This window comes from Mucilaginibacter inviolabilis (assembly GCF_011089895.1).
Lineage (GTDB): Bacteria > Bacteroidota > Bacteroidia > Sphingobacteriales > Sphingobacteriaceae > Mucilaginibacter > Mucilaginibacter inviolabilis.
In genome coordinates this window covers 747,961-861,521 of record NZ_JAANAT010000002.1, presented here as the reverse complement: position 1 = coordinate 861,521, position 113,561 = coordinate 747,961, and the positions used below count along the sequence as shown (strand labels likewise).

94 protein-coding genes (1 of these 94 running past the window's edge) are annotated in these 113,561 nt (G+C 41.4%); 35 read left to right on the top strand and 59 right to left on the bottom strand.

What is annotated here, in order from left to right; translation table 11 throughout:
• Nucleotides 1-1,086: 1,086 nt before the first annotated feature.
• The 9 genes from G7092_RS20010 (at nt 1,087) to G7092_RS19970 (ending at nt 11,542) form a co-directional block, all read left to right on the top strand.
• Nucleotides 1,087-2,019 carry an outer membrane protein assembly factor BamD gene (locus G7092_RS20010; RefSeq protein ID WP_166091667.1) on the top strand — a complete coding sequence of 311 codons (933 nt, stop codon included), beginning with the start codon at nt 1,087-1,089 and terminating at the stop codon, nt 2,017-2,019.
• Nucleotides 2,020-2,031: 12 nt separating this feature from the next.
• Nucleotides 2,032-2,364: a DNA-directed RNA polymerase subunit omega gene (locus G7092_RS20005; RefSeq protein WP_076379032.1), complete on the top strand. Its 333-nt coding sequence runs from the start codon at nt 2,032-2,034 to the stop codon at nt 2,362-2,364.
• A gap of 147 nt (nt 2,365-2,511) precedes the next feature.
• Nucleotides 2,512-3,714, top strand: a complete 1,203-nt coding sequence (gene coaBC, locus G7092_RS20000) for a bifunctional phosphopantothenoylcysteine decarboxylase/phosphopantothenate--cysteine ligase CoaBC (RefSeq protein WP_166091665.1) — start codon at nt 2,512-2,514, stop codon at nt 3,712-3,714.
• Nucleotides 3,711-4,622: a type IX secretion system protein PorD gene (gene porD, locus G7092_RS19995; protein WP_166091664.1), complete on the top strand. Its 912-nt coding sequence runs from the start codon at nt 3,711-3,713 to the stop codon at nt 4,620-4,622. The genes coaBC and porD overlap by 4 nt, the downstream gene beginning before the upstream one ends.
• Nucleotides 4,623-5,076: 454 nt before the next feature.
• Entirely contained in the window at nt 5,077-5,454 is a 378-nt protein-coding gene (locus tag G7092_RS19990; RefSeq protein WP_166091663.1) for a BlaI/MecI/CopY family transcriptional regulator, read from the top strand.
• 6 nt (nt 5,455-5,460) lie between these two features.
• Entirely contained in the window at nt 5,461-7,437 is a 1,977-nt protein-coding gene (locus G7092_RS19985; RefSeq protein ID WP_166091662.1) for a M56 family metallopeptidase, read from the top strand.
• A gap of 69 nt (nt 7,438-7,506) precedes the next feature.
• A complete protein-coding gene (recN, locus tag G7092_RS19980) occupies nt 7,507-9,201 on the top strand; it encodes a DNA repair protein RecN (RefSeq protein WP_166091660.1) in 1,695 nt (564 codons plus the stop codon).
• A gap of 170 nt (nt 9,202-9,371) precedes the next feature.
• The gene (locus G7092_RS19975) at nt 9,372-10,184 is read left to right on the top strand and encodes an enoyl-ACP reductase FabI (protein WP_166091659.1); all 813 of its coding nucleotides are present in this window, start codon (nt 9,372-9,374) and stop codon (nt 10,182-10,184) included.
• A gap of 338 nt (nt 10,185-10,522) precedes the next feature.
• Nucleotides 10,523-11,542 (top strand): hypothetical protein, encoded by a 1,020-nt coding sequence (locus tag G7092_RS19970; protein WP_166091658.1) that lies wholly within the window; start codon nt 10,523-10,525, stop codon nt 11,540-11,542.
• A 105-nt stretch (nt 11,543-11,647) separates the two neighbouring features.
• Here the strand turns inward: G7092_RS19970 and G7092_RS19965 are convergent, their stop codons facing one another.
• Complete coding sequence (locus tag G7092_RS19965; RefSeq protein ID WP_166091657.1) at nt 11,648-12,082, bottom strand: hypothetical protein; 435 nt, start codon at nt 12,080-12,082, stop codon at nt 11,648-11,650.
• Nucleotides 12,083-12,243: 161 nt separating this feature from the next.
• On the opposite strand from G7092_RS19965, the gene G7092_RS19960 reads away from it, so the two are divergent.
• Entirely contained in the window at nt 12,244-13,359 is a 1,116-nt protein-coding gene (locus G7092_RS19960) for a carboxypeptidase-like regulatory domain-containing protein (protein ID WP_166091655.1), read from the top strand.
• Nucleotides 13,360-13,574: 215 nt separating this feature from the next.
• Here G7092_RS19960 and G7092_RS19955 read toward each other — a convergent pair whose 3' ends face one another.
• Nucleotides 13,575-16,109, bottom strand: a complete 2,535-nt coding sequence (locus G7092_RS19955; RefSeq protein WP_166091654.1) for an ATP-dependent Clp protease ATP-binding subunit — start codon at nt 16,107-16,109, stop codon at nt 13,575-13,577.
• 566 nt (nt 16,110-16,675) lie between these two features.
• Here G7092_RS19955 and G7092_RS19950 point away from each other — a divergent pair.
• A complete protein-coding gene (locus G7092_RS19950; protein ID WP_166091653.1) occupies nt 16,676-17,761 on the top strand; it encodes a sensor histidine kinase in 1,086 nt (361 codons plus the stop codon).
• Nucleotides 17,758-18,525: a LytR/AlgR family response regulator transcription factor gene (locus tag G7092_RS19945; protein ID WP_166091652.1), complete on the top strand. Its 768-nt coding sequence runs from the start codon at nt 17,758-17,760 to the stop codon at nt 18,523-18,525. The genes G7092_RS19950 and G7092_RS19945 overlap by 4 nt, the downstream gene beginning before the upstream one ends.
• A gap of 287 nt (nt 18,526-18,812) precedes the next feature.
• Here the strand turns inward: G7092_RS19945 and G7092_RS19940 are convergent, their stop codons facing one another.
• The gene (locus tag G7092_RS19940) at nt 18,813-19,592 is read right to left on the bottom strand and encodes a hypothetical protein (RefSeq protein ID WP_166091651.1); all 780 of its coding nucleotides are present in this window, start codon (nt 19,590-19,592) and stop codon (nt 18,813-18,815) included.
• Nucleotides 19,593-19,864: 272 nt separating this feature from the next.
• On the opposite strand from G7092_RS19940, the gene ettA reads away from it, so the two are divergent.
• The 4 genes from ettA to G7092_RS19920 all read left to right on the top strand — a co-directional run bounded on the left by ettA (nt 19,865) and on the right by G7092_RS19920 (nt 24,530).
• On the top strand, nt 19,865-21,547 hold the full coding sequence (gene ettA, locus G7092_RS19935; protein WP_166091650.1) for an energy-dependent translational throttle protein EttA: 1,683 nt from the start codon (nt 19,865-19,867) through the stop codon (nt 21,545-21,547).
• A gap of 112 nt (nt 21,548-21,659) precedes the next feature.
• A complete protein-coding gene (locus G7092_RS19930; protein ID WP_166091649.1) occupies nt 21,660-22,427 on the top strand; it encodes a hypothetical protein in 768 nt (255 codons plus the stop codon).
• Nucleotides 22,428-22,658: 231 nt separating this feature from the next.
• Nucleotides 22,659-23,198: a hypothetical protein gene (locus tag G7092_RS19925; protein WP_166091648.1), complete on the top strand. Its 540-nt coding sequence runs from the start codon at nt 22,659-22,661 to the stop codon at nt 23,196-23,198.
• Nucleotides 23,199-23,462: 264 nt separating this feature from the next.
• Complete coding sequence (locus G7092_RS19920) at nt 23,463-24,530, top strand: branched-chain amino acid aminotransferase (RefSeq protein WP_166091646.1); 1,068 nt, start codon at nt 23,463-23,465, stop codon at nt 24,528-24,530.
• A 165-nt stretch (nt 24,531-24,695) separates the two neighbouring features.
• Here the strand turns inward: G7092_RS19920 and G7092_RS19915 are convergent, their stop codons facing one another.
• Nucleotides 24,696-25,256, bottom strand: a complete 561-nt coding sequence (locus tag G7092_RS19915) for a histidine phosphatase family protein (RefSeq protein WP_202985364.1) — start codon at nt 25,254-25,256, stop codon at nt 24,696-24,698.
• 113 nt (nt 25,257-25,369) lie between these two features.
• Complete coding sequence (locus G7092_RS19910) at nt 25,370-25,651, bottom strand: ATP-dependent Clp protease adaptor ClpS (RefSeq protein WP_166091644.1); 282 nt, start codon at nt 25,649-25,651, stop codon at nt 25,370-25,372.
• A 115-nt stretch (nt 25,652-25,766) separates the two neighbouring features.
• Here G7092_RS19910 and G7092_RS30540 point away from each other — a divergent pair, with 115 nt between their 5' ends.
• On the top strand, nt 25,767-26,642 hold the full coding sequence (locus tag G7092_RS30540) for a hypothetical protein (RefSeq protein ID WP_202985363.1): 876 nt from the start codon (nt 25,767-25,769) through the stop codon (nt 26,640-26,642).
• Between the two features lie 124 nt (nt 26,643-26,766).
• On the opposite strand, the gene G7092_RS19900 is transcribed toward G7092_RS30540, so the two are convergent.
• Both G7092_RS19900 and dcd read right to left on the bottom strand, forming a co-directional pair.
• On the bottom strand, nt 26,767-29,490 hold the full coding sequence (locus G7092_RS19900) for a carboxypeptidase-like regulatory domain-containing protein (RefSeq protein ID WP_166091643.1): 2,724 nt from the start codon (nt 29,488-29,490) through the stop codon (nt 26,767-26,769).
• Nucleotides 29,491-29,659: 169 nt separating this feature from the next.
• Entirely contained in the window at nt 29,660-30,196 is a 537-nt protein-coding gene (dcd, locus tag G7092_RS19895) for a dCTP deaminase (protein WP_166091642.1), read from the bottom strand.
• 186 nt (nt 30,197-30,382) lie between these two features.
• On the opposite strand from dcd, the gene G7092_RS19890 reads away from it, so the two are divergent.
• The 3 genes from G7092_RS19890 (at nt 30,383) to G7092_RS19880 (ending at nt 32,495) form a co-directional block, all read left to right on the top strand.
• A complete protein-coding gene (locus tag G7092_RS19890) occupies nt 30,383-31,021 on the top strand; it encodes a 4'-phosphopantetheinyl transferase family protein (protein ID WP_166091641.1) in 639 nt (212 codons plus the stop codon).
• A gap of 5 nt (nt 31,022-31,026) precedes the next feature.
• On the top strand, nt 31,027-31,782 hold the full coding sequence (lipB, locus tag G7092_RS19885) for a lipoyl(octanoyl) transferase LipB (protein WP_166091640.1): 756 nt from the start codon (nt 31,027-31,029) through the stop codon (nt 31,780-31,782).
• Nucleotides 31,783-31,847: 65 nt separating this feature from the next.
• On the top strand, nt 31,848-32,495 hold the full coding sequence (locus G7092_RS19880) for an SGNH/GDSL hydrolase family protein (RefSeq protein WP_235953899.1): 648 nt from the start codon (nt 31,848-31,850) through the stop codon (nt 32,493-32,495).
• Nucleotides 32,496-32,580: 85 nt separating this feature from the next.
• On the opposite strand, the gene G7092_RS19875 is transcribed toward G7092_RS19880, so the two are convergent.
• The 6 genes from G7092_RS19875 to G7092_RS19850 form a co-directional block, all read right to left on the bottom strand.
• A complete protein-coding gene (locus tag G7092_RS19875) occupies nt 32,581-33,927 on the bottom strand; it encodes a DUF58 domain-containing protein (RefSeq protein WP_166091639.1) in 1,347 nt (448 codons plus the stop codon).
• A gap of 107 nt (nt 33,928-34,034) precedes the next feature.
• On the bottom strand, nt 34,035-35,012 hold the full coding sequence (locus tag G7092_RS19870) for an AAA family ATPase (protein WP_166091638.1): 978 nt from the start codon (nt 35,010-35,012) through the stop codon (nt 34,035-34,037).
• On the bottom strand, nt 35,002-36,186 hold the full coding sequence (locus tag G7092_RS19865; RefSeq protein WP_166091637.1) for a DUF4350 domain-containing protein: 1,185 nt from the start codon (nt 36,184-36,186) through the stop codon (nt 35,002-35,004). Before G7092_RS19865 ends, G7092_RS19870 begins: the two co-directional genes overlap by 11 nt.
• Nucleotides 36,183-36,935, bottom strand: a complete 753-nt coding sequence (locus G7092_RS19860) for a DUF4129 domain-containing protein (RefSeq protein WP_166091636.1) — start codon at nt 36,933-36,935, stop codon at nt 36,183-36,185. The genes G7092_RS19865 and G7092_RS19860 overlap by 4 nt, the downstream gene beginning before the upstream one ends.
• A 2-nt stretch (nt 36,936-36,937) precedes the next feature.
• Complete coding sequence (locus tag G7092_RS19855; RefSeq protein ID WP_166091635.1) at nt 36,938-37,840, bottom strand: hypothetical protein; 903 nt, start codon at nt 37,838-37,840, stop codon at nt 36,938-36,940.
• Nucleotides 37,824-38,789 (bottom strand): stage II sporulation protein M, encoded by a 966-nt coding sequence (locus G7092_RS19850; protein ID WP_166091634.1) that lies wholly within the window; start codon nt 38,787-38,789, stop codon nt 37,824-37,826. Before G7092_RS19850 ends, G7092_RS19855 begins: the two co-directional genes overlap by 17 nt.
• Before the next feature lie 93 nt (nt 38,790-38,882).
• Between G7092_RS19850 and G7092_RS19845 the strand changes: the two genes are divergently transcribed.
• A complete protein-coding gene (locus G7092_RS19845; protein WP_166091632.1) occupies nt 38,883-39,635 on the top strand; it encodes an RDD family protein in 753 nt (250 codons plus the stop codon).
• Here G7092_RS19845 and G7092_RS19840 read toward each other — a convergent pair.
• Together G7092_RS19840 and G7092_RS19835 are read right to left on the bottom strand one after the other, a co-directional pair.
• Entirely contained in the window at nt 39,617-39,982 is a 366-nt protein-coding gene (locus tag G7092_RS19840) for a DUF2752 domain-containing protein (protein WP_166091631.1), read from the bottom strand. The genes G7092_RS19845 and G7092_RS19840 overlap by 19 nt on opposite strands.
• Nucleotides 39,982-40,446: a DUF5684 domain-containing protein gene (locus tag G7092_RS19835; protein ID WP_166091630.1), complete on the bottom strand. Its 465-nt coding sequence runs from the start codon at nt 40,444-40,446 to the stop codon at nt 39,982-39,984. Before G7092_RS19835 ends, G7092_RS19840 begins: the two co-directional genes overlap by 1 nt.
• Nucleotides 40,447-40,576: 130 nt before the next feature.
• On the opposite strand from G7092_RS19835, the gene G7092_RS19830 reads away from it, so the two are divergent.
• Nucleotides 40,577-42,004 (top strand): L-serine ammonia-lyase, encoded by a 1,428-nt coding sequence (locus tag G7092_RS19830; protein ID WP_166091629.1) that lies wholly within the window; start codon nt 40,577-40,579, stop codon nt 42,002-42,004.
• A 172-nt stretch (nt 42,005-42,176) separates the two neighbouring features.
• Here G7092_RS19830 and G7092_RS19825 read toward each other — a convergent pair whose 3' ends face one another.
• From G7092_RS19825 to miaB, 10 genes are all read right to left on the bottom strand, one after another.
• Complete coding sequence (locus tag G7092_RS19825; RefSeq protein WP_166091628.1) at nt 42,177-42,974, bottom strand: mechanosensitive ion channel family protein; 798 nt, start codon at nt 42,972-42,974, stop codon at nt 42,177-42,179.
• Between the two features lie 365 nt (nt 42,975-43,339).
• A complete protein-coding gene (gene groL, locus G7092_RS19820; RefSeq protein WP_166091626.1) occupies nt 43,340-44,974 on the bottom strand; it encodes a chaperonin GroEL in 1,635 nt (544 codons plus the stop codon).
• 151 nt (nt 44,975-45,125) lie between these two features.
• Complete coding sequence (gene groES / locus G7092_RS19815; RefSeq protein ID WP_076375713.1) at nt 45,126-45,401, bottom strand: co-chaperone GroES; 276 nt, start codon at nt 45,399-45,401, stop codon at nt 45,126-45,128.
• A gap of 215 nt (nt 45,402-45,616) precedes the next feature.
• Nucleotides 45,617-46,234, bottom strand: coding sequence for a hypothetical protein (locus G7092_RS19810; RefSeq protein WP_166091625.1), 618 nt, complete (start codon nt 46,232-46,234; stop codon nt 45,617-45,619).
• A 159-nt stretch (nt 46,235-46,393) separates the two neighbouring features.
• On the bottom strand, nt 46,394-46,756 hold the full coding sequence (secG, locus tag G7092_RS19805) for a preprotein translocase subunit SecG (RefSeq protein ID WP_166091624.1): 363 nt from the start codon (nt 46,754-46,756) through the stop codon (nt 46,394-46,396).
• Between the two features lie 9 nt (nt 46,757-46,765).
• Nucleotides 46,766-48,208 carry a hypothetical protein gene (locus tag G7092_RS19800; protein ID WP_166091622.1) on the bottom strand — a complete coding sequence of 481 codons (1,443 nt, stop codon included), beginning with the start codon at nt 48,206-48,208 and terminating at the stop codon, nt 46,766-46,768.
• A gap of 21 nt (nt 48,209-48,229) precedes the next feature.
• Nucleotides 48,230-48,754: an LptE family protein gene (locus G7092_RS19795; protein ID WP_166091621.1), complete on the bottom strand. Its 525-nt coding sequence runs from the start codon at nt 48,752-48,754 to the stop codon at nt 48,230-48,232.
• A 5-nt stretch (nt 48,755-48,759) separates the two neighbouring features.
• Complete coding sequence (locus tag G7092_RS19790; protein WP_166091620.1) at nt 48,760-50,013, bottom strand: sigma-54 interaction domain-containing protein; 1,254 nt, start codon at nt 50,011-50,013, stop codon at nt 48,760-48,762.
• A gap of 191 nt (nt 50,014-50,204) precedes the next feature.
• A complete protein-coding gene (locus tag G7092_RS19785; RefSeq protein WP_262494189.1) occupies nt 50,205-50,570 on the bottom strand; it encodes a four helix bundle protein in 366 nt (121 codons plus the stop codon).
• 48 nt (nt 50,571-50,618) lie between these two features.
• Nucleotides 50,619-52,088: a tRNA (N6-isopentenyl adenosine(37)-C2)-methylthiotransferase MiaB gene (gene miaB / locus G7092_RS19780; protein WP_166091619.1), complete on the bottom strand. Its 1,470-nt coding sequence runs from the start codon at nt 52,086-52,088 to the stop codon at nt 50,619-50,621.
• Between the two features lie 165 nt (nt 52,089-52,253).
• On the opposite strand from miaB, the gene G7092_RS19775 reads away from it, so the two are divergent.
• Nucleotides 52,254-54,119, top strand: coding sequence for a hypothetical protein (locus tag G7092_RS19775; RefSeq protein ID WP_166091618.1), 1,866 nt, complete (start codon nt 52,254-52,256; stop codon nt 54,117-54,119).
• 18 nt (nt 54,120-54,137) lie between these two features.
• A complete protein-coding gene (locus tag G7092_RS19770) occupies nt 54,138-55,940 on the top strand; it encodes an AsmA family protein (protein WP_166091616.1) in 1,803 nt (600 codons plus the stop codon).
• Nucleotides 55,941-56,187: 247 nt separating this feature from the next.
• Here G7092_RS19770 and G7092_RS19765 read toward each other — a convergent pair whose 3' ends face one another.
• Nucleotides 56,188-56,538, bottom strand: coding sequence for a winged helix-turn-helix transcriptional regulator (locus G7092_RS19765; protein ID WP_166091615.1), 351 nt, complete (start codon nt 56,536-56,538; stop codon nt 56,188-56,190).
• 99 nt (nt 56,539-56,637) lie between these two features.
• Between G7092_RS19765 and G7092_RS19760 the strand changes: the two genes are divergently transcribed.
• A complete protein-coding gene (locus G7092_RS19760) occupies nt 56,638-57,159 on the top strand; it encodes a YceI family protein (RefSeq protein ID WP_166091614.1) in 522 nt (173 codons plus the stop codon).
• 445 nt (nt 57,160-57,604) lie between these two features.
• Here the strand turns inward: G7092_RS19760 and sov are convergent, their stop codons facing one another.
• The 14 genes from sov to G7092_RS19690 all read right to left on the bottom strand — a co-directional run bounded on the left by sov (nt 57,605) and on the right by G7092_RS19690 (nt 78,891).
• On the bottom strand, nt 57,605-64,630 hold the full coding sequence (gene sov, locus G7092_RS19755; protein ID WP_166091613.1) for a T9SS outer membrane translocon Sov/SprA: 7,026 nt from the start codon (nt 64,628-64,630) through the stop codon (nt 57,605-57,607).
• A gap of 25 nt (nt 64,631-64,655) precedes the next feature.
• Nucleotides 64,656-65,240 (bottom strand): Holliday junction branch migration protein RuvA, encoded by a 585-nt coding sequence (gene ruvA, locus G7092_RS19750; RefSeq protein WP_166091612.1) that lies wholly within the window; start codon nt 65,238-65,240, stop codon nt 64,656-64,658.
• A 136-nt stretch (nt 65,241-65,376) separates the two neighbouring features.
• Nucleotides 65,377-67,668 carry an NADP-dependent malic enzyme gene (locus G7092_RS19745; protein ID WP_166091610.1) on the bottom strand — a complete coding sequence of 764 codons (2,292 nt, stop codon included), beginning with the start codon at nt 67,666-67,668 and terminating at the stop codon, nt 65,377-65,379.
• 173 nt (nt 67,669-67,841) lie between these two features.
• On the bottom strand, nt 67,842-69,071 hold the full coding sequence (locus G7092_RS19740) for a lytic transglycosylase domain-containing protein (protein WP_166091609.1): 1,230 nt from the start codon (nt 69,069-69,071) through the stop codon (nt 67,842-67,844).
• Nucleotides 69,072-69,139: 68 nt separating this feature from the next.
• On the bottom strand, nt 69,140-70,564 hold the full coding sequence (gene gatA / locus G7092_RS19735; RefSeq protein WP_166091607.1) for an Asp-tRNA(Asn)/Glu-tRNA(Gln) amidotransferase subunit GatA: 1,425 nt from the start codon (nt 70,562-70,564) through the stop codon (nt 69,140-69,142).
• Nucleotides 70,565-70,737: 173 nt separating this feature from the next.
• A complete protein-coding gene (locus G7092_RS19730) occupies nt 70,738-70,914 on the bottom strand; it encodes a Sec-independent protein translocase subunit TatA/TatB (RefSeq protein ID WP_166091606.1) in 177 nt (58 codons plus the stop codon).
• Between the two features lie 43 nt (nt 70,915-70,957).
• Entirely contained in the window at nt 70,958-71,407 is a 450-nt protein-coding gene (locus G7092_RS19725) for a Sec-independent protein translocase subunit TatA/TatB (RefSeq protein WP_166091605.1), read from the bottom strand.
• Between the two features lie 88 nt (nt 71,408-71,495).
• Nucleotides 71,496-72,785 carry a murein hydrolase activator EnvC family protein gene (locus tag G7092_RS19720; RefSeq protein ID WP_166091604.1) on the bottom strand — a complete coding sequence of 430 codons (1,290 nt, stop codon included), beginning with the start codon at nt 72,783-72,785 and terminating at the stop codon, nt 71,496-71,498.
• 17 nt (nt 72,786-72,802) lie between these two features.
• On the bottom strand, nt 72,803-73,594 hold the full coding sequence (lolB1, locus tag G7092_RS19715; RefSeq protein WP_166091603.1) for a lipoprotein insertase outer membrane protein LolB1: 792 nt from the start codon (nt 73,592-73,594) through the stop codon (nt 72,803-72,805).
• Complete coding sequence (locus G7092_RS19710; protein ID WP_166091602.1) at nt 73,572-75,344, bottom strand: tetratricopeptide repeat protein; 1,773 nt, start codon at nt 75,342-75,344, stop codon at nt 73,572-73,574. Before G7092_RS19710 ends, lolB1 begins: the two co-directional genes overlap by 23 nt.
• Nucleotides 75,345-75,397: 53 nt before the next feature.
• Nucleotides 75,398-75,832 (bottom strand): dUTP diphosphatase, encoded by a 435-nt coding sequence (gene dut / locus G7092_RS19705; RefSeq protein ID WP_166091601.1) that lies wholly within the window; start codon nt 75,830-75,832, stop codon nt 75,398-75,400.
• Nucleotides 75,829-77,316, bottom strand: a complete 1,488-nt coding sequence (locus G7092_RS19700) for an oligosaccharide flippase family protein (protein ID WP_166091600.1) — start codon at nt 77,314-77,316, stop codon at nt 75,829-75,831. Before G7092_RS19700 ends, dut begins: the two co-directional genes overlap by 4 nt.
• Nucleotides 77,317-77,359: 43 nt before the next feature.
• Complete coding sequence (locus G7092_RS19695; RefSeq protein WP_202985361.1) at nt 77,360-77,641, bottom strand: acylphosphatase; 282 nt, start codon at nt 77,639-77,641, stop codon at nt 77,360-77,362.
• Nucleotides 77,642-77,724: 83 nt separating this feature from the next.
• A complete protein-coding gene (locus G7092_RS19690) occupies nt 77,725-78,891 on the bottom strand; it encodes an amidohydrolase family protein (protein WP_166091599.1) in 1,167 nt (388 codons plus the stop codon).
• A gap of 154 nt (nt 78,892-79,045) precedes the next feature.
• On the opposite strand from G7092_RS19690, the gene rlmN reads away from it, so the two are divergent.
• The 3 genes from rlmN to G7092_RS19675 all read left to right on the top strand — a co-directional run bounded on the left by rlmN (nt 79,046) and on the right by G7092_RS19675 (nt 82,081).
• On the top strand, nt 79,046-80,113 hold the full coding sequence (gene rlmN / locus G7092_RS19685; protein WP_166091598.1) for a dual-specificity RNA methyltransferase RlmN: 1,068 nt from the start codon (nt 79,046-79,048) through the stop codon (nt 80,111-80,113).
• Nucleotides 80,114-80,136: 23 nt separating this feature from the next.
• Nucleotides 80,137-80,835: a ComF family protein gene (locus G7092_RS19680; RefSeq protein WP_166091596.1), complete on the top strand. Its 699-nt coding sequence runs from the start codon at nt 80,137-80,139 to the stop codon at nt 80,833-80,835.
• A gap of 67 nt (nt 80,836-80,902) precedes the next feature.
• Nucleotides 80,903-82,081, top strand: coding sequence for a glycosyltransferase family 87 protein (locus G7092_RS19675; protein ID WP_166091594.1), 1,179 nt, complete (start codon nt 80,903-80,905; stop codon nt 82,079-82,081).
• A gap of 6 nt (nt 82,082-82,087) precedes the next feature.
• Here G7092_RS19675 and G7092_RS19670 read toward each other — a convergent pair whose 3' ends face one another.
• The 3 genes from G7092_RS19670 to G7092_RS19660 all read right to left on the bottom strand — a co-directional run bounded on the left by G7092_RS19670 (nt 82,088) and on the right by G7092_RS19660 (nt 87,419).
• Nucleotides 82,088-85,213 (bottom strand): PAS domain S-box protein, encoded by a 3,126-nt coding sequence (locus tag G7092_RS19670; protein WP_166091593.1) that lies wholly within the window; start codon nt 85,211-85,213, stop codon nt 82,088-82,090.
• 3 nt (nt 85,214-85,216) lie between these two features.
• Nucleotides 85,217-86,503, bottom strand: a complete 1,287-nt coding sequence (gene glyA, locus G7092_RS19665; RefSeq protein WP_166091591.1) for a serine hydroxymethyltransferase — start codon at nt 86,501-86,503, stop codon at nt 85,217-85,219.
• 169 nt (nt 86,504-86,672) lie between these two features.
• A complete protein-coding gene (locus G7092_RS19660; RefSeq protein WP_166091590.1) occupies nt 86,673-87,419 on the bottom strand; it encodes a segregation and condensation protein A in 747 nt (248 codons plus the stop codon).
• Between the two features lie 221 nt (nt 87,420-87,640).
• Between G7092_RS19660 and dxs the strand changes: the two genes are divergently transcribed.
• Nucleotides 87,641-89,572, top strand: coding sequence for a 1-deoxy-D-xylulose-5-phosphate synthase (dxs, locus tag G7092_RS19655; RefSeq protein ID WP_166091707.1), 1,932 nt, complete (start codon nt 87,641-87,643; stop codon nt 89,570-89,572).
• 80 nt (nt 89,573-89,652) lie between these two features.
• On the opposite strand, the gene G7092_RS19650 is transcribed toward dxs, so the two are convergent.
• From G7092_RS19650 to upp, 16 genes are all read right to left on the bottom strand, one after another.
• Nucleotides 89,653-91,239, bottom strand: coding sequence for a capsule assembly Wzi family protein (locus G7092_RS19650; RefSeq protein ID WP_166091589.1), 1,587 nt, complete (start codon nt 91,237-91,239; stop codon nt 89,653-89,655).
• Nucleotides 91,240-91,255: 16 nt separating this feature from the next.
• Entirely contained in the window at nt 91,256-92,392 is a 1,137-nt protein-coding gene (gene gmd, locus G7092_RS19645; RefSeq protein ID WP_166091588.1) for a GDP-mannose 4,6-dehydratase, read from the bottom strand.
• 219 nt (nt 92,393-92,611) lie between these two features.
• Nucleotides 92,612-93,175 carry a DUF3109 family protein gene (locus G7092_RS19640; RefSeq protein WP_166091587.1) on the bottom strand — a complete coding sequence of 188 codons (564 nt, stop codon included), beginning with the start codon at nt 93,173-93,175 and terminating at the stop codon, nt 92,612-92,614.
• A gap of 6 nt (nt 93,176-93,181) precedes the next feature.
• A complete protein-coding gene (locus tag G7092_RS19635) occupies nt 93,182-93,961 on the bottom strand; it encodes a DUF3108 domain-containing protein (RefSeq protein ID WP_166091586.1) in 780 nt (259 codons plus the stop codon).
• 202 nt (nt 93,962-94,163) lie between these two features.
• A complete protein-coding gene (locus tag G7092_RS19630) occupies nt 94,164-94,679 on the bottom strand; it encodes a DUF2480 family protein (protein WP_166091705.1) in 516 nt (171 codons plus the stop codon).
• 166 nt (nt 94,680-94,845) lie between these two features.
• Nucleotides 94,846-96,963: a peptidylprolyl isomerase gene (locus G7092_RS19625; protein ID WP_166091585.1), complete on the bottom strand. Its 2,118-nt coding sequence runs from the start codon at nt 96,961-96,963 to the stop codon at nt 94,846-94,848.
• Nucleotides 96,964-97,207: 244 nt separating this feature from the next.
• Complete coding sequence (gene lptC, locus G7092_RS19620; RefSeq protein ID WP_166091583.1) at nt 97,208-97,711, bottom strand: LPS export ABC transporter periplasmic protein LptC; 504 nt, start codon at nt 97,709-97,711, stop codon at nt 97,208-97,210.
• A 194-nt stretch (nt 97,712-97,905) separates the two neighbouring features.
• Entirely contained in the window at nt 97,906-99,246 is a 1,341-nt protein-coding gene (bamG, locus tag G7092_RS19615) for a BamG family beta-barrel-assembly machinery protein (RefSeq protein WP_166091582.1), read from the bottom strand.
• On the bottom strand, nt 99,239-99,982 hold the full coding sequence (locus tag G7092_RS19610; protein WP_166091581.1) for a type III pantothenate kinase: 744 nt from the start codon (nt 99,980-99,982) through the stop codon (nt 99,239-99,241). The genes bamG and G7092_RS19610 overlap by 8 nt, the downstream gene beginning before the upstream one ends.
• The gene (gene purQ / locus G7092_RS19605; RefSeq protein ID WP_166091580.1) at nt 99,982-100,674 is read right to left on the bottom strand and encodes a phosphoribosylformylglycinamidine synthase subunit PurQ; all 693 of its coding nucleotides are present in this window, start codon (nt 100,672-100,674) and stop codon (nt 99,982-99,984) included. Before purQ ends, G7092_RS19610 begins: the two co-directional genes overlap by 1 nt.
• Before the next feature lie 45 nt (nt 100,675-100,719).
• On the bottom strand, nt 100,720-101,706 hold the full coding sequence (locus G7092_RS19600; protein WP_166091579.1) for a DUF6427 family protein: 987 nt from the start codon (nt 101,704-101,706) through the stop codon (nt 100,720-100,722).
• A 160-nt stretch (nt 101,707-101,866) separates the two neighbouring features.
• Nucleotides 101,867-102,853 carry a glycosyltransferase family protein gene (locus G7092_RS19595; protein ID WP_166091578.1) on the bottom strand — a complete coding sequence of 329 codons (987 nt, stop codon included), beginning with the start codon at nt 102,851-102,853 and terminating at the stop codon, nt 101,867-101,869.
• A gap of 200 nt (nt 102,854-103,053) precedes the next feature.
• Nucleotides 103,054-103,908, bottom strand: coding sequence for a UDP-2,3-diacylglucosamine diphosphatase (locus G7092_RS19590; RefSeq protein WP_166091577.1), 855 nt, complete (start codon nt 103,906-103,908; stop codon nt 103,054-103,056).
• A 513-nt stretch (nt 103,909-104,421) separates the two neighbouring features.
• Entirely contained in the window at nt 104,422-104,937 is a 516-nt protein-coding gene (locus G7092_RS19585) for a DinB family protein (RefSeq protein WP_166091575.1), read from the bottom strand.
• Nucleotides 104,934-105,659, bottom strand: a complete 726-nt coding sequence (locus G7092_RS19580) for a YjjG family noncanonical pyrimidine nucleotidase (RefSeq protein ID WP_166091574.1) — start codon at nt 105,657-105,659, stop codon at nt 104,934-104,936. The genes G7092_RS19585 and G7092_RS19580 overlap by 4 nt, the downstream gene beginning before the upstream one ends.
• A 197-nt stretch (nt 105,660-105,856) precedes the next feature.
• On the bottom strand, nt 105,857-106,501 hold the full coding sequence (gene upp, locus G7092_RS19575; protein ID WP_166091573.1) for a uracil phosphoribosyltransferase: 645 nt from the start codon (nt 106,499-106,501) through the stop codon (nt 105,857-105,859).
• A 215-nt stretch (nt 106,502-106,716) separates the two neighbouring features.
• On the opposite strand from upp, the gene G7092_RS19570 reads away from it, so the two are divergent.
• The 6 genes from G7092_RS19570 to G7092_RS19545 form a co-directional block, all read left to right on the top strand.
• Nucleotides 106,717-107,214, top strand: a complete 498-nt coding sequence (locus G7092_RS19570; RefSeq protein WP_166091572.1) for a GNAT family N-acetyltransferase — start codon at nt 106,717-106,719, stop codon at nt 107,212-107,214.
• A gap of 12 nt (nt 107,215-107,226) precedes the next feature.
• Entirely contained in the window at nt 107,227-107,712 is a 486-nt protein-coding gene (locus G7092_RS19565) for a MarR family winged helix-turn-helix transcriptional regulator (RefSeq protein WP_235953898.1), read from the top strand.
• A gap of 633 nt (nt 107,713-108,345) precedes the next feature.
• Nucleotides 108,346-110,370: an excinuclease ABC subunit UvrB gene (gene uvrB, locus G7092_RS19560; RefSeq protein ID WP_166091571.1), complete on the top strand. Its 2,025-nt coding sequence runs from the start codon at nt 108,346-108,348 to the stop codon at nt 110,368-110,370.
• Nucleotides 110,371-110,584: 214 nt separating this feature from the next.
• Nucleotides 110,585-110,833, top strand: coding sequence for a DUF4834 family protein (locus tag G7092_RS19555; RefSeq protein ID WP_166091570.1), 249 nt, complete (start codon nt 110,585-110,587; stop codon nt 110,831-110,833).
• Between the two features lie 5 nt (nt 110,834-110,838).
• Nucleotides 110,839-111,135, top strand: a complete 297-nt coding sequence (locus tag G7092_RS19550) for a hypothetical protein (RefSeq protein WP_166091569.1) — start codon at nt 110,839-110,841, stop codon at nt 111,133-111,135.
• Nucleotides 111,136-111,334: 199 nt separating this feature from the next.
• Nucleotides 111,335-113,561, top strand: the 5' portion of a protein-coding gene (locus G7092_RS19545) for a putative glycosyltransferase family protein (protein WP_166091567.1). 251 nt of this gene lie beyond the right edge of the window; 2,227 of the gene's 2,478 nt are visible here — the first part of the coding sequence; the start codon lies at nt 111,335-111,337; its stop codon lies beyond the right edge, outside the window.

Here is a 113,561-nt window from a genome sequence, read left to right as displayed (position 1 = left end):
CGCTTTCTTATAACGCACCGGAAGGGTTTAGTTTCCGATCGTTACGCTACATGATTTTCTATTTCTTAAAAGAACTTATCGCTTCACCATCCCGGATCCGCTTTATAATCTTGGAGTTCTTATGCTCCTTAACTCTTCATTTTCTGTCCGTCAGAATCGCTCCGACTTCTCTCTTTTTTATCCAGGCCAACTCTCGTTTTCCCTTCTTTTATTTTACTGCCAAATTCGCTTTGGCCTCCCCTTCTTTCTCTCTCAGCGTCTCCGCTTTTTTCCTTCCTTCGTTTCGGGAGTGCAAAGGTAGTAACCTTTTTCTTATTTGCAAAACTTTTTTTTCTTTTCTTTATTCTAAGTTTTGACCGCCTTTTCTCTCTCTTTTCTATCCCTCCTCAGCGGGCTGCAAAGGTATAAACCTTTTTGACTTTTCGAAAATTTATTTGAAGTTTTTTTGGTCTTTATTTTTCTCTTTCAATCTCAATATCTCTCTTCAAAAACCACTTCACTAACCTTTCTAAGAACAACCCCGCTTCCTCATTTGCGGGCTGCAAAGGTATGCATAGAAAACAATTTCGCAAACTGTTTTTAACAAATACTTAACATGTGTGCATAAGGCTTTAATAATCAGCCGAAAAAATTACTCATCAAATGTGTAAACCGGATAATTACCTATAAAATCAACCATAGCGGCTCATCTTTGTTAATAAAGCCGCCATTTCTCCAGCATTTTTGCAATGCAACTCAAGCTCTACCTATATACTATATATACAGCACCCGGATAAACAGTTTTCCAATCAGACAAAGAGACTTTCATTCGTTACCTACATATACTATTATATATAGTAGTAAATACATAGCCAGTAGTCAGGGAAAAACACGATGCTATTTGCTTACTTATATACTATATTATATAGTCCCCCATTTCCTAAGTCCGGGAAGGATTTGAATGAACCTGCCAGACCGGCATAGATGAGCCCAATAGTTAAAAGATGTTAAATAGTTTGTTATATACATAAGGAGCAGGAAACACGTTATATATTCGCTGATAAATAAATAATTGACTGATTTATATTATTCACCTATCTTTGCAAAATGTTTAAAAAGCAACTTACGTTATTAGCCAGTGTTTTAGCTCTGTTAATTATCACACTTGGCAGTTGTAAAAGCAAATACGAAAAGTTAAAAGCAAGTAACGATTACGCCAAAAAATACCAGGAGGCTATCAAGTACTATAATCAAAAAGATTATAACAAAGCTTTGGGCTTATTTGAGGTGTTGGTTGAACGCTATCGGGGACGTGCCGAGGCGGAAGATCTATTTTATTATTATGCCTTCACCAATTATAAGTTGAAGGACTATACATCGGCAAGATATCACTTCAAAACCTTTGCAGACACGTATCCATCAAGCACGAGGGCCGAAGAATGCCGTTTCTTCTCGGCTTACTGTTATTACCTGGATTCGCCTATATACTCGCTTGATCAGGAGAACACCATGAAAGCCATCGAGGCTTTACAGTTGTTTATTAACCTGTACCCTAAAAGCGACCGTGTTACTGAGGCAAGTAAGCTGATACAAAACCTGCGTGATAAGCTGGAAACAAAAGCTTATGCCAATGCTAAATTGTATTTAACCATCAGCGACTATCAATCGGCGGTAATTGCCTTTAATAATGCACTGCGTGATTACCCGGATACCAAATATGCCGAAGAAATGGAATACCTTACGGTTAAGGCGCAATATTTATATGCTAACCACAGTTTAGAATACAAACAAGAGGAGCGTTATAACCTGGCCGAAGTTTACGCCAATCAATTCAACGAAAAATACCCGAACAGTACCTACGGCCACGATGTGAAAACATTGGCTAAAGACAGCGAACGCGGCATACAAAATGCAAAACATATCTTAGCCGAAGCCTTGAGCAACGACAGGGTAGCCAAAAAATTGGCGGAAAAAGGAAAAGATACCTTAAAAACACAGCCGCCATCAGAAAAGAACCAGCAACAAAAAATACCATATTAAAAAAATTTATATATGACAGCAAATAACCCAAACAAACCAGCAGTAGCCAGCAGCACTGTAACCCGCGATTTACGCGAGCTGGATGTAAACACTAACAATATATATGAGTCGCTTGTAATTATGTCAAAAAGAGCGAACCAGATATCAAACAATATTAAAGAAGAGTTACATCAAAAACTTTCTGAGTTTGCATCATCAAATGACAACCTGGAAGAGGTTTTTGAAAACCGCGAGCAAATCGAGATCTCTAAATACTACGAGAAACTGCCAAAACCATCATTGGTAGCCGTTCAGGAATTTTTAGACGACAAAGTTTACTACCGTAACCCTACTAAAGAAGCATAAGCTATTTTAGTTCAAAAGCTAAAAGCCAAAATTCAAAATTGCCGGTATTGCCGCTTTTGAATTTTGGCTTTTGTTTTTTATGTATCTTCACATAACCAAGTCAGGATTCTTTTGAATTTTGACTTTTTAATTTTGACTTTAATTTAAATGTTAGAAGGTAAAAATATAGTTCTAGGTGTTTGCGGTAGTATAGCCGCTTATAAATCGGCCTTATTGGTTAGGCTATTGGTTAAAGCCGGCGCGCACGTAAAAGTGGTGATGACGCCCGATGCCACTCATTTTATTACCCCGCTTACCTTATCCACCCTTTCTAAAAATCCTGCCCAGGTTAATTATTTTAAACCCGACACCGGCGAGTGGAACAATCATGTAGAGTTGGGTTTATGGGCCGATATGCTGATCATAGCTCCTGCTAGTGCAAATACCCTGGCTAAAATGGCCAATGGCATTTGCGATAATTTGTTATTGGCGGTTTATCTATCGGCTAAATGCCCGGTATATTTTGCGCCTGCCATGGATCTGGATATGTGGCTGCATCCGGCTACGCGGCAAAATGTTACCCGATTGCAATCCTTTGGTAATGTATTAATAGCCCCCGGATCAGGTGAGCTGGCCAGTGGTTTGTATGGAGAGGGCCGGATGGCCGAGCCGGATGAGATCGTTACCTTTTTATCATCAGCCATAAAAAAAAAACTCCTTTTAGCCAATCATAATATCGTGGTTACCGCGGGCCCTACTTATGAGGCCATTGATCCGGTACGCTTTATTGGTAATCATTCATCAGGTAAAATGGGCTTTGCCATTGCCGATGAGCTGGCTGCTATGGGTGCCAATGTTATCCTCATCAGCGGTCCATCGGCTGAAGTAAGCCACCAGCAAAACATCAAACGGATAAATGTAACCTCTGCAGCCGAGATGCTTGCTGCCTGCGAGAGGAACTTTAAAACCGCCAAAGCCTGTATCATGAGCGCTGCCGTGGCCGATTATACCCCTGTGCATGTGGCCGATCAAAAGATCAAAAAGCAGGATGGCGGCTTAAATATCGAGCTCAAAAAAACCACCGATATTTTAAAATATCTGGGTGAGCAGAAAACGCAGGACCAGATACTCGTTGGCTTTGCCCTGGAAACTAATGATGAGGAACAAAATGCAATAAGCAAGCTGCAAAGAAAAAATCTTGATTTTATTGTGTTAAATTCGCTTAATGATGCCGGAGCCGGTTTTAAAAAGGATACCAATAAAGTAACCATTATTGACCGCGACCTTCAAAAAACAGTATTTGAACTTAAAAGTAAGGAAGCTGTGGCTCAGGATATTTGCCTTAAAGTTGCCCAACTCATCAACAGATGAAGAAAATATTTTTTTATATCATTTTAACCCTGGCGGGTTTCAGGGTTGCGGCCCAGGACCTTAATGCGCGGGTACAGGTGCTTTCGCCCAAAATACAGGGTAGCAACAAGCGTATTTTTCAAACGCTGGAAACGGCCATGAGGGATTTTTTGAATGGCCGCAAATGGAGCGCCGACCCTATACTACCACAGGAAAGAATAGACTGCAACTTTGTACTGAACATTACCAACTGGGATGGCAGCAGCAATTTTAGCGGTGAGCTCCAGGTACAATCGTCAAGACCGGTTTATAATTCAACCTATAGTTCTACCATTATCAACCTTACCGATAAGGATATTGACTTTATTTACAACGAAGGCCAGACTATTGACTATACCGATCAAAGTTTTCAAAGTAACCTCAGTTCCATCATGGCATTTTATGCCTATGTTATTATTGGTCTTGACTACGATACATTTTCGCCCTACGGAGGGTCATCCTATTTTGCAGCATCGCAAACGGTGATCAATAACGCCCAAACCAGTTCATACCGGGGCTGGAAGGCCTTTGACGGCAACATTAGCCGGTATTGGCTCTGCGAAAACCTGAACAATAAAGCTTATGCACCTTTACGCAGCTTCTTGTACGATTATCATCGTAATGGTTTGGATATGATGGCCGATAATACATCCAAAGGTCTTAAAGCGATAGCCTCTTTCCTGCCTTCACTGCAGCAGGTTGACAGGCTACGCGTGGGCGCTATGCTCCCGCTTATATTTTATACTGCCAAAAGTGATGAACTGGTATCGCTGTTTAGTAAAGCTGAGCCGCAGGATCGTTTGCAGGCCATGAATTTGCTGATACAGGCCGACCCAGCTAATGGTAATAAGTACCAAACATTACAGGGTAGCAATCCCACTACACGCTAAGCAAGGTAGCTCCTGAACAGGTGGGCCGTCTTATAAAAAGTGGGTTTACATGGTTTACACTTTTCATGGTTTACGCCAAGTTATGTATCTGTAAATCAAATAACTACATGAAATAATTTGTCAAAAATTGGGTTTACATGTAAACTATAACTCAAAACCATAAATCCATTACATTCTCCATGCGTCATTGCGAGGTACGAAGCAATCTCTACAAAGGCAGGTCAACTCACTCTGTATAGCTTAGAGATTGCTTCGTACCTCGCAATGACGCGCGCATTAGAAAGCGCAGACCGGGTGAGTCGACTATAAAAGCGATATTTTGCTAAACCTATTTTGCCCTTTTCTCAGAAAATAACTTTGATTTCCCCTACCCCCAAAATTATTTTCACAAAACTCTTGCAAATACGAAAATCATCGTAGATATTTGTACGAAGAAATTCGTATTAAAAATAACATGGATATAAAACCAACAGAAAGCGAGCTGGAAATATTGCAGGTGATCTGGAATAAAGGGCAATGTACCGTACGCGATGTGCACGAGCAATTGGCCAAAACCAAGGATGCCGGTTATACCACTACGCTAAAGCTGATGCAGATTATGCACGACAAAGGTTTGGTTGAACGTGACACTACCTCAAAAACACATTTGTACAAAGCATTATTTACCCAGGAGCAGGCGCAAAGCAACGCTTTGGATAAAATATTGTCTACTGTATTTAAAGGTTCAACGTCCGATCTGGTGATACAGGCCCTCGGTCAGCACCGGGCATCAGCAGACGAAATTGACGCTATTAAAAATTTCCTTAACCAATTTGATCAGGATAAAAAATAAACAATCATGGAAAATCTGTTCTATAACATCAGCCAGGTTTTAGGCATCACCATCATCCACTCTTTATGGCAGGGATTATTGGTATGGTTTGTATTGCATCTGCTATTTACCTGTGCGCCATCCATGTCGTCGGTAAAAAAGCACAACCTGGGCATGGCGGGTATCTTTACCATTTGCTCCTGGTTTATTTATACATTTATTGTACAAATACAACAACATGTATGGGTTGATCTGGCTGCTGTTACTTCACCCGGTTTATTACCGCACTTTGATTTTCCGTTAAATGCGGCCACTCATGCCATTCCTGCGGCTCGCCTAAATTATGTTATTGAAGGATACCTGCCCTATGTTTCGGCATTGTACTTTGCTGGCCTGGTATTCAACCTGCTTAGAATGGGCCTTAATCTGCAAAAACTAAGTCTCATCAAAAACAGCATGATCCCTGCAGATGAAGTACAGATCCTTGTAGATAATCTTTGCGAAAAGCTGCGCATTCATAAATATGTAAGCGCCAATTTCAGCCGCATGGTGGATGTGCCTTGTATGATCGGTTTTTTTAAACCTATTATTCTTTTACCCATCACCCTTACTACTTATTTATCAGCTACCGAGATCGAAGCTATTTTACTGCACGAGCTATCACATATCAAGCGGAACGATTATCTGCTGAATATGATACAGCAACTCATAACCGTATTACTTTTCTTTAATCCCTTTGCCCAATTAATTAACAAACTCATAAACCAGGAACGCGAAAACCACTGCGACGATCTGGTAGTACAAACCACAGCGCAACCCCTGATATATGCCCAGGCTCTTTTAAAACTCGAGCAAACCCGGCATATGGATCTGCGCCTAGCAATGGCTGCTACCAGCAAAAAGTATCCTTTATTAACCAGAATTGAACGTATCATGAAAACAACAAAACCAATGGGCAATATCCGCCACCTGCTTGTGGCCGTTGCCATAATGGCTGCCAGCATAAGTAGCATAGCATGGTTAAATCCAACCATCAAAAACGGAAAACTTTCTATTAAGGCTTTCCCCAAAGTTCTTGCCGATCCTATCGACACTGTCCGTAAATCAACCGTTAAGTCGAAAAAAGTGCTAGCTTATAAAAAAACTAAAGAAAAACAGGCCAATTATGAAAAGCACCTGGCCGAAAGATATGGCCTTAATGATGCCGAACTGAACCGCTTAACCGCAGAGGTAACCAAACATGCCGAAGCCATGAGCCAATATTATAACAGTGCCGACTTTAAAAGGCAATCGGAATTACTTGCTCAAAAAGGACAAGCTATGGCCGACTATTATAATCGCCCGGAAATGAAAGAATTGCAGGAACGCCAGCAAAAAATAGCCGCTGAGTACCAAAAAGAAGTGGGTGATGGTAGTGAAACGAGAGAACTGGGCGAAAAAATGCGTCAGCTTGGCGATAAAATGGGCAAATATTATAGCAGCCCTGAGTTTAAGGAGATGAACGAGCAGCTGGAGAAAAAGTATGGTATACCACACAACCATAATTACATCGACGATAGCAAAGATGAAAATTACCGCAAATACCAGGATGAGCTGCAAAGCAAAATACCTGCGGAGGTAAAACAGCAAACCGATGAATTGAAAAAAATGGGCGAACAAATGCACGCCAAATATGATTCGCCGGAGTTTCGTAAAAAACAAGATGAACTAAGAGCCATGGGCGATAGTATCAGAAAAGCTTATAGTAACCCTCAGATGAAACAACAGCAAGCCGAAATGAAAAAGCTGGGAGAGCAAATGCACTCCTATCAAAACAACCCTCAGTTGAAAAAAGAAAAGGAATTGCTTGATCAGGCTTCTAAAAGATTGCATGAATATACTAACAGTCCTGCTTTTAAGAAAAAGATGGAAGAATATCGTAAACAGGCATATAACTATCAATATGATTACAAGTACGATAACAAATACGATTCTGACGCTAAGGCCGATACTACCAATAGATAGTTTTAATATTATCCCAATACATCGAATTTCGTAATTTAGTGTCCTTAATAAAATAAGGACACTTTTTTTATGCTTCAAAAGCTAACCATTAACAACTACGCTTTAATTGATAACCTGGAGATAGGTTTTGGCAAAGGCTTAAACATCCTTACCGGCGAAACCGGGGCAGGTAAATCCATCATCCTGGGTGCTTTGTCGCTCATTTTAGGGCAGCGGGCCGAGAGTCGTTACTTTTTTAATCAGCAAAAAAAATGCGTTATTGAGGGCCTGTTTAAAATTGACGGCTTTCATCTGAAATCATTTTTTGAAGATAACGACCTGGATTACGAGGCCGAAACCGTTCTGCGCCGTGAAATATCTGCCGATGGCAAGTCGAGAGCATTTGTGAATGACACCCCGGTTAATTTGACCGCCTTGAAACAACTGGGCGAAAAACTGATCGACATTCACTCCCAGCATGCCACACTCGAAATAAATGATCCTGAATTCCAGTTGCTGGTAGTTGATTCGGTTGCCAAACATGATGAACTGCTGAATGATTATCAAACCAAATTCAGGGCTTACCGAAAATCTGTTGCCCGACTTCATGAGCTTATAGCCGAAAGTGAAAAAGCAAAAACCGACCTGGATTATTTCCAGTTTCAATTTGATGAGCTGGAAAAAGCTACCCTGCACCCCGATGAACAGGAATTGCTGGAAAAAGAATTATACGCCTTAAACAATGCCGAGGAAATAAAGCGCAACCTGTTTGGCGCCTATTACCTGATGCAGGAAGGCGAAACATCAGCATTGATACAACTCAAGGAGGCTGGTGTACAATTGGGTAACCTCGAAAAATTTGATACACAAATTGAAGAACTTCACCAAAGGTTAAGCAGCACCATTATCGAGCTCAAAGATATCGCTACCGAAATTGAAACCATTGAACAACGTACCCAGACAAACGAAGCCCGCGTTGATGAGATCAACATCCGTCTGAGCTTGATCTATAATCTGCAGAAAAAGCACCGGGTAAATACCAATGCCAAATTATTGGAGATCCAGGATGATCTGTCTGACAAAATACAGAAAGTACTGTTTAGTGATGAGGCCGTAGAACAGCTGCAAAAACAATTAACTATAGACAGGGCCGAACTGGAAAAACTGGCAGCACAATTAACCGGCAACCGCATAAAGGCTATCCCGGCTATTGAAAAACAGGTACTGTCAACCCTCGCCGAAATGGGCATGGGTAATTCGGCATTGAAAATTGAACATGCCCCCCTGCCCCCTAAAGGAGGAGCTAACGAATCGGCAAATTCCACAACACTGGGAGCAACCGGTGCCGACCAGATCAAATTCCTGTTCTCTGCCAACAAAGGTCATGCACTTTCAGAAATGAGCAAAGTGGCATCGGGTGGTGAACTTTCCAGGTTGATGCTGAGCATTAAATCGCTCATAGCGCAATACACTGCCTTGCCTACTATTATTTTTGATGAGATAGATACGGGAGTATCCGGAGAGGTGGCCAATAAAGTTGGGCAGATCATGGAGCACCTGGCCGATAATTTGCAGGTGATCACTATAACCCACCTGCCGCAAATTGCCAGCAAAGGTCAAAATCATTACTTTGTTTATAAAGATGATTCGGCTGCAACTACCTATACCCGCATCAAACAACTGGATCAGCCGGAGCGAGTACTGGAAATTGCCAAAATGCTGAGCGGTGATAAACCCGGCGAAAGTGCTTTACAAAATGCAAGGGAACTTTTGGGGAGTTTGTAGTAGATAAATGGAGCGAAGTCATGCCGAATTTATTTCGGCATCTCATAATGCGGATCGACAGCATGCCTATGCCGGGCATGTGGGATGCTGAAACAAGTTCAGCATGACTACCCTTTAGTATATAGTAAATCGCCAATTAAATAATAAACCCAATTATAAAAACTTAAAACATGGCTTATAATTTATTAAAAGGTAAAAAGGGGATCATTTTTGGTGCCTTGAACGATCAGTCCATAGCCTGGAAAGTGGCACAGCGTGCTGTACAAGAAGGCGCCGAGATTGTACTCTCTAATGCGCCTATCGCCCTGCGTATGGGCGAACTCAATAAACTGGCCGAAGAATGCAATGCCCCTGTTATTGCCGCCGATGTTACCAATAGCGATGATATTAGCAACCTGCTCACCAAAACGCAGGAACATTTTAATGGTGGTGTTGATTTTATTTTGCACTCTATAGGCATGAGCGTTAACGTACGCAAAAGCATCCATTACACCGAAAACAATTATGATTTTACGCATAAAGGCCTGGATATATCGGCCCTGAGCTTGCACCGCATATTGCAGGCAGCCATGAAAATGGATGTGATTAACGAATGGGGATCGGTAGTAGCCCTAACCTATATTGCCGCTCAGCGCGTATTCCCCGATTATAATGATATGGCCGATAATAAGGCTTACCTGGAAAGTATTGCCCGTAACTTTGGTTATCAGTATGGCATCAAAAAACAGGTGCGTATCAATACGGTATCCCAATCGCCTACCCGCACCACGGCAGGGTCGGGCATTAAAGGTTTTGATGGTTTTGTAAATTATGCCGAAAAGATGAGTCCGCTGGGTAATGCCAGTGCCGATCAGTGTGCTGATTATTGCGTAACCCTTTTCAGCGACCTTACCCGCATGGTAACCATGCAAAACCTTTTCCACGACGGAGGATTTTCTTTCACCGGCGTAACCCAGGCGGTTATTGAACAAATGGAAAAATAAGGATTAGACTTTACAGTATCAAAAAAGGGGGCATGCTGAGCATCGTCGAAGCATGGTGAGCAGGCCTTTGCACCCTGCCCTTCGACGGTGCTCAGGGTGACCCCCACTTTTTTCGCATTTAATTTTCAGACTTACGAAGTTTTAAAAACTTCGTAAGTCTCCATAAAATAAGCATCAGACTTTACCTACCCGTATTAATAATAAGTTATTTTTTTTGTAAATACATATAAATTGTAATTATAGTTTCTAACTTAGATATTAAATATTTACCTAAGCCAATCAATACTAACCGGTTACTTGACTGGCAAAGATTATTTCTTCACATTAAAAACCTATTTATGAAAAACATTTCAACAATCCTAAGCGGCATTGTGGTATTTGCCGTGTTTTTTTCCTTTAGCTGTAAAAAATCAGCTCTTACTCCAATTAATCAACCCTCCGATGCAGCAAAAGAAAGCGGCACGCAGGAAGCCATGGTTATTACACCATTCGGAGCGAGGCCTGCATCACAGGTACATCAAATAGATAGCGGATACACCCTCACCTATCAGGGAAATCACCTGGTAAAAATTCAAAGCCTAACAGGTAAAGTAGCTGAAGACTTTGGCGATCAATTACAGATACAGAAAGATGCAGAGCGATCAAAGAAAATAACGAGCCTGAGTACTTCATCAGCAGTCCCGGGTTTAGGCTCAGGATGGATCACCAATGCACAAAATGATGTAGCGGTATCGGGTTTAACATTATTCACAACCGATTGGATAGTCCCTTCCAATCCTCCTTCAAATAATGGTCAATTATTGTATCTCTTCAATGGGTTACAGGATGGCTTCACTTCTACATCACATATTCTACAACCTGTTTTACAATATGGTAATAATAGCAGGTTTGGAGGTAATTACTGGGTAATCAATAACTGGTATGCATCCTGCCAAACCTGTCCTGCATTTTATGGGACACCTGTAACGGTAACATCTGGTACAGGGTTAGAGGGTGCCATGAATGGAACAGCCAATACCGACGGCACCTATAATTATACCTCCAAATTTTGGGAGATTGACAACCCTACTGCTCCTGGTCCCCACAGGATTCATGAATACCCAGCCAATAACAGCATAACAGTAAATAATGTACCAGAAATGCATTATGTGTATGAGACCATGGAAGCCTACAACATGCAACAATCTTCAAATTATCCAAATGGGTTATGTGCTATGACAAATATTAATGCACGGACAGGAAGTGGTAGAAGTGGCGCACCGATTAATCTGAATTTTATTCCTTACAATGTTGTAACGGATGTTGGACAGCACACAATCGTAGTAAGTAGCCAAGAGGTCGACCTGTATTTTCACTAAAAAATGAATACTTACTATAAATAAATATCAAGCTTTTTGATTAATTAAGTTATAAAAAAAGCTCCCGAGAATTCCTGGGAGCTTTTTTATGGGTCTCTTTTTAGATCATTGAGGTTCTGAGTCAATCAAAACAACCTTTACGTACATATCCTGTGTTGGCAGAACGGCTGCACTTCCTCCCGACGACTGAGAAGTAATCGTTATGGTATTGGTTGAGTGAATAAAGCTAAATGATGCTCCTCCAAAGTTTTCGGGAATAGCTTCATAAGTGTCTCCATTTTTGTCATATGAAATATAGACTAATACGGCTCCATTATGCTGGGTAAAGCTATCCAACTCCGGCAGGTCACCGTTATTTCCACCGAGCGTAGTCTGATAAGCTGGTGAACCTCCGTTGTTAGTTAACACCCAGCCACCAGGATTTGTTCCACCCTTAACAGTAAAAAATATTGTACGGTTTGCCGGGGTAATGTATTTTTTAGTACAAGATGTTGCTGCCAGTAAGATAGTACAGCAAACGAGAGTCAAGATTTTTTTCATAAATGAATGTATTTGTTACTAATATTTAATAAGACGTAAATGTCACTAAAAGGTTTAACGTTTTTTATGTTATTTTATTTTTATAGTATCATGAACTATGTAAATCTGCAGGTAATATAAATTTTACTTCATGAAACTAATATTTTAGTTTAATTTTAAATATGCGGAAATCGTTATTGGTATTGATACTTTTATGTCCATTGTTGTGTTTTGCTCAATTAAAAATTACGGGCAAAGTGATCAACCTCAACGACAAAAAACCGGTACCCGATGCCAGTGTTTTTTTAAATAATGCCAGCGTAGGCAATAAAACTGCTGCCGATGGTTCTTTCATTCTTACCAATGTTCGACCAGGCCAGTATGACCTTATCGTATCTGTGGTAGGTTACCAAACCTATAGTCAAACTATTACCCTGGTCAATAATAACCTGGTACTGTCTGAAGTTGGTTTGTTACCTAAAACCATTGAACTTAATGAGGTAAAAATTAAACCCGACCAAAACTGGGGGAAATATTATGACATGTTCAAACGCCAGTTTCTGGGTACATCGGCCAACGCGGCACAATGTAAAATACTCAACCCCGATTTGCTCGACTTTGAATATGATGCAAAGACACATACGCTTGAGGCTTCATCTTATGATTTCCTGGAGATTGAAAACAAAGCCCTGGGATACAAAATAAAATACAAACTCAATCAATTTACCTATAATAACTATAAGGGCTTTTTGTATTATGATGGCATATCGCTGTTCGAGGATCTTCCCGGCAGTAGCACCAGAGTACGAAAATGGAAAAAGAAAAGACAGACAGCATACCTCGGTTCGCCTATGCACTTTTTACGCAGCATTATTACCAATCAATTATTACAAGCCGGCTTTGAGGTTTTCAAGCTTATTCGTAAGCCCAACCCCGAATATAAGGGCGGCCCTTTTGATGACAAGAACAAATATCTGCAAACCCTCATTAGGCAACCACTTGATGTAAACACCTTTGCCAAACGTACAGATCAGCCGGGTTTGTTCGCGCTTAGCTTTAATGATTGTTTATATGTTATGTATAATAAAAAGGCGAATAGCAACCCTGGCCGTACACCAGATGCATCGGATGTCGCCACATCCATAGCTACACTCGATGAGCACGAAGCTTATGCCTTTTTTGACAATAATGGTATTGTACACAATCCACGCAGCATCATATTTGAAGGCGACTGGACATCGTACCGCTTTGCCGAAATGTTACCGGTAGATTATGAACCGATGGGAGCGGAAAAATAGCTTATCGGATATGACTTCTTAATTTGATTCAGACTTACGAAGTTTTAAAAACTTCGTAAGTCTCTGCCCTCTTCATCTCCACGCATCATTGCGACACGATTTGCACAGTATAGAGATTGCTTTGTGCCTCGCAATGACGCGTTTTCTTATTAATTATTTTAAAAACAAAAAACCCGGCTTGTGGCCGGGTTTTGATTATCTAAAAGAAGATTCAATTATTTTTGTTCTTCCTGTTCTGGCTTTTTGTTTTCGCCTTTTTTATCGATGATCTTGATCTCGCCGGCTTCTTTATCATAGTCAACCGCCATGATATCGCCTTCGCTTAGTTCACCTTTCAGTATTTCTTCGGCAATTGGATCTTCCAGGTATTTCTGGATAGCACGTTTTAACGGACGTGCACCAAATTGCGAATCATAACCTTTATCGGCAATAAACTCTTTGGCAGCATCGGTCAGTTCAATTTTGAAACCTAAACCATTAACACGGCTAAACAGGAATGCCAATTCGATATCGATAATTTTGAAGATCTCGTCTTTACCCAATGAGTTAAACACAATCACATCATCAATACGGTTCAGGAACTCCGGTGCAAAAGCACGTTTCAAAGCATTCTCGATAACACCGCGTGAGTGCATATCGGCTTGCAGGTTTTTAGCATTGGTGCTGAAACCTACACCCTGACCAAAGTCTTTCAACTGGCGGGCACCGATGTTGGATGTCATGATAATGATCGTGTTCCTGAAATCAACCTTGCGACCCAGTGAATCGGTTAGCTGGCCTTCATCCAATACCTGTAACAGGATGTTGAACACATCAGGGTGAGCTTTTTCGATCTCATCCAACAATACAACTGCATAAGGTTTACGACGTACTTTTTCAGTCAGCTGTCCACCTTCTTCATAACCTACGTAGCCCGGAGGCGCTCCTACTAAACGTGATACCGCGAATTTTTCCATGTACTCGCTCATATCAATTTGTATCAGCGCGTCTTCAGTATCAAACATAAAGCGGGCAAGCTCTTTAGCCAACTCGGTTTTACCTACACCTGTTGGGCCTAGGAATATGAATGAACCGATCGGTTTTTTAGGATCTTTCAATCCGGCACGGGTACGTTGAATAGCCCGGGTTAATTTCTTGATGGCATCTTCCTGACCGATGATCTTGCTGCCAACGGTATCAGCCATGTGCAACAATTTCTGGCTATCGGCCTGGCCTACCCTTTGTACAGGTATACCGGTCATCATAGATACAACCTCGGCAACATTATCTTCGGTTACGGTGTAACGTTTTGATTTTGTTTCGGCTTCCCATAATGCTTTAGCCTGATCAAGCTCCACTAACAGATTTTTTTCTGTATCGCGTAACTGAGCGGCTTCTTCGTATTTCTGGCTGCGAACAACCTTGTTCTTTTCGATCTTGATCTGCTCAATCTTTTGCTCAATATCCAGGATGTTTTGTGGCACATGGATATTGGTTAAGTGAACACGCGAACCCGATTCGTCCAAAGCATCAATAGCTTTGTCTGGTAAAAACCTGTCGGTAATATAACGGGTAGTTAAGTTAACACAGGCGTTGATAGCTTCCGGGGTGTAGGTTACACCATGGTGCTCTTCGTATTTTTCTTTGATGCGGTTCAGGATCTCGATAGTTTCAACAGGAGTAGCCGGTTCAACCATTACTTTCTGGAAACGACGATCCAATGCGCCGTCTTTTTCGATGTACTGACGGTACTCATCTAAAGTAGTTGCGCCAATGCATTGTATCTCGCCCCTGGCTAAAGCAGGTTTAAACATGTTGGAGGCATCAAGCGAGCCCGAAGCACCACCAGCACCTACTATAGTATGTATCTCATCAATAAATAAAATAACGTCAGGTGATTTTTCCAGTTCGTTCATAACCGCTTTCATGCGCTCTTCAAACTGGCCACGGTATTTTGTACCGGCAACCAATGAAGCTAGGTCCAGAGTTACCACACGTTTGTTAAACAACACACGTGATACTTTACGCTGCACAATGCGCAGTGCCAGACCTTCGGCAATGGCCGATTTACCAACACCTGGCTCACCTATTAATATAGGGTTATTCTTTTTACGACGTGATAAGATCTGCGACACCCTTTCAATCTCTTTTTCGCGACCAACAATCGGGTCGAGTTTTCCATCCTCAGCGGCACGGGTTAAATCGCGGCCAAAGTTGTCAAGCACCGGTGTTTTTGATTTGATGTCCGATACCTTTTTAGGCTGGCTAAAGGCTTCTTCTTCTTTAAAGTCGTCGTCGCCGCCGGTTGGTGATCCGGGCATTTCGTCAGTTACATCATTTTTGTGCGATTCAACTTCACCTTTAAATACCTCGTAGTTTACATTAAACTGCATCAGTATCTGCGAAGCAATGTTATCTTCATCGCGCAATATGGATAGCAGCAAGTGCTCGGTTCCAATTACGTCGCTTTTAAATATCTTGGCTTCAAGATAAGTTATCTTCAGTACTTTCTCGGCTTGTTTAGTTAATGGGATACTGCCAATATGTACGTTTGTTCCTATAGTTCCTTTTACGGCATCTTCAACGGCGCGGCGCAGTTTGGCGGTATCAACGTTCAAACCTTTCAGCAATTTAATTGCAACACCATCACCGTCCCGGATGAGCCCCAGCAAAAGATGTTCGGTCCCGATATAGTCGTGCCCCAGGCGTAAAGCCTCTTCTCTGCTATATTGAATAACATCTTTAACCCTCGGCGAAAATTTAGCTTCCATATATACCTTTCTATTTATGAACGTCCTAATCTATTAATTTTGTTTTTACAAACCACGACGCTTGACTTAACATTTATCAACAATATTGCCAACATTTAATGGTTTGCAGAAACAGACATTGATATGATACGCAAGCTATTAAAGTTTAGCTTTATTATGCAACTTTTATCAAAAAATTCAACGAATAGCTGAATTATTTTACAATATACAAATCAAACACACCTATTTGATACAAAAAATTCAAAATAGTTTAAACATATTAACATTTTTTATAGGCAAGCCGGGTATAACTGGTAATTTCGTCATCAAGCATGACATTTAGGCATTAGCAACAATTTCCACACTGCTTATATTATATACGTAAAAACAACCCCATCAGTTGCTATATTGTTTATGTTAAACGCAATTATTATTTAACAAGTATAGCCTGTTGCCTGATACTCAACATACACCACAAAAACAGGATATACACTGCCTTTTACGGGGTAATCTGCCAATTTTAACCATATTTGAATTTCTTTTTATTATAACATGGCAGACGAAACTGGCGGGGACAAATATTTAACATGATGAAAAAGTTTAAAGCAAAGAGTGTAGCCCTAATTATATTCACTTTTATAGGCTCCTATGCTACTTTATTTATCATATTTCCTTTTACCTACTGGAAAGATTATGTTCACCTGCCAGCTTTAAGGATATGGGCAGACGTTTTGACCAACCTTGTATTTTGTGCTGTACTTTTTGAACTAAGTTTATATATCGACAGGAAGCTGAACAAAAGGATACCGTGGATGATTCGGCCCATAAAACGCCTGCTAACCCAAACGCTGTTCCAGATCCTTGGCGTTTTGTTTCTTGTTTTTTGTTTGGCAGTCATCTATGTAATCATCTATTTATTATTTAGTGATGCTCTAAATGCGCATTATCCATATGTTGGTTTAAGAGAAACAGTATACGCCTTTCTTTCCATCATATTTTGGGCCTTACTGATCAGCGCCTTAAATACCGGCGATTATTTACTCAGAAACTGGAAAACCGCTACCATGCAGGCAGCAGAGTTTGAAATTAAAGCCGCCCAAAATAAACAGCTGGCAGCCGAAACAGAATTGCAGGCGTTGAAACTTCAACTCGACCCGCATTTTGTTTTTAACAACCTGAGTGTACTTTCAGAGATAATATTGAAAGACCAACAGTTGGGGTATGACTATACCGAGAATTTCGCGAAGGTATACCGTTATTTATTAGTCAATTCCAAAAAGAAATTGATACCTCTGCGCGAAGAACTCAAATTTCTGGATGCTTATCTTTTTTTGATCAATAACCGGATGGGTGGTGGAAGTATTTTCCGTGTTAATATTGCCAGGGCAACGTTAGATCTGTTGATACCGCCGGTTACGCTTCAATTGTTCATAGAAAATGCCATGAAGTATAACCGTACCGAAAAAGAAAGTCCTTTGGTTATCGATATTTTTACTGTTAATGACGACGAATTGGTGGTATCCAACAACCTATTGCCTTTGATAAAAAAGCCTGAATCTACGGGTATAGGTTTAGAAAACATTATTGGTCGTTACGCTTTATTGAGCGATAGAAAACCTTTTATAGAAAAAACAGATACAACTTTTACCATAAAAGTACCCCTTATCAAATGAACGGTGTAAAGAAAATACTGATCCTGGAAGATGAACAACTTAATGCCGACCGGATACAGCGCCTGATGCTTAGCATCAGGCCGAACACGGAGATCCTTGCTGTTTTAACCAGCGTTAAAAAAACGGTAGACTGGCTTGCCATAAACGAGAACCCCGACCTGATCCTCATGGATATTCGCCTGGCCGATGGTGTAAGTTTCGAGATCTTTAACCTGACTGATGTAAAATGTCCTGTAGTTTTCACAACTGCTTATGATGAATACGCAGTGCAGGCCTTTAAATACAATAGCATAGATTACCTGCTGAAGCCTGTTGAAAAAGATGAGCTGGAAGCTGCCATCACCAAATTTGAAAACACTTTACAGCGTTCTTACCAGCAATCTCCCCTGATCGAAGAACTGATCAGGCAAATGCAGCCGAAAGCATACCGGACACGTTTCTTTCTGCCATACCGCGATGGTTATAGAAAAATCAATATGGAGGATATTGCCTTCTTCCATTCGCACCTAAACATTACTTGTGCCAACTTATTTAATGGAGAAAAGATAGTGGTGCCACAAACACTGGAAACACTGGAACAGGAACTGGAGCCTAAAAATTTTTTCAGGGTAAACCGCCAGTATATCCTGCATGCTAATTCCATTGAAAAGGTTCATAATTTTTTCAATGGCAAGTTAAAACTCAAAGTAAAAAACTATTCGGATGAGGATATTATAGTAAGCAGAACAAAAGCCCCCCTATTTAAAACATGGTTGGATTACTGATCAGGAAGTTCAATGCAGTATCGACTCGCCCCGACCGACGTCGTTACGATTACAGTGAAAAAGGGAACTCTCTTTTATTTTTTGTCATCCTGAGGAACGAAGGATCTACTCTGCGATAGAAAAGTCCCATAATAGATGCTTCACTCCGTTCAGCATGACAAAACTCTTTTTCTATCTTCTTTCCTCTGTTGCGGGAAGATTAAAACACCAAAGGGGCTCCTGTATGTCAGAAACCCCAAAGAGTGGTCATATTAATTTCTAATTTTCCAATAAACCAGGTCCACCGGTTATTTTTTGGTGTAGCCTGAGTATTCTGAAGTTGTTTGTACGGTAACTGTTTGTCCCAGAAATTTAGCCAGGATATTGAGGTTTTGATTCATAGCAAAATAACGCTTCGCCTGTCCATTCCAGCTGTATTTTGTAACCACATCAAATTTTTCGGCATTAAGGATTTTAATTTTTACCGGTTTTTCATTGAGCACTTGTACCTGTTCCAGCGCTTTGTTTTTGAGATTGATGGTCATGTATGATCGGCAATCCTTCATAAAGGTAGCATCCCTTGGAATAGAAGCGGCATCAGGCTTATAACTAACCACCAGGTAATCTGACGATTCTTTTTCAACCCTGTAACTTGCGATATCTGCCTGGTTTGATTCTGCCGGCTTACTTTGATTTTTCCGGAAGGAATTAATGTCTGATTTGGAAGGAGATTTTCCATTGACAGCAACTACCGTCCACTGTTCATCCTTAGGACCAGCAGGATCAAATTTAGCCTCTATTACTGTTTCTTTACCTCCGGCTATGGTTGTCTGCCTAAGGTCGTAAGCAAAGTCTTCCGGTTGCTGAAGATAGTTAGGATCAAGTATACCGGCATCAATACCATGTTTGGAAAAGGCATCCAATACAGCCGATTTTTGGGCGGAAACGCTTAGCGTAGATATCACCCAAAGAAAAAGAGCGAATAGTGTTTTCAATATATTCCCCCGTAGTTCAAATCTTTTTCTCTCATCATTAGCAACTGCTCCAAACCCTAAGTCCGTCAATGTCATTGCGCTTGTTTTCTTCATTTTCTATGTTATTTGTTAAACTTTTGATAGCGCAAAACTATCGGCAAAAAAACGCCTTGAGATGACTTTCTGAGCGAAGCAGCAAAAACGACTGCCGAATCGTCAATAGGCGGTATTGAATTGATTTTTGCTTTTGCGAAATATTCAGCTAAAGTTTCCGATACAACACATCCGCTGCCGGATAAGCCTTATAAAAATATTTATATACACTGCCTTTTTTCGGGTAATCCGCCAATTTTAACCATATTTGAATTTCTTTTTTAATCAATTTTATGGCAGACGAAAAGATCATATTTTCAATGGCAGGGGTTAGTAAGATCTACCCTCCGCAAAAAACAGTTTTAAAAAACATTTACCTCTCGTTTTTCTATGGTGCCAAAATTGGCGTTATCGGTTTAAACGGTTCGGGTAAATCGTCCTTATTAAAAATTATAGCAGGCATTGATAAAACCAATATAGGCGAAGTTGTTTTTTCGCCGGGATATACTGTAGGTTACCTGAGCCAGGAACCTGAGCTTGATCCTGAAAAAACCGTACGCGAAGTGGTAGAAGAAGGCGTTGCCGAAACTACTGCCTTATTAAAGGAGTACGAAGAGATTAACGAGAAATTTGGTCTGGAAGAATATTACAGCGACGCCGATAAAATGGATAAGCTGATGGCCCGCCAGGGCGAACTGCAGGATAAGATAGATGCCGTGAACGCCTGGGAACTGGATACCAAACTGGAACGTGCTATGGACGCCCTGCGTTGCCCGGAGCCCGACACCAAAATTTCGGTACTATCCGGTGGTGAACGTCGCCGTGTGGCCCTTTGCCGTCTCTTGCTAAAAGAACCCGATGTTTTATTATTGGATGAGCCTACCAACCACCTGGATGCCGAGTCGATAGATTGGCTGGAGCAGCATTTACAACAATATAAAGGTACCGTGATTGCGGTAACGCACGATCGTTACTTCCTGGATAATGTAGCCGGATGGATCCTGGAGCTTGATCGTGGTGAAGGTATCCCATGGAAAGGCAACTATTCTTCATGGCTCGACCAAAAGGCCAAACGCCTGGCGCAGGAAGAAAAAAGCGAAAGCAAGCGTCAGAAAACTTTGGAACGTGAGCTGGAATGGGTACGCATGGGTCCGAAAGGCCGTCACGCCAAATCAAAAGCCCGTTTAGGCAACTATGAAAAACTGGCATCGGAAGAAACCAAGGAGCGCGAAGAAAAGCTGGAGCTATTCATTCCACCGGGACCTCGTTTGGGTAACGTGGTAATAGAAGCCAATGGTGTAAGTAAATCATATGGCGATAAATTATTGTTTGATAACCTGAGCTTCTCCCTACCGCCGGCAGGCATCGTAGGTATCATCGGGCCAAACGGCGCGGGTAAAACCACGTTGTTCCGTTTGATCACTGGGCAGGATCAGCCAGATGCCGGTACATTCCGCGTGGGTGAAACCGTGGCTTTAGGCTATGTGGACCAGATGCATGACGACCTTGACCCTAACAAATCTGTTTGGGAAAATGTAACCGGCGGCCTGGAAACTATTATGGTTGGCAACAAACCTCTGAACTCGAGAGCCTACGTATCCAAATTCAACTTTAACGGCGCCGATCAGCAAAAGAAAGTTGGCGTGTTATCCGGTGGTGAGCGTAACCGGGTGCACCTTTCCATCACCCTCAAAAAAGGGTCGAACGTATTGCTGCTGGATGAGCCCACCAACGATATCGACGTAAATACCCTACGTGCGTTGGAAGAAGCACTGGAAAACTTTGGCGGCTGCGCCGTAGTGATTAGTCACGACCGCTGGTTCCTGGATCGTATCTGTACCCACATCCTGGCCTTTGAAGGTAACTCTCAGGTTTATTTCTTTGAAGGAAATTACTCCGACTATGAAGAGAACCGCAAAAAACGCCTGGGTGATGTGGCGCCGAAGAGGATCAAGTATAAGAAGTTGACGGTGTAAGAGCCCCGATCTTCTAATAACCCATCGAATCATTGCGATGTAAGACTTACGAAGTTTTGAAAACTTCGTAAGTCTTCTTTCCATTTATCTAGCCCTTATACCCTATAAACTAATGATACCTGAACCTTCAATACCTATTACCCAAACTTCTAAAATTTACAATGAACGCGCCATTTGGGCCGGAACATTTATTGGAGGCCCATTAGCCGGGGGGTATTTAATAGCAGAAAACTTTAAGGCTTTTAATAAAAAAACGGAGGCAAGAAACACCTGGATCTTTGCCATCCTGGCAACTATCGTAATTTTTGGTGGTGTATTTTTAATTCCTAATGCCGAGAAGATCCCCCGCCAGATTATCCCGATAATCTATACAGCAATTGCATACTCATTAGTTAAGCGTTATCAAGGAAGTGATATAAACGCTCATATAAGCACTGGCGGGCCCATATTTAACTGGTGGAGAACTATAGGTGTTTCGCTCGTTGGCTTACTCATAACAATTATTCCGGTTTTCGGAATCGCCTATTTTTCATACAGCTCACCGGGCGCCGGGGCAGACAGCAAAACTTATGGCACTATGAAACATGAGGTTGCGTTTGATAAAAGTAATATCACCGAAAGTGAGGTTGATAAACTGGCAGATGCACTTAGGAAAACGACATTTTTCGACGATGCGGTTACAAAGTATGTTTATGCTAAAAAGGTTGGCAAAAATTATGAACTTTCCATTCCGTGTGATATCGCAGTGACAACTAATCCAACTGCCTTAGCACCATTTATTCAATTAAGAAAAGATATGCAAGACTTGTTTCCAGACAATAAGATAATTTTCAATATAGTGGTGGACAACCTTGATCATGTAGTAAAGCGGCTTGAATAAAATTTGGCAGTAATAAGATTAAACGCCTCCTATAATACCATCGCGTCATTGCTTCGTGCCTTACAATGACGCGCTTTTCTAGCCCCGCTTCGTTCCAAATTGAAAATGAAACAAAATGGAACATTGACTACTTTTGTTATTAGCTAACTTGTCAATCATTACCCGCTCTTTAATAATATAAAGATTCCTCATTACCTTGTAATGCGCATTCATTCATAGACAATAGAAATCATGTCAATTTTTCGGTCTTTAGACATTACTCCTAAAAATACCTTTTTTACATTATTATTCTTTACAGGATTGTATCTGTCAGTTTTAGAAATTAACATATACCGAAAAACCTTTATCCCATTCAGCATCCCTTTATTCATTTGGATACTAACAGGGCTATTTATTACTCCGTTTCTTTTAAAAATGCTACCTGGTTATCTTAAAAGTGACAGAATTATATATCAAATAGCGTTTAATATATTTACATATGGGGGCATTGTGGCCTACCTATTTATGGCCTTAAATTTTTATGGTGCAAAAACATACCATATTTCTGCAACCTTAATGGTTACAGGAACCGGCCATTTAGCCAAGAGCAGGAATAGTTGCGGAGAACCTTATACAGAGGTAAGATATCAGGAGCTCGACAAACAACTTTTTTTCCCTTGCGGTACTGTTATTGAAGGCGCCAACACTGTTACGGTAATTCTAAATAAAGGCTTTTTCGGTTATGACGTAATAGATGATCAAAAACTTTCAAAAGAGAAAGTGAATTTTTAAAAAGTATTGGGGATGTCCTTTCTAACAAATAAACTACTACCGAGTCTTTTTGCCAGGTTAAGCGCTCACGCTTGAACTTTATCGAGGTGAAGCGTAGACGCTTAAATAGGCGCACTTCATTAAAGTACATACTTAACTCCTCCGTTAATTTCCTGTCATAATATGCAACAATCCCCCAAAATTGGCCTAACTATCAATTCCTTATCCCGATTCCATAAAAAAATTCCTAACTTGCCATTTTCTAAATTATAAACACATAAGGCCATGACTGAGACGCTGGACATCAAGATCACCAAAACCGCACATTCCCGTTTAGCTGAAACGGATTTTGACAACTTACCATTCGGAAAAACATTTTCTGACCACATGTTTGTGGCCGATTATGCTGATGGTGAATGGAAGAACCTGCAGGTCATTCCGTACGGCGAAATTGGGGTTAGTCCTGCTATTTCTGCACTGCATTACGGACAGGCATTTTTTGAAGGATTAAAAGCCTACAAACATGCCGATGGAAAAGTAACTATTTTCCGTCCGGACAAAAACGCCATCCGCTTCAACAAATCGGCAGAGCGTTTGTGCATGCCGACACTACCAGAAGAAATATTTTTACAAAGTATGGCCGCTGTGGTTGATATCGACCGCGAGTGGGTTCCTGCTAAAGCTAACCACGCTTTATACATCCGCCCGTTCATGTTCGCTACCGATCCGTTCCTGGGCGTAACACCATCTGCTACCTATAAGTATATGGTAATTGCTGGCCCCGTTGGACCATATTTCTCCAAAACACTACGTGTTAAAATTGAAACACACTATACCCGCGCTGCCGAAGGCGGTATGGGCTATGCAAAGGCAGCCGGCAATTATGGCAGCGCTATGTTACCAGCCCGTAAAGCAGCCGAAGAAGGTTTTGATCAATTGATCTGGACGGATGCTAAAGAGCATAAATACATTGAAGAAATGGGTGCGGCAAACGCCATGTTCCTGTTGGACGGCGTACTGATCACTGCCGAAGCAAAGGATACCATATTAGATGGCGTAACCCGTGATACAGTGATCGCTTTAGCTAAAGAATGGGGCATCCCGGTTGAAACCCGCAAAGTTTCTGTAGCCGAAATTATTGAAGGAGCTAAAAACGGCAAATTGACTGATGCTTTTGGTGCCGGTACTGCAGCTACTATAGCTTCGGTAGGTTCCATAAGTGTTGATGGCGAAGAGTATTTCCTGAGCGATCCAAAAACACGTGAGTTTTCTCAAAAAGTTTTAGCAACGCTTGATGCTATTAAATATGGTAATGCTCCTGATACTTACGGTTGGAATTACCTGGTAGGTTAATCATAGTATCCACCGCATAACAAAAAAGGTGCGCCATAACTGGTGCACCTTTTTTGTTGGAATATTATTTCTGGAATTGTCATGCTGAACCGTCGAAGCATGGAGAGCAGGCCTGTACGCGCGATCCTTCGACAAGTTCAGAATGACTGACAGCCCTCTTTTATTCTAAAAGCTACAGGCAGCTGCCGGTTTTATGCCTTCTTTGTCAACAGTTAAAACTGGTTTATCATTTTTAAAGGTTACTACCCAAATAGTGTCATAATCGTTATCGGGCCATTGCAGGTCTTTAACCTTTACGCCGAGTGCTTTTAGGATGGCTCTGATCTCGTTATGTTCCCAAACTACAAGTAGGGTACCTTTCCGGCTAGCCAGTTCTTCGGCTATATCTTTGGTATCCTCTTCTTCAAAAGTGCTGTTAATGGTTAAATTATATTTAATAGCAAAAGGCGAAATAGTTTGAAACATACGCGCCCTTGGAGTTGATTTACCCAGGTGCAGGGCAGGCACATAAACACGATCCGGCAGGCCGAATTTTGCTTTTAAAACTGTTGGTAATTTTAGCGCCCGGTTCAAACCGGCACATGACAGGTTATCGCCGTCGTCAGGTTTCTCAGCATGCCGAATGAAAACCAATTTAAGGTTTTTGCTTTGCGCGCATGAGCTGCTACTTGCAAAACAAATCATCACCAGAATAAGAGCGGGAAAAATTGATATTTTTTTTATCATAATTATAAGTTGTCTGAATCAGGATTTTCAGAATTAAAGAATGAACAGAATAATAATTCTCTAATCGCGAACATCCAAAATCAAAAAGTTCCCCCTTCAGGGCGCTAGGCGCCTTACTCTACACTTACGGTAAGCCCTTCCTGCTGCAATATTTTGCGGTAGATCTCCATCTCGGTAAATGAGCCTTCCAATACAGCACATTTGCCCTCGTTGTGTACTTTCCAGGCTATCTTTTCGGCTTGTGTTTCGGAGTAATCAAGATATTTCATCATACAATGGATCACGTGATCAAAAGTGTTAAAATCATCATTCCATAATATCAGGCGGTGAACTTCTTTAAGTCCTGCCAGTATCTCTTCGAGAGTAAGTGTTTCTTCCTGTGTTTCGGTTGGCATACGTAACTACAAATTTACTTAAAAACAATAATAAAAGTGTTAAAATTGTGTTTTATGGGCTTAAAAATCATGTTACAATATCGCGCTGATCAAAAATCCTAACCTCCCCGATTTTATGAAAAAAATTGTCCCCTGTTTTATTTTAGCCTGCACCGCTCAGTTGCTAACTGCCGGTATAACGCACGCACAAACTGTAAAAAACGCACAATCGACATTGAAGGCTCCATCCGGCCCTATTACTATTGATGGTAACCTTAAAGACTGGGGCGATAGCTTGCGTTATTTTAACGACGAAAAAAAGATCAGTTATACACTCGCTAATGATCAAACCTTGCTTTATGCTGCTATACGCATCAGCGATCGCATGGACCAGATCCGGACTTTAAACGCAGGTATTACCCTGAGTGTTGATACCAAAGGCAAAAAAAAGGAAAGCTTTTCCCTTACTTTTCCATTGGCCGATCCGGGAACACCACCAACCTTTGGTAAACGCGATAACCCCGGCGGCGATATTACCCAGGAAGATCGTGACGAGTTGATGCGTGAGCGTGTAACCAAACTGCGTAATATAAAAGTGGTTGGCTTTAAAGATATTGAAGGCGATATGATAACCACATCAAATACCTATGGCATTAAAGCAGCTATCGACTATGACGCCGAAGGTAACCTGATCTACGAAGTAGCTGTACCTTTGCAATTTTTTCATGCGGAGGACATCGCCAAAAACGAATGGGCGTTTAATTTTAAAATAAACGGACTGCAACGAGCCAAAGGCGATGGTGCCGAAAACCCAGATCATCAGAGCGGCGGTTTTGGCGGAGGTGGTGGCGGCAGAGGCGGTCGTGGTGGCGGCGGCGGCGGAATGGGTGGTGGCGGTCGTGGCGGCAGAGGCGGTCGCGGCGGTGGAATGGGTGCCGGAGGAGGCGAAAGCGGCCGCAGCGAAATGGCCAAATCAACTGATTTCTGGGAGAAATTTTACCTGGCTAAGTAATTCAAAAGTTAAAAATCAAAAGTCAAAAACCTGGCACGCTGAATCAACTACAATATTTGAACAATTAAAAAGTCAAAACCCTACATGGATTTTGACTTTTTACTTTTGAATTTTGACTTAATATTTACTCCACCTTATACTTGAACACCTGCCTGCCCAGGTTACCTTCGGCATCCATCCCTTCAATAATAATACGATAAGTGCCTTTGCCATCGGCATTAAAAAATGAGAGGGAGGCATTACCATCTTTATCCGTTAGTATCTTAGGGTTCCAATATATGGTTGATCGCAGATCCTGCATTTGTGCATTTGTTTTAGGATCATCATACTGCGGCGAATAAAACTCCCTGGCTTTGTAGTATCCCTTAGGCGAGTAAGTGACCACACCCGGGGCATAACGATTATACACAGCGCCCTCGTCGCCGCGCTTGGTGGTGATTATCAGTAACCCATTGCCTCCTCTGAAGCCATATATAGCGGTATTGCCTACCGAACGTAAAACTTCAATACTGGCAATATCAGATATCACTAAATTGTCCAGATAATCGGCTTCCATATTGATACCGTCAACAACTATCTGCATAGCACCACCACCACGGGTTGAGTAAGGTATACCTCCACGAAAAATAACACCTAAAAGCCTGCCCGCTAAGATATTGGAAAGCTGCCCTCCCCCCATATTTTCCAGATCTTTATAAGTAAGCACCTGATCGGCATTACCGGCTCCGTTTAAATTTGACGAATGTTTTACCGCCGTGGTACGGGTATCTTTTACTACCACTTCTTTTAACACAATGGTATGGTTACCAATCCCATACTTTACCTGCTCATTGAACAGTTTTTTGCTGTTCTGCAAATAAACCGAGCGGCCATCACTTACATTTACCTGTAAATCGGCAGCATTCTTATTTTTCCCTACCACTTGCGGGGCTATGTTATCCAGCTCTATCTCCAGGTTCTTCCGGTCTTTAGCGGTACGGGCCTGCACCACAAATTTGATGCTATCTCTAAACACCAGGTTACTGAACGTGAATTTTCCCTGGGCATCTGCTACGGTGTCTAAAATAAATGTGCCTCCGGCGGTAGTAAATAAAGTTACTTTACCGTTGGATACGGGTTTACCGCCAAAAGTTTTTAAATGCCCGGTTACCTGTAACGATTTTTCGGGCTGATAAACTACGGGAGGTACGGCGTCATTGATCACTTGCTTCCATTCAAACCTACGGTAACCCTGGGTAAGCATCAATACGTCAAGATCGGCTTTTGTTTTCGTGCTTTGATCGGCAAAATAATAGCCCGGTTTTTCGATATAACCCTTCAGATCTGAACTCAGCAATATGTTCGAAAAAATGCTTTCTTCATTGGTTTCATCAACTGGAACCTTTGCCATATCGATAACCGAGGCTGAAAAACTGCCGATAACAGGCTTATCTTCTTTATTTTTCACATTCAGACTAATGGTTACCTTTTCGCGCGATGCGTATTGCTGCTTAGGCGCCGAAACTGATAATTTAAGCTGATCGGGGTTTTGAATAAATACAATACGTTCATTCAGCGGCTCGCCATTGGCAGAAAATAAAGTGAACTGTACAATACCAGATGGGAATTTACTCTTAGGAATAACTGCCCTAAATGTTTTACCATTATCAGAGCTTTTGGCCGCGTAATAAATTTCGCCGCAACTTTGACCTACCAGCAGGAGGCTGCCTGCAGTTGTGGCGTTTTGCGCAATACCCGACCCCGGCAATATTTTTGCCGTCAGATTATCATCCTCCGAATTATCAATGCTTAAAACATATGCGTTGTCAACCGCTTTGGGCAAGTTAAAATCGCCACCAGATCCATCCGCAAATACCACATGAGCCTTATAGGTTTTGCCGCTCATGGGTGTTAAGTTGAATACCCCCATACCCAGGTGGGTACTGTTAAATACAGCTACGGTTTGGTTCTGGTCGTCTACAACAGTGCCTTTGATATCAACACCCAGGCCATCGGCACCAACCGCTTTAAAACCAACCTTGCAACCAGCATCATTCACCAAGGTGCCACTTTCCGGGAAAAATTGTACATCTACTTTGGCCGATACCGCTTTAATAGGTACCACCTTAGTGACAACCTTTTTATCAATCAGTTTGATATTGGCAATAATAATACCTGTTGCTGCCGGGTTTGGAGTGGTATTGAGGAATGAAGCAGCGAGATCGCCTTTATCATTAGTTATGCCCTTACCTTTAAAAACTGTTTTACCATTCAATTCAACACGGTAGTTTACTTCGTTGCCAGCATAAGGTGCCCCGTTTGCATCGGTAAAATTGATCAACGCATTCACCTTTTGCTTACCGTTCTGTTCGCCGTAAGTATAATCTGTTTTGGTAAAAACCGTATTACCGATGCCTTTGGATATAGTGATGGTTTTATCAAAAAAATAGGCGTCGCCGGCATTACGCATCCAGTTGGTATAGGCCCTGATGCGATAGTTCCCATCCTGCATGGTATCGGGCAGGGCAAAATCGCCATAGGCCATTCCGCTGATAAGCGGCAGTTTAATACTGCGCTTTACCGAATCATCTTCGCCAATAAGGTCGACATTTAATATTTCGCTATAAGCGGATAGTTGATGTTTGCTTCCAATAGTTACGTAGGCCTTAAACCAGATATCGTCGCCAACGGCATAATAGGGTTTGTCCAGATGCAGGTAAACTTTTTCCTGTGGATGATCGGCACGCCATTTATAAAGCTGATCAACGAGTTTACCGAGCAGATCATCGCCGGGACCGGTGAAACCGAAAATTACCGTAGCAATCACAGTTATCAATAAGCCTACAGATACTTTTTTGAATGTTATCATGGTAAATAAAGTTTAATCTACACAAAATATCTAATCAGGCGATGAGTTGTGAGGTCTTAGGTTTATATATAAGGTTAAATATACGTGCGTTTAAGCCATATACAAAGCTTAATTTTTCACTTTGACCCACCTCAACAGTAATGGTTTAATCGTTCTGAAAAAAAATCGATCAAAACTTATTCTTCCACATCATACTTTCAACAGGGCGTGTTGTAGGGTTATTATATTTAGCGTTGCTTTTGGTATTATACATGGTTTCAATATCACCTTCAACCACAAAATAAATCAGCTGCCCGATAGGCATACCGGCATAGATACGTACCGGCTGGGCGCATGAAATTTCCAGCGTCCAGGTGTTGCAAAAACCAACATCGCCTTTGCCGGCGGTGGCATGTATATCAATACCTAACCTGCCGGTGCTTGATTTTCCCTCCAGGAAGGGTACATGGTTATGGGTTTCGGTGTATTCCATGGTAACACCCAGGTAAAGCGTATTGGGCTGCAGGATAAATCCTTCTTTAGGTATCTCAAAACCATCAATTTCATTATGCAGTTTGGCATCCAGTACCCGGTCGCGGTAAGTAGCCAGGTGTTTGCCTAAATGTACATCGTAGGAGTTGGTACCCAGGCATTCCCGTTTAAAGGGTTCAATAATAATACTTCCTTTTTCAATTTCTTCAAGAATGCGCTTATCTGATAATATCATGGTAGGGCCTAAATTACTATTTTAGTCTTAAGTAGCTAGTATCAGGTATCAAGATTTTTAACAACGGAATCAAAAACTACCATGTAGATTGTCTTGATAGTTTATACTAGCTACTTGATACCAAAACATTATTTAATTAAAATTATTTGACATAAGTTTGCTACCTATTTTGCAATTTTACTTATTATGGCTATAGCATACAGGCAGCGTATCGACGATGATACCGAATTTGCGCTCTGGAAAATAGAAGAAGAGGCTGACGACCTGTATAAACAACTACAACTTGACGACGAAGAAAAAGCCTTTGTTGAAAAACTGAGCCACAGCAAGCGCTACCTGCACTGGCTGGCCACCCGTGTGCTGCTTCGTAAAATGCTGCATACCGACGAATACATTGACTGTAAGGTTGATGCCCATGGCAAACCTTACCTGGTAAACCTGCCTTACCATATATCATTGAGCCACTCTTTTGATTATGCCGCGGTGATGATCAGCAAAACCCATAAAGTAGGGATTGATATTGAACTGATTAAACAAAAGGTAGAGCGTATTGCCGGTAAATTTTTACGACCCGACGAAAGGGCTTTTATTGAAGATAAGCATAAAATAGAGCACTTGTACGTTTGCTGGTGCGCCAAAGAAGCCATATATAAATGCAACGGCGAAAAAGAGGTATCATTTGCCGACAATATTTTCCTGGATCCTTTTAGTTTTAATATCCGGGGCGAGCTAAGCGCGCGCCTGCATAAAAATAATATCAACCTGGATTATGTAGTGAGCTATATGCAATATGATGGCTACATGGTAGGCTTCGTAAAAGGATAAATGTAATGAAGAACAAAAAAGTATTTTTTCAGGATTGGGGTCTGATTGATTATCAACAAGCCTGGGACAAGCAGGAAGAGTTATTTGCCGCTTCGGTAAAAACCAAACTTAATAATCGCAACAGCGAACTGGCTTATGAAGCTGCGGCCAAAACATCGGTAGCGGCCGGCCCCTTTGAGCCTTTTGAACCCGATGAAACCTTTAATTACCTGGTATTTTGCGAACATCCCCATGTGTATACCCTGGGTAAAAGCGGCAAGCCGGAGCATTTGCTGCTGGACGAAAATGGACTGAAAGAAAAGGAAGCTGTTTATTATGCCATTAATCGCGGCGGCGATATCACCTATCATGGCCCCGGCCAGATCGTGTCGTACCCGATACTGGACCTGGATAATTTTTTCACCGACATACACCTGTACCTGCGCACACTGGAAGAGGCAGTCATATTAACTTTGGACGATTATGGATTAAAGGCAGGTCGCTATCCGGGTTATACCGGTGTTTGGTTTGATGCCGATAATGAGAATGCCCGCAAGATATGCGCCATGGGTGTACGCTGCAGCCGTTGGGTAACTATGCATGGACTCGCTTTTAACATTAATACCAATCTGGACTACTTTAATAACATTGTGCCCTGCGGTATTGACGATAAGGCCGTAACCTCTATGCAAAAAGAGCTTGGTCGCGAGGTTGATATAAATGAAGTAAAAGAAATCCTTAAACATCATATTTCCGTATTGTTTGATATGGAGATATTATGATGAAAGCATTATTTTTAATCTTATTTTCGATAAGCACATTATCGGCCTGTACAAAAACAACATCAATGACACATGTACCACCCACTACAGGATCGCCTGTTCCTGTAATTGATACTTTAAGTTACCTGGCACTTGGCGATTCGTATACCATCGGTCAGTCGGTAGATGAGCATGATGCCTTCCCCTACCAGCTCGCAGGGCAATTACCCGGACATAAAATAACCGGCCCAACCATTATAGCCCGTACCGGCTGGACAACCCAACAATTGATATCAGCCATTGACGGTAGCGACTCCAAAAACAAAACCTACGATATAGTAACACTCCTTGTCGGCGTGAACGACCAGTACGGAGGTGGCAGCCAGGCCGATTATCGTATTAATTTTGTACAAGTTTTAAATACGGCTATCAAATTGGCTAAAGGCAATGTTAATCATGTTTTTGTATTATCCATACCCGATTATGGAGTAACACCTTTTGCCCATGGTGATGATGCACGCATTGGTAAAGAGATTGACCAATTCAATGATATTAACCGGCAGGAAAGCGCCAACGCGGGTGTTAATTATATCGATATTACTCCCATATCCAAACTGGCAGCCAATAATTCATCGCTTATTGCCAACGATGGCTTGCATCCATCTGCCACGATGTACCAGATGTGGGTAGAAAAACTTAAACCGGTTGTTTTAAGCGCACTGGAAAAGAAATAAGCAGAAAATAAACTAAACCAGACCGTCATTGCAAGCAATAGCGTGTTGGATTATGGCCTGTCATCCCTATTTGTAAATTCCTACTCTAAATCTTCTGCTTAGCCTTAATTTCCAGATACCGGTTGATGGTATTGATGGTCAAATTTTGAGGGGCGCTCAAAATAGATTGGATGCCATGTTTGGCCAGCTCTTTTACGATGAGCTTTTTATCGTAGGCAAATTTTTCGGCTATGGTTTTTATATAGATACCCTCTACATCGGCAGCGGGTTGCTCACTTAGTTTTTTCAGTTCGGTGTTTTCAAAAAATACCACCAGCAGCAGGTGATATTTGGCTATTCTTTTTAAAAACGGCAATTGTCTGTGCAGAGCGCTCAGGCTTTCGTAATTAGTAAAAAACACCACCAGGCTGCGCTGTTTGATCACCTTACGTACGGTAGCAAACAACAGTTCCATATTGGTTTCCAGGTAGCGTGTTTTTTCTTTGTATAAGGCTTCCAGTATTTTGTTTAGATGCGCAGGTCGTCTCTCGGCAGGTATTACGGCTCCCAACTTTTCGGATATGGTGATGAGCCCGGCTTTATCCTCTTTTAGCAGGGCTACATTTGATAGTACCAGGCTGGCATTGATGGCATAATCCAGCAGGCTCAACCCCTCAAAAGGCATTTTCATGGCCCTTGATTTATCAATAACACAGTATACATGCTGTGATTTTTCGTCGGTGTAGGAATTCACCATCAGGTTGCCCTGCCGCGCGGTAGCTTTCCAGTTAATGGTGCGGTAATCATCGCCCTGAACATAGTTTTTTACCTGCTCAAACTCCATGCTATGGCCAATGCGTCGTATCTTTTTGATGCCGATGTCTGTTAAGCGGTTTGATATAGCCATCAGCTCATATTTGCGCATCTGCAAAAAAGACGGATATACCGGCAGCATTTCTGCCTGCTCAAAATTATACCGCCGCCTGATAAAGCCTAAAGGCGATTTAACGTATACCCGGATATCGCCAAATTCATATTCACCGCGACGTGTTGGCCTTAACACATAATTAATGAGTTTCTTTTCGCGCGGTTTCAGGTTGGTTTTAAACCAGATATCGCGTTTTTGAAACTGAAAGGGGATCTCGTCAATAATGCCAACGCTTATGGGGAAACTATACCAGTTTTCGATATATACCCCCAGATCGTTATTGTCACTATTGCTCAGTCGTTCGGGTGCATGGCGTTTGGCAAACACCCCGTTTGCTGTGCGATACAGCATCAGTATGTCAATAAAAAATAATACAATCAACACCCAAAATGCCAGTGTTGGGATAATACCCAGCCATGGAAAAAAGAACGACAATAAAAACAAAACCACGCTGCAGGTTAAAGCTGCAAACAGGCGGTTTGTTAAAAACAGGTTTCTATAAAAGAGGCTGATGAATTTTTTCACTATAAGCTGTTGATTCGGTATCAAGTAGCTAGTATCAGGTATCAAGATTTTGTAACGATAAATATCGTGTTTAGGCAGTCATGATACTAGCTACTTGATACTAACTTCTATCTCGGTATTTCCAATTTTTGTATGATTTGTGCTACCACATCATCCGGACTTACGCCTTCCATTTCCTTATCCGGCGTGAGCATAATACGGTGCCTTAACACCGGTGCAGCTACATAGATAATATCATCAGGCGTAATAAAATCGCGGCCCTTAATAGCGGCAACAGCTTTGGCGGCATTGATCATGGCCAGCGATGCACGCGGCGAACCACCCAGGAACAACGATTTATGGTTACGCGTTTCATGAATAATCTTGGCCGTAAATTCCAGCAATTTCGCCTCCACATGAAACGACCGTACTTGTTGGCGTAGTGCAATAATATCATTACCAGATAAAACCGCTGATATGTGGGTCAATTGCTCAGTAGTTTTTTGCTGATGCTGACGGGTAATGATAGCTATTTCTTCTTCCAGTGTTGGGTATTTAATCTCTATTTTAAACAGAAAGCGGTCCAGCTGCGCTTCCGGTAAACGATAGGTGCCTTCCTGTTCCACCGGGTTTTGCGTAGCCAGCACGGTGAAAGGTTCCTGCATTTTGTAGGTATGGCCGTCGATAGTTACCTGCCGTTCTTCCATCACCTCAAACAAAGCCGATTGCGTTTTGGCGGGTGCGCGGTTAATTTCATCTATCAGGATAATATTACCAAAAACAGGACCTTGTTTAAATTCAAATTCCGTGCTTTTAGGATTAAATACCGACGTACCCAATATGTCCGAAGGCATCAGATCGGGAGTGAACTGTATACGCGAATAACGGGCATCAATAGCTTTGGAGATCAGTTTGGCGGTTAGGGTTTTGGCCACGCCGGGTACACCTTCTATCAGGATATGCCCATCGGCCAGAATACCTGCAATCAACAGATCAATAGAATCCTGCTGCCCCACAATGATCTGGGCAAGTGTATATTTAATTTGATTAACCGCAGTACTGAGTTTGCTCAGATCGGTTCTGTTTTCAAAATTCTCATTTTCCATTATATCCGGTTTGGCTGTAAAATTTTTCTATCAATTTATTGAGTTGGATCAATTCCATATCAGTTATTTGCTGATGGGTGCTTGCAAAGTTCACCGCGCTGATCAGTGAGCTGGCAAAACCCTCATCTATACCCGTTTTTTGCGCCAGGATATTGACAAATTCCTGATCGAGTTTACTGGTTTTTAACCGGTATTGCTCCCTGATATGCTCCAGCAGGTAAATCACTTTTTTATGGGCGATGTTGGCGTTGTTACGTTTTTCATAATAAACCTGCCCTACAACCGTCACAAAATCAAGCGTAGAATTTGGCAAGGGCTCAATTACAGGAATCACACGTTGGCGACGTTTCATCTCGTAAAAAACAAAAATGAGTATACTACCCAGGCTCAGGTAATAAGCCCATTGTAAAGCCGGGTTGCCGAAGAACACACGCAATGGCGATATATCCTCGGGAATGTCGCCGTTTTGGTACTGGTCCCAGTAAACATATGGAGCTTTGGGCAAGTACGACAGGGCTTTGGCCACATATTCGGATCCTTGCGGGGTCAGCAGGCTGTAATTGGTAAAAACATCAGGTGTGGCGCACAGGTATAGCGTGCCTTTACCAAATTTGTAGCTTAAAAAGGTGCAATGGTCAGCATAGTTTTTGCCTATCACTGTGGCTTTAGCGGTATCGAGCTCCGAGAAATACTGATTGGCAATGTCGCGCTTAAATACATAATTGCTGGGCGCCTTTAACTGTGGATTGGTAAAGTTGATGGATACATTTTTGGCGGCGTACTCAGCCCTTGTCTCTATTTTTAAAGTATCGGTAATAAAGCCCCGCCATTCAAAGGCCGACATAAATACCGAATTGCCCGCTTTGATGTACTTAACCATCGCCTCAAAGTCAAATTTATTGAGGGTGATACTTTTGGCTATGATGATGTAGTTTCCTTGCTGAAGGCTATCGCCATGAAAAACATTATAGGCCGATTTGTTGGTTCTGGTCAAGCCGGCACCGGGATAGATATCCTTTAACCGGTCGTACAACAAATAGGTGCCAAAAGGGATCTTGTCCTTATAATAAAGGGTTGATTGCCAGTTAACTGGTTTAGGTTTATTATACTGTGCTACCACGTAACCGATGAGTAACAGGCTGGCAATAGTGATATAGATTTTAAAATCTTTCATGCTATACCCTTGTTAAAATCCTGAAATACGGTATTGATGTTTTTGAAAGTTTGCCCGTCAATAGCAAATTCGCCATACCAAACATATTCAAACTGTAAAGTCAATGATTGGAAAAGCTGGCGCTGGTGTGTATTGGTCAATTCATCAATATAGGCGCTGTTGGTTTTATCAATTTGCCATTTAATCAAATGGGCGTCGCTCAGTTGTTTTAGGCATTTTAAATAAAGCATCCTTACGGCCAGGCGGTAATTATGCTGTGAAACGGCCCTTTCAATTTCGTCATCAAAATTGATGTCATGAATATTTTCCAATGATTCGGTAAACGGTAAGTTCGCCGACATAGACTTACGCCGGAAAATACTCAACATGTCAATCCCCATAAGTTTAAGCACCAGGAACACCACAGCCGCCAAGCCCGCTGCCAGGATCAAATATTGTAAAATATATAACAAGACTTTCAAAAAGGGGCTCATGCTATGCTTACCTAATTTTATAGGTTTAAACAAATCCCAGAACCAGCGCCAGAAACGGTCCCACCAGGAAGGCGTTGTATCGATATCGTCTTTGTATTGAAATTCGGGTTGTTTGCTGTGAGCTGCAATAACAGCGTTATCTAAATGGCGTACGTTTACCTTTGCGGTATCCATCTTAAGCACTAAAGGCTGCTTAACAGGCTTAACAGCCGGTGTAGTCCCGTTGCTTACATGAACAAACAATGCAAAAATTATGGTACAGAACAGGCGCAGCATGATCAATATTCTTCGGCCGGTAAATCAGTATCGGGTGTGATGGTACCCAATTTGTTTATTTTGTCCATTAAGCTGGTGCCATCTTTGCTTTCGGTTAAATTATAATAGCAAAGTGCTAATGCGGTTACCGGTAAAATAGCAAATACCTGGCAAAGTTGCTGTAGTGCCGCGCCAATAACAGCCGCGGGGACTGATAGTGCGCCACCTCCTTTTTGAGGAACAGCAAGCAGGCTTATCATGTTAATAATACTTGTTGGTATTGAAACTACCATGATGGCCACATAAAATATTATCCATATGACTACCAACGAACCAAAAGTTACCCACCAGTTATCCTTGATCAGAAAGAAACTGCGGTTAAAGGCATAACTGAAGCTGGCATTCTCCAACACCATAATCGGGAATATGAGCGCGAAAATTGGGGAAAGGTAAATACCTGGTACGAAACAAAGCAACGTAGCCACAGCAAGTAATACATAAAGCAGTAAAGAACTGCCCAGCACCCTCAAGAAGTAATATTTAATATAACCCCACATCTCCTCTGTTGTAGGTACTTGTTTGTCTTTCTCTTTATAAAGCGCTATGTAGCTTAAAAAGGTAACTGTTACGGCAATAAAGCTTAACATTCCAAAAAAGATGAGCAAAAAATACTCCGGACCAAAAAAGCTGAATGCAGATGGCCTGTATTCATTAGTGTTAAAAGCGCCGCTCTTTAAGCCGTTTATAGTTCCGGTCCATTTTAATTGGAACAGCGAAGCGCTGATGACACCGCCGGCTACAAATATGCCGCAAAAAGTAAAAAAATATTTAAGCAGCGGTTTTATATTCTGCCGTACAAATAAAAAGGTATCGCTTATAATTTCGCCAAAATCGCGGACTTTGGCTAACTCAACTTTGGATTGCATGATAGGTTTGGGTTGCTTTATAAATTTTGTTTGGGTATATAATCACATACCATATAATGAACAGTAATGACGATGCTAATATAGTAATACTGAGCCATACTGGCATCTCGGTGTGCCGGGTTACAAAACCTTCAAAAAACGCTGCTACAATTAATATAGGGATGATACCAATGGCTACTTTCATGCCATCTTTGGCGCCTCTTTTTAACGATACCATGCGTTTATAGGTTTTGGGGAACAATAAACTGTTGCCCAGAATAATACCTGCGGCGCCGGCTATAATGATAGCCGAGATTTCCAGAGTACCATGTATCCAGATCACGAGGATAGATTTTACACCCAAACCTTTACTGAAAAAATAATACTGAAATGAACCCAGCATAATGCCGTTACGGAAAAGGTAATAAACAGAGCCAACCGTAAATATGATACCACTTACAAAGGTTATCAGCGAAACATAGATGTTATTTACTGCTATTCCAAAAAACATCAAGGCTTCGTTACCGTTTTTGTACACGCCAAAAGGATCTCCCTTCATGATATTGGCATTGGTCATATCTACATATTGGTCGCCCATAATGAGGCGCACAAAATTTTCATCGTATTTGGCCGATAAGGCTCCTATCAAACAAAAAACCATAAAAAATAAAAAAGCATAAAGCAGTTGCTTTTGATAGGTTTTGAAAAGCAATGGCAGTTCATACTTCCAGAAGGTGAGAAAGCGATTGCTTTTTTCACTTTTGTTTTTGTAAATAGATTGATGCAAGCCGGCGGCAAGACCGTTGAGATAAGCGGTGGTTTTTGATTTGGGATAAAATGTTTTGGCATAAGCCAGATCGTCGGTTATCTGGATAAACCTATCGGCAAGCTCGTCAGGATCATTGGTTGGTTCCTGCTCAAAGCTGGTCCATTTTTGAGAGTTTTGCTTTACAAAAAGAGGTTCCCGCATGAATTACCGTATAAATAATTATTTGGTTAAAATAATTACAAAAGAGCTATATAACAACTAAAAAGACATATTTACCTTTTATATTTGAATCATATGCAAACGATAAGGATAACCACCACACAAAATATAGATATTGATTACGAGGTAGCTGGCTTGGGCGAACGCATTGTAGCCTATATTATTGATATGGCCATGTTTTTTGTTATCCTTATAGGAACACTAATTGCTATAAGCGCAGCCGGTGGATTTGAAAAAGGAGGGAATGGAGGATACGCAGGGCTTGGTATAATGTTAATTATTTATGCGGTATTATTTGTTTTTTATGATCTGATATGCGAGGTAGCCATGAACGGGCAAAGTGTGGGTAAAAAGGTTATGAAAATAAAAGTAATAAGCCTGGATGGTACCCGGCCGCGTTTAGGTCAATACTTGTTGCGCTGGCTTTTCCGGATAGTTGACTTTACCTTAACCAGTGATTTGTGTGCGTTGATCTGTATAGCCGTGTCAGACAAATCGCAACGCGTGGGTGATATGGTGGCTGGTACCACGCTGATCAGGACCGTTCCGCGCACCAAAATGCAAAACATAGCTTTTAAACCCGAGGCGGATACTTATCAGCCTGTTTTTCCGCAGGCGGCCAGTTTAAGCGAGCAGGATGTTGAACTAATAAATGAAGTGATTAACAATTATATCAAAAGCGGTAACAGTATGTTGGTTTACAGTATGGCCCAGCGTATCAAAGATCTGCTGAATGTAATGCCACCCGCCGAAATGAATAATATGTTGTTTTTACAAACTATTATTAAAGATTACAGCCATATTGTAGCTCAGGCCGATGTTTTGTAGTGGTCATATAATCCCCACATTTTAATACCATAACTCACCAGTACCATACTGCCTATGATCATAAATAAGGTTTTCTTGATGGTTGATTTGGGTGTGTCTAACTTAAAATAGCCATCGGCAATGCCGTATGCAAAGAAGAGCAGGAGTGGAATAGTAGGCGGATATAGTGCAAAGCTTTTTTGAAGATCGCCCTGGAAAAGGGCAACTACCGCCCGTTGGAAACCGCAGCCAGGGCAGTCGATCCCGGTTAAGTATTTAAAAGGACAGGGGAGCAAATGATTTTGCAGCCAGTGGATAAAACCAGTCTGGCTGCAAAATATTTGTAAATAGATATGATTAAATAACATTACACCTGCGGTGGAGGCGGGGTATTGCTAAACGGATCTTTATAACCTCTTGAAGGATCAAATGGGTTACCGCCACCAACAAAACCGGCACCGGCAGGGCCTAAATATTGGTAGTTACCAAAGGCTAATATTGGCAAAAATATAAACGATAGAAAAAAGATACCGATGGTAAAGCCAACACCTTGCCCAAAGCTTTTGCTTAAAAGGTTAATGGTCCATGGAATAAAAACAATACCAGTACATGGAATCAGCAGTAGAAATATCCACCATATAGGTTTGCCTATAATTTCTAAAAGTACAATGACACTATAGATAGGGATTATAGATGCCCACCCTGGTTTACCAGCTTTTTCGAATATTTTCCACATACTAATAATGGAAATAATGGAAATAATTAATATAGGGATAATACAGGCCATGAATATTCCGGCTGAGGCTGCTGAAGAAGGATCATAATCTTGCATTTTGATTTGGTTTAAGTAAATGTTTTAATGTTTGTTTATTACCGCAAAATATAAAAATTTTAAATAAAAATTAAATAATCACTTTTTTATTACGAAGTGGGAATGAGATTTTATTTATAATTTTGACCTGATGCAGAGAGAACAAATTTCGGTTTTTGATATGTTCAAGATAGGCATAGGGCCTTCCAGTTCACACACACTGGGACCCTGGCGGGCAGCACAGCAATTTGTGCAGACACTTGAACAGCAAGATGTTTTACCCCTGGTTGAACAGGTGAAAATATTGCTTTACGGTTCATTGGCTAAAACAGGTCGTGGCCATGGAACCGATATTGCCATATTATTAGGATTGAGCGGTGACGATCCGGTAACTTTTGAAGTTGACCGGATAACGTCTAAAATCGGCGATATCACAGCAACCCATAAATTAGAACTCGGAGGCATTCAAACCATTACTTTTTCAGTGGTCGATGACCTGCTTTTTCTGTTTAACGAAAGCTTGCCTTTTCATCCCAACGCTGTAACTTTCCAGGCATTTTTGAGCAATGGCAAAGCCGTTTCAGAAACTTATTATTCTATAGGTGGTGGTTTTGTGGTGAAAGAGGGTGGCTCGAACCAAAGCAAACAGGAAGTTGATCTGCCTTTTCCTATCGATACTGCTGCCGATCTGCTGCATTGGTGCATCAAAACCGGGTTGAAAATATCCGAAGTGGTGATGGAGAATGAGCTTGCCTGGCGCAGCGAGCAGGAGACCCGTAGTGGTGTTTTAAATATTTTCAAAGCGCTGAAAGAGTGCATTTATCGTGGTTGCCATACCACAGGGCAACTACCAGGTGGCTTAAATGTAGCCAGGCGTGCTTTTAAACTCAATAGCAAATTAATAGGCAATCATACTTATACCAATTACGATGAATGGGTTTTAGCCATTCGTAAAACCGGCGAAGGGTTTAAAAATATATTAGACTGGGTAAGTTGTTTTGCCCTGGCCGTAAATGAGGAGAATGCCTCGTTTGGCAGGGTGGTTACCGCGCCTACCAATGGTGCGGCAGGTGTTATCCCGGCTGTACTACAATACTACATTGTTTTTTGCGAAGGGAATACAGAGCAGCGCATCATTCAGTTTTTACTCACTGCTTCAGAAATTGGCAGCATCTTTAAAAAAGGCGCTACCATATCAGCAGCAATGGGTGGCTGCCAGGCCGAAATTGGCGTATCATCAGCCATGGCAGCCGCTGCGCTTACCGAATGTATGGGCGGTACACAAAGACAGGTACTCATGGCTGCCGAAATAGCGATGGAGCACCACCTCGGCCTCACCTGCGATCCGATAGGTGGTTTGGTGCAGATTCCTTGTATCGAACGCAATACGATGGGGGCAATCAAAGCTATTACTGCCTCGCAACTGGCTTTACAAAGTAACCCTGAAAAAGCAAAGGTAAGTTTAGATGCCGTAGTAAAAACCATGTGGCAAACCGCCCTGGACATGAATTCCAAATATAAGGAAACCTCAGATGGTGGATTAGCTATTAATATTCCTATCAGTTTGCCGGAGTGTTAGGCCCACGCCCCCTGAACAGGGAACTGAAAATTTCAACATCAATTGGAAAACGCGTCATTGCTGTAAGGATTATGTAATTCTGTTACCGAATTACTTGACCTTTACAATGACGCGAGAGAAAAAAGGTCTACAATTCCGTAACTTCTTGATTCTCGTGCCTTGCCTCTATAAACTATCCCGCTTTCGGGAAAGTTACACCAGCGGCGCCGAGGTCTTTGATGATTTTTTCCTGTAGAGCCATTTTAGCGGTTAAAAAATTGGCTGGCTGAACCCATACGTTGATCATGTACCTAATGGAGTCGATCTCCAGGCTATTGATACCCACTTTGGATGCCGGTGTTTTCAACAAGCCGGGGCTGGTACTTATCGCATTCTCAATAATGCCCCGCACTTTCTCAACATCATTAGCATAACCTACCTTTACTTCAAAGTCAAGACGGCGTGTGCCTTCGCGGGTTACATTGATAATAACCTCATTAAACAGCTTGCCATTAGGTATAATGACTGTTTTGTTATCAGCAGTAAGTAAAACCGTGTAGAACATTTGTATAGAGGTTACCTTGCCATCCTGTCCCTGGGCCAATATACTATCATTAAGCTCGAATGGTTTTAGTAATAATATCAGCACTCCACCTGCAAAGTTTTGAAATGTGCCAGACAGCGCCAAACCTGCGGCCACACTAAAGGCGCCGATAATGGTGGTGAAGATGGTCATTTCCCAACCAATAATATTCATTACCCAGATCACCAGCAGCACATAAAGCGCGGTAATAGTAAGGCTCAGAAAAAAGGGTTGAAGTGATGAGTGGATACCTCTCCTGATCATCCGGTTGCGCATCCGAGTACGGATAAGCTTTATTACCCAAAGGCCAATAAAAAAAATGATGATCCCGCCAAGATATTTAGGGCCGTGCTCAATAAGCCAAGTGTGGAAATCTTTGTAAAAGTCCTCTACTTTATAAGTATTCATAACTGAAAGCAAAGGTAAAAATTTATTACTTACCGTAAATAGTAACAAACAGCTCAGGGCCCTTGATCAGCACCCAATCAACTATGGTACTGCGCACTAATTTTGATGTTTGAACTATTTTTTTCATAATACTCTGTAATACACAAATCCTATGCCCGGGAATGGAAGTTTCAGATTTGTTACGCAAAAATACACAACGGTAATACAGAAGATACACAAAATTAATCAAATGATTAACTCATGACTATCCCTTTACCTTTTCATGACCCAAAATGCTTCTAAAAACAAAATCCCCGTCTGGAAAACCAGACAGGGATTTGTATTGTGTATATTTTTTAAACACCCCTTTCAGGGTGTTAGGAGGCTTACATCATACCACCCATGCCGCCGCCACCCATTGGTGGACCACCAGCTGGAGCATCTTCAGGATCATCAGCCAATACAACTTCTGTTGTTAACAACATAGCTGCGATTGAAGCTGCGTTCTCTAAAGCTACACGACCTACCTTAGTTGGGTCGATAACACCGGCACCAATCAGGTTTTCGTATTTGTCGGTACGTGCATTGTAACCAAAGTCGGCAGTGCCTTCTTTAACTTTTTGCACAACGATTGAACCTTCGATACCCGCGTTTTCGCAGATCTGACGTAAAGGCTCTTCGATAGCACGACGGATGATCTGGATACCAGTGTTCTCATCTTCGTTATCACCTTTCAGGTCGGCTAAAGCAGCTACCGCACGGATGAAGGCAACGCCACCACCTGCAACAATACCTTCTTCAACAGCCGCACGTGTTGCATGTAATGCATCATCAACACGGTCTTTTTTCTCTTTCATTTCTACTTCTGTAGCAGCACCTACGTACAATACAGCAACACCGCCAGATAATTTGGCTAAGCGCTCTTGTAATTTTTCGCGGTCATAATCAGATGTAGTTGATTCGATCTGAGATTTGATCTGACCTACACGGCCTTTGATCTCATCGGCAGAACCAGCACCGTTAATAACGGTAGTATTATCTTTGTCGATAACGATTTTCTCAGCAGTACCTAAGTAAGAAAGATCAGCGTTTTCTAATTTGTAACCTCTTTCTTCAGAAATCAAAGTACCACCAGTCAGGATAGCGATATCCTCTAACATAGCTTTACGACGATCGCCAAAGCCAGGAGCTTTAACAGCAGCCACTTTCAGTGAACCACGGATCTTGTTAACTACCAGGGTAGCTAAAGCTTCGCCGTCAAGATCTTCGGCAATGATCAACAATGGTTTACCGGTTTGTACTTGTTTTTCCAAAATAGGAAGTAATTCTTTCATCGAAGAGATCTTTTTATCGTAGATCAGGATGTAAGGATTTTCCAATTCAACTTCCATTTTGTCGGCGTTGGTTACAAAGTAAGGAGAAAGGTAACCACGGTCAAACTGCATACCTTCTACAGTTTTAACTTCAGTTTCTGTACCTTTTGCTTCTTCAACAGTGATTACACCGTCTTTACCAACTTTAGCCATAGCTTCAGCGATCAATGAACCGATAACCTCGTCATTGTTAGCAGAAATTGAAGCTACTTGTTTGATTTTGTTGTTGTCTTCGCCAACGGTTTGTGACTGGCTTTGCAGGTTTTTAACAACTTCTGCAACAGCTTTGTCGATACCGCGTTTCAGATCCATTGGGTTAGCGCCGGCTGCAACGTTTTTAATACCTGCAGTAACGATAGCCTGAGCTAAAACGGTAGCAGTAGTAGTACCATCACCGGCAATATCAGCAGTTTTTGAAGCTACTTCTTTCACCATCTGGGCACCCATGTTCTCTAAAGCATCTTTCAGTTCGATTTCTTTAGCCACAGTTACACCATCCTTAGTGATAGCTGGTGAACCGAATTTTTTATCGATAATTACGTTACGACCTTTAGGACCTAATGTTACTTTAACCGCATTGGCTAAAATATCAACACCGCGTTTCAGGGCGTCGCGTGCTTCAACATTGTATTTAACTTGTTTTGCCATGTTTGTTTTAGTTATTGAATTATTGAGTTAGTGAATTAGTGATTTGAGCTTCACTACCTAATAATTAATTTTTGATTTTAATTTAAATTGGGGCTTGTTTTGATGATTGGTAAAAAACATTCACTAAATCACTAATTCACCCATTCACTAATTAAAGTACCGCGTAAATGTCAGATTCGCGCATGATCAGATACTCTTTACCTTCATAAGTAATCTCGGTACCTGCATATTTTCCATATAAAACCTGGTCACCAACTTTTACGGTTAAAGGCTCATCTACTTTACCATCGCCAACTGCAACGATAGTTCCACGCTGAGGTTTTTCTTTAGCGGTATCCGGGATAATAATTCCCGAAGCGGTCTTCTCTTCGGCAGCTGCAGCTTCCACCACAACTCTGTCGCCGATTGGTTTAATGTTTAATGACATAGTTATCTCTGTTTATTTTATTTAAGTTTTCGACTCCAATTCCTCATCAATTATGCCAAGGAAGCACATCGGTCAATATTGACAGGTTAACTGTTGTAATGTCAGCTAAAGGTTATTTTATTTTTGACGCTTAACAATCTTTTAATATCCCCGTGCCATCATGTCAGTTACTTATTTTTGTAAAATAATGGCATTTTACAAGCAATAACTAAATTTTAACTCCCCGGCTGATAGCTTTGTGTCCTGCTGTTTAATAGCAATTGGTTCCCTCTTTTTATTAATGTTATGCCGTAAGCCGAGGTAGCAAACGCGCACCAGGCGCCTACTATTCCGGTAACTTCATACGCAGGAAATCCTTTATTTGTCAGGATAATTCCCAAAATAGCACCCAGGGATATAAAGCCACCCATAAAATAATAAGCCGTGCGTTCCATAATTTTGGCTAATGGGAAAAAATGCAAGCCTACAATAAGCGCGAAGCAGGAAATGAAATAGTTACCATGGCCCGTATTATTCAGCACGTTTACTACCACAAATATCATCACACCCTCCACTATAAAAATAATGTTGAACCATTTGCTTTTAGCCTTATCTTCTATCGAATCAGGAACTGCTTCGTCTTTGGTCTTTTTAGATGCCGAATAAAATCTACTATAGGCGACCAGGAAAAACCCAACCACCAGGGCAAACAATACACCTATACTCCAGTAATCCCGTCCATGTAATGCAACCTCAGCAATTACTGTCCATACTAATGTAAAGGCTGTCATCAGGAACAGCCCACCCAGCACATCATCAAACCCCTTTTTCAAATTGGTTGCAGAACTCGTCATTGTTATGTTATCAAAAATTATTTGGAGAACTAAATTAATAATATCTTTTAGTACCAACAACGCAGCATTGGCTTTCTCTATAAAATCTTTTGGAGTTATGTACACAAAAAAAGGCTTTGGACGTATCCAAAGCCTTTTTTATTCTTTTAACCGCTATGATTATTTAGCCGGTTTTGTTTCTGGTTTAGCAGGTGCAGGTGTTGAAGGTAAGCTCAACGGTGCACTTGCAGGCGCTGTTGGTTTTGAAGCTTTTTCAATTTGCTCCTTCAATGCCGGGTTACTGCCATTTGTTGACGAACCACCTTTTACAGCCACGTTAATAGCCAGCGATAAAACCATTACACTAATGGCCAACACCCAGGTACCTTTTTCTAAGAAATCGCCTGTTTTTTGTACACCCATCAATTGTGATGAGCTGGAGAAATTTGATGATAAACCACCACCTTTAGGGTTTTGGATCAGCACAATAAGGCCTAAAAGGATGCAAACGATAATGGTAATGATAATTAAAACTAAATACATTTCTTTATATTAATTGGTTTTCTTTTCTAACTGTTCAATTTGGGTGGCAAAGTAACGGCTTTTTTCCGGGAATTTCAACATCAATTTTTTATAAGTAGCTATTGCTTTGTGGTAAAGCATTTGGTCGGCATATATTTGTGCAAGTGTTTCGCTTACCAGGTCGTTCCGGTCCTCTGAGCTCTTTTTGGCTTTGTTCTCATTGTCCAGTTTATCCATGGCTGGCGGCCTTATCTGCGGCTCTTCCTGTATAAAGCGTTCAATGATCAAATCTTCTTTCCGTTTTACTTCGGGCCCATCCGGCTGAGGTGTTTTTTCCAACTCTTCCAATGACCGTACATGGAAAATATTTTCAACATACTGTTGTTGCAAGGCATCGGCAGCAGGCTCTTTTGCGCTATCGCTCTGTTGTATGCGGTTAGGCTGCGCGGGAGCAGGCTCAGGGCTGGAGTAAGGCTGATAAGTTGCGGCATACTCTTTACGGGTTTTATCCAACCACCACATAAAGGTATAAGGCATCTTTTCGTCATCGTATTTGGATACATTCTGGCTTTCATTATCTGCCGGGATGTTACCATTTGTATGAGTTGCGGCTACAGATACCTGCGGCGCCGGCTCTTCTTGTTTTATTTCTTCATGATGTCTTTGGTCGGCGGCTGATTTATCAAACATAAAGTAATCGCTGCCTGCTATGCTGCCTATTACCCAATCTTCCGATATCGGTTCTGGCTCGCTTGCCTTTGGTTTTTCATCGGCAACAACCGGCTCCTGCGCCTTTTCATGCTCGTGACCGGGAATATGGATATGTTCAATGCCTAATATTTCGTCATAAACATCATCTTCAATACCGTCATGAGGGTGATTGGCGGCTTTAACCGGTTCATCAATACCTCTTATTTCGTCATATACCTCGTCTTCAATTTCTCCATGAGAATGTGAAACTGAGGCTACGGGTTCATGTGATACGGAAGCCACCGGTTCGGCTGTTGCAGACTGCGCGTGCGCCTGATCATCATCGGTTTCGGCCGGAGTCCTGTTTTTGTTTACAAACTGATCTTCGGCATGAAGATCCGCAACAACGGGTTCATTGATTACTGTATTTTCAGATACCAGACCAATGTTAAAATAGTTTTCACCAGCGTGGGCAACGTTTTCACTGCTTTGGTAACTACCGCTATCTGCAGGGTGATTTACAATTTGTGTTGGTAACACTACGGCCAGGCTGTCGGCTTCGTGTGTAAGTTTGTATAAAAGTTTCGGATCAAAATAAGCAGCAGCTTGCTTAATGTCGTTGGCATTGCCGGCGCGGGCAAGCACGGCGCGCAGTAAACCGCTCTGAGGAAATTCATTAACCAGTTGCTGCAAATTATAGCTATGCTGCTGCCCCGTATTAGCCGGATTAGCCAACAATTCCAATAATATTCCGTTCTGCCTGTTATTCAAGTCTTGATCCACGTGGTTGAAAGTACGAATTGCCTACCAATTAGAAAAGGCTTTGTTAAAAATATCTTCTGTTATCTTATCAGTTATCGTTTTTATCAGGTTTTGCTCCTGCGCGCCTATATCCCCTTTATAATCCTGATAATTGGTAAATGTTTGATCAAAGTTAAGCTTTTTATCGGCAGGAGTCTTTGCGGTATTGTAAACAAATTTAACTCTTACAGTAATTGTTAACCTGTTCGCATCAGCAATAGGCGCTACGTTATTGGCTACCGCCTGGATAGAAACCGGAGCAATGGTATACCCTATAATACTGCCCGACAAGGTAGCATCCGCTTCAGCATTACGGGAAATACTTAGCCGGCTTTGGTTACGTATCCTGGTTTTTAAACCTTCGGTAAAGTTTTGGCTCAGGTTGGCTACAACCAGGGGAGCATTATTTTCAAAAAACTGCACATCAAGCGTTTTCATATCCGCCGGAATAGAAGCATTCCGGAGTGTATAGCAGGATGACAATAACAGGCTTAACGAACAAACAATAACCCCAAAAACTCTTTTCATTTAGCTTATAAATTTAATTCTTTTATTTTCCGGTAAAGTGTACGCTCTGATATGCCTAGTTCATTAGCTGCCAGCTTACGTTTGCCTTTATGTTTCTTCAACGCTTTGCGTATCAGATCTGATTCTTTTTCAATCAGCGATAACGATTCTTCTACCTCTTCGGCATCATGCGTTATATTATAGGCATCAACGTTATTATTATTGCTGCTGTTATTTACCGTATTAACGGGTTGTTGCAAAGTAAATTGCGCTTCGGGGTTTCCGGGCAGTTCAATATCGCGATATAGCTGGTTTATGGTTTGCGAATGGTTGCTGTAGTTAGCTGCCACTCCCCCATGCTCTATAATATCCGCTACCAGCTTTTTCAGTTCTACCATATCGCGTTTCATATCAAACAGCACTTTGTACAGGATATCCCTTTCAGAAAAATCCTCTTTTGGCTGATTGTCCAAACGCATGGGCAAATTGCGGTTGCTGGTTTCGTGTGGGATGTAAGTAAGCAGCGTTTGCGCGGTAATGATCCGGTCGCGCTCCAGTACAGCAAGCTGTTCGGCCATATTTTTAAGCTGCCTCACGTTACCCGGCCATGAGTAATTAACCAGTACCTGCTGGGCCTCATCATCCAGCTGAATAGGTGGCGTGCGATATTTGTCGGTAAAGTCCGATGTGAATTTTCTAAAAAGCAGGTAAATATCTTCCTTCCGGTCGCGCAGTGGTGGTATGCGCAACGGAACAGTGTTTAACCTGTAGTAAAGATCTTCCCTGAACTTGCCATTTTTTACGGCCTCGTACACATCAACATTGGTAGCCGCAATAACGCGCACGTTCGTTTTTTCTACTTTTGACGAACCCACCTTAATATATTGTCCCGATTCCAGCACACGCAACAAGCGGGCTTGTGTCCCCAAGGGCATTTCGGCAATTTCATCCAGAAAGATGGTACCGCCGTTCACCGTTTCAAAATAGCCTTTACGTTCACCAACAGCACCGGTATAGGCACCTTTTTCGTGACCGAATAATTCCGAATCAATAGTACCCTCTGGTATGGCGCCACAGTTCACCGCAATAAACGGCCCGTGTTTACGCGGACTCATCTGGTGTATAATGTGCGAGAATACTTCCTTACCGCTCCCGCTTTCGCCGGTTATCAGTACCGAAATATCTGTAGGCGATACCTGGTTAGCAATATTTATAGCCCGGTTAAGCAATGGCGAATTGCCAATGATACCAAAGCGTTGTTTTATTTCTTGTATATCCATAAAGAGATTCAAGAATCAGGACATCAAGAACCAAGACAAAAGTTTCAGCATTGAATCCTAATTCGGTTTTAACTATTACTTTTCAAAATATATTCTCTGAAATCGAATATCATCTTTTGAATTTCAATAGATTAAGAATCAGGAAATCAAGAACCAAGACAAAAGTTTTAGCATTGAATCCTAATTCGGTTTTAATCATTACTTTTCAAAATATATTCTCTGAAATTGAATATCATCTTTTGAATTTCAATAACTAATTCTAAACATTCTTTTAGTTTATCCTCAGAGCCATAAGCCCTGCGTTCACATATCAATAATTGTGTTTCTACTTCAAACGCCGATGAAAGCGATGTAGTTAAAAACTCGGCAAAGTGAACCTTTGTTCTCTTTCCAGACCCTTCAGCTATATTTGAAGGGATCGAACACGAGCATCTGTTAAGTTGATCAATCAGGTTGAAGCGTTCATCGATTGGTAATCCTTTACAAAATTCATAAGTTAAATCGGTTAGGTCCATCGACCTTTGCCAAATTTTCAAACTTTTAAAATTGTGCTTCACCAATCTTTAAGCTTCCTTTCTTGTCTCTTGATTCTTGACTTCCTGCCTCTATTCTACCACTACTCCTATCAAAGTCGCCGACGTTGTTTTTTCGATCAACACGTTCACGTACTCTCCGGGTTTGTAGTTGTCACCTACCGGGAAAATCACCATGGCGTTTTGATCGCTGCGGCCACAATAGTCTTTGTCTGATTTTTTGGAGTAACCCTCTATCAGCACTTTTTCTATCTTGCCTATGCGTGCCTGCATCCGGTAAAACGAATACTCCTGTTGCTTGGCTACAATCTGGGCCAGACGCTTCTGTTTTATTTCTTCCGGGATGTCATCAGCATAACGTTTCGCGGCCAAAGTGCCTGGGCGTTCGCTGTACTTGAACATGTAGGCAAAATCATACTTCACGTAATCCATCATGGTTACGGTGTCATAATGCTCCTCATCGGTTTCTGAACAAAAACCAGTGATCACATCGGTTGATACCGCGCAATCTGGTATAATACGACGGATAGCATCTATACGGTTGATATACCACTCCCTGTCATAAGTGCGGTTCATCATCTCCAGTATCCGGCTATTGCCCGATTGTACCGGCAGGTGAATATAGTTGCAAATGTTTTCGTATTGGTTGATGGTGTACAATACATCATCGGTGATATCCTTTGGATGCGAGGTGGAAAACCGAACCCGCAGATCAGGGTTGATCAAGGCTACCAGTTCCAGCAAATTAGCAAAATTGGTAGTGGACTCTGATGTTGTATCTGCGTTTTCATTTGACTCAGAGCCTAAAACTTCCGACTCAGAACTTGCTTTCCATTTATACGAATCCACATTTTGCCCCAGCAAAGTAACCTCGCGATAACCTTTGTTAAACAGATCTGTACACTCAGCTATGATCGACTTTGGGTCGCGGCTACGCTCACGGCCGCGGGTAAATGGTACTACGCAAAACGAGCACATATTATCGCAGCCACGCATAATAGATACAAAGGCGTTAATGCCGTTGCTATTTAAGCGCACCGGACTGATATCGGCATAAGTTTCCTCGCGCGACAGCAGTACGTTCACTGCTTTCTGGCCGCTATCAACCTGGTCAATCAGTTCGGGTAGGTTGCGGTACGCATCCGGACCAACCACTACGTCAACCAGTTTTTCTTCTTCTAAAAATTTCGATTTCAGGCGTTCGGCCATGCAGCCCAACACCCCTACCACCAGGCCGGGGTTCTTTACTTTAGCAACCGTAAATTCTTTAAGACGATTACGCACCCTTTGTTCCGCGTTTTCACGGATAGAACAGGTATTTATAAAAATAACATCGGCAAGGCTATGATCGGCAGTGGTTTCAAAACCCTGCTCGGCTAAAATTGATGCAACTATCTCACTGTCCGAAAAATTCATGGCACAGCCATAGCTTTCAATATAAAGCTTACGGCCATTGTTTTTACCGGCTACAGGTTCTAAAACCAGGGCTTCGCCCTGCCTGCTTTCGTCATGTGTTTTATCCGGAATTTCCAAATCCATCATGTATTGTAAAAATTAGTCTGCAAAAATACATAAAATTTAAATACCCAAATGACATATTGGCAGTATTTATACTAAAATCATTTTAAGCTTTTAGAGCCCTTAGCTCTGTAGTGTATTTAACAAAAATGAAGTTTTGCTGTTATACTCCTTAAATCAAACCTGTCTATGGCGCCAAACAACCTTACTCCTAAAAAACCTGTCCGCAAATGGCCTTTTATATTATTAGCTGTGATCCTGGTGATCGGAGGCTCTGTTTATTACCTCTATAAACGCTATGTTGACCGCGACCAATGGAAACCACTATTACAACAAGAGTTAAAAACTTTGGTGCTAAACGCCACAGATAGCCTCTATCATATCGATTATTCAAATTTTGACCTTAACGTGGCAACCGGCGATGCTACGCTCTCTGATTTTAAACTGGTACCCGATACCAATGTGTACAACAAACTGGTATCGCTTCAAAAAGCACCCGATAATTTATTTACCCTGCACGTAAAAAAACTGTCGATCAATAAGCTGCAAGCACTCAAAGCTTACAAAGAAAAAATCCTGAACATCAGCAATATATTCATCGAAAAACCAGAGCTTACTATTGTTAACAAACGATATCCCTTTAATGATACCGTTAAGGTGGGTAAACCGCGCAATCCCTATCAGCTTATTAAAAAAACCTTTAAAGAACTGCACATCGATTCTATTTCGCTCAAAGACATCAGTCTTACTTATCTCAACAAAAGCAACCCGGTAGTTAAACAAACCGCTTTACGCAACCTGGATATCAACATATCTGATATTGCTATTGATTCTGTTTCCAATAACGATCCTGCCCGGTTTTATTATACCAGGGGTATTGAGGTAAAAGTACACGACTATAAAATAGCCACACCCGATAGCCTGTATAATGCCGAATTTAAACAGATCAACTTTTCGACCGCCAGCAGGCAGATCGTTTTAGATGGGGTATCTTTTTTACCCAGGTACAGCAGATCGGCTTTTTACAAAAAAACCAGGCAATCGGGTGATATTTTCAGCCTCAAATTTAAGGAGATAGGCATTAATGATATCGACCTTCAACGTTTCCTGCGCGATCAGAAACTGTATGCCGGGGTAATGGATCTGGACGGAGCCAGGGTGGAAATTTATAGTAACAATCGTTATAAAGGACCAAAATCAACAAAAATTGGTAAAGATCCGCACCAGGCCCTGCAAAAAGTAGCTTTAGATATGAAGCTAAACCGCCTCAATATTAAAAACACGCAGATCACTTATCTGGAGGCTGATGAAACCTCGGAGCAAACCGGGGTAATCTCCTTTAAAAACACCAATGGCTATATCCTGAATGTAACCAACGATGCAGAGGCCAAAAAACTAAACCCTTTTATGACTGCGCATATTGATACCCGGTTTATGGGAGCAGCCAACCTGGCCGTAAATTTTAAGTTTAACCTTACTGCAAAGGATGGCGCGTTTAATTATTCGGGCACTTTGGGTAAGTTTGATGGGCGTGTGCTCGATAAGCTGGTAAAACCATTGGCCCTGGTGCATGTAGAATCTGCCGATGTACAAAAGCTTACTTTTAATGTGGATGCCAGTAATTACCACGGCAAAGGGCACCTGGAGTTTTATTATAAAAATCTGAAAATACAGCTCCTGAAAAAGGAAGCAGGTAAGGATAGCTTGCAAAAACAAGGTTTAATATCTATGTTGGCCAATGATCTGGTGATTGAAGATAATAACCCGGATAATAAAGGCGTTTTTAGACCGGGACCAATTGACCTGCCGCGCGATCCCAAAGTTTCATTTTTTAGCTTTTTATATAAAGGATTACTGGAGGGCTTAAAGCCAAGTGTCGGTTTTGATAAAAAAACCGAAAATAAGGTGAATAAAGCGGTAACAAAAGTGAGTAATTTACTGGATAAGTTTAATAAATTTAAGGCTGACAGAAAACAGAAACGTGCAGAACGAAAAAAGGAAAAGGAAGCCAAAAAAGCTGCAGAGGAACAGAACAAACAAAATAATACACCCTAAGAGAAAGAAAACCGGTAAATGGAGTTTAAGTTTTTAAAGCACAAGTGGCAAAAAATAGTTTTTAAGTTTGTGCTGATACCGGTAATCATTATTTTTCTTCTGGCATTTGTTGTTAACCGGTACTGGTCGCCTATTTTGGCCAACAAGGTTCATGATGTGGTATTAAGCAGCAGCGACAGCCTGTATAGAATTGATTTTACTGATGCCGAACTGCATGTATTGCAAGGTAAAATAACGCTTTACAATATCACCCTAAAGCCCGACACGGCCGTTTACAACCAAAAAAAGAAACAGCATCTGGCTCCCAATAACCTGGTTGAGCTGCATGTAAAGCGTCTTATCCTGTTGCATGTGCATCCGCTTAGTCTGTATTTCAGACACAAACTCAATATAGGCCGGATAATTTTAAACGAGCCCGAGGTAAACATCAGTTACCAGCTTAACCATACTAAGGATACGGTTTTAAAAGATCACCGTACGGCCTGGCAAAAGATCTCTAAAAGTTTAAAATCTATCCACATTGGGCAAATACTGCTTAATGATGTAAAATTTAAATACCACGATTATTCGGGCAATAAAGTAGCCATTTCCGAACTGAAAGAAATGAACCTGACGGCTAACGACCTGCTTATTGATTCGGCCACGCAAACAGATCGCTCGCGTTTGCTTTATTGCAAGGACGTGATAACCGAGCTAAACAATTATACCGGCAAAACCGCCAGCGGCTTGTATACTTATAAGATTAAATATCTAAAGCTCTCTACGCTCAAATCGCAGTTAAATGTAGAAGGAATGCAGCTTTTGCCGGTTAAAACAGATATATTTTTTAACAAAAGCAATAACGATCGTTTCGGTGTAGATATCGATAGCCTGCAACTCAATAATTTTGATTTTTTAAGCTATCATAAATACCGGCGGGTAACGGCGTCAAACCTGGCGTTGAACCGGGGCAGTATCCGGGTATTCAACAACCCCAATAAAACAAAGACCATAACAACTGATAAGGTAAAAACCTTTCCCAATATGATGATACAGCAAATGGGTATCGATCTGAATATTGATACCGTGCGTGTACATCATATTAATGTGGAATACTCCGAGTTCAATCATAAGTCGAACAAAACAGGTACGGTTACCTTTAATAATACCAGCGGTCATTTCTACAACATCACCAACAACAAAGCCACGCTGGCCAAAAACAATATTACTTCTGTAAATCTTACTACCTATTTCATGAACCGGGGCAAACTGGATGTTCAGTTTGCCTTTAACCTAACCGATAAAAACGCGGCCTTTACTTATAAAGGAACCCTGGGCCCCATGAGTCTGCAAACGCTTAACCCGGCAGTAATGCCGCTGGCCATGGTAAAGGCCGCTGGGGGAACCATTAAAGAGTTAAGTTTTGACATACAGGCCAATGCCAATGTATTTAAGGGCCATGTAGGTTTTTTATACAACAACCTGAAAGTAAACATATTTCAGGTCGACACGGCTAATGACCGGTTGAAAAAACGTTCGGTAATGTCGATGTTTGCCAATTTGTTCGTGCTCAAACATGATAATCCGGATAAAGCCGGACAAACACCGCGTTCGGCCAATGTGGTTTATTTGCGACCCAAAGAATCTCCTTTTTTTAAAACTATGTGGAAAACCCTGCTCGAGGGTATAAAGCCCTGCGTAGGCCTCGATGCCAAAAAGCAGCAGGAAACCAAAGCCAGGCTGGAGGAGCACCAAAAGAATAAACGCGATCACAAGGCCCGAAAAGAAGCCCGCAAAAAGCGCAAAGCCGAAAAAAAGCGCCAGAAGGAATTGAATAAATAAATAGATGCTGTTAATCGTAGTAAAGAAAAAACTATGTCATTGCGAGCGAAGCGTGGCAATCTCGTAGCTATTCTTATTAATTAGAACGCGAGGAGATTGCCACGCTTCGCAGCAATGACATGATATATAAATTTCATCCCATTGTTCTCACAGGACAACCTTGACACAAAAAGAAATTGCCTGTGAGGGCACAGGCAACGGGTAGACGGCAAAATGAATCTTGCTATCCTGAACTTGTGATGACCAATTAATCCCGCCCTGTGATCTTTTTACGGTGATTGATACCCCATTTTTGGAGCTCCAGGATCAAGTTTTCCAACGTTTTTGCATATTCTGTTAATGCGTATTCTGTCCTGACAGGAAATCCATTGATTATTTTACGGGTTATCAGATAGTGGTCTTCCAACTGTTTTAATTCATTTGCCAGTACTTTGGTCGAAAGTTTAGGAATACTGCGCTCTATTTCCCGAAAATATTTGTTGCCTTCCCAAATAGAAATCAGTATCAAAATTTTCCATTTACCATTAATTACATCTAATGAGTCCCTGACGGGCTGAAGGATTGACAAACATTCTTTATGTTCTCTCTTTTTCATCATTCTAATTTGATTACCTCCAGGTAACTGATTACCTATAGGTAACTGATTACAAAAAGTAAGCAAAACTATATAATATTGCCATGCAATCTCAAAAAGAAAATGAAAAAATTAATCACAATACTAATTATGGGTTTAGGAATGATAACAGAAACAATGGGACAAACGATCAATACAGAAAAATCAGTGGTCGAGTTCAAGATTCGTAATATGGGTGTCCGTACAGTAACCGGCACCTTCAAAGGAATGGAAGGGAACGTAAACTTTTCCGCGAACAATCCGTCTGCTTCGGAATTCGAAGTCTGTATCAAAACAGCTACTATTAATACTGAGAATAAAAAAAGAGATGAGCACTTAAAAGGCGCTGATTACTTTGACGCAGAAAAATATCCAACAATTTGTTTCAAATCATCCCAGGTTTCAAGAACCAGCGATGGTTATTTAGTAAAAGGTAAACTAATGCTACATGGAATTACCAAGTATGTAGAGTTCCCCTTTAAGTATACACAAAATGTATTTAGTGGCTCTTTGAAACTAAACCGATTAGATTATAAAATTGGAGGGGATGGGACATTTATGGTTGGGAGTAACGTAGAATTAACCATTACCTGCCGAACAGATTAATTTGGATAAACTAAAAATATAACCGGAGCCTTCAGAAAAGCCTCCATCCGTTAAGAACGATTTTGATCTCTCAAGAAATTAGTTCTCATATTGCACACCTTGCTGGTGGGATGATCGAAACAAGTTCAATGCGATGTTTGGGTATTCTTCTTAAATTTCGTATCTTTATATCAATCACGGCCCGGTTATCTTTTTCCAGATAACCGGGCTGTTTGGTTAAAGGACAAAACAAGCCCAAAACCGAGACATTAGCATATAGTTATTTGACAATCAACAAATTAATACTTTTTAAAGTTTTTAAAACACGTAAAAACGATGTTGTAATTTGTTAAAAAGTGTTAAAACGAGGGGTTTTGAACGAGTTTTCGATTGTTTTTATCCTGTTTTTGGCCAGAAAAGTGTTAAAATTTAAGGTTTAAAAAGTTTTTGAATAATTAACCCCCATCTATTGCAGCAGCAATTTAAGGTTGATGCCAAAATTGGTATATGCGGTATTAAATGTTTGCGAAGTATACGGCTTGGTAATATTCGAATCATAAAACAAGTTCAAATTAAACCGCTGGTTAATTACATAATCAATGGACGGCCGCACGGTAATATTTTGCGCTCCTGATGATATTTCGGCTTCCTGCACATCGGCCCGGTATATAAGGGTTTTATTATCGCGCAGGGAGAAATCGAGTTTAAAATTAACATCGTTATCCTTGCCCGGTCCGCTAAACCAGCCAAAGGGGAAATGGAAATTTTTGGTATGATAGCCAAAACCAAACACGATGATCCGCTCGTTTTGCTGAGCCAGTTGACTATTAAGCAAGCTCAGGCTTAACGACCGGCTTTGCCTGTATTCCACATTGGTGGTCATACTGTTCTTAAAGCGCATACTGGCACCCAGTAATGGCACAAATTGTTCAAAAATAGTTACCTGCGAAAATTGGTACTGAGGCAAAAAGTCGTTGTTAAGATCCCTTGAACTAACGGCGCCGTTTGCTTCCTGATATTGCAGTAAAGAGGTAAAACCGTTCACGTTATAGGATGAGCGGTAGCCATGACTCAGATCAAACGAGTCAAAAATATCCTGTAAAAACGGGATCTTGCTCAAGCCATTATAAGTGATTTGCCAGTTTGGTATCGGGATAGACGGAAACTGTGAAAGATTACTTTTAGCCGGGTTTTTACCTGTGTACGCAGCCAGAAAAGCCGGCACCAATACATTCTGTGAGTTTGGCCCGTAACCGTCGGCATAGCCATCGGTGCTACCCGCGGAATTTGGATTTGTTGCTCCTAATTTTTTAGAGATAATAGCGCGGCTATCCAAAAGCTTTTGATAAATAGGCGAAGTATTATCAACCCCGGTTGTTTTTTTGAAGGCAGTGGCAATAGTTAAAAACGATATGCTGTAATTACCCGTAGTTACCGGACTTAATGATTCAATACTGTTGGTTGTAGGGAGGTATTTAAAATTGGCCTGGTAATTATGATCCTGGGTTTTAAAGGCAATCAGCTCAATGCGCAGATCCTTAATAGGTTCAATAATACCCCTGAAATGCATATCCTCGTTCATGGTGGTTACATACAACTGGTTTTGCAGGGTATCCTTCGTGATCCAGCCGTTGGCTACGGCCTTGGCCCGGATATCTGCCTGACTTCCCAATAAGAACCCTAAACCCGGGGCCCCGGCATCCGAGCCAAAAAAGCCCGACTGCGGCAAATATCCTGGCAAAAATATACCCTGGGTGCGGGTATAAGTAGCGCTGAGGTTTTTGACACTAGTTAACAATCCTATCAGGAAGCCATCAAAACCGGTTTTGGTATTATTAGGATTATTGGCCTTACGTATGAACGGGAATTTATTGTACAGGGCCACCATATTTAATGTTGGGTTTAGCTGTATGGCCCTGGAGTTTTGTATGCTGTTACCCACATCATAAGTAGGATCGTTAATAGCAAACAGGGGTTGAGTTTGCCAGTTAAAATGTGCGCTGTAACGGGCTACCGTGGTTATCCAGTCCATTCCAGGTATTTTGGCGAACGGCACGTTATAGTTAAAGTTGATGGTGTGGTTGTAATTAGTGGTGCGTCCCAGTTTTTTCAGATTGTCCCACAGGGTATCCCGCTTTAAACCATTGATACGACCAGCAGGTTCATCAACCACCGACAGATTAGTTGCATCGATATCCATTTGTAATGACTTAGAAAGATTCCAGCCGATACCGTAAACCCGGGTAATATTAAAATACTTATTGAATGTGGTTGTTGGTACAGGGATAAAATTATTAGGGTCATTATCCCGCAAGGTATTTTCAGAGTAGAAGCGATCAAAATTGATACTCAGGTTTAACCTCGAAGGCAGGATACTAAAATTGATATCCCGGAAAAGCGCCAGCAGGTTGCTCTTAATGATCTTAGCAAACGGACTATAATATTTTGGTTGATTAGTGTAATTATAGGCCAGCGTCAAATTATATGTTTTTTCCAGATCGTTTTGGGTTACAAAATCATGGTGCGTATATTCTGTATAGGCGTAGGAAGCAGTCAGGTTTTCTACATCCCATAAATGATTGGGCGCATTGGGGTCTGTTCTTGCTTTATGTACATTGGTAAAGTTGATACTTCTACGCAGGGTATAATCAACAGCAGCATTGCGTATAGAGTCACGTTCCTGGCTGGAAGTGGCAGCTGCCAAGGATGCCTTGAGTTCCACATCGGGCGCACCAGGGTCATATTGTGGCATACTCGTTTGTTTCGACACATTGACATAGGTTGGTATATGGATGCCACTCTTAGCCGGGAAGAATTTTCCAAGCTCCATATTAGCGGATACATCATAAGTTTGATCGTCACTGCGGCTCCTGTCATTTAAACGGGAATCAAGAGTACCAAAACCGATAGTAGTTTTGGTGCCTGCTATGGTGATATCGGCAAAATCGGCAAGTTTGGCATCAAACCGCGCCGTTGCAGCCCATCCACCACGCTGGTCAAAATCGGTTAATCTTAGCTCGTCAAACCAAACGGTACCACTTTTATCCATCCCGTCGTCAATATTTGATGGCTGTGCGCCCTTATAGGGGTTACGTACACCCAGCATAACCGTACGCAACTTGCTCAGATCCGGCTGACCTTTGATATAAACTGTTTGATTACCCTCCACGTATTTAAACACCTGGTTGTAAGGCACATTGGAGTGGTTGCGTTTAAGCTTGGCACGGGTTAACAGATCCAGCTCCAGATCTATCGAGTTGGCGGCGGGCCATATCGCATCCGGATCGCGGGTACCAGGCAAGGTAACCTTTAAGGGTACCTGGTATTCATAGTAGTTATCCTGGTAATCAACCCCTAAACGGATAAAGGCATTCAAATCATTATCCTTCAGCTGATCGCCTTCGGCGTGTACAAACATCTGCAGGCGTTTATAGGAGCGCAGATCATTAAAAAAGGTTTTGAAGGCTGCTCTTGAATATCCATCACGCAGGCTTTTTATCTCTAACGAAAGCGATTGCTCGTTGAGTTTGGTATCTGTTTGCAGGTTATTATAATTTCGCTGACGATTAATACCTGGTGGTACTACATAAGGTATAGGCGTACGGTTACCATTTTGCTCAATACTTACTGCTTGTACATCAAGCGTAGAGTTATCAAGCGGCGGATTTGGAATGGCCGGGTCGGCAATAACATTCAGTGGGTTTCTTTCGACATTAAAAGTACGCCACTCGCCGCGTACCAGTTGCAGGGTAGCAAAACGTAGTATGGCGGTATCGGCAAAGTTGGTCATGAACATCCGCATAAAGCGAATGGCTTTAAAATCCTGGATGTTACCTACCTGTGCCTGATAATTTGTTATGGGAATCCGGAACTGGTACCAGCTAACCATTTGCGTACTGCCATTGGCCAGTTTCACAGAAGCGGTAACCTTATCACTGATATTATTTTGACCAACTACCATATCCCCAGGGCGTATAGATACCTTGTACTGGAAATATGAATCTTCCTGGCTCATATTATTATCCCGGTTGATATCTTCACCGTCGGGCAGTGAGGTAGCCGCGGAATTTTGTATTCCAAGTTCAGCCTGTGATTGTTCGGCCGTTTTGGAGTTTCCATCAGTACCGTTGTATTTACTATAACGATCCAAGATACCGGCCCTGGCCTGATCCAGATCACGACCCTGATAATACTGATAATCATCAGAAGAAGGGTCGGCCGAGAAGCTGCTGGCAGCCTGCGCGTTTAACCGGCTGGTTACCTGTTGTACGATAGGGGCAAATTTCGTTTTTTCGTCGGCATCATTTAAACCATCTAAACCCACATCCTGTAATTTGCGCGAATCCGGGTTATTATCAAAGGCGTTTATCACCGGTTGCAGTTTAGATACACGCCCCCAGTTGGTTTCATCAACCTGCGACAGGTCTCCATTAACTGGCAGGGCATTCTCTAAACTTTTACGTCCGTCTTTTAGTATATCTTCAGATATGCTACCCAGGTTAAAATACAGATCGCCGCCGGCCGAATTTGGTTTGTAAATGAAAGGGTCCATTACCCAAAACTCAATGTATGAAACGTTTAAGGATTCAAAATCATTGGTTTCCATTTTCCTGAACATACCGCCCCAGCGTGTTTTGGGGTTTTGCAATGTACCATCGTTATTAATACCGTTGGTTGTGTAGTTATATGGCCCGCGCACCGTTGGATAAAAGGCCAGGTTAAGTGTGGCAATACTTAATTGCTGTCCGGTAGCAGGCTGTTTAAACGGAAATACTTCCTGTTCAATGATCTGCCTTACATAATGATTGGAAAGCTCAGCCTTTGATATAGGGATACTACCAGTATTGGTGTAAAATATAGGGTCGATATTATAAAATGCAAGTCGGGCCCTATTGTAGCCATAACTCAAATCATTAAATAATGCTGACTCCGGAAAGAGTTGCGGAGTACCCGATATTTGCCAGGTATTGGCACTTTTTACGTCAATTACCGACTGGCTGTTTTCAAAATCATCCAGGTAGGAAGTACCATTTTTTGAGCCGGCAAAGTTCAGGGCGCTCGGACTTCCAGGCAGCAATTGCGCAAACTCGCCCGAGAAATTTATAGACGACGGAACTTTGGTATGAATAAATGGAATCTTATCAACGAGCCGCGTGAGCAATCGTGACTCTGAACTATAATTAGCATCAAAACCCCATATGGTATTGGATATCGATTCCTGTCCGGCAACTTCATTCTGATTGAGTGGTTGCTCCGTAAGGTGCATAATGGTACCACCCAGGTTAAGTTTATCATTAACGTGATAATCAAATCTTGATCCATACAACGACTTTTGCTGCACGCCAAACAGTTCATTATTTTCCAGTTTAACTGTAATGGGTTGCCCTGATGATAACAGGGCCTGATTCAATATCCGGATACGGCCAGAGTTATAATCAACGGTATAATCATTACCTTCCTGCAGCTTCAAAGAACCGGCAGTTACATTAACAGATCCCTGCGGAATATTTACGGCGTTAAGCTGATACTCTGACCCTCCCGTTGAGGTATAAGTACCTTTAATTACATATCGGTTTAAATTGGGAAAATACTGCTGTGCTATGGTTTTGGTTGAGTCATACAAAGGCTGGTATACATATCGCTTAGCCAGGTCAGACTCACCGGGCAAGAACTTTTTATTCAGATCGGAACCAAAAGGCTCCAGCACCGGGAACATGATCCGGCCGTTTTGCGAATCGATGGTGATCCCTTCCAAAAAGTCAAAATAGCCATCGGGTTGAAGGTTATTTTGTTGATTGAGATTATCGAGATCTGTGATCTGCAACCAGAGTTTTCCTTTGGTGTTTTGCCCCTCTTCCATCACCGTCTTCTCGATACCCGATTTGTCATCAAGTCTGGTAACTGTAAGTTTAAAATCGGTAGGGCTCACCTGGAAAGCGCCTAATGAGTAAATGTTTTTCATCATCAGTTTCCAGGTTGGTAAACTGGTTTTCAACAGTTCACCTTTCAGTAATTTCACGTACAATACCTTTGGAGTATTGGGATCAACCGCCACGTCGCTGCTAAACTCACCCACCTGGTATTGTTGCCCGTTAACCGTGTACTGGTAAGCTACCGCCAGCACCTCATCATTATTCAAGGGATAATTAAGCGATATATATCCCAACTGCGGGTGCAGGGTATATTCTTTATCGGTAAGCTTACGGGCATAAGTGAGTTTGGAGTAGTTATCTGTGGCTCCTGTACTTTGAAAATAACTTGCTACTGAATTTGAATTGGTTTGACGTGCATCGGCAGGTAAATTATTTAACAGAGAGTTTGATTGCTGCGCAAAACCCGGGCCTTTAAAACCTGCCGGGTAAACACTACCTCCACCTTGTATCCTTGTTTTATTATAGGGGTTGTTTTCACCCAAATCCAGGAAAGCCAATATATCTCTTGAATCGGTAGTAACATTGGTACGATTGGTAGTCCAAACCTCAATTTTGGTAATATTTACATTGGAGCTGATAATGGGTATCCGCGATAGCGCCTTATCGTAATTATCTCGAAAATACTGTGATAAAAAGAAGTGTTTATTCGCTTCATAATCGGCCGGTGTTACCCGGAACTCCCCTTGCTGTGAACCATTGGTTATAGTAATGGTTTTGGACTGCGACCGCTGCTGCGACAAAATACTGGTTACATCCAGGCGGCCAAACTTTAGTTTAGTTTTAAGACCAAACAATGCCTGACTGCCCGTGATAAGCGTGGTATTCAAAGGCATGCTTACCGTACCGGCTTCCACTTTTTGGATGATCTCATCCGGCGACCCGGTGTAATCCAGTTTTATCTGGTTATCAAACTGAAACTGCGCGTCGGTATTATAATTGGTGGTTATTTTTAATTTATCGCCAATGTTTCCGGTTACGTTTAGCTGTATCTTTTGATCGAAATTAAAATTAAACTGGTTACGCTGCCTCGTGTTAAACAACGGGTTCTGGTTTTGATTGAGCTGCCCGGCCAGTATCATTTCTGCCGATCCCTGTGGTCTTATATCAATTGTTTGGCCACCAAAAATTTGTTCAAAAGTGCGGCTGCGCACTTTGATAGATGGTATAAAGCCTGGTTGCTGAGAATCATAAGCATAATTATCGGCCAGTTGCTGATAATATATACGTTGATTTGATTTGCTTTTTAACTTTAAATATTGTGCAAATGTTAAATACTGAGGCGGGCGATATAATAAGTTACCAACTTTTTCATACAATATATACCGATTTGTTGTAGGATCGTATTCAACTGTCCGGATGAGATTGGGCGGATCAGGATCGAAAATACCTTCCCTGACCCTGAGACTTTTAGGTTCGGTTAGGTTAACGGGAGTACCCACGAGTGTCGTATCTCTTTTAGCACTCGTAACGCGTTGTTGTGCATACACACTTCCCAGCCCACTAAATGCCAAAATAAACAACACACTTATAATAATATTATAAGTAAATATTTTTATCAAAGGTCAAGTTAGAATTTGTACGTAATTATAGAGTTTTTAAAGCAAACTTTATAAGTTGTTCAACTGTTAAATCTCCACTATTTTTATTGATCTCCTGATCCAATACCTTCTCTGCAGCATTACGTGCAAAGCCAAGCATAATAAGCGCAGAGAGCGCCTCGTCCTTAACTGTTTTGCTTACAGGCACAACGGTTAAAGTATCAGGACCTTCTTTACGTAACTTATCTTGCAGCTCCAATATAATACGCTGTGCCGATTTGGGACCTATGCCTTTAATACGTTGTATTAAAGCAACATTGCCGCTAACAATAGCTGCTTGTATTTCGGCAGGGGTAATTGATGATAACATCATTCGCCCCGTATTAGGTCCTATGCCGGATATGGATACCAGGTGTAAGAACAAGCGACGCTCACCGTCATCTGCAAAACCATATAAAGTGAGCGCATCCTCTTTTACGTACTGCCAGATAAATAGTTTACAATTTTCTACTTCACCTAACCTTGAATATGTATTTAACGATATATTAATGTGATAACCAATACCTCCGGCATCTATTACAACATGCGAAGGACTTTTGAATACCAGTTTACCACTAATATAATCGTACATAATATTATTTATTTTATTTAATGTGGGGTTAAGGTATCAAGTAGCTAGTATCAAGTATCAACACTTTTGAAAATGTTATTTATAAAACAAATGCAGCGGTCTTGATACTTGATACTAACTACTTGATACTATTTATTTACTTGCCTTTTGGTTTGCTGGCTTCGGCTTTTGCCTGGGCATCAACAACCGCTATGGTAATCATATTTACAATTTCACGAACCGAACTACCCAGTTGTAATACGTGTACCGGTTTTTTCAGTCCCAATAATATAGGTCCAACAGCTTCGGCACCACCAATTTCCTGCAATAGCTTGTAAGCTATATTACCCGATTCCAGGTTAGGGAATATCAGCGTATTAGCCGGTTTTCCGTTTAAGGTTGAAAATGGGAAATTATCAGCCAACAAATCGGAGTTCAGGGCAAAGTTGGCCTGCATATCGCCGTCAACTACCATATCCGGACATTGTTTGTGCAGCAATTTTACTGTTTCCCTTGTTTTTTCGGGAATAGGGCCATCATTTGAGCCAAAGTTAGAATAGGATAATACAGCCACTCTTGGACTGATATTAAACTGTTTAACAGATCGTTCTATCAGCACGGTAATATCTACCAGTTCCTGTACGGTTGGGTTTTCGTTCACGGTAGTATCCCCAAAAAACACAGGGCCTTTTTGGGTGATCATCATATACATACCAGCTACCCGGTTCACACCATCTTCGGTACCGATGATTTGCAGAGCCGGTTTAATAGTAGGCACATAGTTTTTGGTTAGGCCCGATATCAAGGCATCGGCTCTGCCAAATTGTACCATGCAGGCTCCGTAATAGTTACGGTCACTCAGCATTTTGCGGGCTTCAAATAAAGTTACCCCTCTGCGTTGACGTTTTTGATACAGAAACTCCGCATACTCCTCCATGTTTTCACATTTCACACGTGGGTCAATAATCTGCACATCGCCAAGGTCAAGATCATTCTCGCGCATGATACGCCTGATCTTATCTTCGTTACCCAGCAATATCGGCGTAGCTATACCCTCTTCCTTTACAATCTGGGCCGATCTTAATATTTTATAATTATCAGCTTCGGCAAAAACTACACGCTTAGGATTTTGCTTAGCCTTATTGGTAAGATTACGCAGCAATTTATCATTAGTACCTAATCTTGAACGCAACTCTTCATAATAAGCCTCCCAATCGGTTATGGCTTTACGGGCAACACCCGACTCCATGGCTGCTTTGGCAACCGCGGCCGATACCTCAACAATAAGTCTTTGATCCATCGGCTTAGGAATGATATAGTCCCTTCCGAATTTAAGATTGGTAGTATTATAGGCCAGATTTACTGCTTCCGGAACCGGCTTTTTAGCCATCTCGGCAATAGCGTGTGTGGCGGCTATTTTCATAGCCTCGTTTATAGCAGTAGCTCGTACATCAAGCGCTCCTCTGAAAATGTAAGGAAAGCCTAATACGTTATTCACCTGGTTCGGAAAATCAGAACGACCGGTAGCCATAATGATATCATCGCGGGTTTGAACTGCCAGGTCATAGTCAACCTCAGGAACCGGGTTAGCCATAGCAAACACAATAGGCTTTTTAGCCATTGACTTCAGCATATCGGCATCAACTACATTAGCTGCAGAAAGGCCAACAAACACGTCAGCATTTTTCATAGCATCGGCCAATGATTTTATATCTGTACGGGTGGTAGCAAATTCTAGTCTGATGTCATCCAGATCGGTACGCTCAGGTGTCAGCAAACCATTGATATCAAACATCACCAGGTTTTCTTTTTTTACACCTAGTGAAAGATACATTTTGGTACACGATACGGCAGCCGCGCCGGCACCGTTAACCACCATTTTTATCTTATCCAGCTTTTTGCCCTGTATTTCGCAGGCATTCATTAAAGCCGCACCCGATATGATAGCGGTACCATGCTGGTCATCGTGCATCACCGGGATATTCATTTCGGCCTTCAACCTGCGCTCGATCTCGAAACAGGTTGGGGCAGATATATCTTCCAGGTTAACGCCGCCAAAGGTTGGTTCAAGCGCTTTTACTATAGTTACAAACTCGTCTACACTTTTAGCATTTACTTCCAGGTCAAACACGTCAATATCGGCATAGATCTTAAATAGCAGACCCTTTCCCTCCATTACTGGCTTGCTGGCTTCGGGGCCGATATTACCCAGGCCTAACACCGCGGTACCATTACTGATAACGGCTACCAGGTTACCCTTGGCGGTATATTTATATACATCTTCTACATTTTCTGCTATACGAAGACAAGGCTCGGCTACACCCGGCGAATACGCCATAGTGAGGTCGCGTTGTGAATTGGTTGGTTTGGTAGGTACTACCTGTATTTTTCCCGGACGACCTTGTGAGTGGTAGTTTAAGGCGTCCTGTTTACGGTTGTTCTTGTTCATTTTCTCAAAATTCAAGCGCTCAAAATTACAATTCTTTTTATGGTAACCCGAATAAAAAAGCCCGGCTTCGAAATACATCAAAACCGGGCCCCTCATATTCAGGTGTTTAAACTTTTTTCATTATCAATTTCATTTATCAGTACAGGTTTCTGCGTTCAAAGCTCTGCTTTAAATTATAAAACCTTCCTAGTATGCGTGCTAACTGCCGCACTGGTTGACGCATCGTCACCATTATTTACTTTAATGCTTACTCCAACCGGAGCTTTGTTGCTTTTCAAATGGTTCCAAACTTTCAAATCCTGTACTTCAACCCCGTATTTATCTGCAATAGAGGTCAGAGTTTCACCTTTTCGAACCCGATGACGCGTAGGCATTTTGCGTTCAGGTTTATTCTCTGCATAGGAAGCATAAGTTACTTTTGGTTCTGGGGCAACAGCATCACCACCATTCAGCACATTATATAAAACGGCATAATTTTCCTTAGGAACCTGCGGCAGTATCAATCTGCGCGGTGTTGCCGGTGAACCGTTAACTATTAATCTTTTGTAAGCCGGGTTTAATATAGCTAATTCATTGATGTTTACTTTCAGGGCTTGTGATATACTGCTTAGGGCAACATATTTTTTCACCATAACCGTATCTGTCTTTAGCGAAAAGTTACAAGCCTGCGGAACGATGTTATGCTTATTAAAATAATGCATTACATAATTCATGGCGATAAAAGCAGGTACGTATCCCCGGGTTTCAGTAGGCAGATATTGACGGGCGCTCCAAAAATCATTCGCTCCTGCTTTTTCAACAGCACGCTCTACATTACTTTTACCGCAATTGTAAGATGCTATAGCTAAAAGCCAATCTCCAAACTCCTGGTAGGCATCTTTTAAATAAGCTGCAGCAGCATAAGTTGCTTGTATAGGATCGCGGCGTTCGTCAACATAGCTATCCATATTTAAGCCATACAATTTGGCGGTAGTAAACATGAACTGCCACGGACCTGTTGCACCTACTCTTGATACCGCATTAGGATCAAGCTTTGATTCCACTATCGAAAGGAATTTTATCTCTTCGGGTATACCGGCATCGCGGAAAGCTTTTTCGTAAATAGGGAAATAATATTTAGATAGGCCTATCACCTGCCCCATCTCATCGCGGTTTTGCATGTACAGGTCTATATAAGTTTGTACATACTCATTATATTCCAACGGGATGTCTTTGCTGATAGAATCCAAGCGACGCTCATAAATGCCTCTTAACGGGCCGGGAGCCGTAGCTTGCACAACAACCTTTTTCAGGATAGTATCCTGTGCAATATTTGGCCATTGAAATGTTGATTTTGAAGAAGCGTTTGCGTAAACAATTTGCAGTAATAAAAAGCAGATGGTAAGCGTAAATAGTTTCTTCATTCTTTAGGGATTTAAATTAACCAAAGACTATAACCAACACCGGTTATTTTACTAAATTATTAATTTTTTTAAAGTTCAAGGAAATATTTTGAAAAATTCAATAGTTCCTGTTCGTTAAAATGCTTAGCAAGCAATTGTAAACCTAACGGCAAACCCTGGCTATTATTGCCAACAGGCAAGGAAATAGCTGGAACACCTGCTAACGATGCTTGTACGGTAAAAATATCAGAAAGATAGGTTACCACGGGGTCTTTTTCTTCTTTACCCAGAGCAAATGCAGGTTCCGGAGCTGTAGGTACCAATATAAAATCATACTCGTTTAATATCTGGTCGGTTTTTTCCCTGATCAGCCGGCGTACCTTCTGAGCTTTAGCATAATAGGCATCATAATAACCGGCACTCAGTACAAATGTACCCAGCATAATGCGGCGTTTTACTTCTTTGCCAAAACCTTCAGAGCGGGAGCGTTTATAAGTAGACTGCAGATCATCGGCCGATGGACTGCGGTACCCGTAATGAACCCCATCGTACCGGGCCAGGTTTGAAGAAGCTTCGGCCATGGCCAAAATATAATAAGCCGGTACCAGGTAGTCTAATTGTTCAAAGGCAATAGGTGTTACCGTATGACCATCTGCACGGAGTTTATCAATATATTTTACCAGCACATCTTTTACCTCGGCATCAACACCCGGACTCGAAATGGCTTCCTGTAGGTATGCTATCTTCTTTTTACCTGTTTTTTCGATATGGGCAGAAAACGCGGGTACTTCCTGCTGAGCCAGTGTGCTATCATAATCATCGGGACCGGCCATAACCTCCAACAATAAGGCGGCATCCTCAACCGACCTGGTGATAGGGCCAACCTGGTCAAATGACGAGGCAAAAGCAATAATACCATGCCTGGAAACACGACCATAAGTAGGCTTTAAACCAATAACACCACAAAATGAAGCGGGTTGCCTTACGGAGCCCCCGGTGTCGGTACCAATAGCTGCATGGCACATATTTGCCTGCACAGCCACTGCCGAACCGCCAGATGAGCCGCCGGAAACCCTAGTTTCGTCGGCCATGTTTTTTACCGGGCCAAAATAAGAGGTTTCATTAGCGCCGCCCATGGCAAACTCATCACAATTGCAGCGGCCAATAATAACCACATCTTCGGCCAGCAGGCGCTCAACAATGGTTGATGAATAAATAGAGGTGAAATCTTTTAATATTTTGGAAGAAGCACTTACCTGGTGCCCTTTGTAACAGATGTTATCTTTTATACCGATAACCATTCCGGCCAGTTTGCCGGCTGTACCATTTTTTATCCGGTTGTCAATGTTTTTTGCATTGATCAATGCTTCTTCTTCAAACACCTCGTTAAAGGCATTTAGATGAGCATTTTTTTTAATTTGATCAAGATAGTTCTTTACCAGTCCTTCAACGGTAATTTCCGCACGTTGCAACCCACTCCTTATTTCATTTAAAGAGGAATAAAATTTAGCCATGGGGCTAAAATAAAAAACTTATCTGTTGAAATACGAAATAATTCAACAGATAAGTTCATATGCAATAAACAAAAGTATCAGATTGTACCAAGTAACTAGTATCAACACAGCTGTATTTTATACCTCTGCAAGAATCATGATACTTGATACTAGCTACTTGATACTAATTCCAACTAAACTTTTGGTTTCTCTTCGCTGGTGCTTGTATTGCTTTCGCCGTTTTGCGCGTCTTTAAATTCTTTAACGCCTTTTCCTAAACCTCTCATTAGTTCAGGTATTTTTTTACCGCCAAACAATAAAAGTATTGCAATGATGATCAGAATGATTTCTGGTGCGCCTAATCCACCCATGATTTTTAAGTTTTATGTTATGTAAATATTATTATGACTTGTGTTATTCGTGTTCTGTTTTAACAGGATCTACGGTTGTTTTCTTGGTAAGGTCAATGTGCGTTTCTGCCACAGGCTCACTTTCATGGGTACTTACGTAAGTATCCGAGATAGGGATTGTATTGGGCACCGTATTTTCTACACCATGTATAGGGTGCTTCACTTCATTATCCTCCGCAGTAGTTGTGGTGGTGGTGTGTTCTGCAGTGTTTTCTTCAGCAATCGGAGTATCTTTTACTGTAGTTTCGGTTTTCTTTTCCTCGTAGTTGTTAATCTGATTGTTAATTTCACGTTTTACATCCTCAGATGCATCTTTAAAATCACGGATGCCTTTGCCTAAACCGCGTGCCAGCTCAGGTAGTTTATCACCTCCAAAAAGCATTAATGCTGCAAAAAGTATCAGTACCATCTCGCTCGTACCAATATTTAAAAATAAAAAAACTGAACTTAGCATAGCATTTAAATTAAGGTTACAAATATATACAATTAAAATTTCATAAAATCTCTAACTAATTAGTTTTCAATTAAAATTTCATAACTAATTAGTTAGGTGCCAGCCACGTTTTAGGGTTAGTTGGATCTTTCACTTTATAAACTTCAAAGTGAACTTCTGTTTCTCCCGTCGACGAATCTGTCGCCACTGTTCCTAATGTTTGCTTGGTACTCACCTTTTGTCCCCTGGCCACACTAACCGACCTTAAGTTGGCATATACGGTAAAATATTCCCCGTGAACTATCATCACCAGGTAAGTTCCGCTCACGTCAACCACTCTCACCACCGTACCATCAAATACAGCCCTTACTGAGCTTCCGGGGTTGGTTTTTATATCAATACCGGTGCTTTCACTTTTTATTCCCTCCGGCGTAGTATACATACCAAATCCCTGGGTTATCACACCGTTGGCAACCGGCCATGGCAAACGACCGCGGTTACCCAAAAAGTCATTTGACAACTTAGCAGCCTCCGGTGTCGCATTCAACACACTCGATTCGCTTCGTACCGCTGGCTTAGACGGAGCTACCGGAGCGGGCCTGTTTTCGGCTTTTGCTTTAGCTGCGGCTATTCTGGCGGCCTCTCTTGCTTCTGCCTCGGCCTTGCGCCTGGCTTCCTCAATTTCCCTGCGGATAGTTGAGGCAATTTCCCTGTTGGTTTTGGCAATTTTTGCCTGAACCTCGCGTTGCTGCTGTTTCAACTGCCCTTCATGTTGCGACAAATCGCTTACCACTTTTACCTGGTTATTCTTTTCTTTACCAAGCGTTTCCTTCTCCTTTTGTTGATCAGCCAGCAGATTGCTCTTTTCCTGCTTGTTTTTATCTAGCTCATTTATCTTTACATGCAGTTCTTTTTGGGTTCCCTGTATATAACCCGCCTGTCGCTCGCGGTAGGTACCAAACTGTTGTAAATATTTTAATCGTTTATAGGCTTGGTTAAAATCCCTCGAAGCAAAAATGAACATCAGCTTATTATAGGCACTTTGATTGCGATAAGCAAAAAGTATCATGGCTGCATATTCTTTTTTTAGCTGGTCGAGCTGATTTTGTAAACTATGTACGGTATTATTGCTCTCTGAGATTTGATTATCTAAATTTCTTACTTCCGAGTTGATGATATTTATTTTCTCTTCCCGCAGGTTTATTTGCGCTTTTAACAAACTCAGTTGTTTTAAAGTAGCTCTTTTATTTTGCGAGGTTTCCTGATAATCTTTATTCAGTTGCTCCAGCTCTTCTGATAATTTATCCCGTCTGCGTTTTAACTCCTGGCTGCTTTGAGCATGCACATCAACCGCTATAAATACCGCTATTATAAAAAATACTGCTTTTAAAAACTTCATCAAACAAACATAATTAATTATTTGGCCGGCTCGTAATTGGCGGGGATATTGAATGGATATTCCTGCTGTACGTCAAAGTCGGCCTTTGTATAATGCAAATTAACCTGTATTTTTTTATCTTTTACTACTGATGCGATATCTATTTGTGATGGCATAACCCGATTTGTTGCCTGGATAAAGCTATTGTTAGTCACCTGCAAAGATTGTCCTTCGTTTTGATTGGACAAATTTGTTTGTGTAACTTTCAGATCGGCGCCTAAAACCAGCTTATATAGCAAATCCTGTAAACTGCCGCTCAGGGTGGTATTTCCATCCGCATTGGTCAGCTCGGCTTTTTCGTTCAGCAATTCAGGCACGGCATTACCAATCAGTAACGACTCCAGTGTTTTATAGTTAACCTGGGTGCTGACATACTTATATACATAGCTAAATGGCTTACGTAAATACACTCCCTGCAAACGATTGATAAGCAATATACTGTCAGGTGTGATCAGTGCCCGGGCAGCTTCAACCCCCAAAATGGCGGTAATGGAAACCCAGATCCGTTTATCGCGCTCAATACGAATATTGAGGGTAACATCATTGCTGTTACCATTAATATTGAGCTTGGTTTTTGCTTTACCAGAAAAGGTATTGAAATTCACCTGCTTTGCTCTGATAGCATTTAACTTACTGCTCACTTTGTTATCAACAGACTTTGCCGATGAATCAGCCTTGCGAGCCACCAATACCTGTTTACGGGCTTTACAGCTTACCATAATCAGCAGGCAACACACTATTAATAACTTACTCGCTATATTTTTTCTCATTTATTTTACGGTCTAATAGCGGCGATTGACCGCCGTTATTTTTAGCTTTTTTCCAGTTTTCTACAGCTTCGTCTGTACTACCAAGGTAAAACAAAATATCACCATAGTGCTCATATTGAGCAGCGCTATTTGTTTTATCATGCGCCAGTGCCTTCAACATCCACACCTTTGCATCAGCATATTTTTTTTGCTTAAAAAGTACCCATGCGTATGTATCTTCAAAAGATGCAGTATTAGGCTGAAGCTCATTGGAACGAGCCGACATTTGTGCGGCCTTGTCCAGTTGCTCACTTCTTAACGATAAATAATAGGCATAATTGTTTAACGTATACGCATTATCCGGATTATAGCTTAACGCCTTATCATAAGCCTCGTCGGAGCTTTTGTTATCTTTTAAACTATGATAACAATCGCCCAATAACGAAAAACTCAGCGAAAGTAAATCCTTATCCTGAATTTCTAATGAAGTTGCATTTGTAGCATAATTAAGCGCTTTTTTATACTCCTTCTTCTGTGCAAAGGCCACACCCACCATATAGTTCATCCAACCCTGGTTAGGGAATAGCGAAAGCGCGTTTTCGCCATCTTTTATGGTAGCGTCTATATCATTTTCGCTCAATTCAACCCTTACCAGTTGCTCGTGTACCACATATACCTGCTCATTTAGCTGGATTGATTTTTTGTATGCAGCCCTAGCCTCTTTTAATTTGGTGTTTTGCAATAGCATATCGCCATAAATAGCATAAGCCTTGGCATCGGCAGGGTGTGCTATTGTTAAAAGACGGCTTAGTTCAAGCGCACTCGCCTTAGCATTAGGCTCAGGAAATTTTGGAAAGTACCCGCTAATGATATTTACTTTTTGGTCGATACTCACATCGGGATTTGCAAATGCCAGTATCAATTCATTAAAACAGGCATCGTTATTCTTTTTGTCGCGGTAAACATCAGCTAAAGCTAAATGCACCATCCCGTTATTATTGTCTTGCTTTTCGGCCTGCAACAGAACTTTCAAGGCCTTATCATTCAATCCGTTTGAGTTATAAATTTCGGCCAGTAAAAGGTAATAACGCATCTGGCCCGGATTATCCACAATAGCTTTCTCCAGTTCAGCGGCCGCCTGATCAATTTTACCTTGTTTTAAATAGATCTTTTGCCGGCTTGCCAAAATATCATCACTTGGGCCGTTAATCTTCTCCAGCTGATTATATACTTTAAGGGCATCATCATATCTTTTTAAAATAAGATAGGCATTGGCTTTATCAAAATAATAATCGGGTTTATCCGGATTGATCCTGATCAACTGATTAAATACATTCTCAAGCTTATCAATGGTATTGGTTTTTTCATAATCATCGGCAAGAGCCACCCAATACCATTCATTATCCGGACTAAGAGCTACTGCTTTTTCCAATAGCGGTCGCGCCCCGGCATAATCGTTCTGCTGCCGTTTCAGGTTAGCCAGTTCAAACATCGAAGCATCGTTGGTGGGGTCGGCTTGTAATATGCGTTCAAACATTTCACCTGCCCGTTTAGAATTTTCAATGGTTTTTTCGCGGATAGCCGAAAAGAAAAGCTGTTTCACCATCATGCTGTCGGCCTGGCTCATAGGCTTGGCTGGGGCAGACTTTTGGCCCTGCGCAGATCCAATGCTCAGAATAAGGATCAAAGACAAAAGAGAAAATACAGTGCCAAAGCGACCCATGCCACTCTTATTTACTGTATTGTTATATCTCCATTTCTTATTATACATATGCTTATCTTTTATCCTTGCTCCTTGTTCCAAAAATCCTTACCCCCCAAATTCTATTTAACAGCTGTATGACCAAAGCCACCTTCGCCCCGGGTGGTTTCATTTAACACCTCTACCTCATTCCAGTTTACGGTCTCATGCCGGGCAACTACCATTTGGGCAATCCGGTCGCCATTATTGATCTCAAATACCTCCGTCGAAAGGTTAATCAGCAGCACTTTGATCTCTCCGCGATAATCGGCATCAATGGTACCCGGTGAATTAACAATACCTATACCATGCTTAAACGCCAATCCGCTCCGTGGCCGTATCTGAGCTTCAAACCCAACAGGAAGTTCTATAAACAAACCGGTAGGAATAAGCTTACGCTCCATGGGGTTTAATCTTACTGATTCTTCAATATCTGCCCTTAAGTCCATACCTGCGGCATGAGCAGTTTCATATGCAGGTAAGCTATTTTTCGACTTATTAATTATCCTGATGGTCATCTCTTACTAAATATGGCCTTTAACTGTTTACGCTCTGCTATAAAAGCAGCTCCTGCATACAGGAACAACAATATATTACCTACAAATATATTACGTTTAAATGTGCTGAACGACAAATACACAAGTATTATTGATGATACGATATATATGACATTCTTTTTAAGATTGTAAGGTATAGGGTAGTGCTTTTGTCCCCATATGTACGACATGATCATCATACTGGCATAAGCAATCAATGAGATCCAGGCCGATGCCATATAACTATATTTAGGAATAAATATCACGTTGAGCACGATAGTCACTATAGCCCCTATCCCGGATATGTACAGGCCATATTTTGTCTGGTCAGACAGTTTGTACCAGATAGACAAATTGGTATAAATACCCAGGCTTACATAACCCAGCAACAAAGGCGGCACAACCGGCAAGCCAACCCAATAGTCGTGATTATTTACATAGTGTTTTAGTATCTGGATATTAGCTACAACACCCACAAACATGAGGCACATGGTTATCACAAAATAATCCATGATACGGGAGTAGGTTTGACCTGCATTTTTATTCTTGGCATGACTAAAAAAGAATGGCTCGGCCCCCATGCGAAAAGCCTGATTAAAAAGGCTTAGAAAAACGGATATACGTGCACAACCCGAATAAATACCTACCTCGCGCTCACTGATACTATCGGGCAGCAATTTTCCCAGTAAAATTTTATCAAAGTTTTCGTTAACAATATATGATAAACCTGCAATCATTACAGGCCAACTGTAGGTAAGCATATTTTTAAACATAACACCATCAAAACTTAGTTGCAGTTTCAGCAACTCAGGCAGTAACAGCAATAAGGTAATAAAGCTGGCCACCAGGTTTGATACAAATATGTAACCCACCCAGCCCATCGTAAACCATTGCTTACACCATACGGCACCAGGCATTTGGTGCTTAATGATATACGGGATTATCCAAATAAAAATGAGGTTGAGCGATACGGTAACTATGATATTGATAAGTTTAATACTACCGTATTTTATTGGCCGGCTGTCTGCCCGGAGTTTGGCAAATGGGATAGCGCACCAGGCGTCAATAACTAAAATACCTAAAAAATAACGGATATATAGTTCAAATTCCTGTTGTGAAGTGCCTTTACCAATTTTAATTAAACCCGCTATAGTATGCGTAAACGGAACGGTTAATATCAAAAAAACTATCGTTACCATAAATACAGCCCAAAAACTGTTATTGTAAACCTGTCTTTTATTATCAGGAAATTTATTCAGATACCTGAAAAAAGTAGTTTCCATTCCAAAAGACAGCACTGCCTGCAAAACAGAGGCATAACTAAACATGGTACTAAAAATACTATATACATTAGGATTGTATGCTTTTGTATAAAGCGGGGTAAGCAAAGCACCTAATAAACGCTGCACTATAGTAGTTACACCGTATATAGCCGTTTGCCCGGCAAATTTTTTAGCGGTTGACAATGTTGATGTTTGGGATGGTAGTTAACAAATAAAACCCGGCAAACTACAGGGCTCTTTTTACAACCTCAAAATTACGATAGTTTTTTAATTCGCCCTCATGGCTTTCTACCGAAGTTACTTCGGCGTCTTCAGGGCCTTCGTTGCACCATTCCATAAACATTTCGAGCAGGGTATCATCAGCTTCGGCAGCTATAAAAACATCACCATTGGCTTCATTTTTAACAAAGCCCCTTACCCCTAACTGATCGGCTACGGCTTTGGTTGATTTGCGGTAAAAAACGCCTTGAACTTTTCCTTTAACAGTAATATCGAGATGCCTTATCATTTAGTCTATGAGTTGATTAAGTTTTATATGAAAATTTGGGGGCAAATTTAATCCATTCTAACTCAATCAACCTAATCAACTTATTAAACTAATTTCCTAACCTTACTTTCGGGGGTGATCTTTAAGCCGTCTAAACCGGTTATCAGGTTTAGTCCGGGTGTTTTGCCAGGCTCAATTGTACCTTTTTCATCATCGATACCTAAAAACGTGGCTCCGTTTATAGTTGCCCATTCCAGTAATTTAGCGGTGCTGATGGTTGGAAACTTTTTTTGAATGGTACGCATTTCGCTCAGAATACACAATTTATCGTTTGAGGCCAGACTATCGGTACCCAATGTAATGTTAAAACCCTGATCAATAAAAAGAGGGATTTTTGGAAGGCGGTTTTCGATATACAAATTAGCATTTGGGCAAAAACACCAGTTTATTTTACGGTCAAACCGTTTTATAAAATAGATATCTTTTAAATTGGTACAGGTGTTATGTACCAGCAAAACCTGCTGCTTATTGGTTAGTAAAGGAATAATGGATTGCAAGGAGTTACGTGCTTGCGGTTTAAAATGACTGATATCGATACCAAAATGCTCATAAAGCTCAATAAAGCCACCCAATTTATACCTGTAGAATTTATTTTCGTCCTCACACTCCTGGTTATGAATGCTAATGAGGTTAGGTTCGGCATCACTATGTTTCCGGATCAGCTTAAAAAGCTCTTTGGATACCGAGTATGGTGCGTGCGGCGTAATGGAACAGGGCTGCGGCTTAAATTCCTGCATAAGCTCCATAGCTCTGTCAAAAATACCCTGGGCGTTTTGCGGCAAAAAGCCAAAAGTTTCAATAAAAGTATGGTAGTACAGTTTGCTGGCAGTTTTAACTGGAATGCTGGCATTGCTATTGGAGATATCGCCAACTGCTACAATACCATTCGCATACATTTCATCATCGGCTTTTTGAATGGCATCCGATATTTGTTTATCATCAGCCTTGCGCGTTGCCTGTATATCTTTTATAAAGTTCACCAGCCCGCCCTTAGGGGTTATTTTATCTTTCAGGTGCGAAAGCTCAACATGGCAGTGGGTATTTACAAACCCGGGGCAAATAATACCGCTTAGTTTTTCAACGGGGCCATCAGGAGGGTTATTATGGTCTGTAACTGAAATGATTTTACCCTGATCATCAACAGTAACTATTCCATTCTTAATAGGATCGGCAAAAATTGGAAAAACGTAATCGGCTCTAAAACTTTTCATTAATTATATCACTTAGTATCTATCTCAAAACGTTTTTCTTTTAAAACAACCCTGCAAAATTAATTACAATTAACCTTTAGTTATGTTTTTTTATCATTTAAAAGAATGACTTTAAAATAAGACAGATTTTTTTAAATTTAAGTACTTTTGCATTGTGAATAATGCAAAAGATAAAATAGACATCCGCAGCCTCGGTCTGGAAGCCTTGCAGGACCATTTTATCCGTATGGGGGAAAAAAGTTTCAGGGCTAAACAAATTTATGAATGGCTTTGGAAAAAATCGTGCTTCTCTTTCAACGAAATGAGCAATATTTCAAAAGAACTGCGCACCAAACTCGATGAAAATTTTGTTATTAACAACGTTAAAATAAATTCATCACAGGTTAGTGCTGATAAAACTATAAAAAATTCTTTTATTTTACACGATACTCATCTAATTGAGGGGGTTTTAATTCCAACCCCAGGCCGGATGACTGCTTGTGTATCTTCGCAGGTTGGCTGCAGTCTTACCTGTAAATTCTGCGCTACCGGGTATATGGAGCGTAAAAGAAACCTTAACCCTGATGAAATTTACGACCAGGTTGTACTGATAGACAAGCAGGCGCGTGAAAACTATGGGGTTCCATTATCCAATATTGTATACATGGGCATGGGCGAGCCTTTGCTCAATTATGCCAATATGATGAAATCTGTTGAGCGCATCACTGCCGAGGATGGATTGAACATGTCGGCTAAAAGAATTACCGTTTCCACTGCCGGTATTGCCAAAATGATCAAAAAGCTGGGCGACGATCAGGTAAAATTCAACCTTGCCTTATCGTTACACGCCGCAAATGACGAAAAACGCAATACCATTATGCCTATTAATGAGCAAAATTCATTAAAGGCCCTCGCCGAAGCTTTAAAATATTACTACGCCAAAACCAAAAACCCCGTGACTTACGAATACATCATTTTTGATGGTGTTAACGACGGAATACAGGATGCAATGGAGCTGGCTAAATTTTGCAAGCACCTGCCTTGTAAGGTAAATATCATTGAATATAACCCCATTGCCTTTGCCAGCTATATTAACGCCGGCGAAGATAAGGTAGAGGCATTTGCCGCTTATTTGCAAAAACAAGGCATCAACACTCACCTTCGCCGTAGCCGGGGTAAGGATATTGACGCAGCCTGCGGGCAATTAGCTATTAAAGAAAAAGGTAAGATTGCCGAAGTTTAAGATTTCTATCTTAAATTAACGGCATGAAATTGCTGCGTGGCTATCTGGCCGATTTTGTTTCCCTGCTTTTTCCCGAATTATGCCCGGCCTGCCAGGCCAGCCTTGTAGCCAACGAGTATATTATTTGCTCCGATTGCAGGTACAATTTACCCTATACCAACTTTCATTTACATGCCGACAACATTGTTGCCCAACAATTTTATGGTAAACTAAAAGTTGAGGCAGCTTATGCGCTGTATTATTTTACCAAGGGCGGCAAAGTGCAAAACCTGATGCATCATTTTAAATATAAAGGCATGCAACGGATAGGTAACTTATTAGGCAACATGGCCGGTACCCAATTAGCTCAAAATCCTATTTTTAATTCTGTGGATCTGATCGTTCCCGTACCTCTGCACAAAAAACGTTTGAGGGAACGGGGTTATAATCAAAGTTCCCGCTTTGCGGAAGGTTTGGCTGAAAAACTACCTGCTGCTTTAGAAGATAATAATTTGCAGCGTTCGGTAGCCACAGCAACGCAAACCCATAAATCGCGCTTTGCCCGTTTCGAGAATATGCAGGATGTATTCATGATCAAACACCCCGAAAGACTCATCAACAAACACGTTCTATTGGTTGACGATATTGTAACTACAGGCTCAACTCTGGAGGCCTGTGGTATCGAACTGTTAAAGATACCCGGACTTACGTTAAGCATTGCCACAATTGCCTATGCACAATAAAACAAATTAAACCCAATATCTTTTTTATCAATACTTTTGTCGATTACAATTATCACAGTTATTGGCAATGACAAAAAGGTTTCTTTATTTAACCGGCTATCAATGGGTTTGGGTGCTATATTTAGCAGTTGCGGTTTACTGCTGGCAATTTAAGTACTTCAGGCATATTGATAATAACTACCTCATATTCCGCCAGGCTTATTACCATGCCAGAGCCGGGCTAAACTTATACTTATTATATCCTGCAGAATATTCTGATGTGTTTTTATATGGTCCTACGTTTACCATATTGGTAGCGCCATTCGCCATCCCTTCAGAAGCAGTAGGGTTTTTCCTTTGGCAAATAGTCAATGCGCTTGCCTTCTTGCTGGCAGTACACTTGCTGCCATTTAACAACCGGATAAAAACAGCCATCCTTTTACTGTGTGTTATTGAATTTTCCAATACCTCACATTACATGCAGATCAATGCGCTTATAGCCGCCTTGATTATCATAAGTTTTATGCTGGTCAAAAAAGGCAGGGACGAATGGGCTACACTATTTATTATTGCAGGTACTTTAATAAAGTTTTACCCGGTGGTTGGTTTGGCGTTTTTCTTTTTCTCCCGTAACAAATTAAAGTTTATTACGAGCACAATAGTATGGGCGGGCGTTTTGTTTGCCTTACCCATGATCATTTCCGGCCCTCATTATATTATCCAATCATATCAGGACTGGTTTCATGAGTTGAGCCTAAAAAACGCTATGAATGTAAGTTTAACCGGCAGTATAGATTGGTGTATTATGGGTGTAGCTCGTCGTTTAACTCAAAATGCGGCCATTCCTAACACACCTTTTTTGATAGCCGGGGCTATTATTTTTGCCATCCCTCTGCTCCGGTTTAAACAGTTTAGCTCGCTGAAATTTCAGTTACAGGTATTATGTTCGGCCCTGATGATGGTGGTATTGTTTAGTACCGGATCAGAACATCCAACTTATATTATAGCTACAGCAGGCGCAGTAATTTATATGATGATGCAGGATAAGCCTTTTACTACTTTCAATATAGTGATGTTGGTATTATTGTTGGTTATTACCGGTTTAGGGCCCAGCGACGCATTCCCAAGACCAGCGCGCGAATGGATGAGCAACCTGGCTATGAAGGCATGGCCCTGCATTATAATATGGGTAAAAATTGCCTGGGAATTGATCTTTAAGGATTTCCCTGCTGACAAGGGATTTACGTTGAGCGAACAAACGATTTAAGAAAGCTTACTGGTGCTGATACCGGCTCAGCTTATCATAGAGTGACTTGGGGTCAAACGGTTTTAATACATAATCATTCATCCCGGCGTTATCAATCTCACCCATTTGGTTGCTCAGCATCGACGCGGTTAAGGCAATAATGGGTAACTGCTGAAAATAGGGATCGGGCATAGCCCGTATGATCTGGGTAGCCTCAAGGCCTCCCATTTGCGGCATGTGGATATCCATTAATACCACATTATAGTTACGATTATTTTCTATTTTGTGGATAGCTTCAACACCATTTTCTGCAAAATCAGCATTAGCACCCCATTTTTTCAGGATCTTGTTAATCAATAGCCGGTTTATCTGATTATCATCAACTACTAAAACATTTATCTTAAGTCCTGCTTCCAAATTGCTGCTGTTATTGTTCAAATGGGTACTTGTTTTCTTCTTAAACGTTATAGTAAACCAAAAAGTAGAACCCTTGTTTGGTATGCTATCAACGTTTATCCTTGAATCATGAAGTTCGATCAGTCTTTTACTAATAGCTAAACCCAGGCCGGTGCCACCATATTTACGTGTAGTATCAGGTTCGGCTTGTTTAAACTGTTCAAATATGGTATGCAGTTTATCGGTTGCAATACCTATGCCTGTATCTGATACAGAGAACCGTATCCGTACATCCTTATCACTTTCCTGAATTACCTTCAGGTCGATATTAATTCCGCCTTCGTCTGTAAACTTAACCGCATTGCTCACCAGGTTCAACAATATCTGGCATAAGCGGGTTCTGTCGCCTATCACAACTGCAGGCACAGCATCATCAATGCTTTCGCTAAGGTAAATATTTTTTTCTTCAGCACGGTAACGCATGGAAGTGTTGATGCTCTGAATAAGCTCCCGCATATCCACATTTGCCTTCTCCAATTCAATATTACCGGTTTCTATCTTAGTGAAATCCAGCACATCATTAATCAGGGTCATCAAATTCTCAGCCGAAAATTGAAGTATACTCAAATTTTCCTTTTGCGACTCCAACGGACTATCTTCGAGCAGCAGGTGCGACATACCGATCACTGCATTAAGTGGTGTTCGTATTTCATGGCTCATCACCGATATAAACATATCTTTGGCTCTACTTAACTGCAAGGCCTCTTCCTTGGCCATGATCAGTTCTATCTCGGCTTTCTTTTTAGCTGTTATATCAATAATTACTTCGATATATTTATCAACGTTACCACCGTTTCCGATAATTACCGAGTTGATAACAGATATCCATAAAGGCTGCCCGTCTTTCCGGTAAATGAGCAGATCAACCTCAAATGATTGTTTATTTTGGGATAGTTCACGTGCTTTTTGAATGATAGAGATATCTGTTAACTCTCCTTTCAGCACATCGCCCAAATGATTGCCATTTACCTCATTGATCGTATACCCGGTAATGTTTTCAAAGGCTTTATTTACCCATTCTACCTTCCCTTCGCTGTTATTTATTCCACTTGTGGTGTTACTGGCTACTAACGAAAGTTTGGTAAGCTCCTCTTCACTCTTTTTGCGTTCCGTGATATCAACCATTACGCCAATTTGCCGGTCGACATTACCAGCCTCATTAAATAAAGGACTATTGGATAAAAATACCCAGCGCGGCGTACGATCTTTTTTGTATAATTTTACTTCTATCTCATAAGGCCTGTTTTCTTCTACTGCCTTTATTGCACTTTCCACCACCTTCAGATCGGTATCTTCACCTACGAAGGTGTTACCCATGATCTTTCCTTCCAGCTCGGCAAATGAGTAGCCAATAATATTTTCCAGAGCCTCATTCATCCAGAGTATTCTGCCTTCTGCATCCCGTATAAAAATGCCACTGGGCGATTTTCGGGCGGCAAAAGAGAGTATCTCTAATTCCTGCTCAATTTTTTTACGGGCTGTAATATCAATAATGATCCTGATGGATTTATCAACTTCTCCATTCTGATTGCGAATAATGGAATTGATAACCGTGATCCAGGTTGGTTTACCGTTTTTATGATTTATCAGGAGTTCAACCTCGTATGATTCTTTCTTTTTTATGGAGGCTTCTAATTTTTCTATGGCTGCAGCGTCGCTGGGTTTGCCTTTTAAAGTTGCCCCCAGGTATTTATTTTCCACATCGGCCAGGTTATAACCGGTAATATGTTCAAACGCCTCATTTACCCACACCACCTCATCAGTTGCACTACTGATCACTACACCATTACCCACTTTACTGGCTACCATGGATAGCTCTTCCAGCTCTTTCACCACCCGTTTTTGGTAACTGATGTCGCGGCCACTGGCAAAGTATCTATCATCTTTAAAAGTGATTGACCAGCTTATCCATCGCCTATCTTGTTGAGATGTAAGCACCTCGGTTTCTAAAATAAATTTATGCTGATGATTAGTTAAGCCACCTTTTAGTTTTTCTAAGGTGGTAAGCCGGGCCTCGCCAGGTAAAAAATTCCAGATAGATTTACCAATAATCTCCTCAGGATCATAACCTAAAACTGTCTCTACCGAGCGGTTAATGCGCTTTACGATAAAATCTCTGTCCATAATGCAATGGATATCCGGAGAGCTATCAAAAAGATCATGAAATTCCTGATGCTGCGAAAGGCTTTCTTCGAGTTTAATTTTTTCTTTATGCAGATTAAAGCGCGACATAACCTCGCTGGCCAGCGTTTGCAAGGCATCCTTTTGTTCTGCAGTAAGTTTATGAGGTACCACATCCAAAACACAAAGCGAACCTAAACGGTATCCGTCAGGGGTAATTAAGGGAGCACCAGCATAAAACCGGATGTTTTGCGTAGTGACATAAATGTTATCCTTAAAGGTTTCATCCTCCAGGGTATCATATATCTCCATCAAAACATCATGTTGAATAGTATAATTACAAAAAGCGCCGACACGGGGTGTTTCCCCCACATCGGCGCCATATTTTGATTTGAACCATTGCCGGTCAGCGTCAATTAACGTGATCAGCGCAACGGGAACATTACATATAAAAGAAGCAAGCCGGGTAATAGCATCATATTCCTTTTCGGGTAATGTGTCTAAAACCTGGTACGACCGCAGGGCCTCTAAACGCTCCTTTTCTGCTATTAAATTTTCCTGCTGCCTTTTGGTCATTAATTATTCCGCGCTGGTTTCTCTGTACAACGGATAGTCGTGCATCAGCTTGTGAACCTTTTTACGTATTTTCTTTAAAGAAGGTTCATTTTCCGGATCGGCAATTACGGCATCTATCAGTTCTACAATGAGTTCCATTTGTTTTTCTTTCATGCCACGGGTAGTAATAGCCGAGGTACCTACGCGTATACCAGAAGTAACAAATGGCGACTTGTCATCATAAGGCACCATATTTTTGTTCACCGTGATATCGGCAGTTACCAAAGCATTTTCAGCTGCTTTACCGGTAATGTTTTTATTACGCAGATCGATCAGCATCAAATGGTTATCTGTGCCCCCTGATATAATCTCATAACCCCGTTTAACAAAGGCTTCGGCCATAGCTGCGGCGTTCTTTTTAACCTGCAGAATGTACTTCATATAACCTTCGCTTAAGGCTTCGCCAAAGGCTATGGCTTTTGCAGCGATGATATGCTCTAGCGGGCCACCTTGTGTACCTGGGAAAACAGCCATATCCAGTAACGACGACATCATCTTTATTTCGCCTTTTGGTGTTTTTATGCCAAATGGATTTTCAAAATCTTTACCTAACAGGATCAGACCACCACGCGGGCCACGCAATGTTTTGTGTGTTGTAGTAGTTACAATATGGCAATGCGGCAGCGGATCGTTTAGTAATCCCCTGGCAATAAGTCCGGCAGGGTGCGATATATCGGCCAGCACCAATGCCCCTACTTTATCGGCCACTTTACGTATAAATTCATAATCCCAATCGCGCGAGTAAGCCGAAGCACCGCAAATGATCAGTTTTGGTTTTTCTTTAAGGGCAACTTTTTCCAGTTGCTTATAATCAACCAAACCGGTTTCTTTAACTACACCGTAAAAATGCGGTTCATATAATTTACCAGAAAAGTTAACCGGTGAGCCATGGGTTAAGTGGCCGCCGTGTGACAGATCAAATCCTAATATTTTGTCGCCCGGTTGAAGCACGGCCAGCATCACGGCAGCATTAGCCTGAGCGCCAGAATGTGGCTGAACGTTTGCCCATTCGGCATTGAACAATTGCTTGGCTCTTTCAATAGCAATAGTTTCAATTTCATCAACTACCTGGCAACCGCCATAATAACGTTTGCCCGGTAAACCTTCGGCATATTTATTAGTAGCGACAGAGCCTGCAGCTTCCATAACCTGACGGCTCACAAAATTCTCAGATGCTATCAGCTCAATACCTTCTTCCTGGCGTTGCTGCTCTTCATCCAATAACTTAAAAATTAATTTGTCTCTTTTCATTATGTATAATTAAAACGGCACTGTGTTTATAACGGGGGCTAAGTTAGGTAAAAATTAGATTTGAGATGTGAGATATGAGATATGAGATTAAAAAAATAGCTTTTGTAATTAATTAAAAATGAACAACAAGCTCTATGCTTTTCTTGTCTCGCATCTCCTATCTAACATCTCAAATCTCCCTGGCTGATATCCAGAAATTATTATAACCTAACCCAATCTGTATATCAATCAGCTCCTGCTGCAGCATTTCTAATACGGCCAAAAAGTTGTAAACAAAGTGCACCTTATTTTCCGAATGCCCTGCAATCGCTTTAAAATCAAGCATTTTATTAATCTTCAGCAAATCGGCTACTGCTTTCTTCTGCTTTTCGATAGTGTACGGGTACTGAACCACGGTATGTTTTACCTCTTCGCTGCGGTTAAGGTAGTTTCGCATCAGCCGCTCATGCACCATCATCAGTTTGTATAAGCTGAGTTCCGATAATTCTTCACCCGGATGAGTAACCTTTTCTACCTGCTCCAGGTCGTGCTTTATATTACCCCGCTTTTCCTGTTTAAAGCGCTCTTCTTCATAGGGGCGTATCTCTTCGCACAGTTCCTTGAACTTTTTATACTCGATCAGCTTCCTGATCAGGTTTTCTTTGGTATCAGCTTCGTCGCCTGCGTCATCAGCCTCATAGCGTGGTAACAGCATTTTTGCCTTGATACGCATCAGGGTGGCTGCCACAAAAATAAATTCGCTGGCCAGCTCCATGTTAAGGCTGGTCATTTGGTGTATGTAGTTTAAAAAATCGTCGGCTATTCGGGCTATGGGGATATCATGTATATCCAGCTCATCCCTTTCGATAAAAAAAAGCAGCAGATCAAACGGACCTTCAAACTGGGGTAATTTTATAGCAAAGCTGTCGTCGGTCATATATCTATTGCAAAAATAACATTTTTGGTATCAAGTAGCTAGTATCAAGTATCAAGATACTTCATGCTCACTGATTGTAAAAAAGGAGTCATGATACTTGATACTAGCTACTTGATACTAACCCGGCTACTTGATACTAAATCAACAATAAATGCATTTAGATAACCTGTTTTTATAAATAAATAACTTACTTTGTAAGTTAAATATTCTTACAAATGTCAATGCAGGTACCAGCCGGGGATTTATTAAAAACAATAAATTATCCATCTGATTTAAAGCGACTTAACGAAAGCGAGCTTGAACAGGTTTGCCAGGAACTGCGCCAGTATATTATTGATGTGGTATCGGTAAACGGTGGCCATTTTGCTGCCAGTTTAGGTGTTGTAGAGTTAACCGTGGCTCTTCAATACGTACTGAACACTCCCTATGATCAATTAGTTTGGGATGTGGGCCACCAGGCTTACGGCCATAAAATACTGACCGGCCGCCGTGACGAGTTTCACACCAATCGTGTATATAAAGGGTTAAGTGGTTTTCCAAAACGCTCAGAAAGCGAATATGACACCTTTGGTGTAGGACACTCCTCTACCTCCATTTCGGTAGCACTGGGTATGGCGGTGGCTTCGCACTATAAAGGCGAAACCGACAGGCAGCACGTTGCCGTTATTGGCGATGGCGCCATGACTGCGGGTATGGCTTTTGAAGCACTTAACCATGCCGGTATTGAAAACTCAAACCTGCTGGTGATCCTGAACGACAATAATATGTCGATAGACCCAAATGTGGGTGCCTTAAAGGAATACCTTACAGATATTACCACATCCAAGCCATATAACCGTTTCAGAGACGATATAGCTCATGTACTGGCCAAGTTATCGGCCATCGGTCCTGATGCCTTTAAAATAGCGCAGAAGATAGAAAAAAGCATTAAAGGCACCCTGCTAAAACGCAGCAACTTTTTTGAAGCTCTTAAATTCAGATATTTTGGCCCTATTGATGGTCATGATGTAAATCACCTGGTAAAAGTACTGAAAGATTTGCGCGATATTCCGGGTCCTAAATTACTGCACTGCATTACCACTAAAGGTAAAGGCTATGCCCTGGCCGAAAAAGACCAGACCAAATGGCACGCTCCCGGCTTGTTTGACAAGATAACCGGCGAGATCAAGAAAACCAAATACGACAAGCCACAGCCTCCTAAATACCAGGATGTTTTTGGGCACAGCATTATTGAACTGGCCGAGCAAAATCCTAAAATTATGGGTATTACCCCGGCTATGCCCTCAGGGTGCTCGCTTAACCTCATGATGAAAGCCATGCCTACCCGCGCTTTTGATGTAGGTATAGCCGAACAACATGCGGTAACATTTTCGGCAGGATTAGCTACCCAAGGTTTGGTGCCATTCTGTAATATATATTCCAGTTTTATGCAAAGGGCATATGACCAGGTGATACATGATGTGGCCATCCAAAATCTTAATGTAATATTCTGTTTGGACAGAGCTGGCCTTGTAGGTGCTGATGGGCCAACCCATCATGGCGCTTATGATCTGGCTTTTATGCGCTGCATCCCCAATATGACGGTATCGGCCCCTATGAACGAAGAAGAACTGCGTAACCTGATGTTTACCGCCCAACAGGAAAACATGGGTCCGTTTGTGATCAGATATCCTCGCGGCAATGGTGTCATGGTTGATTGGCAGCGTCCGTTTAAGGCTATACCGGTTGGTAAAGGCCGTAAAATTTGTGATGGTGACGAGGTAGCTATCCTATCCGTAGGCGCTATAGGTAACGAAGTGGTAAAAGCCACTGCCGAACTGAATACCGAAGGTTATTATCCCGCGCATTATGATCTGCGCTTTGTAAAACCTCTTGACGAAACTTTGCTTCACGAGGTGTTTAAAAAATTCAGCAAAGTAATTACTGTTGAAGATGGTTGCCTTGAAGGGGGAATGGGAAGCGCGATACTGGAATTCATGGCCGATAATGGCTATCAAAACACATTGGTAAAACGCCTGGGCATACCAGATAAGATCATAGAGCACGGTGAACAGCCAGAACTTTGGGCCGAATGTGGGTATGATGCCCAACATATTATAGCACAGGTTAGGAGCTTAGGTGCCAAGCATAATACACATACTATAGCATCGTAAAGTAGTTATTAAGTTGATTAAGTGAGTGGTTGATTAAGTTTTATAACCATTCACTTAATCAACCCAATCAACTCTCCCCTTTAGTGGGTCTTATAACTCGCTAAATCATTGTAAATAGCCCGGAACGAGCTGCGTATGCCAAAGGTCAGCATACCTGTTTTATCATGAAACTGGCTGTTCTTTTCAGAGCGGTAAAGTCCGCCCAATTCAAACCGCAGATTATATTTAGGATTTAGCAAATAAGCTACCTTACCCTCTACGTAAACCATATTGGTTGTTAAGCCCTGGCCGGTATAGTTGCCAAAAGCTCTTGCCGGGTCAACATATTGTTGAAAGATGTCTTTTCCATAGTTAAGATTATTCATATCCAAACCATAATGCCCGTAATCCAGCTCTCCGGAAAAATCAAATCTTTTATAAGAGTAATTTAATAAACCAACCACTTCACGAAAGTTTGCTCCCCAGGGATGTGCCAAAGGCTCGCCGTTTTCGGAATAGTTAACTATGGAGCTACGTTCTGAATAGGTATATGGCTTTACGTTATTAGTTTCCAGCAGGTAATTTAATCCGCTTACATTAAACAGGTTTGCACCTCTAAGACCAAGCTGCCATCCATATTTATTTCGTGAACTGCCATTGCTGGAGAAAAAGTTCTTTGACTCAAACTCATCAAGCGCAAACTGACCATATACTGTAACGCCGTCTGTAAGTTTATATTTACCTGTTAATCCAATCAAAGCATTATCCGGTGAGCCGTTTGTTGCCTCAACAGGCCGTAAGAATATAACAGGGTTGATATAAGTAAAATCAAAACCGCGTTGATGACCAAGATCGTCCTTAGCCGGCCAGATAACCGCATCAAAAAAACCAAATGACAGTCGGTTACTTACATTCCAGTCCAAATAGTGGAATACGCCGTATTTTTTACGATCGCCACCATCCACTTTAACTGATAGCGGATCATTAAAATAAGCCCACATGGCCATGTATCTTACGTTACCCAACGTAGCTGTCAGTTTAACGAAAGGGTATGGAGAAGCATAATCTGATAATAGCTCAGAGCGGTAGCCATCACCAATAAAAGTTTTATCGCGGCCGGCGGTGATATTCAGATATTTATTGGGTGTATATGATACCAATGCGGTAATGTACGACCAGCGATACTCATTGCCATAAAGAGCGGCATAAGCCTGCCCCGGAATTATACCTACCTGGTTGGTATAGGTAGACAGGTACTCTGGCAGTACGGCCCTGTTTTCGTAAGCACTAACGTTATAGGATAGCTTATTACCCACAGTACCGCCTACCTGCAATCCCAGGGAGCCCGAATTGGTATTCCTCTTACCGGAAAAATCGCGGCTCAGATTAAAATCAGGTAAAAGATCGGTGTAAAAAGTATAGCCTTTCCCCTGTACATCAATCTGATGCTGGGTAAAGAATTTTCCTTTAAGCCCGCCAAGATTCATTAAAGAATCGTAATGATGCTTTACAAGTGAATCATCAACAAAAAATGGCTTTAACGAGCTATGTAAGCGGGTTTTAGTAGAATAAACATCGGCGTCAAGTTTCTGATAAAACTGATACGAGTATGGTTGGTATACTGATTGTGCTTTTACAACCCCACTTATTAAAAATAATAGTATAACACAGGTAAATATTTTCTTCATGCAGAATTGATAAGTTTTATTCAAAGTAATTAAGCGTTTTAAAACCGCCTTTTTTCAGATAATCATCCTTTTTAACCAGGTGCAGATCTGATAATATCATATCGGTAACCAGGGCCTGAAGGTCATATTTAGGTTTCCATCCTAATTTTTCAAAGGCTTTTGTGGCATCACCAATTAACAGTTCAACCTCGGTTGGCCTAAAATATTTGGCATCAACCTTTACTATAGTTTGTCCAAATTTAAGGGCATCTATATTTAAACCCAGCTCTTTAACTTTTGCCTCATCAATATCAATAATCACGCCACGCTCGTGTTCATCCTTACCGCTAAACTCCACTTCGACGCCTAATTCATTGAAAGTCATCTTTATAAAATCACGAACAGTGGTAGTAACCCCGGTAGCTATTACAAAATCTTCGGCCTTTTCTTGCTGCAACATTAGCCACATGGCTTCAATATAATCTTTAGCATGCCCCCAGTCGCGCTGTGCCGAAAGATTACCTACATACAGACAATCCTGCAAACCCAACGCTATTTTTGCCGCGGCCCGGGTAATTTTACGGGTAACAAAAGTTTCGCCTCTGATAGGGCTTTCGTGATTGAACAGGATACCGTTACAGGCATACATATTATATGCTTCGCGATAATTTACTATGATCCAGTAACCATATAGCTTGGCGACTGCATACGGCGACCGCGGGTAAAATGGCGTAGTTTCACTTTGCGGAACAGCCTGCACCAAACCATAAAGCTCGGATGTGGAGGCCTGGTATATCCTTGTTTTTTGGGTAAGACCCAATAACCGCACAGCTTCCAGGATACGCAGGGTACCAATACCATCAGCATTGGCAGTATATTCGGGTGTGTCAAAACTCACTTTTACATGGCTTTGCGCAGCCAGGTTATATATTTCATCGGGCTGAACCTCCTGCACTAACCGGATCAGGTTGGTAGAATCGGTCAAATCACCATAATGCAGCTTAAACTTTATGTTGGGTTCATGCGGGTCATGATACAGATGATCAATACGATCGGTATTAAATAAGGACGACCGCCGTTTCACACCATGAACAGTATAGCCCTTTTTCAGTAAGAATTCGGCCAAATAGGCCCCATCCTGACCGGTTATACCCGTTATTAAAGCTGTTTTCATAAGTGTTTATTGGATATGACTTATAAGTTACAATATTATCCAAAAACAATGAGAATTAAGATTTTTGGAACAAGGATTTTTGGAGTAAGGATTTTTAGAACAAAGATCTGGAGAATAAGGAGCAATGACAGAACAAATACCGTTGGAATAAAAGATAGCGATTATCTATTATTCTTATTCCAAAAATCCTTGCTCCATGCTCCAAAAATCCTTGCTCCCTTATATACCTGATACTTCATTTTCCAGTTCCTGGTACCAATCTTTTCCGTATTTGCGTATCAGGGGATCTTTTAAAAATTCGTGCACACGTACTTTAAGTTCATCACCGAATGAACATGCCGGACTGCAAATGCTCCAGCGATCATAATTCAACACGTCAAACTCAGGATACGCGGTTATGCGGATAGGGTATAAATGACAGGAGATAGGTTTCTTCCAGCTGATAGCGCCCTGCTCATAAGCTTTCTCGATGCCGCATTTAGTAACACCGTTTTCCCATATTACGTAAGCGCATTCTTTATTTACATCAACGCAAGGCGTGGTATAATCACCTTCAAAATCTTTCACATAAGTGCCTACCTTTTCAATGGTTTTGATTCCTTTTTCGGTAAGATAGGGTTTTACTTTAGGATATATTTCCTTTAAAATATCAAGCTCATCGGCATTTAAAGGCGCACCCGAATCGCCCTCTAAACAACAAGCGCCTTTACACTTGTTAAGGTTACAAACAAAATTTTCTTTCACCACATCCTCATGCACCAATACATGACCAACCTCAATCATATTCTTTTAATTATTTTTTATAGGGTTCAAAGGATACTTCAAGCCGCTTGCCGCCTGCAAATCCATGGTAACACTGCCCAGTATAACTTCCACATGCGCCTTTACAGGTATCCTGTTGCCGTCATTGGTTATCCAAAGGTACAACTTACTATCCTTTCTGAAAATACGACCAGGAATGATTGTTGGATTAAATTTAAGACAGTTGAATTTCCCCATCGAACAACTAACTACTTCGGTACCTACATAAGTGATGCCCATGGTATGAAAACCATCTTCCAGGAAATACTGCAGCTCAAACTTCTCTCCCACTTTCATTTTAGAAACATCAATAGTACGGGCAAAATAATAGGCTGATACAAAATCAAATGTTTGTCCCTTAAATGCAAATACTCCCTTATCGGCCTTTACTTTACCATCTTTGTGATCAAAGGTCACGTTATCGGTATGTTTCCATTTCCCTTCGCGCCGGTTCTCGGTATAAAAATAGGGCATCAGAGTATTTTGATCTACATATGATTCGTACTTATTACGCACTTTATAAAAAAAATCAAAGGAGCCTGCTGTTTTACCCTCTGCTATTAAATGAAAGGCAGGGCCGTCGAGCTTTTTATCACTGGCCTCCACCCGGATATCAGCTTCAGCAGCTGTAAATACACCATACTTCATTTTATAGCTTAGCTTTTCGCCTACTTTAAAAACAGGTTCGCTGATTTTTGTTAGTTCCTGCGAAAAAACTTTGCTACCCCATAAAATGAATAGCACGGTATAAAAAAGGGATTTTCTCATCAACAGCAATTGCTTCTTATATCATTATACCCACCGGCAAATAACGGGCCGAAGATATGACAAAGCTTTACTATAAATGGTTTAATTGCGCTTTTATTGTGTGGAGGAGTATCAAGTAGCTAGTATCAAGTATCAAGACTCTTAGGACAACTACTGCTCGCAAGAAATCTTGATACTTGATACTAGCTACTTGATACTAAAATTAATCTTTTCGCTTATAGATAGGTACGGTTGAACAGGGCTCCCCGAACATCAGGCTTTTTACTATAGGGGTTAGCTTTTTAGTTAGCTCCACATAGGCCGAAACAGGTACTTCAGTATCACCACAACCTTTTAATACAATACGCTGATCGCGATATTGCTCAAAATCGGCCTTGGCTATTTCTTTTTCAAACAATACAGTTTCTAAAACAGCTTCATCACCAAAAACAATTTCCCGGGCGTATGGAGCCATGCGGTTAGCCAAAAGCATATAGGCCCATGCAGGTACAATAGCATCTGCGGTGCAGGTGATACCTACATTTTTACCGGTATACTGAGCCCAGTCGTGCTCTTTGATAAATTCCCTGAAATCTTTTTCGCGCAGCATCAAACCGTGGAACAGATTATCCTTAATATCATAAATAATACGGTCACCTGCGGGATAAAAAGCAGCCGGATCCAAAGTGACTAAGCCACTTTGCGCTACTTTATTCACTATATTTTCCTGTATATCCATGGTTTTGTTCATTAGTTTATTAGTTCATTGGTCTTAGCAAAATGGTTTTGCAAAGTTATCAACTCTGCACCAATGAACTAATGACCCAGTGGACAAATGAACTAAATAAAAAATCCGGGAACAGCACTGTGGCTAATCCCGGATACAAAATTACTTTAAAATTTTCTTATAACAGTTTAGCCCTGTTATCTTTTACAATTGCATTATCTTTCAAGGCATCCAGTACCTGACCTGCCGCACGTTGCATTAACGCCTGGGCTATCTGTTGTTTCTCTCTTACGTTATTGGTAAGTGCCGGAGGATTAGTGAAACTATCTACAACGTATACATAAACACCTTGCTGGCCGTTAATCGGTTTAGAAAGTGTGTTTAATTTTGAACCAAAAATAGAACCGATCACTTTATACTCCAATGAAGCGCCTGGGATAATAGGGTTGGCAAAAACTACGTTTTGAACAGGAACAACCTTAACACCTGCCTTTTGAGCAGCCTGATCGATGCTTGTAGCGCCCTGGAATTTCTCAGCCAGTTGCTTAGCCTTCACTTCATTGCGTACAGCCGGTTCAATTTGTTTTTTAACCGCATCTAAAGACAGGATGCCTTTAGGTTTAATTTCGGTTAAGCGGGTTACCACATACTGATCGCCTACAGTAAATACTTTATCAGTGATATCGCCTTTTTCGGCTTTGTACGCCCATCTTACGATGTCGCGTGCATTATCCAGACCAGGTAAGCTGGCGGCTACACCTGTAAAATCTTCAGCAACGCTCTTTTTCAAGCCTTCCTTTTTCACCTCAGCATCAAAGTTATCCTTGGTAAGGTTACCTAAAAACTGTTGTGCATGGCTGTATGCTACGGTTTGAGTTTTGCTGCTCGCGGTGATTGGCTTATCAACAACAGCAACTTTTACCACTTTTACAGATCCTTTTTGATCTTCAACCTGGATCAGGTGTACACCAAATTGTGAAGTAACCACAATCAGATCGCCTTTACCCGCTTTAAAAGCAGCATTGGTATACTCAGGTGTGATTTGACCCTGACCGCCACCCATGGCACCATTCACATCAAATGAAGGTATCTCACCGCCTTTAGACCCACTACCTTTATCAACAGAGAAAGTAGCAGCCAGATCGGCAAATGATTTACCACCCTGGATCAGCTTCTTGATAGAATCTGCTTTAGCAATTGCTTTTTCCACACCACCTTCAGTAGCCGGGTTAATTAATATATGACGCGTTCTTACCGAATCGAAAGTTGTTTTTTCGTCTGTTAACTTAGCCAGTTTGTAGCTGCCGTTTGAAATATAAGGGCCATACACAAAACCTTTGGATGCGTTAAACATCACCGAATCCAATTTTGGCTCCAGGCCGCCTTTTTTCTGGAAGCTGACAGGTGTTTTTGTTTCAGAATTGATCTGTACAAAAAGCGAATCATTGGTGCTGGTTTTAAAAGCCTCAGCCAGCTTATCAACTTGTGCCTTTATAGCAACGCTATCTTCTTTTGAAGGTGCCGCGTTAAAGCTTACATACTCAAATGAACGTACATCCTGCGGGTTTTTGAACTGGCCTTTATGCGCGTTATAGTATGTACTATAATCCTCGTCGGTTAAGGTAACTTTAGCATCAGGGATAGAAGCATAATCCAATGTGGCATATTTAAAATTCACCAGTTTGTTTTTGGCTTCATAATCATCTTTTGCATCCAGCGAGTTTACGTACAGACCGTTGGTAACCAAAGCCATATACTTAGTGGCTTTTTTTGCTTCTATCAGTTGGGTCAAGAAATCAGCCCACGCTTGTTTTTGATTCGGATCAGCCTTTGGCGATTGCAAATAGCTCAAAAACTGGTTTAACTTGTTACGGTCAAACTGGCCTGTTTGCTGATCAGAGAACTGACGGGCAATCTGCGGATCAGGGCTATTACCATTAACCATAGATGTACTTTCGTCGGTACCTACTACAATACCTAATTTTTCAATCTCCTTGTTCATCAGCATCTGGCTTAATACCTGGTTCCAGGTAGTTTCCTGTATGTAACTGGTGATCTGTGGAGAAATAGCCTGCCCAGACTGTTTAAACTGGGCACTATTTTGATCCAATTTTTTTTGAAACTCATCGTAAGGCACTTTTTCACCGTTCACTACGGCAAGTTCGTTATTATCGTCTCTGAAAAAAGAGCCGCCTGACCTTACAACCTCACTTACAATAAAAGCAAGGAGCGCTAAACCAATAAGGATGGCAACAATTTTCCCCATCCGGTCGCGCAAATAACCCATTATACCCATATACTTTTTATAATTATTTTCTTTATAGTAACTTATTCTTTAAACAAAATGAAACTATTATACGTTAATCTATTTTCCCAGAGGACAACTCACAACGGTTTCTATTGCTCAAAAGAGGGCGCAAGATACAATTTTTAGTAAAATTCTATAACACAAAATAATTCAAAAGTCAAAAGTCAAAAAATCCTACCCAAACACGTTTTTGGGGTCTTGGATTTTTACTTTTGAATTTTAACTTATTCAGTTACTGAGCGCCATTTTCATCTACATGAAATACTCCTGTACTTTTCCTAAGAGAGGGGTGCAAAAAGGTATCATCACTCTCAAAGTCATCTCCATTCATCACATTCCCGCTTTTCATAAAAACCTCTACATTTTTGTGAGAGTATACCTTTTTAGTTGCCGAATTCCAAAACAACTCGTCTGATTTGTAAACATCGCCCTGGGCATTGGTGGCCACTACATTTTTGCGAAACTCGTAAAGTTTTTCGCCCGCATGCAGTATACCGGTATCGGCAATAATGGTACCATCCTGTTTTTGGGTCAACTTGTCGTAATGAATTATCTTAATCCCTTTAGGCGCTACTTTATAAGTAGTTTTAGGATTCTGTGGGTTGTACTGTAATATTAAAGGTGCGGTCAGATGTATGGTTACTTTTGCCGAGTCGCTCATAATGAGATCAACACCTGTGGTAGGCTCTACGATGGTGCCTACCTCGTTTGAAGAAATCTCTTTAACCTTATTCAAATCGTTTACACAGGATGATAGGAAAAATACAAGCAATAGTATAGATATGAGATATGAGATATGAGATGTTAGACAGAAGATTGTACGGGACAAAAATATCCTGATATCTGATGCTTTGTATTTAACCTTTACGTGGTCAAATAATGCCTTTATCTCATGTCTCATATCTCACATCTGATATCTTAATACTAAGATTAATCAAATTTATATTTCTGGAACCACCTGTCATTCAGGGTGAAGCCCAAATGGATATTTACGTAATTTTCGCGCACCAGGCCGTTTACCAGAGAACCTCTTCTGCCTACTTCGGCAGAAATATTGATTTTGTAGAAACTACCGTTGTTAGGCCTTAATGGCATACCTACACCAGCAGTAACGGCATAACGCTTAATTCTGGTATTATTAACCACCATATAAGTTTCATCGTACAGAGCCCCTAAACGGTAATCAACAGAAGCCAGATAGTTACGTAAGGTAGCAATGTTTGGAGTATACTGACCACCGATGTTAAACGTACGGCTATCCTGTAATCCCTGATTTACGCCGCCAATAGATAGCTGCGACCATTTACTCATGGTATAATCAGCGCCTACCAGGAACTTGCCATCATTTTGGAACGATATACCAAACCGGTTGGTTAGCGGAAGTTTTATTTTGGTTTTAGCACTTTGCTTATTGATCACGCTATCCAGCGGAATATCTTCATTACCACTGTTATCGTTAAAATACTGGCTTACAATAAAACTACTGGTAGAATTGAGTTTGGAATTTAATGAACCTGAGTACCCAAAGGTAAGGTGTTTAGTATCAGAAAAATCAACAGAATATTGTACACCGTAATCGTAATTCAACCCGGCTATGGAATTGCTCGATTCGATTTTTGAGTTGGTTGTACCCGGAAGCGGCACTATTGTTCCGTTAACATTGGTGTTTATTTCTGTAGTACTGATATCTTTTAAGGTACCAAAAATGTAAGATACGTTAGCACCAATTAACAGGTGTTTACCTATACCAAAACCATAACCAAAATATGCTTTTGATAAACCGCCATCGCCACTGTATGTATAATTGGTAAGGTTGGTATCGGCAGGTATGGCGCCGTTTCCTTTAACCGTGTTTTTATAATTGTAACCACGCTCGCTGTAAGGTACCAAACCAAAGCTTAAGGCCGAACGTTTGGTTACCGGTATAGCAAAAGCCACATGGCTCAACCTGAAGTTACTGTTTTTCTGACTGGCAGAACCCGCCTGGCTCAGAGTTAAAAAATTACTGTAAATACCTATATCAATAGTAGTAAGATTGATAGCACCGTAAGAAGCCGGGTTTACTATATTGATATTGTTAAACAAACTTATTCTGTTAGTGGCCACACCAATACCACCCATAGCTATATTTTGGGGCATTAACTGCGGATCAATATCGCCTATACCATATCTGGAGTATGGAGAGCTGGTGGTAGCCGTTGATTGTGCAAATGCTGCAAACGAACTAACAGCCAATAAAAGTGTTATAAGAAACCTGGTATATTTAATCATTATGCTTTTGTATAGCTGCGTTTAATCCTTTTAAAACCAAATAAGGTTCAATTTTAATATAGGGGGCAAAGATGCTATTTTTCAATAGAGTATCAAAAAAAATACTGTCGCCCCCGCTTAACACAATATTTAGTTGGGGACTGTTGGCTTTATAGCTTTCAATAAACCCCATGAGTTCATATTTTATTCCGTTTTGCACCCCCGAACGTATAGCTGTTTCGGTACTGCCGCCATATGTTTCATTAAAAGTGGCGTCTGTATTAATCAGCGGCAATCCGGCTGTATAATAATTCAAAGCCTTATAACGCATATTTAGTCCTGGCGATATACTGCCGCCAAAATAATTTCCGGCTGCATCAATGTAATCATAGGTTATCGCAGTACCACCGGTAATTATCAGACTATTTAAGGCCGGATAGGTATACCTTGCTCCTATAACAGCTGCTAAACGATCGGTACCAAGTGTTTCAGGGGTTAAATAATGGTTTTGTATACCGCTGTTTATTAACGCGTTGAAATAAGTTACCGGCATTTTTGCCTCTAAACCGGTTTGCCATGGTTCAACATGCTTTTTTACTGATGACACTATTGCCCTGTTGATCTGATAATTATTCAAAAAATTATCCAGCGTATCAGGATCAACCGTTTCAAACTGCATTACTGCTAACAGTTCATTCAGTTTAAAAACCGCGATTTTTGTATATGTATTACCAATATCGATAACCAAATTGGTCATCAGGCCTTAATTAGTGATAATATAGATTCAAAAATAGCCAATCCATCTTCATTGGCCAGCAAACTGTCGGCAGCGCGTTCAGGGTGAGGCATTAAACCAAATACGTTCCTGTTGGCGTTGCAAATACCGGCAATGTTTTCCATTGATCCGTTAGGATTAGCATCGGCAACAATGTTACCAGCCTCATCGCAGTACCTGAACAATACCTGGTCATTATCATTAAGCGCCTTCACTACATCGGCACTGGCAAAATAATTACCCTCGCCATGAGCGATAGGTATTTTATAAGCCTGATCCTGTACCAGCTGGGCGGTAAGTAATGATTGAGTGGTTTGCGGTTTTAAATAAATGTTGCGGCAAATAAACTTGCGGTTTTCATTGTGTAATAAAGCGCCATCAAGCAGGCCGGCTTCGGTCAATATCTGGAACCCGTTGCAAATGCCCATTACATAACCACCTTTTGCTGCAAATTGTATAACCTCCTGCATGATGGGTGAAAAACGGGATATCGCGCCAGAGCGAAGATAATCGCCAAAAGAAAAACCGCCTGGTAAAACAACAAAGTCAACGCCTTGCAAATCATGGTCTTTATGCCATAACCTAACTACCTGCTGACCCATTATTTTTTCTAATACATATATGATGTCTTCATCACAATTAGACCCGGGAAATATAACTACTCCAAACTTCATGCTACAAAACTAATATAACCGTTGAAATTTGAACGAATGTAAAAGTTAAAATTTGTTAAACTGAAAGCAGATAATGCTGATTAGCAGCAATAAGAACAGGCTTTCATAAAACCATTTCCGGGTTGAATACAAAAAATAATAGGCAAAAAACACAGCAACTGGCGCCACACACAACAAAAAGTGATTTAAATGAAAAGCCGCGTTTACATAAAATGAAAAAGCAGTGATCAGAAAAATAAGGAATAATAACTGGAAAGATTTACGGGTTTGCACATAACTTTTAAAGAAGTTTTGCTGCAATTTAAAAAAACAAAGCACCAGAATCATGATCACCGGGATAAGCAGCAGGTAATTATAGGAGTTAATGCTGATATGATCCGGAAATTTGGTTCCTAACGGAAGCCATATGTTGCCAAAGTCCTTAATTCGGTCATTGAGGTAATAAAAAACCGCCAGGAAGAAAAACACGGTGGCATATCCTAATATACCGGCTACCCACTCGCGCCAGTTAAAGGGTTTAAAAAGCACCAGCGCTATCCAGATAGATAAAAACAGATAAATAAACGGAAAATAGATAAGCGAGCCCAAAGCTACGATCATCCCCAGATCATATACGGTTGATTTGGCATCCTCTCCTTTATACAGGCTGAACAGTTTAAACAGCATCCATATTACCAGGAAATTGCAGATGAGCGGAGCACTCAGTATCAGGAAGGGAGCAAATAAACCAGATAAGGTAACATACATGAGTGCCGGCAAAAACGTGGGCTTGCCCAGCAAATTATGAAAATTGATGAGGTAATTTAACAATAGCGCCTGTATAAAAACCAGCACTGCAGCCAAAAAGATATTTAAAGCCGGCGAAAGGGCGTATTCATATGCTACCGGTACCAGCAGGCGCGCAAAGGGCTCTACAAAAATAAATTCCAGCTTATCCGGAACATGAAACAAATAACCCACCCGCGACAAAAACAATATAATAACCAGCCATAGAGCGTTGAATGGATTAAAAGTTCTGAAAAGATTGATCATATGTGCGCTGTTTGCGGCGTAAAATTAAGGATTTTGGAGCAAGGATTTTTGGAGTAAGGGTTTCTAAATGTTTGACCCTTGATAAGCTGAATCCAGCGGCTGGCATGATTTTTCTTTTTGTCCTTGCTCTTTGTTCCAAAAATCCTTGCTCCCCAAAAAACTACTTCCTCGCGTACCGCTTTACCAGATCGTCAACAATTTGGGCGGTCTCGTTGGGAAAATCGACGATCACCTTTTTATCATCCTGTATCCAGTTATTCAAATGACCGGTAAAATCCTCATTGATCTCACTAACTACAGGCACGCCCAGTTTTGATGCCGACAGGGCGTTGCATTGCTGCTCGTACTGCCCTTTCATCGGTATCATCAACACCTTTTTTTTCAGGAACAGTGCCTCAGCAGGGCCTTCAAAACCACCGCCGGTAAGCAAGCCTTCGCAATTGGCCAGACTTTTATTGAATGCCTCATTATTTACCGGGAATATCTCCACATTGCCAGAGCGGTAGGGTGTTTTTTGGCGTTTCGAAAATATCTGCCATTGGGCCTCGGTCTGGCTCAAATGTTTCAGCAGGGTTTTATCATCATAGGCCGGCAGGTAAACGGTATAATGCCCCAGATTGGCGGTTTCCATTTCACGGATCTCGCTCCTGATCACCGGGGTATGGATAAAATCATCGTACCGTTCAAAGTGAAAGCCTACATGGTGCGTGGTGGGCGAATAATATTTGAACAGCCACTCGGCATAGTTCCATTTTTTGGGCCGGGGTGTTTTGGGCGAAACAAAGGAGCACTGGTGACTTAATGATACCGACGGCACTTTTTGCAGGCGGCATGCCCAGGCGCTTACCGGTTCAAAATCATTAATGATTAAATCATATTGACCCAAAGGCAGGCTGTGCATATCGCGCCAAAGCTGTGGCAGGTTCATAATTTTAAATGTTGCCCAGTTATCAACACCACCTTTTTTACCAAATACAAAGCTAAAGCCGTGAAAACGGTATTTAAGGGGCTGCGATAAAGAAACTTCGGCTTCGGTACCGCTTATTAACAGATCAACCTCGCCATATTGCTGTAGTAAAGGCACAATTTCACGGGCCCGGCTTATATGCCCGTTACCGGTACCCTGTATGCCAAAAAGTATCTTCATTTGTAGTAAGCGCGTTTTTACTTTAACTGAGATGGCTAATACTCCATTTCTGTTACAGTTTCAAACATCATATTTTTATAAGGGGGGTAAGTTAGTAATTAGTCGCAAGTAGTTAGTATCAAGTATCAAGATTTCTTGCAGACATTGAATACTGCTTTTAAAAGTCGTGATACTTGATACTAACTACTTGATACTATACATCAGTGAGGCTCCTGTTTAAAACGTTCGAGTAAACTTTTTACATCCAGTTTAGCGTCCAAATCTTCGGCATCGGTTTTATCATCCTCATCGGTATCGGTTTTAAAGTCGTCGGGATTATATTTAAATATATTCCACTCGCCTTTATAATACTCCAATGAAGTAAGACTCTCTACCCAGTCGCCCGAGTTTAAGTATAAAACGGAGCCGGTTTTTTCAGTGTTTTCAATAGTCCTGATCTCGGCATGGTGGATATGCCCGCAAATAACGTATTGATAATTTTTATCGACAGCCAGGTCGGCCGCGGTTTGTTCAAATTGATTGATAAACTTTACAGCCTCTTTAAAACTGGCTTTTACTTTTTGCGAAAAGCTCATTTTTTGACGACCCAAAGCCGTTAAAAACCAGTTCACAAAACTATTGATCAAAATAAGACTATCGTACCCCACTGCGCCCAATTTAGCCAGCCACTTGGAGTGCTGCATAGTTACGTCGAATATATCGCCATGGAATATCCAGGCTTTTTTACCATCGATGTTAAGTACAATCTTATTCAGCAGCTGGAACGATCCCAGGTTAAAATCGGTGAATTTACGAAGCATTTCATCATGGTTACCGGTGAGGTAATGTACGGGTATACCATCGGTAACAAACTTGAGTATGCGGCGCACCACCTTCATGTGGGCCTCGGGCCAGTACGATTTGCTGAATTGCCAGATATCAATAATATCGCCGTTCAGGATAAGCATCTTAGGTTTAATACTTTTTAAATACTTTAGTAATTCTTTAGCATGACAACCGTAAGTACCCAGATGCACGTCAGATATTACTACGATATCAACTTCGCGTTTTGACATTAAAATAGAGGGGTTAATTTCTCATCCGGCAGGTGCTGCCGGTTAATATATATAATTGAATTGATTAACAAACGATTACTCGTCGTCTTCGTCTTCATTAACATTCAGTTCATAAGGGCTGATATAAAAGGCCCCAACCAGGAGCAGCAAACTTATAACAACCAAATACGCATACTCAAAATTCATCACAAAATGATTTTAACAAATGTCGGTAAACTAAATTATGTTACTGTTAAGACTCTGTTAAATGTAAAAGGTTTCATTCGGTGCAAAATTTATTTTTTGGGGCCTCACCTTACCCTCTCCTTTGGAGAGGATGTCGTCCTGAGCTTTAAATGAGCTGTCTACCACGTATTTATCTTATGTCATTGCGAGGAGGAACGACGTGGCAATCCCCTCGCGTTCAATATCCACGCGAGGAGATTGCCACGCTTCGCTCGCAATGACATATTCATAAGTAATTCCCGTCGGGTCTTAATGTAATAGGTTATTTAAGCTTTATAACTCCCGCTGCTAAACCAGCCCTTTTCTTTTAATCTGATCCAACTGTTTTAAATGGTGCAGTAAATGTATCCGGGTAAATTTAAACCATTGTTTGGCATTGAGCATACCTAAACGCGGGTGCTCGTAACGTATATCGGCTGGGGCCTTTGCAATAATGGGGGCAATATCCTCAATTCGTTTTCGGCATTTGATAATCAGGTTGCGGGCATCTTCTTTACTGATCTTCTCTATGTTCATGATATCCATCATTTTGATTTTAACCGGCGGGAAACGACCAAAAAGCAACACAAAATGCCCTTGCAAACTCAAGCCTTTTTTGGTAGGCGGACAATTACTATGCGCGCAACGTTCAATAGCTATAGACGAGCGAAGGGTTGCCTGCAGCACATGGCTGTACACCTCGGCCGACGACCAGCCGCCACCTGCCGGTGTTTCGGCAAACACATCATCGGGGATAGTATCCAGCAGTTCGCGATAATCATCCAGCGCAGTTTCAATGGTTCTAAGCTCCTTGGCAATGCTCATAACAATAAAGTTAGCTCTTTTAAATGAGTAATCTGCACAGGCACATCATCGGGTTTGGGTGCATTGAAGGGATTAAAGAAGATAGCATCCATCCCATAATGAAGCGCTCCATAAATGTCAGCTTCCAGGCTATCGCCTATCATCACGCTTTCGGCTTTGGTGGTACCGGCCAGATTAACCGCGTATTCAAAAATGGCCTTATCGGGTTTATTAACGCCCACATCTTCGGATACGATGATATGCTGAAAATATTGCCCCAGGTTGGTACCTGCTATTTTTAACTTTTGCGACTCCTTAAACCCATTAGAAATGAGGTGCAGCGTGTATTTCTCTTGCAGGTATTGCAGCGTTTCGTGGGCATGCGGAAACAGGTTGGTTTTAGTTGGGCAAAGCCGTACATACGCATCCTCAAAATCGGTCGGAATCAGGTCGGGATGCAGGCCAAGCTGTATAAAAGTTTTTTTAAAGCGGGCATCACGCAATTCCTCTTTGGTGATAAGGCCTGTATGATACTGAGCCCAGAGCTCATGGTTGTTACGGGTATAAGTTTCGATGAACAGATCGGCCGATGGTAAACCGATCTCCTGTAAACGATGCAATATAAAAAGCTCATGCAGGGTTTCTTCGGCGTTTTTATCAAAATCCCAGATGGTATGGTCGAGGTCAAAAAAGATGTGTTTGTATTTTATTTCGGATTTGGGATGTTCGATTTCGGATTTCATGCACTTATAGAGTATTTGCTATCACGTCATTGCGAGGTACGAAGCCCCCCACGTACAGAATCGTTCTGTATAGCTTAGAGATTGCTTCGTACCTCGCAATGACGTGTGCTTTATTAATATTAGAAGCAAAATTAAACTATTCCCTTCCTAAATTCGAAATTCAAATAAATCCGAAATCGAACATCCCAGATCCGAAATCAGGATTTTTCCCCAAACGCCAGGTCGCCAGCATCGCCCAGGCCGGGTACAATGTAGGCTTTGCTGGTCATTTCATCATCAACGGCACATAACCATAAATTGGCCTTGGGCAGGTTGGCCCGTACGTGGGCAACGCCTTCGGTGCTGGCTATTACAGCAGCTATGTGTAACTCTTTTATTTTGTACTGGGCCATCAGTTCCTTACATACTACCACGATGCTTTGCCCGGTGGCCAGCATGGTATCGCAGAGGATAAATATTTTACCATCGAGATTTGGGGTGGAGATATGATCAACCTGGATCACAAAATCGCCGGTACGTTTCACCTTTCGGTAGGCGGTGATAAAAGCCGAGGCCGATTGATCAAAATACTGCATAAAACCATGGTGAAAGGGCAAACCCGCACGCAGAATAGTGGCCAATACCGGCTGATCAACCGGCACACTCACCTTAGCTGTGCCCAATGAGGTTTGCACTTCCTTATCCTCATAGTGAAGCGTTTTACTGAGCTCATAAGCCAGTATCTGCCCCAGTTTTTCCTGGTTAAGTCTGAAACGCGCCCTATCCTGCTGTATGTCGGCATCACGCAGTTCGGCCAGAAACTGGTTGGCTATAGTATTGGTTTTATTGAGAATAAAGATCATGCTTGTAGATTTAGAGTCAGGAATCAAGAGCCAGGAATCAAGATTTTTTTAATAACGTAAATATAAGTTTTAAGTTTTAGATATAGCTACGCTGTCAGTTTTTCAATGTCTTGATACTTGATACTAACTACTTGATACTAACTAATACTAAAAATTTACAATTGAATTATGAATATATGTAGTTAACTACGTAGTTTTGTATATAAATTTATACCATGAACACACTTTCTGCTATTACCCCTTTAAACAATGATTACTGCGAACAGATCATTGATATTATTCTGCCTATACAGCAAATTGAATTTAATGTTCCCGTTACGCTGAATGATCAGCCCGACCTGCTGGATATCGAAAAAAATTATCATCAAACCGGTGGCGGTTTCTGGGGCGCCAAACATGATGAGCTCCTGGTGGGCACCATCGGCTTAATTGCTTTCGACAAGCATGCCGGTGCTATCCGTAAAATGTTTGTGCGGAAAGAATACCGGGGTAAAGAGCTCGGTTTAGCTCAATTATTACTGGATACCCTGATTGATTATTGCCGGCAGAACCAAATTACCGATATTTACCTGGGTACTGTTGATGTACTGAAAGCAGCCCATCGTTTTTATGAACGCAATGGCTTTATCAGGTTACCCAAGACAGAGCTGCCGAAATCATTTCCGGTGATGAGCGCAGATACTATTTTTTATCAATTACATTTGACAAACTAAGCACACGTTTATATGATGAATGTGATAGATGAATTGGGCATTTTAGCCATTGCCACCAGGCTGCAACGCCTTAGCGACCAATTGCGTAAGGACGGGGTGCTGATATATAAAGCCAATGGCATTGATTTTGAACCCAAATGGTTCCCGGTGATCTATACCCTGCATCTGCGATCGGTTTTAAGTGTAGTGGAAATTGCCAATGAAATTGGCTACACCCACCCTTCTACTATTAGTTTGCTGAAGGAGCTGGAAAAAGTGAAGCTGATCCGCTCCAAAAAAGATAAAACTGATGAACGGAAACGCCTCATTCAGCTTACTCCCAAAGGCCAGGAATTGATTGAACAAATGAAACCTGTTTGGGATGTGATGATAGCCGCCCTAACAGAGCTCACAGCCACGCAAAACAACCTGCTGCTGGCTATAGGCGAAGTAGAAGAGCAAATGAAACGCCTGAGTATGCTTGAACGGGCAAAGCGGATTGGTGGATTGACGAACTAACAAGCGGGCTTAACAAACACGGACTACTCACCCCGCCTGCACTTCGCTGGACGACCCTCTTGTGAAAACCGATTCACGCGTCATTGCGAGGTACGAAGCAATGACGCCTTTTTTATTTGTGTGTATTCGATTCGCATTTCTATTGCAATTCCCGTCTATTTTCCGTATCTTTAAATACATCACAGATCAGCCCTGCTTACTTTGAAAATTGTAAACAGGGCTGTTTGGTTAAATGGATAAAACACGCCAAAAACCGATCATTTTTACTACAGTTATTTGATAATCAGAAATTAATACTTTTTAAACTTTTCAAAACCCATCAAAAATTTGTTAAAAAGTGTTAAAATGGCGTTAAAGCTTTGTTAAAGTGAGTAATTATCAAGCCTTTTTCATCCCATTTTGAGCAGAAAAGTGTTAAAATAAGGGGTTTAAAAAGTCTTCCGGAAAGATTGCCAGTTTGAATTTTGTAAGTTTTATTTTAACCCGGTAAAAAGAGGGAAAGAAAAACCGATCCGGACCATCACAAAGTTTTTTGACACTTCCAAACTCTGCTGACATAAGGTTGTCATTATCCCGTACTTATTTTGAATTGCAAAACCTATTGCAGGAATATTTGTATTTTTACATAACAACATGGATTTTAATTTAACCTCCCAATACTCCCCTACCGGTGATCAGCCCGAAGCTATCAGGCAACTGGTGGAAGGTGTAAATAATGGCGACCCTTTCCAAACCCTGCTGGGTGTTACGGGATCAGGCAAAACGTTCTCTATCGCCAATGTGATACAGCAAACACAAAAGCCTACGCTGATTCTGAGCCACAACAAAACACTGGCCGCGCAGTTGTATGGTGAGTTTAAGCAGTTTTTCCCGGAAAACGCGGTGAACTATTTTGTGTCGTACTATGATTATTATCAGCCAGAAGCATTTATACCTACCACCAATACATACATTGAAAAAGATCTGCAGATAAACGAGGAGATTGAGAAACTGCGTCTGCGCACCACCTCGGCTCTGATGTCGGGCCGCAGGGATGTAATCGTGGTATCGTCCATATCCTGTATCTATGGTATGGGTAACCCAGATGACTTTGCCGACTCTGTTTTCAAATTCGCGGTAGGTACGCGCATTAGTCGCAATGCCTTTTTACACCGCCTGGTCGAGATACTTTATGCCCGCACCACTGCCGATTTTAAGCGTGGTACTTTCAGGGTAAAGGGGGATACGGTGGACATTTTCCCGGCTTACCTGGATTATGCGTATCGCATTTCCTTTTTTGGTGACGACATTGAAGAGCTCAGTACCTTTGATGTAACTACCGGGAAGACGGTCGAAAAAATGACCCATATGGTAGTATATCCGGCTAACCTGTACGTTGCGCCGCGCGAGCGTTTTACTCAATCCATCTGGGCCATACAGGAGGAGCTGGAAACCCGTAAAAAGCAGTTTATTGAGGATGGCCGTTTCCTGGAGGCCAAGCGACTGGAAGAAAGGGTTAACTACGACCTGGAGATGATACGCGAGCTGGGTTATTGCTCAGGTATCGAGAATTATTCCCGCTTTTTTGATGGAAGACAGCCCGGGGCTCGCCCTTTCTGCCTGCTGGACTATTTCCCCGATGATTACCTGATGGTAATTGACGAAAGCCACGTAACCGTTCCGCAGATCAGGGCCATGTATGGCGGTGACAGGTCGCGCAAAATATCATTGGTAGACTATGGTTTCCGTCTGCCGGCGGCTTTGGATAACCGTCCGCTCAACTTCCAGGAGTTTGAAAAACTGGCTCCGCAAACCATTTATGTGAGCGCGACACCCGGTGATTTTGAGCTGGAGAAATCGGGCGGTGTGGTAGTGGAGCAGGTGATACGCCCTACCGGTCTTCTTGATCCGGTTATTGACGTTCGCCCGGTGATCAACCAGGTTGATGATCTGTTGGACGAAGTAGATAAAACCATCAAAATGGGCGACCGAGTACTGGTAACCACGCTCACCAAACGCATGGCCGAGGAGTTAGCCAAATACATGGATCGCCTCGGTATCAAATGCCGCTATATCCACTCCGAAGTAAAAACCCTGCAAAGGGTAGAAATATTAAGAGGTTTGCGATTGGGTGAGTTCGACGTATTGATCGGTATCAACTTGTTACGCGAAGGGTTGGATCTCCCGGAAGTATCCCTGGTAGCTATTCTGGATGCTGATAAGGAAGGTTTCCTCCGTTCGGAACGCTCATTGATACAAACCATCGGTCGCGCCGCCCGTAACGATCGCGGCCGGGTAATTATGTATGCCGATAAAATCACCGACTCGATGCAGATCACGATGGACGAGACCAATCGCCGCCGTGATATACAAATCGCCTATAATACTGAACGCGGTATAACACCAACAACGGTTGGCAAATCGCGCGAGGAGATCATGGAGCAAACTTCTGTGGTTGATTTTCAGGGCGGTGTACAGAAAGCTTATGTGGAAGCCGATTCCGTATCACTGGCAGCTGATCCGATAGTACAATACATGACCAAGGCAGACCTGAAAAAATCAATTGACAACACTAAAAAAGATATGCTCGCTGCAGCCAAGGATATGGACTTTTTACTGGCGGCCAAACTGCGTGATGAGATGTTTGCTTTAGAAAAAATGATGGAAGAGAAGTTTTAGCAGATGTGCTGATATACAAATGTGCAGATGTGCAAATGATATATATTGATTTATCAAATGTAATTTTTTTATCTGCACATCTGCATATCTGCACATTTACACATCAATTTTCATCCGCACATTCGTAATCCACACATTTGCACATCTATCCATAATCATATTAAAACAATTTTTACGTTATATAACTTATATTTGTAAGCTAAAAATTAATGTGATGCTTTTAATTCGTTTTCTACTCATATCAATTTGTGTACTATATATCATACGCAGTTTAGTACGGTACCTGCTACCTTTCCTTTTTGAAAGCGTAGTGAATAAGGCTCAGCAACAAGCCCAACAGCAGCAACGCCAATCTTCCAGACGCCCGGATGGTGCTATCAGGGTAGATTATATCCCGCAGGGAAAAAGAGGCACTGTGCCTGATTCTGAAGGCGAGTTTGTTGATTACGAAGAAGTGAAATAATCTATATGCTGCCAGAAGAAGTATACAAAAGGCGCCCGAATCATAACAATACTTCCGAGTCTGTTATACTTATTGTGGCTAATTACATCGTGTTCACCGTTGCCTTGCAGTTGTTTGCCACTTGCGCTAAGATCGGTACATTTTTTTGGGTGGTTTTAGGCGCCCTTGCCCTCTATAATTTTTTCAGCATACGCAAAAACCGCGAAGACTATGGCAAACCCCAGGTGATAGCCTACGTGGTGAGTCTTGCAGGTATGATCTTGCTGTTTTTCCTGCTCCGCAGCCGCGAGCTTACCTGTTAATTTTTGATTTTGGAATTCGGATGTTCGATTTCGGATTTCTGAATTGGTTTAGGAATGCATCAAACCTGCTTTCTCAATTTTCAAATCATCAAATTTTCCAAATCCGAAATCGAAAATCCGAAATCCGAATTATGTACTTCAATTGTCATTCAAATTTCTATTTTTGAGGAATATATATTATCCATTTCAAAAAACTTAAATGAACAACTGGTTTAAGCGTAATAGCATCCACTTTATTATAGCTGCTATTTTCCTCGTGATCTGCTTTATCTATTTTACACCTGCATTTCAGGGAAAAACCCTCGGGCAAAATGATGTTACAAGAGCCCAATCAACCCAAAAAGAGATCAATGATTATAGGGCAAAAGACACTACCATATTATGGACTAACCAGATATACGGTGGTATGCCGGCCTATCAAATATGGGCGCCTTATAAAGCCAATTTAACTTCATGGGTGGTAAATGCTATCAATTATTCGTTCCCGAGCCCTGTTGGTACCATATTGATTTTCCTACTGGGCGGATATCTTCTTTTTAGTGTATTAAAGCTTAATCCATGGTTGGCGGCTGCAGGTTCTGTTGCTTTTACATTTTCGTCCTACAATATTATATTACTTGTCGCGGGGCACGCCAATCAGGCTTTCGCGATAGCCTTTTTTGCCCCTATTTTGGCGGGTATTTTACTTATTTTAAGAGGAAAGCATTTTATTGGTGCCGCCGTAACTGCACTGGCATTAGCATTGGAGATCAGGGCTAATCACGTACAGATGACCTACTATCTTTTACTGGTGTTGCTTATCCTGGTATTTATTGAATTATACCATGCTATCAAAAACAAAACAACAGCTAACTTTTTAAAGTCATTAGCCTATGTAGGCGCTGCTGTTGTATTAGCTTTAGCAGTAAATGCATCCATGCTTTGGAGCACGTACGAGTATGGTAAAGATACCATTCGCGGCAAATCAAATTTAACACAACATACAACGGAGCCCAGCAATGGTTTGCCTAAAGATTATGCGTATCAATGGAGTCAGGGTGTAGGCGAGTGTATCACCTTTCTGATACCTAATGCTTATGGCGGCGGGGGCAGAGGCCCATCAGATGCCGACTCGCATGTGGCTAAAGCGCTAATTGATAAAGGAGCACCAGCCGATCAGGCAGTTTATATAGCACAAAACGCCATGCCGCTTTATTGGGGCGAAAAACCATTTACCGAAGGCCCTTTTTACTTTGGCGCTGTTATCTGCTTTTTGTTTATATGGGGCTTGTTCATTGTTAAAAACCGTATCAAATGGTGGTTACTTGGCGCAGTCATTTTTACCATGTTACTTTCCTTTGGTAAAAACTGGCCTTACGTATCCGATCTGTTCTTTAATTACTTCCCGCTTTATAATAAATTCAGGGCAGTTGAGTCGATCCTGGCAGTTGCAGGTTTATGCTTCCCTATACTGGCCTTATTGGCGGTAAATGAAGCTATTGTAAATGAGAATAAGGCCGATCTGTTTAAAAAATTAAAGATCACATTTTATATTACCGGAGGTATTTCTTTAATTATAGCTGTAATTCCAAGCCTGTTTTTATCATTCAAACCCAGCAACCAACTGGCTTATATCGATCAGCTATCACAAATGCTGAAGATTGATAACGCTACAGCAAGTTCATTAGCACAGGCATTGGTTGAAGACCGGGCTTCTGTTGCGCAGGCAGATGCTTTACGTTCACTTATTTTTGTAGCATTAACATTTGCTATTGCCTGGGCCTTTATCAAAAAGAAAATCAATGTTACTGTATTATCCGTAGCTTTTTTGGCTCTGATACTGGTAGATATGTGGACTGTAGATAAACGCTATCTGAATAATGACAGCTTTGCTCCTAAACAAGATAATAATACCCCACAGCCACGTGAGGTTGACCAATTTATCTTGAAAGATAAAGACCCTGATTTCCGGGTGATTGACCTTACCCAATCTATCAAGGGGGATGGCATTACACCATTCTTCTACAAATCAATAGGTGGTTATTCAGCTGCAAGATTAAAACGCTTTGAGGAAGTTGTTGATGAACAGCTAACCAAAAGCATCAATCACGAGGTATTGGATATGCTGAACACCAAGTATATTATTACGCAGGATCCTAAAACTCAAAACCTGGCTATGCAAGCTAATCAAACTGCATGTGGCCATGCCTGGTTTGTTAAAAGCATTAAATACGCCGATAACGCTGATCAGGAAATGCAGGCAATCAGCAGTTTTGATCCTAAAAATGAGGCTATAGTTGATAAGCAATACAAAAGCGCTATCGATGAAAAATCATTAGGAAACGATCCTGCTGGTAAAATTGATCTGGTAAGTTACAATCCTGATCATATGATCTATCAAAGTGGTTCTACAGCCTCCCAAATTGCTGTTTTCTCCGAAGTGTATT

Coding starts and splice junctions, on each gene's coding strand:
- G7092_RS20010 (WP_166091667.1), top strand. CDS start 1,087: ATGTTTAAAAAGCAACTTACGTTATTAGCCAGTGTTTTAGCTCTGTTA.
- G7092_RS20005 (WP_076379032.1), top strand. CDS start 2,032: ATGACAGCAAATAACCCAAACAAACCAGCAGTAGCCAGCAGCACTGTA.
- coaBC (WP_166091665.1), top strand. CDS start 2,512: ATGTTAGAAGGTAAAAATATAGTTCTAGGTGTTTGCGGTAGTATAGCC.
- porD (WP_166091664.1), top strand. CDS start 3,711: ATGAAGAAAATATTTTTTTATATCATTTTAACCCTGGCGGGTTTCAGG.
- G7092_RS19990 (WP_166091663.1), top strand. CDS start 5,077: ATGGATATAAAACCAACAGAAAGCGAGCTGGAAATATTGCAGGTGATC.
- G7092_RS19985 (WP_166091662.1), top strand. CDS start 5,461: ATGGAAAATCTGTTCTATAACATCAGCCAGGTTTTAGGCATCACCATC.
- recN (WP_166091660.1), top strand. CDS start 7,507: ATGCTTCAAAAGCTAACCATTAACAACTACGCTTTAATTGATAACCTG.
- G7092_RS19975 (WP_166091659.1), top strand. CDS start 9,372: ATGGCTTATAATTTATTAAAAGGTAAAAAGGGGATCATTTTTGGTGCC.
- G7092_RS19970 (WP_166091658.1), top strand. CDS start 10,523: ATGAAAAACATTTCAACAATCCTAAGCGGCATTGTGGTATTTGCCGTG.
- G7092_RS19965 (WP_166091657.1), bottom strand. CDS start 12,082: ATGAAAAAAATCTTGACTCTCGTTTGCTGTACTATCTTACTGGCAGCA.
- G7092_RS19960 (WP_166091655.1), top strand. CDS start 12,244: ATGCGGAAATCGTTATTGGTATTGATACTTTTATGTCCATTGTTGTGT.
- G7092_RS19955 (WP_166091654.1), bottom strand. CDS start 16,109: ATGGAAGCTAAATTTTCGCCGAGGGTTAAAGATGTTATTCAATATAGC.
- G7092_RS19950 (WP_166091653.1), top strand. CDS start 16,676: ATGATGAAAAAGTTTAAAGCAAAGAGTGTAGCCCTAATTATATTCACT.
- G7092_RS19945 (WP_166091652.1), top strand. CDS start 17,758: ATGAACGGTGTAAAGAAAATACTGATCCTGGAAGATGAACAACTTAAT.
- G7092_RS19940 (WP_166091651.1), bottom strand. CDS start 19,592: ATGAAGAAAACAAGCGCAATGACATTGACGGACTTAGGGTTTGGAGCA.
- ettA (WP_166091650.1), top strand. CDS start 19,865: ATGGCAGACGAAAAGATCATATTTTCAATGGCAGGGGTTAGTAAGATC.
- G7092_RS19930 (WP_166091649.1), top strand. CDS start 21,660: ATGATACCTGAACCTTCAATACCTATTACCCAAACTTCTAAAATTTAC.
- G7092_RS19925 (WP_166091648.1), top strand. CDS start 22,659: ATGTCAATTTTTCGGTCTTTAGACATTACTCCTAAAAATACCTTTTTT.
- G7092_RS19920 (WP_166091646.1), top strand. CDS start 23,463: ATGACTGAGACGCTGGACATCAAGATCACCAAAACCGCACATTCCCGT.
- G7092_RS19915 (WP_202985364.1), bottom strand. CDS start 25,256: ATGATAAAAAAAATATCAATTTTTCCCGCTCTTATTCTGGTGATGATT.
- G7092_RS19910 (WP_166091644.1), bottom strand. CDS start 25,651: ATGCCAACCGAAACACAGGAAGAAACACTTACTCTCGAAGAGATACTG.
- G7092_RS30540 (WP_202985363.1), top strand. CDS start 25,767: ATGAAAAAAATTGTCCCCTGTTTTATTTTAGCCTGCACCGCTCAGTTG.
- G7092_RS19900 (WP_166091643.1), bottom strand. CDS start 29,490: ATGATAACATTCAAAAAAGTATCTGTAGGCTTATTGATAACTGTGATT.
- dcd (WP_166091642.1), bottom strand. CDS start 30,196: ATGATATTATCAGATAAGCGCATTCTTGAAGAAATTGAAAAAGGAAGT.
- G7092_RS19890 (WP_166091641.1), top strand. CDS start 30,383: ATGGCTATAGCATACAGGCAGCGTATCGACGATGATACCGAATTTGCG.
- lipB (WP_166091640.1), top strand. CDS start 31,027: ATGAAGAACAAAAAAGTATTTTTTCAGGATTGGGGTCTGATTGATTAT.
- G7092_RS19880 (WP_235953899.1), top strand. CDS start 31,848: ATGACACATGTACCACCCACTACAGGATCGCCTGTTCCTGTAATTGAT.
- G7092_RS19870 (WP_166091638.1), bottom strand. CDS start 35,012: ATGGAAAATGAGAATTTTGAAAACAGAACCGATCTGAGCAAACTCAGT.
- G7092_RS19865 (WP_166091637.1), bottom strand. CDS start 36,186: ATGAAAGATTTTAAAATCTATATCACTATTGCCAGCCTGTTACTCATC.
- G7092_RS19860 (WP_166091636.1), bottom strand. CDS start 36,935: ATGCTGCGCCTGTTCTGTACCATAATTTTTGCATTGTTTGTTCATGTA.
- G7092_RS19855 (WP_166091635.1), bottom strand. CDS start 37,840: ATGCAATCCAAAGTTGAGTTAGCCAAAGTCCGCGATTTTGGCGAAATT.
- G7092_RS19850 (WP_166091634.1), bottom strand. CDS start 38,789: ATGCGGGAACCTCTTTTTGTAAAGCAAAACTCTCAAAAATGGACCAGC.
- G7092_RS19845 (WP_166091632.1), top strand. CDS start 38,883: ATGCAAACGATAAGGATAACCACCACACAAAATATAGATATTGATTAC.
- G7092_RS19840 (WP_166091631.1), bottom strand. CDS start 39,982: ATGTTATTTAATCATATCTATTTACAAATATTTTGCAGCCAGACTGGT.
- G7092_RS19835 (WP_166091630.1), bottom strand. CDS start 40,446: ATGCAAGATTATGATCCTTCTTCAGCAGCCTCAGCCGGAATATTCATG.
- G7092_RS19830 (WP_166091629.1), top strand. CDS start 40,577: ATGCAGAGAGAACAAATTTCGGTTTTTGATATGTTCAAGATAGGCATA.
- G7092_RS19825 (WP_166091628.1), bottom strand. CDS start 42,974: ATGAATACTTATAAAGTAGAGGACTTTTACAAAGATTTCCACACTTGG.
- groL (WP_166091626.1), bottom strand. CDS start 44,974: ATGGCAAAACAAGTTAAATACAATGTTGAAGCACGCGACGCCCTGAAA.
- groES (WP_076375713.1), bottom strand. CDS start 45,401: ATGTCATTAAACATTAAACCAATCGGCGACAGAGTTGTGGTGGAAGCT.
- G7092_RS19810 (WP_166091625.1), bottom strand. CDS start 46,234: ATGACGAGTTCTGCAACCAATTTGAAAAAGGGGTTTGATGATGTGCTG.
- secG (WP_166091624.1), bottom strand. CDS start 46,756: ATGTATTTAGTTTTAATTATCATTACCATTATCGTTTGCATCCTTTTA.
- G7092_RS19795 (WP_166091621.1), bottom strand. CDS start 48,754: ATGAAAAGAGTTTTTGGGGTTATTGTTTGTTCGTTAAGCCTGTTATTG.
- G7092_RS19790 (WP_166091620.1), bottom strand. CDS start 50,013: ATGGATATACAAGAAATAAAACAACGCTTTGGTATCATTGGCAATTCG.
- miaB (WP_166091619.1), bottom strand. CDS start 52,088: ATGATGGATTTGGAAATTCCGGATAAAACACATGACGAAAGCAGGCAG.
- G7092_RS19775 (WP_166091618.1), top strand. CDS start 52,254: ATGGCGCCAAACAACCTTACTCCTAAAAAACCTGTCCGCAAATGGCCT.
- G7092_RS19770 (WP_166091616.1), top strand. CDS start 54,138: ATGGAGTTTAAGTTTTTAAAGCACAAGTGGCAAAAAATAGTTTTTAAG.
- G7092_RS19765 (WP_166091615.1), bottom strand. CDS start 56,538: ATGATGAAAAAGAGAGAACATAAAGAATGTTTGTCAATCCTTCAGCCC.
- G7092_RS19760 (WP_166091614.1), top strand. CDS start 56,638: ATGAAAAAATTAATCACAATACTAATTATGGGTTTAGGAATGATAACA.
- ruvA (WP_166091612.1), bottom strand. CDS start 65,240: ATGTACGATTATATTAGTGGTAAACTGGTATTCAAAAGTCCTTCGCAT.
- G7092_RS19745 (WP_166091610.1), bottom strand. CDS start 67,668: ATGAACAAGAACAACCGTAAACAGGACGCCTTAAACTACCACTCACAA.
- G7092_RS19740 (WP_166091609.1), bottom strand. CDS start 69,071: ATGAAGAAACTATTTACGCTTACCATCTGCTTTTTATTACTGCAAATT.
- gatA (WP_166091607.1), bottom strand. CDS start 70,564: ATGGCTAAATTTTATTCCTCTTTAAATGAAATAAGGAGTGGGTTGCAA.
- G7092_RS19730 (WP_166091606.1), bottom strand. CDS start 70,914: ATGGGTGGATTAGGCGCACCAGAAATCATTCTGATCATCATTGCAATA.
- G7092_RS19725 (WP_166091605.1), bottom strand. CDS start 71,407: ATGCTAAGTTCAGTTTTTTTATTTTTAAATATTGGTACGAGCGAGATG.
- G7092_RS19720 (WP_166091604.1), bottom strand. CDS start 72,785: ATGAAGTTTTTAAAAGCAGTATTTTTTATAATAGCGGTATTTATAGCG.
- lolB1 (WP_166091603.1), bottom strand. CDS start 73,594: ATGAGAAAAAATATAGCGAGTAAGTTATTAATAGTGTGTTGCCTGCTG.
- G7092_RS19710 (WP_166091602.1), bottom strand. CDS start 75,344: ATGTATAATAAGAAATGGAGATATAACAATACAGTAAATAAGAGTGGC.
- dut (WP_166091601.1), bottom strand. CDS start 75,832: ATGACCATCAGGATAATTAATAAGTCGAAAAATAGCTTACCTGCATAT.
- G7092_RS19695 (WP_202985361.1), bottom strand. CDS start 77,641: ATGATAAGGCATCTCGATATTACTGTTAAAGGAAAAGTTCAAGGCGTT.
- G7092_RS19690 (WP_166091599.1), bottom strand. CDS start 78,891: ATGAAAAGTTTTAGAGCCGATTACGTTTTTCCAATTTTTGCCGATCCT.
- G7092_RS19680 (WP_166091596.1), top strand. CDS start 80,137: ATGAAATTGCTGCGTGGCTATCTGGCCGATTTTGTTTCCCTGCTTTTT.
- G7092_RS19675 (WP_166091594.1), top strand. CDS start 80,903: ATGACAAAAAGGTTTCTTTATTTAACCGGCTATCAATGGGTTTGGGTG.
- G7092_RS19670 (WP_166091593.1), bottom strand. CDS start 85,213: ATGACCAAAAGGCAGCAGGAAAATTTAATAGCAGAAAAGGAGCGTTTA.
- glyA (WP_166091591.1), bottom strand. CDS start 86,503: ATGAAAAGAGACAAATTAATTTTTAAGTTATTGGATGAAGAGCAGCAA.
- G7092_RS19660 (WP_166091590.1), bottom strand. CDS start 87,419: ATGACCGACGACAGCTTTGCTATAAAATTACCCCAGTTTGAAGGTCCG.
- dxs (WP_166091707.1), top strand. CDS start 87,641: ATGCAGGTACCAGCCGGGGATTTATTAAAAACAATAAATTATCCATCT.
- G7092_RS19650 (WP_166091589.1), bottom strand. CDS start 91,239: ATGAAGAAAATATTTACCTGTGTTATACTATTATTTTTAATAAGTGGG.
- gmd (WP_166091588.1), bottom strand. CDS start 92,392: ATGAAAACAGCTTTAATAACGGGTATAACCGGTCAGGATGGGGCCTAT.
- G7092_RS19640 (WP_166091587.1), bottom strand. CDS start 93,175: ATGATTGAGGTTGGTCATGTATTGGTGCATGAGGATGTGGTGAAAGAA.
- G7092_RS19635 (WP_166091586.1), bottom strand. CDS start 93,961: ATGAGAAAATCCCTTTTTTATACCGTGCTATTCATTTTATGGGGTAGC.
- G7092_RS19630 (WP_166091705.1), bottom strand. CDS start 94,679: ATGGATATACAGGAAAATATAGTGAATAAAGTAGCGCAAAGTGGCTTA.
- G7092_RS19625 (WP_166091585.1), bottom strand. CDS start 96,963: ATGGGTATAATGGGTTATTTGCGCGACCGGATGGGGAAAATTGTTGCC.
- bamG (WP_166091582.1), bottom strand. CDS start 99,246: ATGATTAAATATACCAGGTTTCTTATAACACTTTTATTGGCTGTTAGT.
- G7092_RS19610 (WP_166091581.1), bottom strand. CDS start 99,982: ATGACCAATTTGGTTATCGATATTGGTAATACATATACAAAAATCGCG.
- purQ (WP_166091580.1), bottom strand. CDS start 100,674: ATGAAGTTTGGAGTAGTTATATTTCCCGGGTCTAATTGTGATGAAGAC.
- G7092_RS19600 (WP_166091579.1), bottom strand. CDS start 101,706: ATGATCAATCTTTTCAGAACTTTTAATCCATTCAACGCTCTATGGCTG.
- G7092_RS19595 (WP_166091578.1), bottom strand. CDS start 102,853: ATGAAGATACTTTTTGGCATACAGGGTACCGGTAACGGGCATATAAGC.
- G7092_RS19590 (WP_166091577.1), bottom strand. CDS start 103,908: ATGTCAAAACGCGAAGTTGATATCGTAGTAATATCTGACGTGCATCTG.
- G7092_RS19585 (WP_166091575.1), bottom strand. CDS start 104,937: ATGAGCATTGCCAAGGAGCTTAGAACCATTGAAACTGCGCTGGATGAT.
- G7092_RS19580 (WP_166091574.1), bottom strand. CDS start 105,659: ATGAAATCCGAAATCGAACATCCCAAATCCGAAATAAAATACAAACAC.
- upp (WP_166091573.1), bottom strand. CDS start 106,501: ATGATCTTTATTCTCAATAAAACCAATACTATAGCCAACCAGTTTCTG.
- G7092_RS19570 (WP_166091572.1), top strand. CDS start 106,717: ATGAACACACTTTCTGCTATTACCCCTTTAAACAATGATTACTGCGAA.
- G7092_RS19565 (WP_235953898.1), top strand. CDS start 107,227: ATGATGAATGTGATAGATGAATTGGGCATTTTAGCCATTGCCACCAGG.
- uvrB (WP_166091571.1), top strand. CDS start 108,346: ATGGATTTTAATTTAACCTCCCAATACTCCCCTACCGGTGATCAGCCC.
- G7092_RS19555 (WP_166091570.1), top strand. CDS start 110,585: ATGCTTTTAATTCGTTTTCTACTCATATCAATTTGTGTACTATATATC.
- G7092_RS19550 (WP_166091569.1), top strand. CDS start 110,839: ATGCTGCCAGAAGAAGTATACAAAAGGCGCCCGAATCATAACAATACT.